The organism is Ruegeria sp. YKSF131 (genome assembly GCF_059612645.1).
In genome coordinates this window covers 1-84,590 of sequence record NZ_JBXWQZ010000013.1, presented here as the reverse complement: position 1 = coordinate 84,590, position 84,590 = coordinate 1, and the positions used below count along the sequence as shown (strand labels likewise).

The 84,590-nt window shown below is 57.3% G+C and carries 76 protein-coding genes, 2 tRNA genes and 1 pseudogene; 33 read left to right on the top strand and 46 right to left on the bottom strand.

Translation table 11 applies throughout. The features are described 5' to 3' along the window. Nucleotides 1-243: 243 nt before the first annotated feature. The 3 genes from AC2FLZ_RS06915 to AC2FLZ_RS06905 form a co-directional block, all read right to left on the bottom strand. Nucleotides 244-1,212, bottom strand: a complete 969-nt coding sequence (locus AC2FLZ_RS06915; protein ID WP_480556046.1) for a carbohydrate porin — start codon at nt 1,210-1,212, stop codon at nt 244-246. A 206-nt stretch (nt 1,213-1,418) separates the two neighbouring features. After that, nucleotides 1,419-2,186, bottom strand: coding sequence for a DUF3299 domain-containing protein (locus AC2FLZ_RS06910; protein ID WP_496716320.1), 768 nt, complete (start codon nt 2,184-2,186; stop codon nt 1,419-1,421). 105 nt (nt 2,187-2,291) lie between these two features. Beyond that, entirely contained in the window at nt 2,292-3,725 is a 1,434-nt protein-coding gene (locus AC2FLZ_RS06905; protein ID WP_209503344.1) for an amidohydrolase family protein, read from the bottom strand. Nucleotides 3,726-4,049: 324 nt separating this feature from the next. Between AC2FLZ_RS06905 and AC2FLZ_RS06900 the strand changes: the two genes are divergently transcribed. Continuing rightward, nucleotides 4,050-4,937, top strand: a complete 888-nt coding sequence (locus tag AC2FLZ_RS06900; protein WP_480556044.1) for a helix-turn-helix domain-containing protein — start codon at nt 4,050-4,052, stop codon at nt 4,935-4,937. Nucleotides 4,938-5,612: 675 nt separating this feature from the next. Here the strand turns inward: AC2FLZ_RS06900 and AC2FLZ_RS06895 are convergent. Then, nucleotides 5,613-6,443 carry a class I SAM-dependent methyltransferase gene (locus AC2FLZ_RS06895; RefSeq protein ID WP_209598739.1) on the bottom strand — a complete coding sequence of 277 codons (831 nt, stop codon included), beginning with the start codon at nt 6,441-6,443 and terminating at the stop codon, nt 5,613-5,615. A gap of 95 nt (nt 6,444-6,538) precedes the next feature. Next, nucleotides 6,539-7,012: a cupin domain-containing protein gene (locus AC2FLZ_RS06890; RefSeq protein WP_480556043.1), complete on the bottom strand. Its 474-nt coding sequence runs from the start codon at nt 7,010-7,012 to the stop codon at nt 6,539-6,541. 36 nt (nt 7,013-7,048) lie between these two features. Here AC2FLZ_RS06890 and AC2FLZ_RS06885 point away from each other — a divergent pair, with 36 nt between their 5' ends. Then, nucleotides 7,049-7,681 carry a TetR/AcrR family transcriptional regulator gene (locus AC2FLZ_RS06885; protein ID WP_496809259.1) on the top strand — a complete coding sequence of 211 codons (633 nt, stop codon included), beginning with the start codon at nt 7,049-7,051 and terminating at the stop codon, nt 7,679-7,681. Nucleotides 7,682-8,112: 431 nt separating this feature from the next. Here AC2FLZ_RS06885 and AC2FLZ_RS06880 read toward each other — a convergent pair whose 3' ends face one another. Beyond that, a complete protein-coding gene (locus AC2FLZ_RS06880; protein WP_480521400.1) occupies nt 8,113-9,306 on the bottom strand; it encodes an IS91 family transposase in 1,194 nt (397 codons plus the stop codon). Nucleotides 9,307-9,318: 12 nt separating this feature from the next. Next, nucleotides 9,319-10,197 (bottom strand): tyrosine-type recombinase/integrase, encoded by an 879-nt coding sequence (locus tag AC2FLZ_RS06875; RefSeq protein ID WP_480521402.1) that lies wholly within the window; start codon nt 10,195-10,197, stop codon nt 9,319-9,321. Between the two features lie 461 nt (nt 10,198-10,658). Here AC2FLZ_RS06875 and AC2FLZ_RS06870 point away from each other — a divergent pair, with 461 nt between their 5' ends. The 3 genes from AC2FLZ_RS06870 to AC2FLZ_RS06860 all read left to right on the top strand — a co-directional run bounded on the left by AC2FLZ_RS06870 (nt 10,659) and on the right by AC2FLZ_RS06860 (nt 12,413). Further along, complete coding sequence (locus AC2FLZ_RS06870; protein ID WP_496881991.1) at nt 10,659-11,078, top strand: nuclear transport factor 2 family protein; 420 nt, start codon at nt 10,659-10,661, stop codon at nt 11,076-11,078. A 204-nt stretch (nt 11,079-11,282) separates the two neighbouring features. Continuing rightward, complete coding sequence (locus tag AC2FLZ_RS06865) at nt 11,283-11,957, top strand: class I SAM-dependent methyltransferase (RefSeq protein WP_496881990.1); 675 nt, start codon at nt 11,283-11,285, stop codon at nt 11,955-11,957. Between the two features lie 243 nt (nt 11,958-12,200). Next, nucleotides 12,201-12,413: a tautomerase family protein gene (locus AC2FLZ_RS06860; protein ID WP_496881989.1), complete on the top strand. Its 213-nt coding sequence runs from the start codon at nt 12,201-12,203 to the stop codon at nt 12,411-12,413. Between the two features lie 16 nt (nt 12,414-12,429). On the opposite strand, the gene AC2FLZ_RS06855 is transcribed toward AC2FLZ_RS06860, so the two are convergent. Next, complete coding sequence (locus AC2FLZ_RS06855; RefSeq protein WP_496881988.1) at nt 12,430-12,849, bottom strand: VOC family protein; 420 nt, start codon at nt 12,847-12,849, stop codon at nt 12,430-12,432. Nucleotides 12,850-13,035: 186 nt separating this feature from the next. Next, nucleotides 13,036-13,266: pseudogene (locus tag AC2FLZ_RS06850) on the bottom strand (transposase); the annotation flags it as partial. 36 nt (nt 13,267-13,302) lie between these two features. Between AC2FLZ_RS06850 and AC2FLZ_RS06845 the strand changes: the two are divergent. The 6 genes from AC2FLZ_RS06845 (at nt 13,303) to AC2FLZ_RS06820 (ending at nt 20,104) form a co-directional block, all read left to right on the top strand. Continuing rightward, entirely contained in the window at nt 13,303-14,010 is a 708-nt protein-coding gene (locus AC2FLZ_RS06845) for an IS6 family transposase (RefSeq protein WP_496881987.1), read from the top strand. 110 nt (nt 14,011-14,120) lie between these two features. Beyond that, a complete protein-coding gene (locus AC2FLZ_RS06840; RefSeq protein ID WP_480516433.1) occupies nt 14,121-14,786 on the top strand; it encodes a Crp/Fnr family transcriptional regulator in 666 nt (221 codons plus the stop codon). Nucleotides 14,787-14,936: 150 nt separating this feature from the next. Next, nucleotides 14,937-15,557 carry a hypothetical protein gene (locus AC2FLZ_RS06835; protein WP_496714581.1) on the top strand — a complete coding sequence of 207 codons (621 nt, stop codon included), beginning with the start codon at nt 14,937-14,939 and terminating at the stop codon, nt 15,555-15,557. 92 nt (nt 15,558-15,649) lie between these two features. Continuing rightward, complete coding sequence (locus tag AC2FLZ_RS06830) at nt 15,650-16,534, top strand: MBL fold metallo-hydrolase (RefSeq protein WP_496881992.1); 885 nt, start codon at nt 15,650-15,652, stop codon at nt 16,532-16,534. Nucleotides 16,535-16,549: 15 nt separating this feature from the next. Next, nucleotides 16,550-18,232, top strand: coding sequence for a bifunctional protein tyrosine phosphatase family protein/NAD(P)/FAD-dependent oxidoreductase (locus AC2FLZ_RS06825; RefSeq protein WP_496881986.1), 1,683 nt, complete (start codon nt 16,550-16,552; stop codon nt 18,230-18,232). A 135-nt stretch (nt 18,233-18,367) separates the two neighbouring features. Further along, the gene (locus AC2FLZ_RS06820; RefSeq protein WP_496881985.1) at nt 18,368-20,104 is read left to right on the top strand and encodes a SulP family inorganic anion transporter; all 1,737 of its coding nucleotides are present in this window, start codon (nt 18,368-18,370) and stop codon (nt 20,102-20,104) included. 133 nt (nt 20,105-20,237) lie between these two features. On the opposite strand, the gene AC2FLZ_RS06815 is transcribed toward AC2FLZ_RS06820, so the two are convergent. Beyond that, nucleotides 20,238-21,143, bottom strand: coding sequence for a LysR family transcriptional regulator (locus tag AC2FLZ_RS06815; RefSeq protein ID WP_480554586.1), 906 nt, complete (start codon nt 21,141-21,143; stop codon nt 20,238-20,240). A gap of 122 nt (nt 21,144-21,265) precedes the next feature. On the opposite strand from AC2FLZ_RS06815, the gene cuyA reads away from it, so the two are divergent. Next, nucleotides 21,266-22,279, top strand: a complete 1,014-nt coding sequence (gene cuyA, locus AC2FLZ_RS06810) for a D-cysteate sulfo-lyase (RefSeq protein WP_480622331.1) — start codon at nt 21,266-21,268, stop codon at nt 22,277-22,279. 3 nt (nt 22,280-22,282) lie between these two features. Next, nucleotides 22,283-22,990: a cysteate racemase gene (gene cuyB / locus AC2FLZ_RS06805; RefSeq protein ID WP_496881984.1), complete on the top strand. Its 708-nt coding sequence runs from the start codon at nt 22,283-22,285 to the stop codon at nt 22,988-22,990. An 83-nt stretch (nt 22,991-23,073) separates the two neighbouring features. Here the strand turns inward: cuyB and AC2FLZ_RS06800 are convergent, their stop codons facing one another. The 5 genes from AC2FLZ_RS06800 to AC2FLZ_RS06780 are packed head-to-tail and all read right to left on the bottom strand — an operon-like array spanning nt 23,074 to nt 27,873. Next, a complete protein-coding gene (locus tag AC2FLZ_RS06800; RefSeq protein ID WP_496881983.1) occupies nt 23,074-24,552 on the bottom strand; it encodes an aldehyde dehydrogenase in 1,479 nt (492 codons plus the stop codon). 9 nt (nt 24,553-24,561) lie between these two features. Next, the gene (locus tag AC2FLZ_RS06795; RefSeq protein WP_480516447.1) at nt 24,562-25,596 is read right to left on the bottom strand and encodes an LLM class flavin-dependent oxidoreductase; all 1,035 of its coding nucleotides are present in this window, start codon (nt 25,594-25,596) and stop codon (nt 24,562-24,564) included. A gap of 3 nt (nt 25,597-25,599) precedes the next feature. Continuing rightward, on the bottom strand, nt 25,600-26,517 hold the full coding sequence (locus AC2FLZ_RS06790) for a flavin reductase family protein (RefSeq protein WP_480516449.1): 918 nt from the start codon (nt 26,515-26,517) through the stop codon (nt 25,600-25,602). Next, nucleotides 26,514-27,302 (bottom strand): alpha/beta fold hydrolase, encoded by a 789-nt coding sequence (locus AC2FLZ_RS06785; protein ID WP_496881982.1) that lies wholly within the window; start codon nt 27,300-27,302, stop codon nt 26,514-26,516. Before AC2FLZ_RS06785 ends, AC2FLZ_RS06790 begins: the two co-directional genes overlap by 4 nt. Further along, the gene (locus tag AC2FLZ_RS06780; RefSeq protein ID WP_480516453.1) at nt 27,274-27,873 is read right to left on the bottom strand and encodes an amino acid synthesis family protein; all 600 of its coding nucleotides are present in this window, start codon (nt 27,871-27,873) and stop codon (nt 27,274-27,276) included. Before AC2FLZ_RS06780 ends, AC2FLZ_RS06785 begins: the two co-directional genes overlap by 29 nt. 107 nt (nt 27,874-27,980) lie before the next feature. Here AC2FLZ_RS06780 and AC2FLZ_RS06775 point away from each other — a divergent pair, with 107 nt between their 5' ends. The 9 genes from AC2FLZ_RS06775 to AC2FLZ_RS06735 all read left to right on the top strand — a co-directional run bounded on the left by AC2FLZ_RS06775 (nt 27,981) and on the right by AC2FLZ_RS06735 (nt 38,194). After that, entirely contained in the window at nt 27,981-28,853 is an 873-nt protein-coding gene (locus AC2FLZ_RS06775; protein WP_480516455.1) for a LysR family transcriptional regulator, read from the top strand. 71 nt (nt 28,854-28,924) lie between these two features. After that, the gene (locus AC2FLZ_RS06770) at nt 28,925-29,968 is read left to right on the top strand and encodes a pyridoxal-phosphate dependent enzyme (RefSeq protein ID WP_496881981.1); all 1,044 of its coding nucleotides are present in this window, start codon (nt 28,925-28,927) and stop codon (nt 29,966-29,968) included. Then, the gene (locus AC2FLZ_RS06765; protein ID WP_496881980.1) at nt 29,965-31,110 is read left to right on the top strand and encodes a M24 family metallopeptidase; all 1,146 of its coding nucleotides are present in this window, start codon (nt 29,965-29,967) and stop codon (nt 31,108-31,110) included. Before AC2FLZ_RS06770 ends, AC2FLZ_RS06765 begins: the two co-directional genes overlap by 4 nt. Further along, nucleotides 31,107-31,817, top strand: a complete 711-nt coding sequence (locus tag AC2FLZ_RS06760; protein WP_480476306.1) for a maleate cis-trans isomerase family protein — start codon at nt 31,107-31,109, stop codon at nt 31,815-31,817. The genes AC2FLZ_RS06765 and AC2FLZ_RS06760 overlap by 4 nt, the downstream gene beginning before the upstream one ends. A 136-nt stretch (nt 31,818-31,953) precedes the next feature. Then, the gene (locus tag AC2FLZ_RS06755; RefSeq protein WP_480476308.1) at nt 31,954-33,054 is read left to right on the top strand and encodes an ABC transporter ATP-binding protein; all 1,101 of its coding nucleotides are present in this window, start codon (nt 31,954-31,956) and stop codon (nt 33,052-33,054) included. Between the two features lie 103 nt (nt 33,055-33,157). After that, nucleotides 33,158-34,249: an extracellular solute-binding protein gene (locus AC2FLZ_RS06750; RefSeq protein ID WP_480476310.1), complete on the top strand. Its 1,092-nt coding sequence runs from the start codon at nt 33,158-33,160 to the stop codon at nt 34,247-34,249. A gap of 70 nt (nt 34,250-34,319) precedes the next feature. Then, nucleotides 34,320-35,594, top strand: a complete 1,275-nt coding sequence (locus AC2FLZ_RS06745; protein ID WP_480476312.1) for an ABC transporter permease — start codon at nt 34,320-34,322, stop codon at nt 35,592-35,594. A gap of 5 nt (nt 35,595-35,599) precedes the next feature. Beyond that, on the top strand, nt 35,600-36,811 hold the full coding sequence (locus AC2FLZ_RS06740; protein WP_496881979.1) for an ABC transporter permease: 1,212 nt from the start codon (nt 35,600-35,602) through the stop codon (nt 36,809-36,811). Nucleotides 36,812-36,973: 162 nt separating this feature from the next. After that, nucleotides 36,974-38,194: an aminopeptidase P family protein gene (locus tag AC2FLZ_RS06735; RefSeq protein WP_496881978.1), complete on the top strand. Its 1,221-nt coding sequence runs from the start codon at nt 36,974-36,976 to the stop codon at nt 38,192-38,194. A gap of 30 nt (nt 38,195-38,224) precedes the next feature. Here AC2FLZ_RS06735 and speB read toward each other — a convergent pair whose 3' ends face one another. The 12 genes from speB to AC2FLZ_RS06675 all read right to left on the bottom strand — a co-directional run bounded on the left by speB (nt 38,225) and on the right by AC2FLZ_RS06675 (nt 51,106). Further along, nucleotides 38,225-39,202 (bottom strand): agmatinase, encoded by a 978-nt coding sequence (speB, locus tag AC2FLZ_RS06730; RefSeq protein ID WP_496881977.1) that lies wholly within the window; start codon nt 39,200-39,202, stop codon nt 38,225-38,227. A gap of 290 nt (nt 39,203-39,492) precedes the next feature. Next, entirely contained in the window at nt 39,493-40,782 is a 1,290-nt protein-coding gene (locus tag AC2FLZ_RS06725; protein WP_496881976.1) for a flavin-dependent oxidoreductase, read from the bottom strand. Between the two features lie 69 nt (nt 40,783-40,851). Next, a complete protein-coding gene (locus tag AC2FLZ_RS06720) occupies nt 40,852-42,381 on the bottom strand; it encodes an acyl-CoA dehydrogenase family protein (protein WP_480624279.1) in 1,530 nt (509 codons plus the stop codon). 118 nt (nt 42,382-42,499) lie between these two features. After that, nucleotides 42,500-43,375: an amidohydrolase family protein gene (locus AC2FLZ_RS06715; protein WP_480554603.1), complete on the bottom strand. Its 876-nt coding sequence runs from the start codon at nt 43,373-43,375 to the stop codon at nt 42,500-42,502. Between the two features lie 15 nt (nt 43,376-43,390). After that, entirely contained in the window at nt 43,391-45,208 is a 1,818-nt protein-coding gene (locus AC2FLZ_RS06710) for a feruloyl-CoA synthase (RefSeq protein ID WP_496881975.1), read from the bottom strand. A gap of 2 nt (nt 45,209-45,210) precedes the next feature. After that, nucleotides 45,211-45,693 carry a MarR family winged helix-turn-helix transcriptional regulator gene (locus AC2FLZ_RS06705; RefSeq protein ID WP_480604057.1) on the bottom strand — a complete coding sequence of 161 codons (483 nt, stop codon included), beginning with the start codon at nt 45,691-45,693 and terminating at the stop codon, nt 45,211-45,213. 4 nt (nt 45,694-45,697) lie between these two features. Next, complete coding sequence (locus AC2FLZ_RS06700) at nt 45,698-46,465, bottom strand: crotonase/enoyl-CoA hydratase family protein (RefSeq protein WP_480476330.1); 768 nt, start codon at nt 46,463-46,465, stop codon at nt 45,698-45,700. 10 nt (nt 46,466-46,475) lie between these two features. Further along, nucleotides 46,476-47,240 carry an SDR family NAD(P)-dependent oxidoreductase gene (locus AC2FLZ_RS06695; RefSeq protein WP_480476332.1) on the bottom strand — a complete coding sequence of 255 codons (765 nt, stop codon included), beginning with the start codon at nt 47,238-47,240 and terminating at the stop codon, nt 46,476-46,478. A 91-nt stretch (nt 47,241-47,331) separates the two neighbouring features. Continuing rightward, a complete protein-coding gene (locus tag AC2FLZ_RS06690; protein WP_209504353.1) occupies nt 47,332-48,645 on the bottom strand; it encodes a TRAP transporter large permease in 1,314 nt (437 codons plus the stop codon). After that, complete coding sequence (locus AC2FLZ_RS06685) at nt 48,642-49,226, bottom strand: TRAP transporter small permease (protein ID WP_480554606.1); 585 nt, start codon at nt 49,224-49,226, stop codon at nt 48,642-48,644. The genes AC2FLZ_RS06690 and AC2FLZ_RS06685 overlap by 4 nt, the downstream gene beginning before the upstream one ends. Nucleotides 49,227-49,284: 58 nt before the next feature. Then, nucleotides 49,285-50,325 carry a TRAP transporter substrate-binding protein gene (locus AC2FLZ_RS06680; protein ID WP_496881974.1) on the bottom strand — a complete coding sequence of 347 codons (1,041 nt, stop codon included), beginning with the start codon at nt 50,323-50,325 and terminating at the stop codon, nt 49,285-49,287. 337 nt (nt 50,326-50,662) lie between these two features. Continuing rightward, nucleotides 50,663-51,106 carry a MarR family winged helix-turn-helix transcriptional regulator gene (locus AC2FLZ_RS06675; protein WP_480516483.1) on the bottom strand — a complete coding sequence of 148 codons (444 nt, stop codon included), beginning with the start codon at nt 51,104-51,106 and terminating at the stop codon, nt 50,663-50,665. A 136-nt stretch (nt 51,107-51,242) separates the two neighbouring features. Between AC2FLZ_RS06675 and AC2FLZ_RS06670 the strand changes: the two genes are divergently transcribed. Continuing rightward, nucleotides 51,243-53,180: an FAD-dependent monooxygenase gene (locus AC2FLZ_RS06670; protein WP_480554608.1), complete on the top strand. Its 1,938-nt coding sequence runs from the start codon at nt 51,243-51,245 to the stop codon at nt 53,178-53,180. 164 nt (nt 53,181-53,344) lie between these two features. Here the strand turns inward: AC2FLZ_RS06670 and AC2FLZ_RS06665 are convergent, their stop codons facing one another. Both AC2FLZ_RS06665 and AC2FLZ_RS06660 read right to left on the bottom strand, forming a co-directional pair. After that, complete coding sequence (locus tag AC2FLZ_RS06665) at nt 53,345-54,355, bottom strand: Ldh family oxidoreductase (protein WP_480476344.1); 1,011 nt, start codon at nt 54,353-54,355, stop codon at nt 53,345-53,347. Between the two features lie 31 nt (nt 54,356-54,386). Beyond that, nucleotides 54,387-56,816 carry a GcvT family protein gene (locus tag AC2FLZ_RS06660; protein ID WP_496881973.1) on the bottom strand — a complete coding sequence of 810 codons (2,430 nt, stop codon included), beginning with the start codon at nt 56,814-56,816 and terminating at the stop codon, nt 54,387-54,389. Between the two features lie 341 nt (nt 56,817-57,157). Between AC2FLZ_RS06660 and xylB the strand changes: the two genes are divergently transcribed. From xylB to AC2FLZ_RS06645, 3 genes are read left to right on the top strand one after another with little or no spacing between them, the layout of a single operon-like run. After that, entirely contained in the window at nt 57,158-58,615 is a 1,458-nt protein-coding gene (gene xylB / locus AC2FLZ_RS06655; RefSeq protein WP_480554612.1) for a xylulokinase, read from the top strand. Next, a complete protein-coding gene (locus AC2FLZ_RS06650; RefSeq protein WP_480624285.1) occupies nt 58,615-59,562 on the top strand; it encodes an aldose epimerase family protein in 948 nt (315 codons plus the stop codon). Before xylB ends, AC2FLZ_RS06650 begins: the two co-directional genes overlap by 1 nt. Next, on the top strand, nt 59,559-60,857 hold the full coding sequence (locus tag AC2FLZ_RS06645; protein ID WP_480604073.1) for a cytochrome-c peroxidase: 1,299 nt from the start codon (nt 59,559-59,561) through the stop codon (nt 60,855-60,857). Before AC2FLZ_RS06650 ends, AC2FLZ_RS06645 begins: the two co-directional genes overlap by 4 nt. Here the strand turns inward: AC2FLZ_RS06645 and AC2FLZ_RS06640 are convergent, their stop codons facing one another. Together AC2FLZ_RS06640 and AC2FLZ_RS06635 are read right to left on the bottom strand one after the other, a co-directional pair. Continuing rightward, nucleotides 60,858-62,369: a CRTAC1 family protein gene (locus AC2FLZ_RS06640; protein ID WP_496714553.1), complete on the bottom strand. Its 1,512-nt coding sequence runs from the start codon at nt 62,367-62,369 to the stop codon at nt 60,858-60,860. Further along, nucleotides 62,359-63,576, bottom strand: a complete 1,218-nt coding sequence (locus AC2FLZ_RS06635) for an ROK family transcriptional regulator (RefSeq protein WP_480493513.1) — start codon at nt 63,574-63,576, stop codon at nt 62,359-62,361. Before AC2FLZ_RS06635 ends, AC2FLZ_RS06640 begins: the two co-directional genes overlap by 11 nt. Nucleotides 63,577-63,728: 152 nt before the next feature. On the opposite strand from AC2FLZ_RS06635, the gene xylF reads away from it, so the two are divergent. From xylF to AC2FLZ_RS06610, 5 genes are all read left to right on the top strand, one after another. Next, nucleotides 63,729-64,748, top strand: coding sequence for a D-xylose ABC transporter substrate-binding protein (gene xylF / locus AC2FLZ_RS06630; RefSeq protein WP_480516501.1), 1,020 nt, complete (start codon nt 63,729-63,731; stop codon nt 64,746-64,748). A 76-nt stretch (nt 64,749-64,824) separates the two neighbouring features. Then, nucleotides 64,825-66,123 carry a sugar ABC transporter permease gene (locus AC2FLZ_RS06625; protein WP_480476360.1) on the top strand — a complete coding sequence of 433 codons (1,299 nt, stop codon included), beginning with the start codon at nt 64,825-64,827 and terminating at the stop codon, nt 66,121-66,123. Beyond that, nucleotides 66,123-66,920: an ATP-binding cassette domain-containing protein gene (locus AC2FLZ_RS06620; RefSeq protein ID WP_209504341.1), complete on the top strand. Its 798-nt coding sequence runs from the start codon at nt 66,123-66,125 to the stop codon at nt 66,918-66,920. Before AC2FLZ_RS06625 ends, AC2FLZ_RS06620 begins: the two co-directional genes overlap by 1 nt. Before the next feature lie 10 nt (nt 66,921-66,930). Then, complete coding sequence (xylA, locus tag AC2FLZ_RS06615; protein ID WP_496881972.1) at nt 66,931-68,238, top strand: xylose isomerase; 1,308 nt, start codon at nt 66,931-66,933, stop codon at nt 68,236-68,238. An 89-nt stretch (nt 68,239-68,327) separates the two neighbouring features. Further along, nucleotides 68,328-69,791, top strand: coding sequence for an MATE family efflux transporter (locus AC2FLZ_RS06610; protein WP_496881971.1), 1,464 nt, complete (start codon nt 68,328-68,330; stop codon nt 69,789-69,791). Between the two features lie 9 nt (nt 69,792-69,800). On the opposite strand, the gene AC2FLZ_RS06605 is transcribed toward AC2FLZ_RS06610, so the two are convergent. From AC2FLZ_RS06605 to AC2FLZ_RS06570, 8 genes are all read right to left on the bottom strand, one after another. Then, nucleotides 69,801-70,898: a M56 family metallopeptidase gene (locus tag AC2FLZ_RS06605; RefSeq protein ID WP_480554620.1), complete on the bottom strand. Its 1,098-nt coding sequence runs from the start codon at nt 70,896-70,898 to the stop codon at nt 69,801-69,803. Then, the gene (locus tag AC2FLZ_RS06600) at nt 70,885-71,280 is read right to left on the bottom strand and encodes a BlaI/MecI/CopY family transcriptional regulator (protein ID WP_480476368.1); all 396 of its coding nucleotides are present in this window, start codon (nt 71,278-71,280) and stop codon (nt 70,885-70,887) included. The genes AC2FLZ_RS06605 and AC2FLZ_RS06600 overlap by 14 nt, the downstream gene beginning before the upstream one ends. 65 nt (nt 71,281-71,345) lie before the next feature. Continuing rightward, a complete protein-coding gene (locus AC2FLZ_RS06595) occupies nt 71,346-71,750 on the bottom strand; it encodes a DUF2160 domain-containing protein (RefSeq protein ID WP_480604084.1) in 405 nt (134 codons plus the stop codon). An 8-nt stretch (nt 71,751-71,758) separates the two neighbouring features. Beyond that, entirely contained in the window at nt 71,759-72,556 is a 798-nt protein-coding gene (locus tag AC2FLZ_RS06590; RefSeq protein WP_155139158.1) for a carbohydrate ABC transporter permease, read from the bottom strand. Continuing rightward, entirely contained in the window at nt 72,553-73,416 is an 864-nt protein-coding gene (locus AC2FLZ_RS06585) for a carbohydrate ABC transporter permease (RefSeq protein ID WP_496881970.1), read from the bottom strand. Before AC2FLZ_RS06585 ends, AC2FLZ_RS06590 begins: the two co-directional genes overlap by 4 nt. Next, nucleotides 73,413-74,489 (bottom strand): ABC transporter ATP-binding protein, encoded by a 1,077-nt coding sequence (locus AC2FLZ_RS06580; RefSeq protein ID WP_496881969.1) that lies wholly within the window; start codon nt 74,487-74,489, stop codon nt 73,413-73,415. Before AC2FLZ_RS06580 ends, AC2FLZ_RS06585 begins: the two co-directional genes overlap by 4 nt. A gap of 1 nt (nt 74,490) precedes the next feature. Continuing rightward, a complete protein-coding gene (locus AC2FLZ_RS06575; RefSeq protein WP_496881968.1) occupies nt 74,491-75,540 on the bottom strand; it encodes an ABC transporter ATP-binding protein in 1,050 nt (349 codons plus the stop codon). 62 nt (nt 75,541-75,602) lie between these two features. Then, a complete protein-coding gene (locus tag AC2FLZ_RS06570) occupies nt 75,603-77,342 on the bottom strand; it encodes an ABC transporter substrate-binding protein (RefSeq protein ID WP_480476378.1) in 1,740 nt (579 codons plus the stop codon). A gap of 475 nt (nt 77,343-77,817) precedes the next feature. Here AC2FLZ_RS06570 and AC2FLZ_RS06565 point away from each other — a divergent pair, with 475 nt between their 5' ends. Then, nucleotides 77,818-78,600 carry a DeoR/GlpR family DNA-binding transcription regulator gene (locus tag AC2FLZ_RS06565; protein ID WP_480554625.1) on the top strand — a complete coding sequence of 261 codons (783 nt, stop codon included), beginning with the start codon at nt 77,818-77,820 and terminating at the stop codon, nt 78,598-78,600. Nucleotides 78,601-78,665: 65 nt separating this feature from the next. On the opposite strand, the gene AC2FLZ_RS06560 is transcribed toward AC2FLZ_RS06565, so the two are convergent. The 6 genes from AC2FLZ_RS06560 to AC2FLZ_RS06535 all read right to left on the bottom strand — a co-directional run bounded on the left by AC2FLZ_RS06560 (nt 78,666) and on the right by AC2FLZ_RS06535 (nt 83,489). Next, a tRNA-Glu gene (locus AC2FLZ_RS06560) sits at nt 78,666-78,740 on the bottom strand. A 26-nt stretch (nt 78,741-78,766) separates the two neighbouring features. After that, nucleotides 78,767-78,841 (bottom strand) — tRNA-Glu (locus AC2FLZ_RS06555). A gap of 98 nt (nt 78,842-78,939) precedes the next feature. Next, nucleotides 78,940-80,682: a single-stranded-DNA-specific exonuclease RecJ gene (recJ, locus tag AC2FLZ_RS06550; RefSeq protein WP_480516515.1), complete on the bottom strand. Its 1,743-nt coding sequence runs from the start codon at nt 80,680-80,682 to the stop codon at nt 78,940-78,942. Nucleotides 80,683-80,775: 93 nt separating this feature from the next. Further along, entirely contained in the window at nt 80,776-81,759 is a 984-nt protein-coding gene (glpX, locus tag AC2FLZ_RS06545) for a class II fructose-bisphosphatase (protein WP_480516517.1), read from the bottom strand. A gap of 69 nt (nt 81,760-81,828) precedes the next feature. Then, entirely contained in the window at nt 81,829-83,115 is a 1,287-nt protein-coding gene (locus AC2FLZ_RS06540; protein WP_496881967.1) for a homoserine dehydrogenase, read from the bottom strand. A 125-nt stretch (nt 83,116-83,240) separates the two neighbouring features. Continuing rightward, nucleotides 83,241-83,489, bottom strand: coding sequence for a hypothetical protein (locus AC2FLZ_RS06535; RefSeq protein WP_480554627.1), 249 nt, complete (start codon nt 83,487-83,489; stop codon nt 83,241-83,243). A 102-nt stretch (nt 83,490-83,591) separates the two neighbouring features. Here AC2FLZ_RS06535 and AC2FLZ_RS06530 point away from each other — a divergent pair, with 102 nt between their 5' ends. Continuing rightward, entirely contained in the window at nt 83,592-84,179 is a 588-nt protein-coding gene (locus AC2FLZ_RS06530) for a TetR/AcrR family transcriptional regulator (protein ID WP_480516524.1), read from the top strand. 21 nt (nt 84,180-84,200) lie between these two features. Here AC2FLZ_RS06530 and AC2FLZ_RS06525 read toward each other — a convergent pair. Further along, nucleotides 84,201-84,590: pirin-like C-terminal cupin domain-containing protein (locus AC2FLZ_RS06525; RefSeq protein WP_496881966.1), on the bottom strand; the 390-nt coding region annotated here is incomplete at its 5' end.

Sequence of the window (84,590 nt, the reverse complement as noted above, 5' to 3'; positions counted from 1 at the left end):
AGATCTTTCCCGCACCGCAGCAAACGAGCAAAGCCTGACAAGAAAGGCACTCGCGCTCAGTTCGGTACGCCTCTCTCTGCGCCAGCAACACGTTGTTTTTCAACAATATCGGCTCTTTGCGGTCATTTGCTGAAGATGGCCTGATTGACTGCTACGCGCAGAAAAAGCGGACTTTGCAAAGTCCTGTTGTTCTACCTCAATCGCCCTTTGACACAAATCTTTTCCGAGTGCGATCACCCCGTGCTAGAAAACAATCCGGGTTCTTAAACCAAACAGAGTAATGCTATCCTGGTCAGGGTTCAGAAGCGGGTTGGAGATGAATTGTATCGAAGGCGTGATCTGCAGCCCGGGTGAGATTGAAAAGCGATAGAATGCTTCAAGCGTGAACTGATCGCCGTCTATGCCTCTTGCCTCAGCCCAGTTCAGACCCAGCCCGGCCAAATCGGTATTGCGACCGTAATAGCCGACACCGGCAGAAATGGACCGATCATAGAGTGCTGCTGTCCCTTTTGAGGCCCCTGCCCGAAAGAATGGCATCCACTTATTGTCAACAAACCATGCAGCAGAAAACGCGGCGCCGTAATCTTCTGGACGGCTACCATCATCAGCCGCGTCCGCATGCCAGAGGGTCAGATGGATATTGTCGAAGTAGATGCGATCAAAGCCAGAAGTGTAGCCGAGTTCGAGTGATTTGAATAAATTACCATCGCTGAACACATCAAAGTTTGGATCAGACGGGTCGGCATTTGCGTCTGAGACGCTCGCGACGGCGTAAAGGTTATCGCTCAGCTTTACCCCACCGGCAATGCCAATGCCTTGGTTGGGCGTGTTAATCGTCGGGTTGGTGTTGAAGGACAGGTTTTGGAAACCACTGTAGGGGCTTACCAACCCGTAAATATCCACAAAGTCGGTTACATCAATCTGCCCGACTTGCAGCGTCCACGAACCGTTCTCGGCCCTTTGGGTCCAGAACAGGTTGGTCAATAACAAACCATTATCGTTGAAGGCCGTCCCAGTGATCGAAAGCGCTCCGCCATCCAGCCCGAGAAACTGTGGGGCAACATCGGTATAGCTGTGCCGGTTTTCAATCTTGAATGTCAGGGAACCCCGTTCAGTTGCCTGCCAACTTCCGTAGAAACGAGCGATTCCACTTGCGGCTTCACCAGTTCCCAAATCAGCATTCGTGGTTTGGCCCAATGCCAAGTAATCCACGTTGAACCGAAACCCACCCTCAGCCAGCCGGTCTTTCCACTGAAACCAACCCGGAGCGATGTTGCGTGGAAAATCGGAACGGTACTGTGGGTCGGTCAGTCCATCTCCGGGCTGTAGATCAGCCTCGACCGAAGAAGGCCCAGACAGTCCTTGCGCCGAGGCAGCGCCAGCAACCGCAACACTCAATGTGACAACGAGAAGTCTTATCATTCAGACGCCTTTGCCCCGCCGGTCTTGCGATGACCCGCTGCAAGGATGCGATCAGCAATCGATGCCGCCCAATCATTTGTTGTTGGCGTGCTGGTCATCAGATCTCGCATCGTTTCAGTCTGCGAGACCTCCAAAACATAGCTGGAGCTCATTGGCACATTGCCGTCTACGATGCGGAAAGTGTAATTTGTTTCTTCAATTGACAGTTTGCCTGTCAGCCGCACCGGTTCGTGCATAGTGCTGGGGCTCCAGTCGTCAAAAACTCGCGCCCGGATCATCTGATTGGCGTTTGGCGGTGGGGTATGGCTGCACATGCCGCGTATGGGAACGAGGTAGACGACAGTGGTCCCGTCCGCTTCGAAAGGCGCTGGGATAGCGTAACCCGCCAATGTAACGATTTGACCATCAAGGTTCGGATTAGCCGCTGTTGCTGCTTTCTTGCGCCGGTCGGCGACGGTCCAGCGTTGGTCGATCAGCCAATCTGCATCAATCCCGTCTTCAGACAGTTCCTCAAGTGCCGCATTGATTTTTGCGGCACCGTCGGCCATCTGAGCCTCGCTGAGAGTGGCGTCGTTCAGCAGCTCCCTGTTTCGTACGATCGCCCGCAAGGATTCGATCTGTTGATAGTTCAAATCCTCAAAAGGATCCTCATAGGTTTGTGCCGACGGATCGATCAGATCCTGCCAGGCGATCTGCTCAGCCGAAGCGGGCGCGGCGAGCGGAACAAACAGCGTCAGAATGCTCATAGTCAGCAAACGATGCATCTCTTTCTCCAAAAAGTGTTTCGCGGGGCGGCCGAGGTAGAAAACCGCCCCGCAGGATCATCGGGTCAGCGTGTTCGTGTACATCACACCACCCAATTCAAATGTTTATGGATAAACAGCTGGTTCACGAACTGCCGGTCGGTACATAATGCTGTCGGTATCGACCATGGTGTTCTTGTAGGCGCGGCCATCCTTCATCACGAGTTGCAGCTTGCTCTCATCCAGGATCAGGTTGATGTCCTCAAGCGGGTTGCCGTCCCAGATCAGGATGTCGGCATAGCTGTCAGGCGCGATCTGGCCCAAGTTATAGGTCGGATAGGGGTCTTTTGGACCAGACCACTTGAGCACGATCCCCGCGTTGCCGGTCCAGTGCTTCAAGGCCTGCGCAGGGCTGAAACCCGCATCGACGTTGCAGGTGATGTCCTCCTTGATCTTCTCGACCAGTCCAGGGCTGAACATGTCCGACCCCCCCACAATGAACATGCCGTACTCATTCATCCACTTGGACATCCGGCGCACGCCTTCGCCGGCCGCTACGCCCTTGAGCTTCTGTTCATGTGTGAAGAATGCCGGCATGGAATCATAGCTACCGAAGGACTTGACGCTCATAAAGCACTGGAAGCTCCAGACAATGTCCTTGGTTTCATTGTATTTTGCGACCATTTTCTTCACCATGTCCTCGGAGATCAGGAAGCCATGTTCGAAAGAGCGGGTACCGAGCCTCAGGTGCCTCTCGTAGCTTTCGTCGTGGTACGCATGCACGGCCACATAAGTGCCGTTGTCACGTGCGATTTCGACTGCCCGGGCAACCTCGTCCTCGGCGAGCCCAAGAATCTCGAGCGGATCGAACTCGCTTGCAACTCCTCCGCCGCCCATGACCTTGAGAAAAGCCGCTCCCCGGCGCAAGTTTAGACGCGCAGCAAGCGTAACATCATCCACTCCGTCGACCACCCAAGTGTTGCCGGTCGCCTGCGCCATATCCAAACCGTTTTCGAGTATGTGGGGCGGTACGTTCCTTCCCGCCCAGTCACTGTGACCGCCAGTCTGGCCAATGGCGCCACCGGAGGAATATACCCGCGGTCCGCGAATGAGGCCCATATCGATGGCCTTGGCGACATCCAGCGGATCGCCGGCGATGTCCCGAACCGTCGTGATCCCCTTCATCAGCATGTGATCGTTCATGTATTGGATGGCAATTGCTCCACCAGCCGCGCCGTCCCAGCGGGTCTGATAGGCTGCTGTGCCTTCGGGCGCGTTGAGCATCACGTGTTGGTGCATATCGATCAGACCGGGCGTCATCACTTTTCCAGTTGCTTCGATGACGAAGGCGCCCTCTACCTCGATCGGATCGGTGGAGACCTGAGTTATGACGTTGCCCTCGACGAGCACGTTGGCATCCTCGATCAGATCCGGGCCGAACCCGTCGAACACATCGACATTGGTGAACAGGATCGGCGGCGGCGTATTATCCTGCGAAGCCGCAGGTGACGCGATCGCTAGCACTGCAACGACCGCCGTTGCGGTTATTGTCTTGGACATGATTTGTCGGACTCCCCTGGTCTTGTTTCGGCATGTGGGAGCCTCGGCCGATCATCGATTACTTTTTTTGTGCCTCGCGCACAGAATAATCATAGGCGGCAATGTTAGCTCCTCGCACTAAAAGCGTACTAGGTGCGAAAGAGGCCACCTAACAGTATTCCGGTTTTAGGATGAAATGGTAAATTTGCGGTCGCAAAATGGTAAATGCCTTGCGATACTGCGTCGTGTGCGCTCCGATAATGGTGGAAGGTGTTGGTCGCAGTCGTAAAACTTAGGTACGCGCTGAACTTCGCAATTGCCTGCGAAGACGCTGGCTGTGACCCAATGAAACTCCTGCAAGCTGTCGATATCGACGAACGTATGATGCAAGAACCGGAGTTGATGATCGCGGAGCACCAACTCTGGACAATCGCAAGCAAAGCCGCAACGAGTACCGGAAAATTCGACATCGGCTTTGATGCCGGATCCGTTTCCAGCGTGCAGATGCATGGTACCCTGCGGCAACTTTATGATCAGAAAACACTTATCGATCGCTTGGCCACCTTCTGCAATATGGCAAAGCTGGAATACAGCAGAGCCGATTTCTTTGTTCGCCCGGCCTGGAATGGTCTGGTTTTCGGCCGCAACGCCATTGTTGGCGATCGCGAGCAGGTCCGGCAGGTTGAACTTTATGTTCTTCAACTCATGCTAGAAACCGTCCGGAGTGCACTGGGGCCGTCCTGGGCTCCGAAGAGGCTGAACCTACAGTCGGATCATCACCTCGACCTCGAATGGCTTGCCCAATCCGCGGAAGCAAGACTTCGGTTTGCTCAGCCGGTCACGGAAATCCACATCGAACGCGGGGAAATGGTTTCAGAGGCCGTCATTTTGCCCGATCCTGCCACGCATGATCAGATGGTTCCCACGACGCGCGCCATTGCCGCGCTGGTCTGCACCTACCTCCACGATTCTCGCTTGTCTCTGCAATTCATTGCGCGGTTGCTTGGCCTGAGTGACCGTCACCTGCAGCGCGATCTTCAAAATGAAGGGACCAGCTTTTCTGAAATTCTGTCCCGGGAACGGACAAAAGCCGCAATAAACATGCTAAAGGTGCCAGAGTTAACGATATTTGAGATATCGAAATCCTTGGGTTACTCCAACCAGGCGCATTTCACGCGAGCTTTCATCAGAAGCACAGGAATGACACCATCTCAATTCAGGAGAGGCGTCTAAACTCAAAACATCTCTGCAAGCAAGATCTGCAATTTCGTTGGTTGCCAATGAGTTAAGACTCTTTGGGCTGAATGTAGCAATTGAGTTTGTACCAAATGTGGGCTCTGCATGCTCGATGTTGGAACTGCAATTTGGCTTTTAGGAAAAATATAACTTGCGAGTTTTTTCTGCTCTCAAGCTGATCAAACATACAACGCGTTTCCACAGCTAGTGCTGACGACGGGAGTAATTGGAAACAAAAGCAGCCACTCGTCTATCGCAAACAATTGGCTTGTTTGCCCCGGTGTTGATTGCCGAAAAGGGATGCAGCGAAGGATCGGTTTCGGATTGAGCCGATATACCGCATCCGAATGACCGGTTCGGTGAAGTGCGCTGCATCGCAATGATAGACGTGCCGCGCCTGTGAGCAGATGGTGCGCAAGCAAACACCCGGACAGGCAACGACGGAAAAGTCCGCGATCTGTGAGTTCGAGCGGGGCAGCATTTCGGCAGTGCGGCGAAAATCCGGTCTGGTGAAGCTGCGCCGCAGCGCTTGGCGACATCGGCAACGTCAGGAGTGGGCCGATCCCTGAAGCATACATGCGGGCTTCGACACGAGATGCCGCGCCGCATCCGACGGCAGCAGTGAGCCAAAGCGGCCACTTCAAAAAGACACGAACTGCTCGAGAGCCGCCGCTAGCTATGCAGCCGCGCGTGCAACTCAATCGGTGCGATCAAACCGCTCTCAATGTTGTGCACCATGTGACGTACTTTCAGCGCGGTGTCATCGCCCATGATGAGATGTAGACCGAGTGGCGGGGGACCGTCGGCCTGGCTTTGTGCGGCAGCAAGATCAGCGAAGAACTGTTTAGCAAACGCTGTACGGTCAATGCGTTCCCCAACCTCAAACCCCACCGATTTTAAGGCCGCCTCATAGGTTTCAGGCGGGTCCAACGCGCTTAGTTCACGAGATGATGCCCAAGGCGCCGGGTAATCCATTTGTCCGCTTCCGACCTGCATCACATCGTAGATCGCAAAGATGCCGCCAGGCTTGAGAACCCGCGCTGCTTCTCGCGCGATCCCAGTTTTATCGGCGATATTCATGCCGACGTGGATCATGTAGGCCGCGTCCATTGATGCGTCCTCAAAAGGCAACTCGAGCACGCTGCCTACAACCAATTCAATCTTGTCATTCAATCCCGTCCACTCGGTCAAAGCGCGCCCGGTTTCTACAAATTCGGGCGTCAGGTCGATGCCGGTGACATGAGCTCCTGTCGTTGCAGCGACAAAGCGGGCTGGGCCTCCCAGACCACAGCCGAGGTCCAGGACGCGACTACCCTTGGAAAGCTGTAGCGACTTAACAAACGGTTCAGTTGCACGACGGCCACCAATATGAAATTCGTCCACCGGAGCGAGTGCGTCGTGCGCAATCGGTGGTGTCAGATCCAGCGCCGCGCAGCCGTCAGAGATGCGTTTAAGCAGATGTCCTGAATGATAGTGTTGGGCGACCTCTTTCAGGTTCGTCATGACATAGCCTCCCCAATAGTGATGATGGCAGGATATATCAGCAGGGATAATATGTCAGCTTACCGCCCAGACTTGAGCGCGTGGCTTAGGTTGCTTCAAGCGGGTGCGTCTTCAGGGGCCAGGATCGTCATGCCGGCCTTTTCCGCCACCGCCATGATCGCCGGAATGTCGGGTGGCCCATCGGGTGCAGGAATATCCGTTGTGCCGTCCGGCATTGCTTCGCCCGCTTCGGTGAAGAATGTATCATGCATAGCTCCCGGAGCGTTGATGCATAGCAAGCGACCTGGAGTTTTCCCAATACAAGTAAACGCGTGCACCGCGCCATCGGGGACTTTCACGAAATCGCCACTGCTTACCTTTTTTGTCTCGCCGTTTAGGAAAAACTCAAACTCGCCTTCGAGCACATAGAAACTCTCATCTTCGCCAGCGTGATGATTGGGGGGCGCGCCGGCACCCGGGGCGGTCTTGATTTCAACGATTGTACAGCGATCTCCGGTTTCGGCTGGAAATGCGTGGAATTTCAGAAGGTTCCCTAGAAGGTGATATGTGCGAGGGCGAGATTGCGTCATTTCAACGACTCCCTTTACTTCGATGAATGTACCTTTATGATACACATATCCACTCATGAGACAAGTTTATCATTAAGGAACATCGGTGTGGCCCCTCGAACCAATCAAAAGAACAGGACTAGAGAGGCGTTGCTGGCGGCGGCACGTGAGCTTATGTCAGAGGGGGAAAATGTGACGCTTGCCAAAGTAGCAGAGCGCGCGAAAACCGGTCGGGCAACGGTATACCGGTACTTTTCCGATCCCGGCGTGTTGGCCCTCGACGCGACCCTCGACATAGAGGTGATGCCGACCGCAGAATTGCTGGAAGGACTTGAGGATGTACGCAACCGTGTGCACGCGGTTGCGCGCTACTATCTGGATTTCTCCCGCAAACATGAGGCTTTCTTTCGCCAGTTTCTGGCTGAATCGCTGAAGGCATCACTGCAAGACGGCACTGTCAAAATGCGTGGAGCGAGAAGGGTCGCGGCATTTGGAGAGGCCCTTGAACCCGTTTGCAGCTCGATGAAACTGAGCGATTACGAAGATCTGACACTACGTTTGGCCATGACAACAGGCATAGAGCAGTTTGTGATATTGGAAGATATTCTGCGCGTAGATCAGCAAAAGGGGTACCGGCTACAAGAAGGTCTCGTGGACGCTCTGCTTAACCAGTACCTGCCGAAAGTGTGAAACGCGCCAGCAACGCAATTTCGGTTAGATGGGCGCTTTTTAGCTGTGCAGATGCTCAGCTAAACGTGTTGCAATGCAGCGAACGACAGCTATGTCGAAGGTTTTTCGATGCGGGCCGCGGCGCATCGTTGGCGTTCGTGTGTAACCCGGCCCGCGTTGAATAACCTGACAAGGAGGAAGCCGCGGGAGGCTGGGCGGCGTCTATGGGGAAAGTATGCTGCGGGTGATTGCGGGAGCCGGTTCTGAGCGCCGACCAGGCAGGAAGCGCCGGTTGGGGGCGGTTATCCAGCGGGCTGTGTTCGCGCGTTCCGGGTGCCGTCGGAGCCGTTGACCGGGTGATTGCGGGCTAACCACAGGACCGGGCGTACCGGGGGCGTTCCGGAAAACGAATTGGAACCGGGGTAGTCTTCGCGGCATGGACGGGCGTTTCGTCATGCGGCTTGCTCCCTGGGTGGCGCACGGCTCATCGGTTTTTGCCCGCGCCGGAAAATTTCCACGATGCGCATCGGGCCGCCGCAGCAGGGGCACGGCTCGCGCAGGGTGAGCGGAGCGGTCTCAGCAGTCTCCTGCGTTTCCTGTTCGGCCAGTGTCTGCACAAGCAAGTCGCGGATGCGGGCGATGGTGGTCTTGCGGGTGGCGCCGGCCAGCAGGCCGTAGTGGCGGATACGGTGAAAGCCGTCGGGCAGGACGTGCAGCAGGAACCGGCGGATGAATTCGCCGGTCTTGAGCCGCATCACCTTCATCCGGTCGCCGCGCTTGATACGGTAATCCTTCCAACGGAACGCAACGGTCTCGGCATCGGCGCTGACAAGGCGGTGGTTCGAGATCGCAACGCGGTGGGTGTATCGGCTGAGATAGGCGAGGACAGACTCGGGCCCGCCGAAGGGCGGTTTGGCGTAGACGACCCATTTGGTCTTGCGGAGCGGGGCGAGGCAGGCGGCGAAGGCCGCGGGATCGGCCAGTCTTTTCAGATCACCGAAGAACTGAAGCTGCCCTGCCTTGTGCAGCGCCGACAGCCCTTCCAGGAACAGGCGCCGGAACAGCCGGGCCAGGACGCGCACGGGCAGAAGGAAACCAGGGCGGCAGGCGATCCAGCGTGTAGCGTCAGGTGACAGGCCGCCGCCGGGCACGATCATGTGGACATGCGGGTGGTGGGTCAGCGCCGAACCCCAGGTATGGAGTACAGAGGTCATGCCCACGCGGGCGCCAAGGTGCCGGGGATCGGCGGCGATGGTCGTCACGGTCTCGGCTGACGCTCGGAACAGCAGGCCGTAGACCGCCGTCTTGTTCCAGTAGGCGATCCGTGCGATCTCCGCCGGCAGGGTGAAGACCACATGGAAATACTCCACCGGCAGCAGGTCATCGGCCCGTGCTGCCATCCAGTCGCGCGCGGCCGGCCCTTGGCACTTCGGGCAGTGCCGGTTCTTGCAGGAATTGTACGCGACATGCCGGTGACCGCATTTGGCGCAGGCTGCCACATGCCCGCCGAGCGCCTCGGTCCGGCAGGCTTCAATCGCCGACATCACCCTGAGTTGGGTGAGGCTGACATGCCCGGCATTGGCCCGCCGCCATGCGGGACCATGGGCGCGAAAGATGTCAGCGATCTCAAGCCGCGGGCGGGGCACCACCCTGGTCCGCTACTCCCGGCTTCGATCCTGCAGCTTGGCCAGCGTCTCGTAGGGGCTCGCCGTGTCACGGATCAGCTTCGTGGCGACATGTGTGTAGCGCTCCGTTGTTTCGAGTTTGGCATGCCCGAGCAGGACCTGGATCACCCGCACATCCGTACCGGCCTCCAGAAGGTGCGTCGCGAAGCTATGCCGCAGCGTGTGCAGCGTGCTGCCCGGCTTCTTGATCCCCGCGATGTGCTTTGCCGAGCTGAAGGCGCGGTGGAGTTGGCGCGACGAGAGGGGGTTGATCTTGGGCTTGCCCGGAAACAACCAGCCCTCAGGCCGCGCCTCGCGCCAATACTCGCGCAGCAGGTTCAGCAATCCCGGCGACAGCATGACCTTCCGGTCCTTCCGCCCCTTGCCCTGTTCGACATGAATCAGCATCCGGTCGCTGTCGATATCGCTGACCTTGAGATTGCAGACTTCCGAGGCCCTGAGCCCGGCACCATAGGAGATGCTCAGCGCCGCCCGGTACTTCAGCCCCGGTCCTGGCGCGACCCGCAGCAGTGCCGCTACTTCCTCGGCGCTGAACACCACGGGGAGCTTGCGCGGCTGGGTGCGGAACTGCATGTGCCGCTTCATCTCGCCCCGCCCGCAGGTCGTCTCGAAGAAGAACCTCAGCGCAATGATGCGGGCGTTGTAGGTCGGCGGCGTGACACCGCAGTCGGTCATGTGAAGCTGGTAGGCGCGCAGATCGTCCGGCGTCGCGGTGTCCGGCGACCGTCCCAGAAACGCTGCGAAGTCCTTGATCGCCCGGATGTGCGACTTCTGAGACTTGTCACCCAGCCCCTTGATCCGCATGTCCTCGATCATCCGCTCGCGCAGCGGCGTTGTTCTCTCCTCCGCCATGGGAACCTCCTGTCTTTCGATTGAGAGGTCCCAATCGTCAGACAGCCGCGCCCATTCCCAAATGCACAGGGGTCAGATCAATGCAAAACGCCTGCCACAGGCTCCAATGCCGCGCGAGCGGCTTCGTCCTTGTCCCGCTTATGAGACATCGGAAGCTGCAGCAGCGAATGGCCGGTTCCTGCAGGAGCGGTCGTCCAGGTCCTTAAGCGGACTTCGCCACGCGGTCCCGTCGTCTCGAATGGCTTCTAAGTGCGGCTTTGCGGACATCTGACCAAACCGCTCAGATGTCTCAGAAGAGCCCATGGCGGTCGTTCAATCGTCCGTTGAATGCCCTGCCGCAAATTGGGAGACCAACCAGATTATGGTATTCTGCCTGGCGAGAGAGGTACCCGAAGGATGATGGGTAAAGATCACAGCCCTCGGGGTATGGGGGCTGCATGCAAGACTTGGGAGGGCACGCGATGGACGATGAAGCAGAAATTCGGACGCTGATCGGCGATCACTTCGAGCCGATGAGGTGGGGCGAGGATAGCGTGCCCGATTGGGACAGGTTTCGGGAAGACTTCTTGTCCGAGACGATCCTATGCGGTGCGGCCCGACCCGTGCAGGTTCGACCGCTCGAAGCTTTCATCGACAGAATGGAGAATGTCGCGCGAAAGAACCTGCACAGCTTCGAGGAACATACGCGTGGCATGAAGATCATGCGCTTTGGGAACATTGCCGTGGTGCTGGCCATGTCAGAGCTGACTGAAAACGGCACTGAACAGAACGTTGACATCAGCGGCTATCTTCTCGTGAAGTCAGACGGCCGGTGGTCGATCGCGGCTCATGCGTGGGATCAGGCAGGGCCAGATAATCCTGTGCCCGATGACCTGCGTTGACGTCAGCTCCTGCGGGACGTGCGGGTTTGCCCGTGGAGCGCCTGAGTGACGAAGCTCAACCAGTGACGACTTCGGGCACAAAGCAGCGTTCGCACGCGGTTTCCACGCGGCCCTGCAGCGAATGGCTGCCAAGAGCGCTCGGACATCGCCGACACTTCGTGCTAACCTCTTCCCGGTTCGTCTCGATTGATTGCTGGCAGTGACATGGCGCACATTACTCATTTGAGGTCCATTTGCCCGCTCGCGGACCGGACCGTAGTCGATATCGGTGCGGGTGATGGGGTCTATTCGAAACAGCTTCACTCGGAGGGGGCACAGGTCACAGCCATCGAAATCGATCCGGAGAAAGTCTCAAATGCCCGATCGAACCTGGCGCCAGACATCAACGTGATGCTCGGCGCGGCAGAGGAACTGCCCCTGGGCTCAAATTCGCAGCAATTGGCGTGCCTGTTTTTCTCGCTCCACCATGTGCCCGCCGATCTCCACGCGCAAGCCTTTGACGAGGTTTGCCGGGTACTTGAACCCGGGGGGCGACTGCATGTCGTCGAGCCTTATCCCTACGGCACGATGTTTGATGTGGTTCGGATGGTGGAAGACGAGACGGACGTTCGCGCCAAGTCCCACGACGTGCTGAACCGGCTCGAAACGGATCTAAGATACCGCCTGTTGGACAAGCACGACTACGTCCTGACGCGGGAATATCCGACGTTCGATTTCTTCGTGGACAAGATCGTTCGGCCCGATCCGGATCGTTCAGCCGCCTACGAGAAAGTCGCCGCGGAGATGCAAACGATCTACGACCGTGTCGTTGAGAGCTCTGACGGCAGAAAGGTCTTGCACCAGCCATGTGCAGCGTACCATTTCGAGGTTTCGGACTGAGCATGCCCCTACACAGCGATATGCCAGTCCTGAATCGTCGCCTCCGCAGCGCGTCAGTCAACCGATGTCTGGGTGCCACCGAGCAGCGAACGACCGTTTCGTCTCGAACGTCCGCCATCCGACGTCCCATGAGCTTGTGACCGCGTGGCGAAGGAACAGAGTTTCTAAGCCTGACAAAAGGTCAGATGCTGAGGTATCCTGGACTGGGAACTCGGCAAAACCCAGCCCGGCCTGTTGTGCCGGATGACCATCGGAGAAGAGAATTTGTCATGCCCGATAGTGCGCGTTGCCCTGGGCGAAGGGCGGAGCCAGGAACAGAAACGTGCGGTCGCGAAGGAGATAACAGAGGCCTTGATGCGCCATTGCGGCGCGGAGCCTGCTGCCATCAACATAATCTTCGAAGATGTGCCGCTCGATCAGTGGCTTCTCGGGACAGACACCGTCACGAAGACCTAGGACCATCCTTTCAGCTTCAAGGGTAACCTGGCATTGGAGCTGCGTTCACCTCGATCGTGTTGAGATCGGGATCAAGCAGATAGAGTTGCGGGAACCCGGCGAGGCCTTCCCGCAGAATGATCAGTCTTTTTCGGTCACCCTCTGGCAAGTCCTCCCTAAATCCAGCCGCTTCCAAGCGTTCGACCATGTCTTCAAAGTTATCCGTCCAGAATGCAAAGTGAACGTCAGCAATGTCAGGTGACGACTTGGTGCGAAAGGTTCCGGCTTCGTTCAGCACCAGGTGAATTTGGCGATCGTCACATGCCAACCAGACTCCGGGTATCGAAAATGGCGGGCGATCAAGGCGTTCCAGGTTGAAAAGACTTTCATAAAAGGACGCTGACACTTCAACATCCCTGACGGGATAGGAGACATGATGAAGTAATAGTCTGGGCATAAAAGCTCATTTCTCAAAGTCTTGGATGTGAATGATAGCAGATGTGGCACCAAATGTCCGTTTCGTCCGCATTGCGGTCGCTCGCGACATTCGGGCGAACGTCCGAACTGAGCCGATATTGTTGAAAAACAACGTGTTGCTGGCGCAGAGAGAGGCGTACCGAACTGAGCGCGAGTGCCTTTCTTGTCAGGCTTTGCTCGTTTGCTGCGGTGTGGGAAAGATCTTGGCCAGTTTTCGGAGGTTCTGGGCGGTGGCGGCGAGGAGGAATTCGTCGGTTGCACCACAAGGGCCACGTAATCGGAGTCGTCCCAGCCCGAGAATGCGTTTGAGGTGGGCAAACAGCATCTCAACCTTCTTTCGGAGCTTTGCCGAGACTTTGTATTGGGGCGTTTTGCGGGTTTTGTCAGAAGAACTTGGCTTGAGGCGGGCAGGGCGGTTGCGTAGCTTTTTCCCATGACCAGACCTGCCTCATTCAAATACTTCAAAACCAGCCCCGAGATAATCCGCCTTGCGGTGACGCTGTATATCCGTTTCCCGCTCTCGCTTCGAAATGTCGAAGATCTGTTACACGAGCGAGGCATCGACGTGAGCCACGAAACTGTCCGATATTGGTGGAACAGGTTTGGCCCTATGTTTGCATCAGAGATCCGAAGAAAGCGTGTTCAGCAACTCAGAGCCTTTTCAAAATCGAAGTGGCACGTTGACGAGGTTTTCGTGAAGGTGAATGGCATGCGGCATTATCTTTGGCGGGCTGTGGATCATGAAGGCGAGGTGCTGGAAGCCGTTGTTACCAAACGCCGAAACAAAGCTGCAGCGCTGAAATTCCTCAAGAAATTGATGAAGCGACATGGTTGCGCCGAAGAGATCGTCACAGATCGCTTCGCTTCCTACATGGCTGCGCTCAGAGAAATGGGCGCGCTCGAAAAACAACAGACGGGAAGGTGGCTCAACAACCGCGTCGAGAATTCGCACCTGCCGTTTCGACGACGCGAACGCGCGATGCAGCGTTTCAGGCGAATGCGAAGTTTGCAGAAATTCGCCTCCGTCCATTCCTCTGTCTACAATCACTTCAACCAGGAAAGATCGCTAGCCAGTCGAGACACCTTCAAGCTGACCCGCACCGCCGCTCTCGCCGAGTGGCGTCAACTTTGTTCCGGATAGGTTCGCGGTTTCCGCGGCAAACTGAGACTGGTTCGAATTCGTCTGACAGCACCGTTGAACCGTATCGCGCCGATTGAGGAGGGCATTGTGGCACCCATGCGCAACGCAAGATGACAATTTTGGACTGGACTGAGCGATTTCACGGGACAAGCCGCCTTCCGAAGGCTGTGCGTGAAAGGTTACGTACGGCGGCCCGTATTGTGCGGTGCCCAAAAGGCGCTCAGGTATTCGGCCCTGACAACGTCCCCGACAGCCTGTTGTTCTTGTATGACGGACGGATCCGCGTTTCTCAAAGTTCGGATTCGGGCCGCGAGATCGTGCTCTATCGGGTCGAGGCGGGGGAAAGCTGTGTGCTGACGACGGCCTGCATGCTGGCAGAAGAAGCATATAACGCTGAAGGTATTGCCGAAACCGACGTAACGGCGGTGATCTTGCCGAAACATGCCTTTGACCGTCTGGTCTCGGAAGAAGACGCATTTCGTGAGTTTGTGTTCGAGGCCTACTCGCGCCGGCTGATTGATCTGTTGCGGGTAGTCGATGACGTGGCATTCGGGCACTTGGATATTCGCCTTGCTGAACGCCTTCTGGTTCTGTCCGGGGGTCGGGAAGACATTCAGGCGACGCATCAGCAACTCGCCAGCGAACTGGGCACCGCGCGTGAAGTCGTATCGCGGATTTTGCAGGACTTTCAAAAACGCGAGATGATTACCCAATCGCGGGGGCGCATTACGATAACCAACAAGGCGGCTTTGGAACAGTTGGCTCAAAGCACCTGACCATTTCGGGAAATTTTCCGGTTTCGTGACTTTGTCACTGAAGTCGGGGTTTCAAAGTTATATTTACTCCTCAACTTTTCATGCCGCCATGGTGATTGCAGGTCTCACGCGAAGGCCGGATGAGGGTTGGCAGAAACGGAGGAGACAAAGATGAATGACCGCAATCCCGCCCGGACGTTCGGCGGCATCGCCATTGCGTTGCTTGTTGCTGCTTTGGTCGGCGCGGCTGGCAGTTACATCTTTCTGATGTCCGGGCACGGGCATCGCCAGGGAATGACCGGTGAACGGGCAGAGCATCGTCACGGTGCAGATGGGCAAGGCCACGACGAGGTCAACATGCCGGGGCTGAGGAGCGAGAACGCGACGCCCGAGGAAAGCGCCGAGCTGGCTGTGATGTTCCGCAATTTCGATACGATCACACGCGAGGTTGAAAACCTTCCCAACGGTATTCGCACTGTCACAAGATCTTCCGACCCGGATGTCATGGATGCTCTGGTCTCCCATGTTGCCGGGATGATCGATCGGGTGAGTCGCAAGGATGATCCGATGATCATCATTCAGAGCCCGACCCTCGACATATTTTTTCAACATGGCGACAAGATCACCTCGGATATCGAAGTGACCTCTGAAGGGATCGTAGTGGTGCAAACATCTGACGATCCGGAAATAGCCAAAGCCATGCATATCCATGCGGCCGAAGTGAGCGCGATGGCGGATCGCGGCATGGACGCCGTCCACGAAATGATGATGACACGCGGCGGAAACGGGTAACGGATCCGCGCCAGTTAGGAGGCAAGATCATGAATGATCAGAAGTCAATCGAGATACACAACCAGAAAATGGCCGACGCGATAGCGACGCCGATTGGAAGCTACCCAGTTGATCTGAGCGTGAAGCCCGATGTTCAGGGTTTTTACGACGAGGCGACGGCGACGATCAGTTATATTGTTGCGGACCCGACCTCGAATGCCTGTGCGATTATCGACAGTGTCATGGATATCGATTATGCCGCTGGCCGCATTACGTTTGGCCATGCCGACATGCTGATTGCCGAGGTTGAGAAGAGGGGCCTCAAGCTGGAATGGATCATTGAGACCCACGCCCATGCCGACCACCTGTCAGCCGCGCCTTACATCCAGAAAAAGCTGGGCGGCAAGATCGGCATCGGTGAAAACATCAAGATCGTGCAAGACGTGTTTGGCAAGATCTTCAATGAAGGCACCGAGTTTCAGCGGGACGGCAGCCAGTTTGACGCCCTGTTCGTCGATGGCATGACCTACAAGATCGGCAACATGACCGCCTTTACCATGCATACGCCGGGCCACACACCCGCCTGCATGGTGTATGTTGTCGGGGATGCAGCCTTTGTGGGCGACACGTTGTTCATGCCTGACGGTGGCTCGGCGCGGGCCGATTTCCCCGGGGGCGACGCGGGGACGTTATATGACTCGATTCACAAGGTGCTCAGCCTGCCGGACGAAACCCGGCTATTCATGTGTCACGATTATGGTCCCAACGGGCGTGACATCCAGTGGGAAACCACGGTGGCCGAGGAGAAGGCCCACAACATTCACGTGGGCGGCGGCAAGACAAGGGACGAGTTCATCAAAATGCGGTCCGAGCGCGACGCGACACTGGCAATGCCGACACTGATCGTCCCCTCGATTCAGGTCAACATCCGGGCGGGCGGCATTCCAACGGACCAGGACGGGAACCAGATGCTCAAAGTCCCAGTCAACAAGCTCTGAACGCAAGAGGCACCCATGGACATCAGAAAGATATCAGGCGCAGTTTCGGTGTCGCCGCAGATTACGCCAAATGACATCGAGGCGATAAAAGGCGCGGGCTTTCGTGCCATCATTTGCAACCGTCCCGATGGCGAAGGTGCCGATCAGCCGACTTTCGAGGAGATCGAGGTAGCTTCGGAAAAACTGGGTCTCGAGGTGCGCTATGTTCCAGTGCAAACCGGGATCGTCAGGGACGAGGACGCCGAGGCCTTTGGCAGCGCGCTGACCGAGTTGCCGGGTCCGGTTCTGGCCTATTGCCGGACCGGCACGCGCTCGGCCACTTTGTGGTCGTTGAACGAGGCGGCGCACAAGCGTCCGGTATCCGAGATCCTGTCAGCCACCAAGGTCGCCGGTTATGACATGAGCGGCGTCGCCCGCCGCATTGCCAATGGTGGGAAAACGCCGACCGACACGGGCGACGCATCCTTCGACGTGGTTATCGTGGGCGGTGGGGCAGGCGGTATTGCCACTGCGGCCAGCCTGCACGCGCGCAAATCCGACCTGTCGATCGCCATCATTGATCCGTCTGACGTGCATTATTATCAGCCCGGCTGGACTTTGGTGGGCGGGGGTGTCTTCTCAGCAGAACAGACCGCCAAGACGATGGGATCCCTGATCCCGCGCGGGGTGAAGTGGATCAAGGCGGCAGTTGCTGCCTTCGAGCCGCTGAACAATGCCGTTATTCTGGATGGCTGTCGGGTGGTGAAATACGACCGTCTTGTCGTGTCTCCGGGGCTCAAGCTGGACTGGAGCGCGGTCGAAGGGCTGGAAGAAACCTTGGGCCGCAACGGGGTGACCTCGAACTACCGCTATGACCTGGCGCCCTACACCTGGCAGCTTGTCGAAGGGCTTAAGGAGGGCCGGGCGCTGTTCACGCAGCCGCCGATGCCGATCAAATGCGCGGGTGCGCCACAAAAAGCCCTATATCTGTCGGGCGATGCGTGGTTCCGGCGCGGCGTTCTGAAGGATATCGACATCCAGTTCATGAACGCAGGCGGTGTGCTGTTTGGGGTCAAGGACTATGTCCCGGCGCTGATGGAATACGTCAGAAAATACGACGCCTCGCTGAATTTCTTTCACAATCTGGTGTCGGTAGATGGGGCGGCGAAAAAAGCGACCTTTAAGGTTGAAATGCCGGACGCCGAGCCCGAGTTGGTCACAGTCGAGTTTGACATGATGCATGTCTGCCCGCCACAGGTCGCGCCGGACTTTATTCGCGTGTCACCACTGGCGGATGCTGCGGGCTGGGTCGATGTTGATCAGGCGACACTGCGCCACAAGAGTTTCGACAATATCTGGTCGCTGGGCGACGTGATGAACGCGCCCAACGCCAAAACCGCAGCGGCGGCGCGTAAACAGGCACCGACCGTGTCCGATAATATCGTGGCAGATATTCAGGGCCGCGGCCCGGTTGCCGCCTATGACGGCTACGGCTCGTGCCCGTTGACGGTCGAGCGTGGCAAGATCGTTCTGGCCGAGTTCGCTTATGGTGGGGTGATGACACCCAGCTTCCCGAAAATCCTGATCGACGGAACCAAACCCAGCCGGTTGGCGTGGCTACTGAAAGAGAAGCTACTGCCGCCGATCTACTGGACCGCGATGCTGAAGGGCAAAGAGTGGTTGGCCAAGCCCGAACCACTGAAGGTGGCGACCGATTGACACCTCTCGAAACTGACACCGGAAGAACCGGTTTAAGTTCTGGTCTGTTCCGCCTTCACCAAATGTGCGACGGGCCACGGTATGGCGGTCAGAGCCTTCCGCGCTCTGGCCGCCGCTTTCTCAGGACGTGAACCCATGCAGAGCCTTTTACGTTTCCTTCCTATTCTTGACTGGGGTCGCCAGTATAGCCGGGCGTCGCTGTCGAATGATCTGATCGCGGCTGTGATCGTCACGATCATGCTGATCCCACAGTCCTTGGCCTATGCCTTGCTGGCAGGGCTGCCGCCTGAGGCCGGGATCTATGCTTCGATTCTACCGATCATCCTTTATGCAGTTTTTGGCACCAGCCGGGCGTTGGCGGTGGGGCCGGTGGCGGTTGTGTCGCTGCTGACAGCCAGCGCCGTGGGGCAGGTGGCCGAGCAGGGCACGGCCGGATACATGGTGGCGGCACTGACACTGGCTTTCCTGTCGGGTGGGTTTCTGGTGCTGCTGGGCGTTTTTCGACTGGGCTTTCTGGCCAATTTCCTCAGCCATCCTGTCATCGCAGGCTTCATTACCGCGTCGGGTGTCCTGATAGCGACCAGCCAATTAAAGCACATTCTGGGTGTCAGCGCCCATGGGCATACCCTGCCAGGGATGCTGGGCTCAATCTTCGAAAACCTTGGGCAGACCAATTGGCTGACGGTAATCATCGGCGTGCTGGCCACTGCGTTCCTGTTTTGGGTGCGCAAGAACCTCAAACCCGCGTTGCGGCGCATGGGGGTGACACCCCTGCTGGCTGACGTGCTGATCAAGGCCGGACCAGTTGCTGCCGTGGTGGTGACCACAGTTGTCGTCTGGGGGTTCGGGCTGGATGCGCAGGGCGTCAAGATCGTCGGCGACGTGCCTCAGAACCTTCCGCCGCTGACTTTTCCGGGGCTGTCCTCGGACCTCATCGGTGCATTGCTGGTACCAGCGATCCTGATCTCGATCATCGGTTTTGTCGAAAGCATCTCGGTTGCGCAGACGCTGGCTGCCAAGAAACGCCAGCGCGTGGACCCCGATCAGGAGTTGATCGGTCTGGGCGCAGCCAACCTGGCCGCGGCATTTACCGGCGGCTTTCCGGTCACCGGCGGGTTCTCACGCTCGGTCGTGAACTTCGATGCGGGGGCGGAAACCCCGGCGGCAGGCATATATACCGCTGGTGGTCTGGCGATTGCCGCGCTGTTCCTGACACCGCTGGTGTACTTTTTGCCCAAGGCCACCCTGGCCGCGACGATCATTGTTGCGGTGTTGAGCCTTGTGGACATGTCGATCCTGAAAAAGACCTGGGGATATTCGCGCGCCGATTTTATCGCCGTAGCCGCCACCATCGTTCTGACTTTGCTGGCCGGGGTCGAAACCGGTGTGGCCAGCGGCGTGGCGATTTCGATCCTTCTGCATCTCTACAAAACCTCGCGCCCGCATGTGGCCGAGGTCGGGCTTGTGCCGGGCACGCAGCACTTCCGCAATATCAATCGCCACAAAGTCGACACCGAGCCGTCACTGGTGACGCTGCGGGTGGATGAAAGCCTGTATTTCGTGAACGCCCGTTTCCTCGAAGACCTGATCCAGGCGCGAGTGACCGAGGGCTGCGAAATCCGCAACGTGGTTTTGATGTTCTCGGCGGTGAACGAGGTCGACTTTTCAGCCCTCGAAAGCCTTGAGGCCATTAACCACCGCCTGCGTGACATGGGCGTTGGTCTGCACTTGTCCGAAGTCAAAGGCCCCGTCATGGACCGCCTGAAACAGTCGCATTTCCTCGACGACCTCAACGGGCAGATCTTTCTCGCCCAGTACGACGCATGGCAGCGGCTGACCGCACCGGAGAGGGTAACATCAGCGGCAGAGTAACCAGAGCCGAATTAGGGCCAGAATCCCGTGAGAAGTTCCGATGCGGGCTTAATACTCGGGTTCACCTTGAATAGGTGGGCTGCCTTGGGCCGCACTCATTTGCATTCCGGAAGTGGTTTACTTCGACGTCAGATCAATAATGCAACGTAGCGAAATCGAATGGAAGCGCATCAAAGCTTTGCCAGATTTGCTCGCAATACTGGGACTGAGCAACTGCAAAACGAAACATCCTGATTGTCAGTTCCTGTGAAGGAAGTGTGCTGTCAGCGCGTTGAAGCTGACCTGTTGCCAGGGACGCAGCAACCAGAGAATGAGGTAACCAGGCAACGCCAATTCCATTGATGGCATATTGTTGCATCGCAAATGTCAGGGCCGTTTCAGCTCTGGTCACAAGTGTGGTTTCCTCTGGTAATCGCGGCGCGATTTTCCGAGCGAAAACTTGCCCCAGAAACACATCGGACGGATAGCCTATGACCGGAAGTGCCGCGCTGGTGATTTTGTTGCGAACAGAGGGTGCGCAAACGGGAATCAAAATGTCCGCGCCAAGTGTCTTGGCTTCGAATGCGTCACCAACACTGCTTATTTCGTCGCCCGGGATCGAATACATGATCGCGAAATCAACCTGTTTTGAGATCAGGTTCAACAGACATTCGTCCTGGTTCCCTGATCGCACGTGAATTGGGATATCGTCATTCTCGGTCAGCGTTTGCACGATCCTTGGCGATATCGTTGTCGTCAAAGCATGTTGGCACACAAACGACAGTGATTTCCCGGTTTGGTCATTCGCTGTCTTCAGCACATGTCGCAGTTTGTGCAGCCGCGTACTAAGCTCTCGCAGTTCGGGCTCTAATGACTGAATGCCAGGCATAAGAGATACTGGCTTGCGGCGGCGGTCAAACAGGGTGGCTCCGATGCTGTTTTCGATAAGCCGTATCCGCCGGGTGAAGGCAGATTGAGTGAGAAGCCGCTTCTCAGCGGCTCGTGTCAAGGAACCGCTATCCAAAACAGCCAATATGTCATCGATCCATTCCAAGCGCATGGGGTTTAAATAAACTAAGGACGTCTAACATGCAACTTTTGCAAGTTATGAGTTGAATTTTGAATTAGATGCACGGCTTGAGGGATGGTAAATTGCCGAAATTCAATGTTAGGAGCCTCCACATGCATCTCGCCCGCTTTCCCCGTGTGCATCTTGCCCATCTGCCGACGCCGTTGGAACCGATGAAGAGGCTGTCCAAAGAACTGGGGGTGGAAATCTGGATCAAACGCGATGACTGCACTGGTATGTCGACCGGTGGCAACAAGACCCGCAAACTGGAATTCCTGATGGCCGAAGCTGAGGCGCAGGGCGCGGATATGGTCATGACGCAAGGGGCAACTCAAACCAACCACGGCCGACAGACAGCCGCTTTTGCAGCCAAGCTGGGATTTGATTGCCATATTCTGCTGGAAGATCGCACCGGTTATCAGGACGGAAACTACAACACCAACGGCAATGTCCTGCTGGATCACCTCCACGGTGCAACCACCGAGAAATTTCCCGGCGGGCATGACATGCCGGCCGAGATGGAAAAAGCAGCAGAAAAGAAAAGGGCAGAGGGGCGCAACGTCTACCTCATCCCCGGTGGTGGATCAAATCCGACAGGTGTCCTTGGCTATGTGAACGCAGCTTTTGAGCTTTTGGGCCAAGCCAACGACCGCGGTTTAAGAATTGACCGGCTGGTGCACGCGACCGGCTCTTCGGGAACGCAGGCGGGGTTGGTGACCGGTATGTGCGCCATGAACGCGAAGGTGCCGGTTTTGGGGATCGGGACCCGGGCGCCCCAACTTAAACAAGAACAGATGGTTTACGATCTTGCCTGTAAAACAGCCGAGAAGCTGGGATGTGCAGGCGTCGTGAACCGCGAAGACGTGATGGCCAATACAGATTACGTCGGACAGGGTTACGGCTTGCCTACCGAAAGTGGTATCGAGGCAATCCGGATGTTCGCCGAGCTGGAGGGGATACTTTTGGATCCCTGCTATTCGGCAAAAGGTGCGGCAGGTCTTATTGATCTTGCACGCAAAGGCGAGTTCCAGGACCAGCGAGTCGTATTCCTGCATACCGGCGGTGCAGCGGCGCTGGGGGGGTATGACTTTGTGTTTGATCATCAGAACCGCTGGGTCAATATCTGACCAATGACGCGGGCCCCGATCGGTATTCTTGGTGGCATGGGCCCTGAGGCGACTATCCTCCTCCAGCGCAAGTTGGTGGAGACTGTGCCAGCAGACGACGATCGCGACCATATCCCGTTGTTGATCGATATGAACCCGCAGGTGCCGTCTCGCATTTCTCACTTGATTGACGGAACGGGCGCGGATCCGGGGCCTGTGCTTGCCGCGATGGCACGTCGTCTTAAAGCTGCCGGGGCTGTGGCATTGGCCATGCCGTGCAACACTGCACATTACTATGCTGCTGCGATTACGGATGCCGCGACTATTCCCTTGTTGAACATGGTGGAACTTGCAGTGGATCGTGCCGACCGGACAATCGGACCGGGTGGGTGTATCGGGATGCTGGCGTCGCCCGCGCTGCGGCGCGTAGGTCTTTTCGACACGGCGTTTCAAGCGCGGGGAATGTCAGTTGTCTGGCCAGCAGATGAGGGCAAGATGCTTGCGGCCATCCGCAGGATCAAGGCCGGTGATCCTTACAATGAGGCACGCGAAGCTCTGAATACCGTATCTGCGGAACTGATTGGTGCCGGGGCAGATATGCAACTTATCGCGTGTTCAGAGCTGTCGTTAATCGCCGACAGTGTCGCCGCGGACGTAAGAGCTGTTGATACGATTGACCTGTTGGTTGATGCGATCATCGCGTTTTCCCAAGCAAATCGAACCCACTCTTGATCCTGCTGAAAGTGGGGCAAGTGATAAGGCTGGAAGGCAGCGCTGCTGTGCAGTTGTGATCGTTGATCGTCTTGCAGATCACCTCAGCGCATAACAAATGGGTTCGACATCGGTTTGTCCGATGTATTCAGCCAAACGGTCTTGGTTCGCGTGTAATCGTGAATGGCCTCCAATCCCGCTTCCCTGCCATAACCGGATTGATTGAAACCGCCAAAGGGCGCGATGGGTGAGACGGCGCGGTAGGTGTTGATCCAGCAGATGCCCGATTTCAGGCGTGATGAAACACGGTGAGCACGGGCGACATTTTCGGTGAAGATGCCCGAGCCAAGCCCGAACGGCGTGTCATTGGCCAGGGCGATTGCCTCTTCTTCAGTGTCGAAGGGCAGCAAGGACATGACGGGGCCGAACATTTCCACCTTCAGGGTCTCCGTCTCGGCATTGGTGCATTCCACCAGCGTTGGGGCCATGAAATAACCTGACTGATCCAGTGGCGCGCCACCGAAACGAATACGGGCGCCCTGTTCCTTGGCCTTGGCCAGCGTCGCCTGAATTCTGACAATCTGGGCGTTTGTGCACAGCGGGCCAATATGAGTTTCAGGTTCCAATGGATCGCCGATGACAATGCCCGACATCTTTTCTTCGATTTTGGCAATAAGGGATTCCATAATTGGGCGATGGATCAGCCCGCGTGATCCTGCGACGCAGCTTTGACCTGAAGCGCCGAAGTTGCCCGCGACCAGGCCGTTGGCGGCGCCATCCAGATTGGCATCATCGAATACTATGATCGGGGATTTTCCACCCAACTCCAATGTGGTTACGGCAAAGTTCTCAGCCGAGTTGCGCACCACATGGCGCGCCGTTTCCGGGCCGCCAGTGAACGCGATCCGGTCCACGTCAGGATGCCGGGTTAGAGGGATCGCACAGTTTTCTGCGTCCCCGGTAATGACGGAAACGACGCCGGGTGGGAATCCCGCTTTGTCGATCAAGCGGGCGAACTCCAGCATTGGGGCGGGCGCAATCTCTGATGCCTTCAGCACAACCGAGCACCCCGCGGCCAGAGCTGGCCCAAGCTTGGTAGCCGTCAGAAACATCTGCGCGTTCCAGGGGACAATTGCGACCACCACGCCAATGGGCTCGCGCCGCGTAAAGACATGCATGTCCGGTTTGTCGATCGGCAGGACCGCGCCTTCGATTTTGTCCGCCAGCCCCGCATAGTAGCGATAATAATCGCCGACATAAGCCGTTTGGGTCGCGGTTTCCGCCAGCAGCTTGCCGCTGTCCTTCGTCTCGACCTCGCCAAGGCGTCCTGCGTTCTGTTCGATCAGTTCCGCAAGCCGGAACAACAGTTTGCCACGCGCGGTTTGCGTCATGTCCCGCCACGCCGGATCGTCAAGTGACTGGCGCGCTGCAGAAACGGCGCGCTCTACGTCTTCGGGTGCGGCGCAGGCGAAACTGGCCCATTCCTCGCCCGTCGCGGGGTTCAAAGAGGTCATCACTTGCCCACGTGCCCCTTCGGTCCAAGTGCCGTCGATAAAAAGCTGGAAATGTGGCTTATGGTGCATTGCGGCCCCTTACTGAAACTTTGGCATTACATCGTCGATGAAACGGGCAAGCGATGCGCGTTTGCGTTCGAAGCTCATGCCGCTGTCGATCCAAAACGAGTATTCATCATATCCAAGGTCTTCATAGCGTTTCAGACGCTCTGTTACCCCGTCCGCCGTGCCGATTGTCAGATCGCGCACAAGGTTTTCGGGTGCCATCATTGCGTTGGCTGCCATTTCTTCTTCGGTCAGAGCCTGAATCAATCCCTGTCGGACTGGTCGCTTGTTTTGGAACCACGCGCCGAAATAGTTGTAGAACCGGGACAAATCCCGCGCAGCCTGATCCAGTTCAGCGTCATCGCGCCCGACATAGGTGTGGTGAAGCAGCATGATCTTGGGGCGCGCTCCGCCGTGATTGGCGCAGGCGGTCTCAAAACGGGTCATCAGTGTCTCGATTTCTTCGATGCCTTGCCAGAGCGGGGTGACCTGAATGTTGAACCCGTTCTGAACGCCGAACTCGTGGCTGTTCGGATCCCGCGCGGCAATCCAGATGGGTGGCCCGCCGAGCTGCACCGGCTTTGGCGCCGAACTGGTGGCGGGAAACTGAAAGAACGCTCCGTCATGCGCGCAGTCGCCTTCCCACAATTTGGGCAGCAGAGGAGCGATCTCTCGCATTCGCTGACCGGCGGTCCATGCGTCCAGACCGGGCATAAGCCGCTCATATTCATAAGAGTAGGCACCGCGCGCTATGCCCAGTTCGATCCGGCCACCGGTCATGATATCCGCCGCGGCTGCCTCTCCCGCCAGTTTGATCGGATGCCAGAACGGTGCGATCACAGTGCCGGTGCCAAGGCGCACGTTTTTGGTATGATGCGCGATGTCCACCAGCGACATCAGCGGGTTGGGTGCGATGGTGAAATCCATCCCGTGGTGTTCACCGGTCCAGACCGCACGCATCCCTGCCTGATCAGCCATCTTGCACAGCTCGATGAACTCTTCATACAACTTCTCATGCGACTCTTCGGGGCCCAGCCGTTCCATATGGGCAAAAAGGGAAAACTCCATTCCTCAGGTCCTTTCCGACAGGCTGTGCACATCGCCCCGCTGGGCGTCACCCAGATAAAGCGAGAAATTGCGGGTTCGGCTTTCCAGCGCAAAACGAGCCATCATGGTGGCGATGGGTGCTGACGCGTAAGGCAGGGTCGCCAGGTCTTTGGTTGCGACTGCGTGAAACGGGCCATGCCGGGGCAGGGCGGGCGCAGACGCAAGAATGTAAACATGGTGCGTGGTGGCATCGTCATAGACGGAATACGCGACGCCAAGGTGTGCATTGATACCCCTTGCCGTCAGGTTCTGCATAAGGCTGCTTCGCAGATCTTGCCGATCTGACAGCGTAACTTGCGGCGGGCGGAAACCGGCATCTGTTTTCTCCAGAAAGACGTGCTCGTCCTGCTCGATGATCGCGCCACAGACCACATTTCGCCCGGATGGTTCCAGCGCGCCACGCTCCAGCCCGAGGCTGAAATACTGCCCGTTCGCATAGCCAAGTCCGGTGGCATCGTTCTGAGAATACGTTTCGACCTGACCGATTAAAACGCAATGGTCGCCGGCTTCGACAACCTGATGAGTGCGGCAGGAAAACGTTGCGACTGCCCCCCTGATCAAAGGGACGTCATTCTTATCAAAGTAGTGATCGACTTTGGCAAATCGATCACCTTTGAACCCGGCAAACGTATTGGATACGTTTTCCTGCCCCTCGGCCAGAATGTTCACCGCGAAACGGGCGCAGGTTGCAAAAACGTCGAAAGAAGACAGGTTTTTTCCCGGACAGACCAAAAGCAGCGGCGGGTCGAGAGAAACCGAAGTGAAGGAATTGGCCGTAAAGCCAAGTGTATTGCCTACGTCATCACACGTCGTCACAACCGTCACACCGGTCATGAACCGACCGAATGCACGACGAAGGTCACGAGGATCAAGCGCGGTCATGGGCGCAGCTCACTCAGAAAGCTGGAAATCGCAGCGTTGACCTGATCTGCATGCGTCATCGGCATCATATGTGCAGCGCCTTCAATGATTTGCGCGCGCCCGTTCATCGCGGCGTCCGCCATGGCGCGTGACATCTCCGGGGTTGAATTGGGCTCAAGACTGCCGGTTAGAAAAAGCGCCGGGCAGCTTAGTTTCTCCAACGCATCGCGTCGGGGGCACTGGCTGTGGGCGAAGACGGAATAGGCCGTTTTATACGCAGCCGGGTCCATGGCCGTCAGCCATCTACGGCAGGCATCGCGCTCAGCCGAGGCGACATCTCCGAACCATCGATGCAATGTGCTGGTGGGATCAGCGATCGTCTTGCCATCCAGCTGCGCCGCACGGTCGCGCACGGCCTGTGCCGCATTCGCGGCTCTCTCAAAAACCGCGTTCAATGCGACGACCCCACAAACCCGGTGTGACGCTTTGGTGGCAAGATCAAGCGCGATCATGGCCCCCATCGAGTGGCCAAACAAAACGACCGCTCCACTCATGCAGTCCAGAACACCCCGAGCCGCTTCGGTGTACGCCGAAAGCCCGATGCTGAGGTCAGTTAATGGGCTGTTTCCGTGACCGGGCATGTCCGGAGCGGTCATGCAACCTTCAGAAGCCAGCCCGTCCAATTGTGCGCCCCAAGCTTCAGCCCGCAAGCCAACACCATGCAACAGAAGGATATTCTGACCCGAACCAGTCTGGATAGCCGCCAGCCCGCCGATCTCAGACCGCGGCCGGGTTGTCCAGGTCATGGCCCAAATCCTTGAGATCCTGATAACGGTCACCGATACGGTGGTGCGGTCTGCCCGAGGTTGCTGCGCCTAATACGACCACAACTTCGTCATCGCGCGGTGCGTCAGAAATTGAGAACTGAATTGTCAGGTAGTGCGACCTCCGCCCGGCATTGTTTTTATCCATCAACGGCACCATGATCGGCGCATTTGCCGGACCACGTGTGTTGGTGAACGCCAGATAGGATTTCGCACCGACGGCCTCACGGTAGTGATTGCCAAAGCGCAACGTGTGAATAAGGCCCGAAGCGTGCTCGACCTCACCATTCAGCCCGACCACGGCGGCTTTGCCATAGGCTTCGATTGCCTCACCACTCCCGGCCAGTTTGATCATACGTTTCGTCATCATCTCACCCAGAACAGGGCCATAGGCCTGTATCTCGGGTTTAAGGTCTTCCACAAACCGTCCTGCCCAGGGGTTGTGAACCACTGCGGCCACGGCAAACATGCGCCATGGGGTTTTGGCGGCTCGGAAGCCCTCGACAAGGACCTCCTCATCGTAGGTAACGATCTTACGTATTTCCGGTTGCATCAAAGCTCTCCTGTCGCGCTCGCAAACGTTAAAAACGGACAGGGTTTTTGACAAATGATTGAATTATGTGCTTTGCCATTAAAAAGATTAATGGACAGTTTGACCAAATGGGTAAATCTCTTCCACCACTGACCTGGTTCCGATCCTTCGAGGCGGCTGCACGAACGCTTAGCTTTACGGCGGCTGCCGAAGAGATTGGCTTGACGCAATCGGCGGTCAGTCAGCAGGTAAAATCGCTCGAGATGCGTTTGGGGACAGCTCTTTTTGTGAGGCACCCCAGAAGCTTGGCGCTGACGGATGCGGGGCGTAAACTATTGCCCGAGGTTGGCAGCGCGCTTGAAGCGCTTGCCGCGGCTGCCGGGCGCGTGGACGCCAGCGCGTCCGGAGACATTTTGACTGTCGCCACGTCTGTTAGCATCGCCCAGTGGGTTATTGCCCCATATCTGTCAGATTTTACCAGACGCCATCCTGAAGTTCGCGTCCGGCTTCTCAGTGCGATCTGGCCCGACGATTTCCACGCATCCCACGCTGATGTTCAGGTTCGGTTCGGATCAAAGAAACAGGTGGGACAGGGCGCTGTCCGCCTGATGCCTGACCGGCTGGTTGCCGTGAAATCCCCGACGGTCGCGGGCGGCGTGTTTGACCTGCCTCTGATCGAGGCCGTCGGGACATCAAGTGGGTGGGGTACATGGTTTGAAAAACAGGACTTGCGCCGCCAACCTGGTGTTTTTGTCGATACATTTGGGATGGCACTGCAACTGGCCGTTCACAGCAGCGGTGTCGCGTTGGTCAGCGAATTACTGACGACTCATGCGATTGCCGCCGGTCTGGTCATACGCGCGCATGAATGTTCGGTTGACAGCAACGAAGGCTATTACCTCTCGTCAAACGCCGCCAATCCGGCTGCCCGGTTGTTTCACGACTGGGTGTTGGCCTTGGTAACAGAACAGACCCCGAAGGTCGTCGACGTCTCTGGCTAACGGCAGAGGTTGATTGACAGTGTTCCATCGATAGGGTCACGTCACCAGATGAACAATTAGGCTAGGGGCGTATGCAAATCATCACCAATCCACATCGGGGGGGCCAAAAGCTTGCACCGTCTGCGCCGTATCCTTCTACAGATGCTGCCCGTGTTGCAGACTTGCTTTCTCGGTGCCCTGTCGCGAAAGAAACGCCATTGGTTGATGCCAGGAAACTGGCCCCTGTAGCCCGGCTTTGGGTGAAAGATGAACGGGCGCGTATGAACCTCGGTTCGTTCAAAGCTTTAGGGGCAGCCTATGTAATTGCGCGTCATGCGGCCGAGAAGACAGGTGAGCCGGGTGAACAAACTCTGGCAGGCGCGACCTATGTGACTGCCAGCGCCGGGAACCACGGCATGAGTGTTGCGGCTGGTGCCAGAATCTTCGGTGCGAAGGCTGTTGTTTACATTGCTGAAACTGTGCCCGAAACCTTCGCGGAACGTCTGAAAGGCCAAAAAGCCGAAGTTGTTCGAAGTGGCGCTGACTATGCCGCCAGCATGGAGGCAGCGAAAACGGCTGCCGAAGACAACGGATGGATATTGCTGTCGGACAGTTCGTGGGATGGATATTATGACCTGCCATGGACGCTCATGGAAGGATATCTGCAAATGGCGGCAGAGGCTGTCAGGCAGTGCCCTGAGATTCCGACGCATATTCTGTTGCAAGCAGGCGTGGGCGGGCTGGCCGGTGCCGTTGCTGCCTATGCACGACACATCTGGGGCGACGCACCGAAGATCGTTGTGGTTGAACCCGAAGCGGCGCCCGCGTTGCACGCCAGCATAGTTGCCGGAAAATGTGTTTTCGCGGATGGCCCGGACAGCATCATGGGGCGTCTGGACTGCAAGGAACCGTCGTTGATCGCGTTAAACGGATTGGCCCGCGACACAGACCTGTTCCTGACCCTTTCAGATGACGATGTGGCGGCAAAGCTTGACGCGATGGCAAAGGTCGGGCTGGCCACCACGGCGTCAGGCGGGGCAGGCCTTGCGGCGGTGATGAACGATACAGCGCGGAAAGCCATGGGGATCGACGAACACTCACGCGTGTTGTGCTTTCTGTCGGAGATCGCGGAATGAGGGGGGTCGATCAGACAGAGTTCGAGGCGCGCACCAAACGCGCGCAGGAGCTGATGCGAGCCGCGGATTTGTCGGCGCTGCTGCTGACCACAGAAACTGATGTGCGTTACTTTACCGGCTATCTAACCCGATTTTGGGAAAGCCCAACCCGGCCATGGTTTCTGGTCGTACCGGCCACGGGCAAACCGGTGGCCGTGATCCCTTCGATCGGGGCCGCGCTCATGGGGCAGACCTGGATCGATGACATCCGAACCTGGAGCGCGCCCGATTTGCAGGACGACGGTATCTCGCTTCTGGCCGATGTCCTGGCCGAACTGACACCCGTTTCAGGCAATGTCGGAATGCCGGACGGCCATGAGACTCATGTGCGTATGCCCATGGCGGACATTGAACGCTTGCGCGGCGCTCTCGGCACGCGACGCATCACCGGAGATCAGGGTATCCTGCGCCGGCTGCGCATGATCAAATCCCAGGCTGAAATTGCCAAGATCCAAACAGCCTGTGGTATTGCGGGACGCGCCTTCACCCGCGTGCCCGAGATTGCCCGCGCAGGGGTGCCTCTGGACACGGTTTTTCGCCGCTTCCAGATGCTCTGCCTTGAGGAAGGGGCCGATTGGGTGCCGTATCTAGCAGGCGGGGCAGAGCAGGGCGGCTACAGTGATGTAATATCACCTGCAACTTCGGCGCCGTTGGAACCTGGCGACGTACTTATGCTGGATACAGGTCTGGTTTGGGATGGCTATTTCTGTGATTTTGATCGCAATTGGTCTGTAGGCCCAGCCCGGCCTGAGGTGAGATCAGCGCACGCCCGACTGGTGGAAGCCTCAGATGCCGCGTTCGAAATCGCCCGACCCGGTGCAACAGCCTCAGATTTGTTCCATGCTATGAACAAGGTGCTTACCAAAGATGCTGAAGGCACAGATGCAGGGCGGCTGGGTCATGGGTTGGGGATGTCACTGACAGAATGGCCATCCATTATTCCGGCAGACCAGACCGTGCTGGAACCCGGCATGGTTTTGACACTGGAGCCGGGCATCGCCGTTGGTACAAAAATACTTGTCCATGAAGAAAACATTGTCATCACCGAAGGCGCTCCATGTTTTCTTAGCCCGCGTATCGGGCCAGAGGTGATCGAGATATGACCCGAATACATTACGCCCTTGATGAGGACGATCCCAAGGCCACCCCACTTGGTCTGATCGTGTTGCAGACCGATGAAACGTTGGAGCCTGAGTTCAGCTCGTATTTTTCGGACCGCAAGTATCCAATCTACGTGACGCGTATTCCCAGCGGGATTGAGGTGACGACGGAAAGCCTTGCGGAAATGGAGAAGGCGCTGCCAGCCGCCGCCGGATTGCTGCCCAGCGCGCGACCTTATCGCGTTGTCGGGTACGGGTGCACGTCTGCAAGCTCGGTTATCGGGTCCGACCGTGTAGCGGAACTTGTTAAACAGACATGCCAGACCGCCGAAGTTACAAACCCTTTGCGTGCGGCTACGGCCTGTGCGCGACACCTGGGAGTTTCGAAATTCGCGCTGCTGTCGCCCTATATTGAAGAGGTAAACCTTCCCCTGCGCCGGGCCTTTGCACAAGGCGGAGTGGAGATGGATGTTTTTGGGACATTCGGGGAATCAGAAGAGGCCAAAGTTGTTCGGATTTCGGTGCAATCCGTCATCGACGCTGCCACGAAACTGGGCTCGGACCCGTCGGTTGATGCGGTTTTTCTGAGTTGTACAAACCTTCGCACGCAACAGGCTATTCCCGAGATACGCGCTCGTATCGGCAAGCCGGTTCTGTCCAGTAATCAAAGTCTTGCGTGGCATATGCGGGTTCTGAACGAAGCCGGGTGAGCTGTTAAATCCCGATATTGTGTAACAAAACCGGGATTCACTGTTGCAATGTGAACATCGCTTGGTCTTAACTAACGGCTACAGATCAATGAAATCCGCAGAAGACGGATAATCATTTGACGTAACAGGGGGTCTTGTGGCCGATACAATGAACGACGCCGCGTTTGTCGAATTCCAACGCGTACAGAAGTCTTATGACGGCGAGAACCTCGTCGTAAAAGACCTAAACCTTGCAATGCCCAAAGGTGAGTTTCTGACAATGCTTGGGCCGTCAGGCTCGGGCAAGACGACTTGCCTAATGATGCTCGCCGGATTTGAAACCGCCACGCACGGTGAAATCCTCCTGGGCGGCAAGCCCATCAACAATATCCCGCCGCACAAGCGCGGTATTGGCATGGTTTTCCAGAACTACGCTTTGTTCCCGCATATGACGGTGGCCGAGAACCTGTCGTTTCCACTTGAAGTCCGTAAGCTGGGCAAGTCGGAGCGGGATGAAAAGGTCAAGCGCGCGCTGGATATGGTTCAGATGGGCGCCTTTGGTGGCCGACGTCCTGCTCAGCTGTCGGGCGGGCAACAACAGCGGATTGCTCTGGCCCGTGCCCTGGTATTCGAGCCCGAACTGGTCTTGATGGACGAGCCTTTGGGGGCATTGGACAAGCAGCTTCGTGAACATATGCAGTTCGAAATCACACGTCTGGCCCATGAGCTTGGGATCACAACTGTCTACGTGACCCACGACCAGACCGAAGCGCTGACCATGTCAGATCGGGTGGCCGTCTTCGACGATGGCCGCATTCAACAGCTTGCGCCACCTGATCAGCTTTACGAAGAGCCGGAAAACAGTTTCGTCGCGCAATTCATCGGTGAAAACAACACGTTGGAAGGTGTTATTAAATCGATTGATGGCGACACTTGCGTCGTACGCCTGGATGATGGCTCGGAAATCGACGCGGTTCCGATCAACGTCCACAACGCAGGCGACCGGACCAAAGTTTCGATCCGCCCTGAACGTGTGGAATTCAACAAAGACCGCCTGCACGCCGACGCGCATACTTTGAAAGCAAGGGTCGAAGAATTCATTTACATGGGCGACGTATTTCGGTTCCGCATGTCCGTTGCCGGAAACAACGAATTCATCGCCAAAACTCGAAATGCGCCTGATGCCGTACGCCTGACCCCGGGTCAGGAGATCGAGATCGGCTGGCTGGCACAGGATTGTCGTGCGCTCGACGCATAGACCAAACCGCGCGGGACAAGCGCGGTTAAGCTGAGGGACCGGCCGGTGAAAACCCGTGCATCGGCTGACCACCACATAAAACGGGATGAACTGGGAGTAACACATGAAACCAACCAAGATCATGCTCACTGCGGCTGCAATTGCGACGGCTGCGGGCACTGTTTCAGCCGAGGAGATGACTATCGTTTCCTGGGGCGGTGCCTATTCAAAGTCGCAGTTGAAGGCGTATCACGAGCCCTATTCGGAAAAGACCGGCATCACGATTCTGAACGATGACAGCTCGAACGAGGCCGTCGCCAAACTGCGCGCGATGAATGAAGCGGGCAACATCACATGGGATGTAGTGGATGTTGTGGCCGCTGACGCAATCCGGCTTTGCGACGAAGGTCTGGCGCTTGAAATCGATTTTGACAGCCAATTGGCTCCGGCTCCGGATGGCACGCCGGCTTCTGAAGATTTCGGGGAACTGTTAGTCAGCGATTGCTTTATTCCGCAGATCGTCTATTCGACCACATTCGGCTACCGCACCGATCTGGTAGGTGACACCCCACCAACCGACATCTGTGCAGTGTTCGACCTGGAGGCATATCCGGGCAAGCGTTCGCTGGAAAAGCGCCCCATTAATAATATGGAATGGGCGCTGCTGTGTGACGGCGTCGCGAAGGATGATGTCTATGACGTTCTGGCGACTTCGGAAGGTCAGGATCAGGCTTTGGCCAAGCTGGACACCATCAAAGACAGCGTTGTCTGGTGGTCCGCCGGTGCGGACACGCCTCAGTTGCTGGCTGACGGCGAAGTTGTCATGGGTTCGACCTATAACGGTCGTCTGTTCAGTGTGATCGAAGAGCAGAAACAGCCGGTTGCAATGCTGTGGGACGCGCAGGTGTTCGATCTGGACGGTTGGATCATCCCTGCCGGACTGAGCGATGAGCGCAAGCAGCGCGCTTTGGACTATATCATGTTCGCAACCGACACTCAGCGTCTGGCGGATCAGGCCAAGTACATCTCGTACGGTCCGGCCCGCGCTTCGTCAGCTCCACTTGTGGGTCAGCACGCCGATCTGGGTATCGATATGGCACCGCATATGCCGACCGATCCGGAAAACGCCAAGAACACGTTCCTGTATAACTACGAATTCTGGGCGGATTACCGCGACGATATCGACGCCAAGTTCCAGGCATGGCTGGCGCAGTAAGCGATTGATTTCATGACACAGTCGGGGGCGGTGCGCCGCCCCTGAACCAAGACATACCCGAGGGGCTCGAATGACTGACGCAAGCCAAAACGCCGGACCCATGCTGGCAGCGGACGGAACGCCGCTCAAACTATCGCTGGCACGCTCGCTGCGGCGGCAAAAGCTGCGCGCCCTTCTTCTGATCGCCCCTTTGCTTTTGTTCGTGCTGTTTTCCTTTATTGTGCCGATCGCGGCGATGCTTTTCCGATCGGTCGAGAACAGCATCGTTTCGGAAACACTGCCTCTAACTGTCGAGGCGCTTCAAAATTGGGACGAGCAGTCTGGCGAATTGCCGGGCGAAGATGTGTATAACGCATTTGTCCGGGATATGATTGTTGCGATTGACAACAAAGAGCACACACGGCTTGGTTCGCGTTTGAACTACGAAGAAACCGGTATGTCTTCGATGTTCCGCAAGTCAGGTCGTCAGATCAAGAAACTGGATCCTGAAACGGATGGTCCGTTCAAGGAGCAACTAATTGATATTCACGACGGATGGGGCGATCCACAAACGTGGCGCGTGATCAAAACCCATTCGCCGAAGATCACCAACGGGTATTTTCTGAATGCAGTGGATATGCGCAGAACCCCTGACGGCGCGCAATCTCAGCCTGAAGACAAGCAGATCCTGATCAAGTTGTTTGGCCGGACCCTGTTCATGTCACTGGTTATTACCGGCGCCTGTATTCTTCTGGCATATCCGGTCAGCTACCTGCTGGCCACCCTGCCGATGCGGGTGTCGAACCTGTTGATGATCCTTGTGCTCTTGCCGTTCTGGACGTCGCTGCTGGTCCGAACATCAGCCTGGAAAGTCATGCTGCAACAGCAAGGCGTAATCAACGAAACGCTGGTCTGGCTGGGGTTAGTAGCCGACGATGCACGGCTGGTGATCATCAACAACCAGATCGGTACGATCACAGCGATGACGCATATCCTGCTGCCATTCATGATCCTACCCATGTATTCAGTGATGCAGACCATTCCGGAAACTTATACACGCGCTGCGAAATCCATGGGGGCGACGAACTGGACGACCTTCTGGCGCATTTATTTCCCGCAATCCATTCCGGGCATCGGCGCTGGTTCCATCCTCGTGTTCATTCTGGCGATTGGCTACTACATCACGCCTGAAATTGTGGGTGGTACCAAAGGTGTCTTTATCTCAAACCGGATCGCCTATCACATCTCGTCTTCACTGAACTGGGGACTGGCGGCGGCGCTGGGAACGATACTGCTGGCGGTCGTTCTGCTGCTCTACTGGGTCTACGACAAGATCGTGGGCATTGATAACGTGAAGTTGGGATAATCAAGATGGCCGCACTTACCCCGATATACCGCAAACCTCTGTCCATGGTTCTGCCCAGCGTCGCACTGGCCGGGGCATTCGCTGGTATCTTTGTCGGCGCCGGAAACGGCTCGGTCCTGCTGGGGATCGTAGGCGGCGCCATCGTGATTGCCGGTCTGGCATGGATTTACATCAACATTCTAAAGAATGAGCAGTTGGCCCGCTGGATCAATATCCTCGGCTTTGGCATCGCAGGCTTCCTGTTGTCAGGTCTTATGGGAGGCGTTCTTGGCCTGCTGGGCGGCTGGTTCTTTATTTGGTTTACCTACTGGCTGTACGAAGGGCGATACCGGCGCAAGCTGCTGCCATACCTGACCGCGCAGCAAGTTTTTTACCACTACCTGTTTCGGGTGATCTGCGGTGCGATCTTCGTCTTCCTGATTACACCGATCCTTGTGGTCTTGCCGCTGTCGTTCAACGCACAAGACTTTTTCACCTTCACGCCCGAGATGTTGCGGCTTGACCCCGAAGGGTATTCGCTGAAGCACTACCGTGATTTCTTCACCAACAATGAATGGCAACGCAGCTTCAAAAACTCGCTGATCATTGCCCCGATTGCCACAGTCATCTCGGTCTCGCTTGGTACTCTGGCGGCCATTGGCCTCAGCCAGAGCCACGTCCCCGGTCGCCGTGCTATCATGGGAATCCTCATTTCGCCGATGATCGTTCCGCTGATCATCTCGGCAACAGGCATGTTCTTCTTCTACAGCGATATCGGTCGGTTCCTTGAAGGGACGTTGGGCATGAACAAGAACTTTGTGGGCTATCTGAAAGTCATCCTGGCGCACGCCGTTCTGGGTATCCCATTCGTGATCATCACTGTGACCGCCACGCTTGTGAGCTTTGATCGCTCACTAACGCGTGCTGCTGCGAATATGGGGGCAGGGCCGGTACGTACCTTCTTCAAGATCCAGATGCCACTGATTCTGCCGGGTGTGATCTCGGGTGGTCTGTTCGCCTTCATCACCTCGTTCGACGAAGTTGTGGTGGTTCTGTTTGTGGGCTCAGCCAGTCAGAAGACTTTGCCGTGGCAGATGTTCACCGGCCTGCGGGAACAGATCAGCCCGACCATTCTGGCGGTTGCGACAATCCTTGTGGTTCTGTCGATTGCGCTGCTGACCACGGTTGAATTGCTGCGGCGTCGTTCGGAACGCCTGCGGGGGCTTTCCCCCGCTTGACGGATCGTATCGTCTGATCTAACGATTTCCCTGTTCACCCTCGCTGCGATGGCGTCGCGGCACGTAAGGGGGTGATCGGCTCTCGGACCCCGAGACCGCCTGTCCTGAACGCCGGGACATGTGGCCGGGATTTGTCGCCCGGCAAAGTTGAGAGACCAAGTGATGACCGACACAACAAAACGCCCCGAATTCTTTACCTGCCACAATGGTGACAAAGCGCCTTTGCCGTTCAGCAAGGGTGAATATGATCGCCGTCTCAGCAAGCTTCGCAGCATCATGGCCGCACGTGATATCCCTGCGGTTCTGCTGACATCAATGCAAAATATCGCCTACTACTCGGGCTTTCTGTATTGTTCCTTTGGCCGTCCGTATGGCTGCGTGGTCACTCAAGAGGCCTGCACCACCGTTTCGGCCAACATCGACGCCGGGCAACCGTGGCGTCGGTCGGTCGAAGACAACGTGATTTATACTGACTGGAAGCGCGACAATTATTGGCGTGCGGTTGCAAGCCTGATCGGCAACGCCAAGCGCATCGGCATTGAAGGCGACCACATGACGCTGGCCGCCCGCGACACTGCCCTGCGGATGCTGGGTACCCCCGAGCTGGTTGATATCGCGCCGGATACAATGACCGCCCGCATGGTCAAATCCGCCGAAGAGATTGAATTGATCAAGGGTGGGGCACGCACCGCGGATGTTGGCGGGGCGGCAATCCATGCGGCCATCCGTGAAGGCGCAACTGAGATCGAGATTGCCATGGCGGGCCGTGACGCAATGGAAGAGGAAATCGCGCGCGCCTATCCAGATGCCGAATATCGCGACACCTGGGTTTGGTTCCAGTCCGGGCTGAACACCGATGGCGCGCATAACCCGGTGACAAAACGCGCCCTGCAAAAAGGCGATATCCTGTCGCTGAACACTTTCCCGATGATCTCAGGCTATTACACTGCGCTGGAACGTACCCTGTTTCTGGGCGAGCCGGACGCCGACAGCCTGCGCCTGTGGAAGGCCAATGTGGCGGCCCATGAACTGGGTCTGAGCCTGATCAAACCCGGTGCGACCTGTTCAGGCATCACTGCCGAGATCAACCGTTTCTTTGCCGATGAGGGGCTGCTGCAATACCGCTCGTTCGGGTATGGCCATTCTTTCGGCATCCTCAGCCATTATTACGGGCGCGAGGCCGGTCTGGAATTGCGAGAGGATATCGACACCGTGTTGGAACCTGGCATGGTCGTTTCAATCGAGCCCATGCTGTGGATCCTCGAAGGGCAACCCGGTGCAGGGGGCTACCGCGAGCATGATATTCTGGTGGTTGGCGAAGATGGGGCCGAAAACATTACCGGCTTCCCATATGGGCCTGGCCACAACATTATCGATGCCTGATACAAAGAAGGGGGAGCAAACGCTCCCCCTTCATCTCTCGCGACCGGCGCGTTCGCGAAAGATAAAACCCAGGAAATTCAACAATAGCTGCGCGGCCAGAATCTGCGTGCTTTCGCTGGGGTCATAGGCTGGTGCCACTTCGACAAGGTCGATGCCGACGACATTGCCGCGCTTGGCGAGGCCCTGAAGGATTTCCAGAACGTCATAATACAAAAACCCCCCATGGCTTGGCGTCCCGGTCCCTGCTGCGATGGAAGGGCAAAAGGCGTCAATATCTATTGTCACATAGTACCGAGCACCTTCGGGAATTCGCTCAAGAACAGCCTCTGTTCCCAGCTTTCTCACCTGACGCACGGACAAGATGTCTGACCCACGTGCGCGCGCGTCCTCGTATCCTTCCTTGGCGGTTGACGAGACGTTTCGAATACCCAACTGGGTCATCCCCGAGACATAGTCTTTTTCGATCGCCCGTCGCATGGGGTTGCCGTGGCCATTGGTGACACCGTGACGCTCGTCCACGAAATCCAGATGCGCATCGATTTGAACCACGTGGATCGGGCCATTTTGCGCACAATCATCTTCAAACGCGGAAATGCAGGGAATGTTGATAGAGTGATCGCCGCCGATCACAAGCGGCAGCACCCCTGCGGTCAGGATTTTGCGAACACCATAGGCGATGTTTTCGTGGCTGGCCTCGGTCTTTGTGTGGACGATATCCGCATCCCCCAAATCCACAATACGTACTGAACTGTCCAGATAGGTTGCGTCGTCTTCGTGGTCATAGGCACCGGCATGTCCAAAACTGAACAGGGTCGAAGCTTCACGCACGGCCCGAGGGCCGAACCTTGCCCCGGCGCGCCATTGCGTGCCGAAATCAAATGGCGCACCAAGGATGCAAACATCCGCATCAATATTGTCCCAATCCTCGACATACGGAGATTTTCCAAAGGTTGATATTCCGACGAATGGTAGGTTCAGTCGACCTGACGCATATCCATGATCCTGCATATTCAGTCCTTTCAATGGCCCTGTCGCCTTGCGTGCAATTGAACATGAGAAGGCGGTGCAATGAAATTAGTTTTCTTCGTCCAATACATGTCTGACGATCAGACAGGTCTGACCCGGTGCGTTCTTTCCGATTAGCTGTTGGTCGATTCGCTACAAACGAAATTTCGGTGGGACACGCTGGTATGCCGCGAAATCATTCACGGCAGCGCATGATTTTGCGGGCGATACACAGGACCGGCGAAACGCTGTTGTCATGGGCGCAGGTTCTCAATCCACCGATGGCTTTTCCATCACGCCTGCCAAGCCAGCTGCGAGCCGGGCGCAATCGTTGGCTGTGCGCTGTTCAGGGCGTCGCGCGCAAAACCTGCGGCAGCTTTGTATTTGGCCATGAAACTGGCCCTTTCAGCCAAGGAAATGACTGTTTCAATATCGTCGAACACACCGCCACAGCGGTCATTGACCAAATTCAACAGGCCAAAAGGTCCAGCACCCCGATTGCGAAGGACAAGGTCTGACACCGGACCGCACAGCGTGTCATCATAGGCCGCCAGCGCGGTTGAGCCCAAGCCATGCTTGAGCAAGCTGGCCCCCAATATGCGGGCGTCCATAATTGCTTGGCTGGCCCCATTCGAACCGGTAGGGTACATCGGGTGCGCGGCGTCTCCGATCAGGGCAACCGGCCCGTCAACCCACGTTTCAACCGGATCGCGGTCGATCATCGGGTTTTCATATGTCACATCCGCACCGCGGATTAGGGCAGGAACATCCAGCCAGTCATAGGTCCATCCGTCAAAGTGGTGCGCGAAATCCTTGGCCTCGACCTGCCGGAACCACCCGGTTGCCGCATGCGCGTCCGGGTCATCGTAGGTGACTTCGGCAATCCAGTTTATCAGCGCCATGCCGGTTCCGAGATCGGGGTGTGAGATCGGGTAGATCACCATTCGTTTCTTATGCGTACCCAGTCCGACAAAGGAAGAACCCGTGCGCACGGGCTTTGCCAAAGTTGTGCCGCGCCACATGACGGTGCCTCCCCAATGGATCGGAGGTTGGCTTGGATGCATCTGGTTTCGGATGGCTGAATGGATACCGTCGGCGCCGATTAGAATGGCACCGGTTTCGCGGACGCCCCCCTGGTCAGTTTGCAACCGCACTGTAACCGTCTCATCCGCATTGGTCTGGTATCCCGTGGCCCGAGCACCAAGGCGTACGGCATCCGGGCCTGCGCGTTCGACAAACCGCTGGTAAAGCGCCATGTGAAACGCGCCGCGATGCACCGCGTATTGCGGCCAATTGTAACCAGCGAAAGTTCCGCGCGGTTCCGCGTAAATCTCGTGCCCATTCAAACCAACAAGCGCCCATTCCTGCGCAGGGACGCCGAACTTATTCAGATCCTGAGCCGTGAAACCCAGATCGTACAACTCGCGCACAGCGTTGGGTTGCAGGTTTATTCCGACACCCAGCGGGCGCGGGTGCCGAACGCTTTCAAAGACAGTGCAGTCGATGCCAATCTGATGCAGTGTCAGTGCCAGCGACAACCCAGCAATACCACCACCCGCGATCAGCACTTTTGGATCTGTCATGTTGCGTTCCTTTCAGTCCGATTGGTGGCGGGTATCGGTTGTCGATAATCTGCGCGCTTGGATCCAGCCTCAACCGCAAATGCGTTTGATCCGTTCCGGGGATGGATGAAGGCTTGCGGCGTTGCGCAGCCGCACCCGCAGACAAGTCAGAGCGGTATCAATCGTCGTTTGCATGAACCCATGCGCCATCGCCGCGCTGTCACCCTGTTTCAGCTTTCTTCGAGCGGATTGCCAATTGTCCAGTGCGTCCGAGATCGCATCGCATGTCCAATGCTCGGCTTCATGCGCAACAAATTCGGCAAAGGCGTCGCCCGCAGGCTCTGCGGCAAGACGTGTTGCCAGCATACGCGCATGTATGCCGTTGGCCCCTTCATAGATCGAGGTAATTCGGGCATCGCGATAGGTCTGCTCCAGCCGGTATTCGCGCAAATAGCCATAGCCGCCCAGTACCTGCATACCCAATTCGGCGGCCTTGATACCGGCTTCGGTGCAATAGACCTTAGCAACCGGGGTCAGAAAATCGACTAGGTCAGGCGATGTACCCCGTTCCATGGTGACAAATGCAAGATGTGCAAGACTGCGGCTGCTGATTGCCAGCCAGTCGATTTGATCCAGCATACGGCGGATATCGGCATGTTGATCCAGTGTTGCCGGTCGACCGTCGGCATTGCGTCCCTGCACCCTTTCACTGGCATAAGTACTGGCAATGTCATAGGCCCGCGCGGTGTGCGCGACGCCCTGTAGGGCGACATCAAGCCGGGCGTGGTTCATCATGGTGAACATGGCCATCAGACCTTCACCTTCGGCCCCGATCAGTTCAGCTTTGGCCCCATCAAATGCCAGCTGGCACGTGGGTGAGGCATGCAGGCCCATCTTTTCCTCGATGCGCGTTACGGTAACGTGGTTACGGCTGCCGTCAGTGCAGGTGCTGGGGCATAGAAACAGCGATAAACCTCTGACGCCTTCATCGGACGTGCGCGCAAGCACAAGATGCAGGATATGATCGCTCATGTCCTGGTCACCGCCAGAGATAAAGATTTTTTCTCCCGTGATCTTCCAGCCATCTTCAGCAGGTTCCGCCCGGCAGCGCACGCGAGAAAGGTCAGACCCGGCCCCGGGTTCGGTCAGGCACATGGTGGCCAGAGTTTCACCCGAGGCCAGAGAGGGAATGTACCGGGACTGCTGATCTTTCGTGCCAAAGCGCAACAAGGTACGCACCGCGCCCGGAACCAACCCAGTAACCATCTGAAGGCTGTGGTTTGCGCCCGAAAACACCTCGGACGTTATGGCCAGTATCAGGGCACCAAGCCCTTGACCGCCATATTCTCCAGGCACGGTGAGCGAGGGCCAGCCCTGTTCCGAATACGTTGCATAAACTTGGGCAAAGCCGGCAGGCATGGATACGCGACCGTTTTCCAGCGAGCATCCCTGCCTGTCTCCCGGCTCGTCCAGCGGGGCAATTTCACCTTGTGCGAAGGCGGCAAAATGTTCGCCGATCTCACCAGCAAGGTCAGCGTCCCAATCTGGAAGATCGGTGGCCCGGACTACGTGGTTCAACGTGAATAAGATGTCCGCAAGTGGGGCTTCGAATGGCTTCATGATCATGTCACCCGATAGCTGGTGACTTCGACGACCACGACGCGGCCCGGTTCTGGCGGTTCGGCACCGTCGAAGTTCAAAGTGACTGGGTAGGGCAGTGATGGGGCAGGGGGCAGCATCACGGGGTCAGTCCCAGCAGGCGCGCGGCATTGCCTTTGATGATGTCCGGGCGCAGTTCGTCCTTGATATTGATCTTCTCGAAATCCGACAGCCAGCGTTCTGGAGTGATCATGGGCCAGTCGGACCCAAACAGGACCTTTTTCTTGAGGATCGAGTTGCAGTATTTCACCAGAATCTCGGGGAAGTACTTTGGTGACCAACCGGACAGGTCGATATAGACGTTGGGCTTGTGCTGCGCCACGGACAGCGCCTCTTCCTGCCAGGGAAATGACGGATGCGCGAGGATGATCTTCATATCCGGAAAATCGACGGCGACGTCATCCATGAACATCGGGTTCGAGTATTTAAGCCGCATTCCGTTACCACCCCGCATGCCCGAACCGACACCGGTCTGACCAGTGTGAAACAGGGCGATGCAGCCTTCCTCGGCGATTGCTTCGTAAAGGTCATAAGCCATGCGGTCATTGGGGTAGAACCCCTGCATCGTCGGATGAAACTTGAACCCTTTGATACCAAATTCGCGGATCAGGCGGCGCGCCTCGCGTGCGCCCATCTTGCCCTTGTGCGGATCAATTGACGCAAACGGGATCAGCACGTCGTCATTTTCCGCCGCCAATGCGGCAACTTCTTCGTTCTTGTAGCGCCGATAGCCGGTTTCCCGCTCGGCATCGACCGGGAAGATCACCGCGGCTATGTTTTGCTCGCGATAGTGCTGTGCAGTTTCGGGAACCGTAGGCGGATGGCTCCACGGCGCGCCAAAGTAGTTGGCCATGGTTGCCTGCAGGTCGTCATAGCCGTCATCCGAGTGGCACCCGCAGGGTTCTTCAGCGTGGGTGTGAATGTCGATTGCGCGAACCTTGGAGATATCGACCATCTGTTCGTTCCTTTCTCAGATCTTTATGATTGCCGGATCGGCGTCGTCATAAAGACGCTCAAGTAAATTTTGCCGGCGTGTCAGTATCTTGCGGAAATTGAGGTTCCCCTTGGCGGTCATTTCGCCCTCGGGCATCGAGGCGGGCTCGCTAAGGACAATGGCGCGCCCGACCCGTGTGGAGCTGCCCGATAACTCGCGGGCGCGCTCTGCCAGGCGGCGGTGAATTTCGCCTTGCAGCAATTTGCAGCAGTAGGCGCCACTGTCGTCGTTCAGGTCAAATCCTTCCCGCTTCAGCTCGGCGACATCGGGAAAGACCATGACGCCGATCTCATTTCTGTCGGCACCTGTAATGACCAGATCTGAGGCAAGAGGCGCAAGACAGGTCAACAAGTCCATCCTCAATTGTGCGGCCCGCACCCATGTTCCGGTCAGCAATTTGAAATCCTCGGATATCCGGCCGTCGAATTTCATACCTTTGTTTACGTCCTGCGGGTCGATGAACCGCATGGCGTCGCCGGTAATGAAAAACCCTTCTTCATCGAAAACGCTGGCTGTCTTGCCCGGCTCGTTGAAGTACCCGGGCATCACGTTTGGCCCTTTGATGCGCATTTCGCATCGCATGTCTTCATCCGGTATCAGCTTGAGTGTCACGCCGTTCATCGGAACGCCAACAACCCCGGAACGGTCAATGGGCTCGGACTGCATCATTGTGGCGGGCGCTGTCTCGGTCAGCCCCCAGGACGAGGTCATCAGCGTTATCTCACCTTTGACATCCAGCGCCATCTGTTCAAATCCAGACCAGATGTCCTGTGGCAGTGAAGCGCCCGCATAAAAGATCAGATCAAGTTCTTCGAAAAACCGCCGACGCAAATCGCCATCCCGCTGCAATGCGCCCAGCAGCATGCTGTAACCTACGGGGACATTGAAGCTGAGCGTGCCGGTGACCATGGACAGGTTTTCCAGCGTCCTCTCAAACAGACCGGCTACCGGTTTGCCGTCGTCGATGTAGAAGCTTCCGCCGTTGGCGAGCATCATGTTGAAGTTATGAGATCCGCCAAAGACGTGGTTCCATGGCAGCCAATCGACCACACGGGGCGGACGCGTGCGCAGAAATGGCAACCCGTCGGCCAGCATGGTCTGGTTCACGCACATCATGCGTTGGGTCGTGATGACCCCCTTCGGGGCCGAGGTTGAACCGCTGGTCATTAGGATCTTGGCGACGGAATCGGGGCCAACCAGTTCATAGGCTGCCTCCAGATCGACACTGACATCCCCTTTGAGAAGTTCGTCGAACGCTGTGACCTGACTGTTCCTGCCTTGTCGGCTGGCTACGATTTCGACCCCTTGAAGCGCATCCAGTTCCAGCGCCTCTCGGTATTGATCCGCATCGACGACATAGGCCATCTTCGGGCGCACCAGTTCGATGGCATGGCGCAGGCGGCCATGTGCACCGTGGATCAAGGCGTATTGTTCGGCTACGGGCGCAGTCGGTACGCCAATGTACTGAGCAGCCAGGCTCAGCAGACCATGATCCAAGCCGTTGCCGCTCATGATCAGGATCGGTTTGTCAGGCCCCATCCCACGCGCCAATAGCGAGCTTGCGATTGCCCGCACCTTTTCAAGCGTGGTCGCATAGCTTTCCTTGCGCCATCCTGCGCCGCTGCGTTCAGCAATGAACGTGCGGTCAGGCGCGTCCGAGGCCCAGGCGTGCAGCCAGACACCGGTTTTGTCGACGACAGGACCAAGAGTGTGGTTTGATTTCAGCAGGATGGAACCGTCGGCCCGATCTTCGCGCGAAACAGAATGCACCAGGTATTCCGATGTGCGTTGCATGATCAGCCCCTTTTCCTCGCTTTTTCGATCGTCCTGAGGGCATCGAAAACGGTGGTGATGGTTGCGTCATCCAAACAGGCCAGCAGCTTGCCTTCGTGGGCGGTAACCGCGGCGACGGCCTTTTCATATAATTGCCTGCCCGCCAGTGTCGTCCTTAGCGCATAGGCGCGCCGGTCGGTCGGTACCCGGTCGCGGACGATCAGTTCCCTGCGCTCCAGCTCGTCAATGATGACGACAAGGTTCGGGCGCTCGATATCCATTGCGTCAGCCAGTTGGGACTGCCGCAAACCGGGGTTATCGACGATGAGAACCAGTGCCGTATAAGTCAGCATTCGCAGACCAAAGGGACGCAGAGTTGTTGTCAGGTCTTCCTGCACCACATTGAAGGCCCGTTTCATGCGATACCCGACAAACCCCCGCAGCGTGGCATCGCTGATCGTGTTAGGCGCGCCGTCTTCTGGCGTGTGTTCATGTTTCCTTTTCATGTGTTCACCTGAAGTTCGGGGCGCGCTTTTCAAGAAAGGCCCGCAGTCCTTCCTGCGCATCTGGTGTTGTTTGCGACAGGGCCGCGGCCAGCGATTCAGTAAACAGTCCGTCGTTCTGCGACATTTCATTGATCCGCGCGACCGCCTGAATCATCAGATAGTTTGACAGTGGCGCGTTTCGGGAAATCTTACCTGCCAGCTTTTGGGCCAGCGCCAAAGCCTCGCCTTCACCCACGCTATAATGTGCAAGCCCCAGCGATACCCCTTCATCGGCACCATATTTGCGGCCGGTCAACATCATCTCGGTCATCCGATCGGCCCCCAGCAGGCGACCGACCCGCGCGGTCGCACCGCCACCGACAAATATTCCGCGCCGGCCTTCGGGAAGCTGAAAGATCGTCGAAGGTTCAGCGATGCGAACATGTGTTGCCGCTGCAAGCTCCAGCCCGCCGCCGATCACGGCGCCAAACATGGCCGAGACAACCGCAAGCCCACCCAACTGGATCTTGTCCATGACACTGTGCCAGTGGCGGGAATGGTGCAGGTTTTCCTCGGCCGTACGATGAACATGCTCGGACAGGTCCAATCCGGAACAATAATGCCCTTCAGTTCCGGTCAGGATCACCACGCGCACGTTCTTGGGTGGAGCTGAAAAGAAATCATCCAGCGCGCCTAACAGTTCCTCGCACATCGCGTTTCGCTTGTCAGGGCGGTTCATGGTCAGGGTCGCGATGGATCCGTTGACCTCAATGTTCAGGATTTGGCTGTCCATGGGGAACTCCTTACCGGGGCGGCAGACGAACGGCGCCATCAAGTCGAATAGTGGTGCCATTCAAAAACGGGTTTTCAACGATCTGTTCGGCGAGCATTGCGAACTCACGCGCTTCGCCAAGGCGGGCCGGGAAGGGAATGTTCGCAGTGATCTTGGCACTGACCTCTTCCGGCAAGCCTTCCATCATTGGCGTGTGGAACAGGCCAGGTGCGATGGCCATCACCCGAATCCCCGACTGCGCGAGCTCCCGTGCGGCAGGCAGGCACATCGAGGCGATTGCCCCTTTGGATGCGGCATAAGCGGCTTGACCCAATTGACCGTCCTGCCACGCAACCGACGCCGTGTTGATGATCACACCGCGTTCACCGTCAGCCAACGGGTCGAGACCGGCCATGTGTCTCGCCGCGTGGCTCATGACGTTGTAGGTGCCAAAAAGGTTCACGCGCAGAGTTTTCTCGAACACGTCGAATGACAGCTTGCCTTCGCGCCCGACGATCCTGGCCGCCATGCCGACGCCCGCACAACTGACAGCGATTCTGGGTGCTGACCCGAAATGGGCTATTGCCGTCTCAAACGCGGCACTGACGGCGGCCTCGTCACTGACATCGGCTTGCAGGGCAAGACCACCAATTTCGTCAGCAACTGCCTTCGCACCTTCAGCATTGAAATCCAAAACGGCAACCTTTGCTCCGCTGGCGGCGAAATGCCTAGCCGTTGCAGCACCCAGCCCGCTTCCGCCGCCGGTGACCAGGGCGACACATCCACTTAACTGCATCGTGCTCTCTCCATTTTAGTATGTTCAATCATTGTTGTGTCTCATATCTATTTTCGGATGGGCCCGCCCCGGACCGCTGATGGTGATTTCGCTAGGGGATCAGGAACAGGGTAATGGCCGGAAACAGCACCAGGATCATGACCCGAATGATGTCAGAGGTGACAAACCACATCACTGCCTTGTAAGTTTGGGTCATCGGGGTTGAACGATCCATAGCGTTGATAATGAACAGGTTCATCCCGACCGGAGGGGTGATCAGCCCGACCTCGACAACGATCAGAACCAGAATACCGAACCAGATGGCCACATGCTCGGGGCTCATGCCGAAATCCAGTGCGCTGATGACCGGAAAGAAGATCGGGATAGTCAGCAGGATCATTGACAGGCTGTCCATCAGACATCCAAAGATCAGGTAGAACACCAGGATCAGGCACAACACCATCCACGGGCTGAGCCCAAGTCCAACGACCCAGCCAGACAGTTCCTGCGGTACCTGAGTGAGCGCTAGGAAACTGTTATACAGCCCTGCGCCCAACACGATGAAGAAGATCATCGCCGTGCTTGAGGCCGTTGCAATGATGCTTTCGACGAAGACCTGCCAGTTCAGATTGCCCGAGATCAGAGCAATCAGCCCGGTTCCCGCCGCCCCCACGGCTGCGCCTTCGGTTGGGGTGAACCAGCCAAGATAGATGCCACCGACAACAAGGCCAAAAACCAGCAGGACAGGCCAGACATCCAGCAGTGCCCGAACGCGTTCAGGATACGGGATCGCTTCGCGGGTGCCCGCGGCGTCAGGATACATGCGCACATAGATCGAAATCGTGATGATATAGCCGAGCGCTGCCAGAATGCCGGGGACAAAGGCCGCGAGAAACAGCTTGGCGATATTCTGTTCCGTCAGGATCGCATAGATCACAAGGATCACCGAAGGCGGGATCAGAATGCCCAATGTGCCGCCAGCAGCAAGCGTTGCGGTTGAAAACCCGCCGGAATAGCCGTAGCGGCGCAGTTCGGGCAGCGCGACACGGCTCATCGTTGCGGCAGTGGCAAGGGAGGACCCGCAGATTGCGCCAAATCCGGCACAAGCGCCGACTGCCGCCATGGCGACGCCCCCTTTGCGGTGGCCCAGCCAGCTTTCAGCAGCTTTGAACAAGGCTGAAGACATGCCCGACAATGTCGCGAACTGCCCCATCAGCAGGAACATCGGAATGATCGTCAGCGAATAGCTGGAAAAGGTTGAGTAGGTTTCGGTTTTGAGCTTGGCCATGAACATGCTGGTGCCACCCATGGCAAAATACAGCCCGCCAATCCCGCACAGCAACATGGCAAGGCCAATCGGTGCGCGCAGAAAGATCATGATCAGAAGTACGGGAAAGGACACGTAGCCCAGTTCGAGCATGGTCAATGTGCGGCCTCCCCGCGGTAGGGCAGGATATGACGCCCGGTGACAAGCTCGATGACCTGCGCGACGGCGCAATAGACAGCAACAAGTGATGCGACAAGGGCGGCAACAAAGCTTAGCCCATAGGCCCACCAAACCGGAAATTGCAGCAGAAAGGTCGTTTCACCATAGTCCAGCTTGTTTTGCATGCCGACAAACAAGCGCCACGTAATCAAAAGAATGACAAGCGACAGGACGAATTCCCAGAATGTGATGATCACTTTGTTCGCCTTTGTCGGAAGCGTGTTGGTGAATACGTCGACTGTGGCGTGAGAGCCATAGAGCTGGCAGATCGGCAGGAACGAGAATATGGCGAATGCAATGCCGGCTTCGACCAGTTCAAAATCGCCATTCACCGGCCCGACGCCCGATGCAATCAGCGCATTTGCCGCTGCTTCCGACAGTGACGTCATAACGTCCGAGTGGCCCAGCGTATTCAGGCCGCGCCCCAGCACGCTGACACAGGTCAGCAGGACCAGCGCAGTCAGAACCACACCGCCGAGAACGGCCATGAAGCGCGCGATGCGCTCTACCAGTTTCTGCATGATCAACTCCAAAGGGATTGCTCTCCCGGCGGGAAATAGCGCCGGAAGAGCGACCGGATCAGTTGCCGGAGTATTGCGAAATCAGTTCGAGCGCGCGGGCGCGCAAGCCGGTTCCATCCAGACCTTTTTCATCCATCTCGGCGATCCAGGCGTCAGTGGTCGGCTGTGATGCTGCCTTCCATTCCGCGACCTGTTCCGGGCTCAGCGTGATGATGTTGTTGCCGCGTTCCATCGCCTGCTTGTGAGGCCCGTCGTCATCGGCCTGCATCTGCTTGCCTGCGAAGGCCGAGAATTCAGCACCCGAGTTGGCGTCAATGACGGCCTTCAGATCATCCGGCAGTGCATCCCAGCGGTCCTTGTTCATCGCGAAGATGAAAGTGGTGGTGTATAGCGTGTCGTCGCCAAAGGTCGTGTGGTTTCCGACCAGCTCGTTGACCTTCAGGGCGCCGGTCACTTCCCAGGGAATCACGGTGGCGTCGATCACGCCTTTGGACAGCGCTTCAGGCACCGCAGGAACAGGCATGCCAACCGGGGTTGCTCCAAGCGAGCTGAAAAGGCCGTTGGTTACGCGTGTCGGTGCGCGCAGCTTTACGCCGTTCAGATCCTCGATGCTTTCGATCGGTTCCTTTGAATGGATCAAACCGGGGCCGTGCACCCAGAGCCCGAGTACTTTGAACTGCTTGAAGTCATCGTCCATCATGGTTTCTTCGGCCAGATGCCAATAGGCGCGTGAGACGGCTTCGGCATTAGTCATGGTGAACGGCAGTTCGAACACCTCGGTTCGGGGAAAGCGGCCTGGTGTATATCCGGACACAGTCCAGACAATGTCTGCCACACCATCAATGGCTTGGTCGATCAGTTCGGGGGGTTTGCCCCCAAGCTGCATGGACGGAAACCTTTGAATTTCGATCCGGCCATCCGAATCCGCTTCGACCTTGTCGGCCCAGACATCCAGAACGTTCTTGGGTACGTTGGCTTGTGCCGGCAGGAATTGGTGCATCCGCAGTGTCACTTCGGCCGCGATGGCAGTGGTTGACATGGCACCGAAAGCAATCGCCGTCACTGCAGATTTGAGTATGGTTCTGCGCAAGTTGGTCATGATCTCCTCCCTAGATGACCTATGAGTATCATCCCCTGTTCATGATTGCTCATATTAGTTATGTTTTATAACGAGTTATATCCACTTTTTTAGTGTTTGGTTTCAGGTCCTTTTCGGAAAACAGAATGTTCACACATGTGAACCTTTTCGTCGAAACGCTACGCATCAGACAGGTCATGCGCGGACGCAATTTATCCTCTCAGGATTACATTGCCCTCGGTTGGCTCAAAGGTAAATTGAGATTTCTTAGATTTTAGTTTCTAGTTTCGGAAACTAAAGCTCAAAAATGGTGGATTTGCTTTCCTTGTTTTAATTGAACCAGCGTCCGCTTTGTAATTCAAGGCCGTGTGTTATCGTCGGTGACAGCATCAACTGCCTTGCCTGCGAGCTTCAGGAACGTTTCGCGTTCATTCGGAGTTAGCCCTCCGAGGATCTCGTTTTGCAGGTCAATTACGACTGGCATAGCCGCCGCAAGGATGTCTTTTCCTTTTCCGGATAAGGTGACCTCTCGCGCGCGTCTGTCACGTTGACTGACCGAGCGTTTGACGTAGTTTTTCTGCTCCAGCCGGTCGATGACCCCGCCGATTGTTGCGCGGTCATAGGCGATTTTCGCCGCGACTGTGGCCTGATCAATGCCGGGTTCGGCGCGAATTGTTTCAAGTGCTGCGAACTGAACGGATGTAAGGTCAATCCCGGCCTCCTGCATCCGGACCGAGAACACGTGGGTTGAAATCTGATTGAGCCTGCGGATGAGGTGGCCCGCCATTCCGTAAATACTCACGCAAAACCTCCGAAATCACTTTACGCCGTCACTTATTCCAGAATTACCGCGGCAATTAGTGAGTGTACATATCTTTGTTGACAGGAAATAGTAAGTACAGTTATTAAATTTATGTGAACCTGCGGAGGAGGGGACAATGCAATATTACGTTGATGGATTTCGTCCGGGTGACCCGGATATCAAACCGGCTGCGCTCAGCCGCTCCGATCACCACAACCACCCCGCAACCATCCCCGAAAAGGTTGACGTTCTGATCGCGGGTTGTGGACCGGCGGGGCTTTGCCTTGCAGCGCAACTGGCCGGGTTCGCCGAAATTTCGACAATGATCGTGGATCAAAAGCCTGGTCCGATGGAGAAAGGCCAGGCGGATGGCGTCAACGTCCGCTCGATGGAGATGTTTCAGGCGTTTGGTTTTGCTGAGAAAGTGAAGCGCGAAGCGTATTGGGTCAACCAAACGGCATTCTGGACGCCCGATCCCGCAAGCCCGGGCCACATCCGCCGGGCGGGCACGGTGCAGGACGTTGCCGAAGATCAATCCGAGATGCCACATACCTTGATGAATCAGGCCCGGATTCATGAGCTGTTTCTGGATGTGATGAGAAACGCTCCAACGCGGCTGCAACCCCATTACGGGCTTCGTGTCAGCGATTTCACAATTGATACCGGTTCCACGGATCACCCCGTCACGGCAGAGCTTGAACGCTTGGGCGATGATGGTGGCGTGGTTGAACGGCTTACAGTGCGTGCCAACTATGTCGTAGGCTGTGACGGTGCACGCAGCAATGTGCGCAAGGCCATCGGGGGTAAGCTGCAAGGCGATGCCGCACATCAGGCGTGGGGCGTTATGGACATTCTGGCGAATTCCGATTTTCCCGATTTGCGGCGGAAATGCCTTGTTCAATCGGCATCGGAAGGAAACGTTCTGATCCTTCCGCGCGAAGGCGGATACCTGTTCCGAATGTATGTTGAGCTTGACAAACTGAACCCGGATGAGCGGATCGCCAACCGCAATCTGACGGCTGACCATATCATCGCTGCCGCGAACCGGATCATGCGTCCTTATTCCATCGACGTAAATGAAGTCGTTTGGTGGTCGGTCTACGAGATTGGCCACAGGCTGACCGACAAGTTCGACGATGTTCCTAAGCATGAAGTTGCTACACGCACCCCGCGCGTTTTCACGGCGGGCGACGCCTGCCACACGCATAGCCCCAAGGCGGGTCAGGGGATGAACGTGTCGATGGGCGATACTTTCAACCTGGGCTGGAAACTGGTGCATGTGCTGACAGGAAGGTCAAAGCCTGATCTTCTTCACAGCTACTCGGCCGAGCGTTTGCAAGAGGCCAAAAGACTGGTCGAAACCGACCATAAATGGGCCCGGATCATGAGTGCGCCTCCGGGCGAGTCAGAGCTTGACGGCACCGATATGCCCCGATTTCAAAAACAGTTTATCGAAAATCTGGAGTTCACCGGCGGGCTTTCGGTTCACTATGGGCCTTCGGACTTGGTCGCCGAACCGGTTCACCAGCATCTGGCGCGTGGGCTGGTTATAGGCAAGCGATTTCATTCAGCACCAGTTGTCCGGCTTGCAGATGCCATGCCCATGCAATTGGGGCATGTGGCCGAAGCGGATGCGCGCTGGAGGCTCTATGCCTTCGCAGGACAGAGAGACGCAGGTACCCAAGGCGGATCGATCCATCAGCTTTGCGAGGTTTTGCAAAGCGATCCGAACTCTCCTCTGCGACGGTTTGTGCGCCCTGACGAAGACATCGACGGTTTGATAGACCTACGGGCCATCTTCCCGCAGGATTTCATATCGCTGAATTATGAGGATATGCCGTCTCTTTTGAAACCCGAGAAGGGCAGGTATGGCCTGCGCGACTTCGAGAAGGTTTTTTGCGTTGATCACAAGAGGCGTGAAGACATCTACGAAATGCGCGGAATTGACCGGACAAAGGGCTGTATGGTCGTCGTCAGGCCGGACCAATATGTGGCGCATATCCTGCCATTAGAGTGTCACGCTGACCTGTTTGACTTCTTTTCCAGGCTATTTGTTGCGGGCGGCGGTCGATAAGTGCGACGACTCAGACCCCAACGGACCGCCGTTACGAGGGGAGAATGGACTGTCGCATCCGTGCTTGGTTCGGCAAGATTACCGCCTGTTCAAAGCTGGATTGGCGCTTGAATCCGCCCGTGTCGTAGGAAGGCCCTCTAGCCAGAAAGCTGAGCGCAGGTTTTTCAGGACGCGTTTAACGTGGCCAGAACCTCGGCGCTGACCTCAACACCGTCAGCCTCGGCTGCCGCCCGTTTGGCCAGACGCCCATCACCCGGAACACGGGCGTCCCCATTACCGACAATTTCTGAGCAAATGCGCGCGATATATTGATTGAAGGCCTCGTTGCCGAACCGCGTCGGATCAATCGCAATCAGTGTTGCACCGCCTTTGATGTTAAGGGCTCCGAACGCCTCACGTTCTTGATTGTTCACGGAAAGGGTTCCACCAGCCAGGGCGGCACCCAACACTTCAACCATGAAAGCGATTGCGGCGCCCTTGTGCTCGCCAAAAGGTAACAGGCTGCGGGTTTCCAGGATAGCGTTCGGGTCCGTACTGGGTGCGCCGTCAGGGTCCAGACCGGCAGGGTGGGGCAGGTCGTGCCCCTCGGCTGCGGCCATGCGGATATCCATCAAAGCAACCATTGAAGACGCCTGATCCCAGACTATCGGCGCACCGCCCTCGCGCGGACAGGCAAAAGACATCGGGTTGGTGCCAAATACCGGGCGCACCCCGCCTTGCGGCACCACCATGGACAATGAGTTGATCACGGCGAAAGCCACCAGACCAGCTTCGGCAAGCGGTTCGGTGTCAAACCTTAACGCGCCCAGATGGTGGCAATTTGCGCAGGTGAAAGCGGCAATGCCGTTTTCCCGCGTCATTTCGATCAACATGTCGCGGGCTTCGGCTGCCGCGACCTGATAATACCCGTTATCGGCGTCACAGCGCAGAACGCCCGGGGCAGCCTTTTCTATCTTTGGCTTCGCATTGCCGTTTGCATAGCCCGAGGTGAAGCTTTGGACATAGACCGGCAGCATACGCAATCCGTGGCTGCGCGGGCCGTCCCGCTCGGACCGGGTAACAATGTCGGCCAGAATATCGCTGCCCTGTGCATTAACTCCGGCAGAAACAAGTACGGCTTTCGCCAGCGCCCGAACCTCGGCAAGAGAAAGCGTTTTGATCGAGTGTTCGGTCATCTTTTCAAATCCAGTCTTTTTACTTCAGGGGTCAGGCACGCGCACGTGCGTTGGTGGGATCAACGGCGCAAGTATCGATCACCTCGGCATCGCGCATTTCGTTATGGACCAACACCTGCATCCTTGCACCCGGCGCGGTCATATCGTTTGGTACAAGTGCCATCGCTATGTCGTGGTTGCAATAATAAGAAAACCCACCCGATGTAACGCGACCAATCAGTTCACCGTTTGCATAAACACCTTCATCGAACATCACCGAAGTTTCGCCAAAGGGAAGTTTCAACGTGACCAGCCGTTTGTGATTGCCCTCGTATCTCTGCTTCTCCAGCGCCGCTTTTCCGATGAACTCGCGTCCCTCGGTGACGACAAACCGATCAAGGCTGGCCTCATATGGTGTCATGTCCTTGCAAATCTCACGGTTGATGGCGCGATAGGATTTTTCAAGGCGCATGGACTCCAACGCCTCAAGCCCGAAGGGTTTTACACCGGCTTTCAAAAGCAGGTCGACAAGATGGCGGTTATACCCGACCGGATGGTGCAGTTCCCAGCCCAGCTCGCCTGTGTAAGATACCCGAAGCAGGTGAACGTCTTTGGCATAACCAACTTCACCTTTTTGTGCAGAGAGCCAGGGAAAAGCTGCGTTCGTCAAATCGTTGTCGGTCAGCGGTTGCAAAATCTCGCGCGCCTTGGGACCCGCCAGAGCGATCACACCCAACTGTTCTGAAACGTCTTCAAGGATAACCGATTGATCTTGTGGTAGCAGACGTTGCAGCTGATCCCAGTTATAGGCGCGCCAATTCGGGGTAGAGACCAGATAGAAATCATTCTCGGCATAGCGGACAACTGTGTATTCCGCATCCATGCCACCTTTTGCGTTCAACAACAGCGACAGGCTCATCCGGCCCACTTTAGGCAGTTTGTTTGCCATCAGACCATCCAGCCACCGCGCGGCGCCGGGACCGCGTACAGTAAACTTGGTCATTGGCGACATCTCGATGAACCCGGCCTCTTCGCGGGTGGTGTGCACTTCCTCCTGAACGCGTTCCATGTGATTGGTGCGGCGGAAAGAATGTTCAGGGATCGCCTCTTGCGGCGATTTGGCGAACCAGCGCGGGAATTCATAGCCGTTGAAGCTGGTCCAGACTGCGCCATGCGCCGTCAGCAGATCGTAAGACCCCACGGTTTTCATTGGGCGCGCGTCCGGGAAATCTTCGCCGGGGATATGCGCGTTCATATGTGTGCCCCAGGTTTCGCGAACCTTGTCCATGGTCCAGCGTTTAGAGGCGTAGTCCGAGAAACGGCGCGGGTCCAGTTCCGACATGTCCTTGCCCGGATCACCGTCGACGATCCAACGGGCCAGCCGTTCGCCCACGGTGCCGCCCCACAGAATGCCGCCGGGCATCCCTTCGGCCAGCCACAGGTTATTGTGCCCTGGCGCTGGCCCGGCAAGTGGCAATTCGTCCGGCGTCATTTGGAAGGGTCCGCGCGTGTTGGCCTTGATGCCCACCTCGCCAAGGACCGGAACCCGCTCAATAGCCCGTTCCCATTGGGTTTCCACGGCATCGAAATCCTCGGGCAAGAGGTCTGCGCCAAAGTCAGGTGGAACGCTGTCTTCGGCAAACAGCTTCAGGTCCTTGGTGAACTCATAGGGCCCGAACTGAATGCCGCCGACATCTTCGCGTAGATATGCGCCGTAATCCTCATCCCGCAGGATCGGGAACTCGGGCAAACCCTGCGCACGACGTTCCTTGAGCAGTGGAACTGTTTCCGTGGTCCAGTACTGGTGAACGATGGGAATGCAGGGCAGGTCCAGCCCAACGCGTCGGGCATTTTCACGGGCATAATTGCCGGTGGCAAAAACCAAATGCTTGCACGTGATCTCTCCCTGATTGGTGGTCACTTTCCAATGACCGCTTTCCAACTTTTCATACGCCTGTGCTTCGGTGTTCTGATAGACTGTGGCGCCCGCATCTCGCGCCAGCTTTGCCATTGCCATGGTGATGTCGGCCGGGTTCACATAGCCGTCCTCGGTATGCAGGATACCGCCGCGAATATGCTCAGACTGGTTCAGAAGGGGATGAACATCGGCAATTTCCGCGGGCGTCAGCAGTTTGCAGGGCACACCTGCAGCCTCGGCAATCGAGATATATGACTGGAATTCATCCCAACGTTTCTGGGTGTTGGCAACGCGCAGCTGACCCACTTTGCGCAAGCCTACCGACGTACCCATCTTCTGTTCGACTTCTGAATAGATGCGGATGGTTTCCATCGTCATCTTCGACACGTTATGGGACCGCACGAAGGTGACCAGCAGACCGGCGGCATGCCAGGTCGAGCCTGAGGTCAGTGTGGTCCGTTCCAGCATCACCGCATCGCTACAGCCGTGCTGTGTCAGACCGTACAGAATGGACGCGCCCACACATCCGCCGCCAACGACAACAACTTTGGCATGTGATTTCATTCGCCGATTTCCTTCTTGCGGCTGATCATGGTGTCAGAAGCTTTGCCTGCCCGAAATCAGTAAGACGAGAACATTTCGAAGTTTTTACGGAAACATGTCGCCAGACAATCGCAAAAAATTTCTCCCGCGGCTTAGTTCAGGTCACCTCTTATCGGGCACCTTCGTATTGGTCGCTGTCTGGGTCCGGGTCATTCAGTGCTGTCCAGGACGACATCATTTTTATATTCCTTGTCTTGTTTCACCTTGTGATGTTAGCGCAAACTGTGCCAGTGAAACCTGATGCCTTTGCAAAACTGGGTTTCTGTTGCCTCAGTATTGCGGCTTACAAATGGGAGGAGCAGGTGTATCTCGGTCTTGATTTGGGGACGTCAGGTCTTCGGGGAATTGTGGTCAGTGAAGACGGTGACGTCGTTGCCGAGGCCGAAGCGAGCGTGAACACATCGACACCGCATCCGGGCTGGTCAGAGCAGGAACCTGCGGATTGGGTTGAAGCGTGTCAAAAGGTCGTTGCCCAGTTGCAGGGGCAAAACAGCGCTGCGTTTTCGGCAGTGCGAGGCATAGGTCTGAGCGGGCATATGCATGGCGCAACGCTTCTGGACCGAAATGGTAGCGTATTGAGGCCCTGTGTCCTTTGGAACGACACAAGGTCTGCCCGTGAAGCTGCCGAACTGGATGCGCTTTCCGCGATGCGATCGATCACCGGAAACATCGTTTTTCCCGGCTTCACTGCGCCCAAGCTGGAATGGATGCGCAGGCATGAACCTGACGTTTTTGAAAAAACCTCCAAAGTCTTGCTCCCCAAAGACTATTTACGCTTCTGGCTGACCGGAGAATACATAAGTGAAATGTCCGACAGCGCGGGTACAGCGTGGTTGGACGTCGGACGTCGGAAATGGTCGGAAACAGCGCTTGAGCTCAGCCACATGCGCCGGGATCAGATGCCCGAACTGGTCGAAGGCAGCGCCGTCGGGGGCGAGCTGAGGGCGGAGATATTGCAGCACTGGGGCCTGACCGGACCCGTAGTCGTTGCGGGCGGGGCAGGCGACAACGCCGCGGCTGCCTGTGGTATAGGAAGTATCGCCGAAGGCAGCGGTTTTCTATCGCTGGGAACGTCGGGTGTGCTGCTGGTTGCCAAGGACAGTTACGCGCCCGCACCGGAAACGGCGGTTCACTGCTTCTGCCACGCGGTGCCGGACCACTGGATTCAAATGGGTGTCATCCTGTCGGCGACCAACAGTCTGAACTGGCTGTCCCGGAACCTCGGCCAATCCGTTGGTGCACTCGCATCGGCGTTGCCGGATACCGTCACCGGGCCGTCGAAGACCAAGTTCCTGCCATATCTGTCGGGGGAACGTACCCCTCATAATGACAGCGCTATCCGGGGGGCGTTTATGGGGCTGGATATTGCGTCGGATCCAGAGGATCTTGCACAGTCCGTGATGGAAGGTGTCTCGTTCGCGCTGCGAGATTGCCTTGAGGCCCTCAGGAGCACGGGAACCAAGCCTGAAAGCCTGATGGTCGTCGGTGGGGGCGCACGATCCCGTTTCTGGGTCGAGACGCTGGCAACTGTTCTGAACATCCCGCTTGCCTTGCCTAAAGGCAGTGAATTCGGAGCCGCCATAGGCGCGGCACGCCTTGCTGCCTGTGCAGTAAAAGATGCAGACCCGGCGGAACTCATGACATCGCCAGAAATCTCTGAAATTGTTCAGCCGCGCGCGGGGTTATTCGACGCCTATGAGGCTGAATATCAAAGATACCGCCAGTTTTATGCGGCACTATCCCCCTTGTCTGCGCCATGATGAAGGGCGTCACTTCCCTACCCATCGAACAGGTTGTTCTGGAAGATGGTGCGATGTCGGTTTCCCTGCTGAGCTATGGGGCGATCACACAAGGTTGGTGGATCGGTGAAACGCCCTTGATCCTGGGCTATCCAAACCCGCAGGAATATCTGACGGACCCATATTATCTGGGTGCAATCGTGGGTCGCGTCGCCAATCGGATCGGTGGCGCAAAGTTTAAAATGCAGGATGCCGCTTATCGCCTGACAGCGAATGAGGGGGAAAACACGCTGCATGGCGGTGCGCTCGGGCTGTCGCGCAGCCACTGGATTATCAGGAAGACTAAGCCGAACCGTGCGGTTCTTTCCTTGACGTCACCTGACGGCGATGATGGTTTTCCCGGAGAAATCAGGTTCGAGATTCATGTCAAGCTGGCTTTTCCACGGCTGACTTACACGATCACCGCATGGCCGGACCGGCCTACGCCGATCAGCATTGCGCAGCACAATTACTATACTCTTGGGCGCCAAAGCGGTATTCTTGACAGCCGGTTGGCCCTGAATTCAAAGCGGGTACTGGAACTGGACGACAGCTCCATTCCGACAGGCGTCGTGAATGAGATCGAAAACCAAGGGCTGGATTTCTCATCCGTGCGCGTTATCGGTGATGAGGGGCGTGGCCTTGACCACTACTTCGTGTTTGAAGAGGCGGGCAAATCAAATCGACCGGTTGCAACGGTTGAAACACCGTCAGGTTTGCGCATGAATGTTTACTCTGATCAGCCCGGCGCGCAGGTCTATTCCGCCGCGCACCTGTCTGATCCTTTCACGCCATGCGCAGGGCTTTGCATTGAGCCTTCCGGTTACACGGACGCTGTGAACCACCCCTTGTTTCCGTCCGTCATCTATTCTCCGGACAAACCCTATAAACAAGTTCTGACGTTGGAAATCTCAGGGGATCAGGTATGAGAGTTGGGATATCGGTGTATGCTCTGGCCTTTTGCGTGACACTGTCGGCGGCGCAGGCGCAGGACCTCGGGCCGCTTCCTCAATTTGTAGAACCGGACCTTGCCAAGGTCGAACTGGGACAGTTGCTGTTTTACGACCCGATCCTGTCGGGGAACAAAAACATCAGCTGCGCCACTTGTCATCATCCGAAACTGGGAACGTCAGACGCGCTGTCTCTGGGTATCGGTGAAGGCGGTGTGGGGCTGGGGGCAGCGCGCAGGCTTGATCAGGAAAACATGCCCGAGCAGCGCATTCCCCGAAATGCACCGGGGCTGTGGAACCTTGGGGCGCTGGAATTCACCACCTTCTTTCATGACGGGCGTCTTGAGGCAGACCCGTCACAGCCTGACGGGTTCAGAACGCCCTTGGGCACAGATATGAGGCCGGGCTTCCAATCTGCACTGGCCGCGCAAGCGATGTTCCCGGTCTTGTCGGCTGACGAAATGGCGGGCCACTATTCGGAAAACGAAGTGAGCAAAGCCGTACGTCTTGGTTTGCTGACCCAAAAGGATGGCGCATGGGATCTTATCGCGGCGCGTGTTGCCGCAATCCCGGAATACAGGACACGCTTTGACCAGCTCGCGCCCGGAGAAGAGATCACTTTTACCGCAATCGCCAATATCATTGCTGATTTCATCGCTTTTGAATGGCGCGCTGACAACAGCCTGTTTGATCGTGCGCTGCAAGGAAAAGAGGTGCTGCCCGAGCAGGCGCAAATGGGGCTCGACCTTTTTTACGGCAAGGCCGGGTGCAGCACCTGCCATTCCGGCTGGTTCCAGACGGATCATGGGTTTCATTCTATCGCCATGCCGCAAATCGGGCCGGGAAAAGCCGCCCGGTTCGAGAACCATGTTCGCGATGACGGGCGATTGCGTGTGACGGGCAATGCGGATGACGCCTTCACATTTCGCACGCCATCCTTGCGTAATGTAACCCTGACGGCACCCTATGGTCACAACGGAGCCTACGCGCGGCTTGAAGATGTTGTCCGTCATCATCTGGATCCGGTCGCAGCTTTGCGCAGCTACTCGATCGAAAAAGCAGCGTTGCCAGAGTTTCCGGGCGCGGAAGATCAAAAAGCCTTGCTCGACCCCACGTTGATCGAGGCGATTGCAGCGTCGAATGAACTGGCCCCAATCAGCCTGAGTGATGACGAGGTGAACGCCATTCTAAGTTTCCTCAGCACACTGGAAGACCCGGCAGTCCGGCTGGGTGTGCCTGCGCATGTGCCCAGCGGTTTGCCTGTTGATCAATGATCAGCGGTCGATGCGAAGCACCTGATTGCTTCTGAAGGGCTGCCAATCACCAACTGTGCCGTCTGGCCAGATAACCCGCAGCGCCAGTTCGTCCGCGTTGCCCAGGCCAAAGTGATGAAGCCCTGAGATGCCGCTTGCGTGACCGCCGCCAATGGTCACTTCCCGTGTTTGAATTCCGTCGGTGGTTTTGACCTCGATGAAGCTGCCGACAGCTGCGCGGTTGGAACGATCCTGGCCAAGATCAACCTGAACCCAGTTTCCAAGTTGTTGTTCGTTCTGAAATACTTCAAGCGCTGACCCGCGATTGACCACGACCAGATCAAGCGATCCATCCCCGTTCAGGTCCGCCAGGGCTCCACCGCGGGACTTGCCCATAGAGGCGACACCCGCCGCTGAGGCAGCCTCGAAAAACTGATCATCTGCGGATTGCAGCAACAGGTTGTTGGGGTCAGTTTGCGCTGCATCGGGCATCTGTTCGACATTGCCCTTGGCGACAAATATGTCGTCGCGCCCGTCGTTGTTGACGTCGCCGAACTGCGCATGCCAGCCGGTTGAGGGGCGGCCATCGCCACCAACATGCGGCCTGTGCGCCGTTGTTCCCCGGTCATAAGTCGCGTCGCGCCATGTCGGCCCCTCGGCAGTGGGATCAAAGATCTGAAACTTCTGGTCCCCCATCGAGGTCAGGTAAACATCCGGGAAGCCGTCCCCTGATATATCCCTTGATGCAATCCCCATGCCCCAGATCGAATAGGGCAGCCACCCATCTTCCGGCGCGTAAAGGCGTGGCGTGTCTTCCATAGCCCAAAGCTGCTCTTGCCCGCCGCGCACATAGTAATGGCGGTCGTTACTGACACGCAGGTCCGCGCGCCCGCTGCGCGCCCAGTCGGAAAATAGAATGGACAAGGAACAATGTCCCGGTGCCAGGTGGAGAGGTGGGCCATAGGCCGCCCCTTCGGGGCGATACAAAAGCGTCGGCCCGCAGGCTTCAAACGGGCCATCGGGGTTGGTTCGGTCGACATATGTTCCAAAAGCCAGTGTCGGCAGGGTTTGACCGCTTTCCCAAGTGGCGGAGAATCCGGTGGTCCAGTGATCCTGAGACTGGAAATTCAACGAGGTGAACGGTTCGAATGCGCAATTTGGTTTGCCACGCAACAAAACGTCTTCACCAACGCGCAATACTGCCAGGTCCACAAACCCGTCTCCATCGATATCCAGTGGGTAAGCGCCGGTCACGCCGGTCAGAGACAGTGCGCTTGGCGTTTCTGACCGAAAACTGACATTGGGTCCTGATGTGTTGACAAACAATTGAGCCGGATTAGTTCCTCCTGCGGCAAACAGCTCGGGCCGATCATCGCCGTTGCAGTCAAAAACGGCAACGCCTCCGCCGACGAAGTGCTCCCACCCGCCGTCGTAAACATGGCTGGGGACGTCGATGCTGTGAAACTGTGGCAGGCTGATGTCAGCCAAGGCGGCAGACGCTGTCGCTAGCAGGATCGTCAGTTCAACTCGCATTTTCCGCCAGTTCCCTGACTTTCAAAATCGAGACTTGTTCGATCCCATAGGCCGCCGCCCCTTTTGCCCACATTGAATCCCCCCAATGGTTTACGTTGATTTCAGGCAGCGGCGCGTCAACGCTGACAACACCGTTATTGATGCGGGTCATCACTGCGTCGGAATGCAGGTATTCAAAGCTGCCTCGGGTGCCGGACAGGATGATACATTCCGGATCGAACAGATTGATCAGGTTGGAAAGCCCCATTCCAAACATCTGACCAGCGCGCGACAAAACGGAAATGGACCGGGCATCACCGGATTGGGCAGCTGCGTGAATATCAGCAAGAGTGTGCGGGTCAGTAGCCTGGCTGGCAATGGTTGCCTCGCGGATCAGGGCATATTCCCCAACATAAGCTTCAAGGCATCCGCGCTGCCCGCACTGACATAACGCGCCATCCAGCTGAACTTTGACATGCCCGAATTCCGCACCGCAGCCGCGCTCGCCGCGATATAGCTTGCCATCCAACACAATGCCCAGACCAATGCCGTGTTCTATCGTGACAACCAGAAAGTTCTTCAACCCTTTGCCAAGCCCGAAAAGCTGTTCGGCCTTTGCAACCAGATTAGCGTCATTCTCGATGAACGCGGGGCAGGGGAGCACTTGAGACAGAAGCGGGCTCAGATCCACGTTGCGCACTGTCAGCGAAGATGACCAATGTACAAAGTTCCGCTCTGCGTCGACCAATCCGGCAATGCCTATGCAGACGCCGGAGACGTCTGTCAGGGACTTGCTTGCAGAGACGCAGGCCTGTTCCAGCGCCGCGCATATCTTTTTTGCAAACGCCTCCGGGGCCATCCGGGCCTCCTCCAGCGGATGAGTGTAAGAGGTGATCTCGGTGCCTTCAAAATCGACCAAGATGACTGAAATCTGGTGCCGGGCCACTTTTACACCGGCAATCAGGTGACATCCGCCATGCAGCTTCAGCAGCACACGTGGTCTGCCGCGGCGCGCGGATTTTGACGGTGTTTCGCTTTCGATTTCCTGAATCAGACCAGCTGAAAGCAGATCTGACGTTGCCGCCGTCACTGTCGCTGGGCTGGTCTCAAGCGCGCTTGCAATGTCGATCCGCGATATCGCGCCGGTCGACCGGATTTGTTCCAGTACACGCAAACGGGTGATGTTTCGTTGATCCGTAGCGTTTGAAGAAACCTTGCTTTTCAGCATCCTGCCCTCACGAATCTGGTGATTTCCTAAGCGTAAGCGGTTTTTCTTCTTTCCGGTAGCATAAATATTTTACTGACTGAAATAAATATGATACTCAGAATTGTGAGAGCCACGAATCATGAAGCGATGGCTCGATAAACCGGGAGGAAATCATGAAACGAATTCTCAGCGCTTCTGCTGTGGCCGTCCTGATGGGGACGGTTGCGTTTGCAGAAACCACGGTCGGTGTCAGCTGGTCGAACTTCCAGGAAGAGCGCTGGAAAACCGACGAAGCGGCGATCAAAGCCGCGCTTGAGGCAGGCGGTGCCGAGTATATTTCGGCAGATGCGCAATCGTCGTCGGCCAAGCAATTGTCGGATATTGAAAGCCTGATCGCCCAGGGTGTTGATGCGCTGATCATTCTGGCGCAGGATTCCCAGGCCATCGGTCCAGCTGTTCAGGCAGCGGCCGACGAAGGTATCCCAGTCATCGCTTATGACCGTTTGATCGAAGATGATCGGGCCTTCTACCTGACCTTTGACAATGTCGAAGTCGGTCGTATGCAGGCGCGCGCGGTGTTCGACGCGATGCCCAAGGGCAACTATGTGATGATCAAGGGCTCGCCAACCGACCCGAACGCGGATTTCCTGCGCGGTGGCCAACAGGAGATCATCCAGGGCGCTGTTGACAGTGGTGACATTGTGATCGTCGGCGAAGCCTATACCGATGGCTGGCTGCCTGCGAACGCGCAGCGCAACATGGAACAGATCCTGACGGCCAACGAAAACAAAGTCGATGCTGTGGTCGCGTCAAATGACGGAACTGCAGGCGGTGTTGTTGCTGCACTGACCGCACAAGGTATGGACGGCATTCCGGTGTCAGGTCAGGATGGCGACCATGCGGCGCTGAACCGGGTGGCCAAAGGCACACAAACCGTTTCGGTCTGGAAAGACGCACGTGAGCTGGGCAGAGCCGCAGGTGAAATTGCGGTCGCGCTGAGCGGTGGAACGGCTGCGGCAGACGTTGAAGGCGCGGTCAGCTGGACTTCGCCAGGTGGAACCGAGATGACGTCAGTCTTCCTGGCACCTGTGCCGATCACAAAAGACAACCTGTCCGTTGTGGTCGATGCTGGCTGGATTCCGCTGGAACACCTGTGCCAGGGCGTCGAAAACGGTCCTGCACCCTGTAACTAAGTCAAGTCTCCAAACCATAACGTCTCTGGCCCGCAAGGTCGGGCCAGAGACCATAGCTGAACATGAAAGATCGGATATGACCGAAACTTCGTCTCAGCCGGTACCCCAAAAAGCAAAGGCCAGCCTGTTCCAGCAACTGGAACTGGACATGCGGCTATTGGGCATGATCGGCGCCTTCATCATCCTGTGCATCGGCTTCAACATCGTAACGGATGGCCGTTTTCTGACGCCCAGAAACCTGTTCAACCTGTCGATTCAGACGGTCTCGGTCGCGATCATGGCCTGTGGCATGGTGTTCATTATCGTGATGCGCCACATTGATCTTTCGGTCGGCGCGCTGCTGGCGACCACATCCGCCGTCATGGCGATGACCCAGACCGAGCTTCTGCCGAACGTGCTGGGGCTAGGTTTGAATCACCCGGCCACCTGGGCAATCACTCTTGTTGTCGGCCTTGCAGTTGGAACCTTGATCGGCGCATTCCACGGTTGGATGGTCGGCTATCTGACCATACCGGCCTTTATCGTGACGCTTGGCGGTTTTCTGGTCTGGCGCAACGTCGCCTGGTACATGACCGATGGCCAGACTATCGGCCCGCTGGACAGCACCTTCCTGATATTTGGCGGAACCAACGGGACATTGGGAACAACGGTCAGCCTTCTGTTCGGCCTTGCCGCCACCGCTATTGCGGTTTGGGCGTTGTGGAGCGGTCGCCGCTCCAAGGCTGCCCATGGGTTTCCTGTGAAACCGGTTTGGGCTGAAACTACATTGGCGGGGATCATTGGCATCGCCATTATGGGCTATGTCTTGATCGTCAACAGCTACTCGATTCCCACCCGCAGGCTGGAACGTATGTTCGAAGCGCGTGGCGAGGCCCTGCCTGAGGGGCTTGTTGTGGGTTATGGTATCCCGATCTCGGTTCTGATCCTGATCCTTGTTGCGGTAACCTTGACTGTTGTGGCCCGCAAAACCCGCTTTGGCCGCTATATCTTTGCCACGGGGGGCAACCCGGATGCGGCGGAACTGTCGGGCATCAACACTCGCATGATGACCGTCAAGATCTTTGCCCTGATGGGGTTCCTGTGTGCGCTGTCGGCGGTCGTGGCTTCGGCCCGCTTGGCCAACCACTCGAACGATATCGGCACATTGGATGAGCTGCGCGTGATTGCTGCGGCCGTAATCGGCGGCACGGCGCTGTCCGGTGGTATCGGTACGATCTACGGCGCGATCCTTGGCGCGCTGATCATGCAGGCGCTTCAATCGGGCATGGCCATGGTTGGCGTGGACGCACCGTTTCAGAACATCGTCGTGGGCACCGTTCTGGTTTTGGCCGTCTATATCGACATCGTCTATCGCAAACGTCTGGGAGCGAAATGATGCAAGCACAAGAAACACAGAACCAAACTTCGGGCCGAGGGTCCGGCCAGCCTCCTCTTGTCGAAATGCGCGATATCTCGATTTCGTTCGGCGGCATCAAGGCGGTGGACCGTGTCTCGGTCGACTTGTACCCGGGCGAGGTTGTGGGCCTTCTGGGCCACAACGGGGCCGGTAAATCTACGCTGATCAAGGTGCTTTCGGGTGCCTATCAGAAGGACCACGGAGAGATCCTGATCGACGGCAAGAAGGTTGAGATCAACAACCCCCGCGATGCGCGTGCCAACAATATCGAGACGATCTACCAGACGTTAGCCTTGGCGGACAATCTGGATGCAAGTTCGAACCTTTTCCTGGGGCGGGAGATGGTCACGCCTTTCGGGTTGGTCAACGATGCCGCGATGGAGGCCGAATGCCGCAAGATCATGGCACAGCTGAACCCGAACTTTCAGAAGTTCAACGACCCGGTCTCGGCGCTATCCGGTGGTCAGCGGCAGTCGGTGGCCATAGCGCGTGCGGTATATTTCAATGCGCGCATCCTGATCATGGACGAGCCCACAGCCGCGCTTGGCCCGCACGAAACACAGATGGTGGCGGACCTGATCCAGCAGCTCAAGGCGCAAGGGATCGGAATTTTCCTGATCGACCACGATGTGCATGCAGTAATGGAGTTGTGCGACCGGGCTTCGGTCATGAAAAACGGGCAACTGGTTGGCACAGTCGACATCGCTGATGTCACGGATGACGATTTGCTGTCGATGATCATTCTGGGCAAGAAGCCCGGTGAAAAGACGGAATGAGGCAAAAGAGATGACGAGCGGTTTCTTTCAGGGGATCGAGCAGGTCCAATTCGAGGGCGAGAACAGTAAGAACCCGCTCGCATTCCGTCACTACAACCCGGACGAGATCGTGATGGGTAAGCGCATGGAGGATCACCTGCGTTTTGCCGTGGCGTGGTGGCACTCGTTTGCCTGGGAAGGCGGGGATCCGTTTGGTGGCTCGACTTTTGAACGCCCATGGCATCCGCAAGACGACATGGGCCGCGCCAAGATGAAGGCCGATATCGCCTTTGAGATGTTTCAGATCCTGGGACAGCCCTATTTCTGCTGGCATGACGCGGATATCCGCCCTGAGCATGGGAACTTCGCCGACAATCTGCGCACGCTGAATGAGATCACCGATTATATCGGTGAAAAGATGCAGGCATCCGGCACCAAGCTGTTGTGGGGAACGGCCAACATGTTCAGCCACCGTCGCTGGATGGGGGGTGCCAGCACCAACCCCGACCCCGACGTCTTTGCTTTCGCTGCCGCCACGGTGAAATCCTGTTTGGACGCGACCCACAAACTGGGCGGCGAGAACTATGTGCTTTGGGGTGGACGCGAGGGCTACGAGACGCTGCTCAATACCGACATGAAGGCCGAACTGGATCATATGGGCCAGTTCCTGAACATGGTGGTCGAGTACAAGCACAAGATCGGCTTCAAAGGCACGATCCTCGTCGAACCCAAACCGCAGGAGCCGTCCAAGCATCAATATGATTTCGATGCGGCAACCTGTATCGGTTTCCTGCGCAAGTACGGCCTCGAGGATGAGGTCAAGCTGAACCTGGAACAAGGGCACGCAATCCTGGCAGGACACAGTTTCGAACATGAGATCGCTGTTGCTGCGGCTGAGGGTATGCTTGGGTCCATCGACATGAACCGGAACGATTACCAGTCCGGGTGGGATACGGATCAGTTCCCCAACAACACGCCCGAAGTCGCGCTGGCTTATTACCACATCCTGAAAGCGGGCGGGTTTACCACGGGTGGCACCAACTTCGACGCTAAACTTCGCAGGCAATCCATCGACGCCGAAGACCTGATCGCTGCGCATGTGGGCGGGATGGATATCTGTGCCCGGGGCCTGAAAGCGGCAGCTGCGATGCTTGAAGATGGTGGTCTGGAACAGGCGCTGGCCGACCGGTATGCAGGCTGGAAAACGCCTAAAGCTCAGGCGATGCTAACCTCTGGCCTCGACGAGATTGCAGCGCGGGTGATTGCCGAAGACCTCAATCCTCAGCCACGCTCGGGGCGTCAGGAAGTGCTTGAGAATTACGTGAACCGCTTTGTGTGATTCCTGTCGGCTCAGCCTGAACTGAAATAATCGGTGTACAAAGCCCCGGAAACGCGTGAGTTTACTTAGGCGTTGCCCGGGGCTTTCCCTTGTCGAACGCAGTGGCATCATGGGCCCGTCTGGGTCGCGCAGATGGGACGACCAGAGTATTGGTGGAAAAATCATCAGGTAAGGCAATCTTTCTAAGTGGCAACCTGATGCTGCATGTGACGCGCATGTCGCTGACCACGAGCATTGGATTGATGGCGATCTTTGCTGTCGATTTTGTCGATATGGTCTTTATCTCGATGCTGGGCAACGACGCGCTGGCCGCAGCGGTAGGTTATGCCGGGACGCTGCTGTTTTTTACGAACGCCATCAATATCGGTCTGTCGATTTCTGCCGGGGCGCTGGTCGCGCGTGAGTTGGGCGGCGGGCGGGTCGAACAGGCAAGGCAATACGCGTCCAGTGTCGCCGTGCTGGGGCTGATCGTCGGGTTGGTAACCTCCGTTTTGGTGCTGCTGAACGTCAGCTTTCTGCTGTCGCTGCTTGGCGCAAAGGGCGAGGTTTTGCGGCTGGCGACGCGCTATGTGTCGATCATTCTGCCGACTATGTGGGTGATGTCGATTGCGATGGCGGCGATGGCTGTGCTGCGCGCCCACGGCGATGCGCGCCGATCAATGATGGCAACGATTTACGGCGGCGTTGTGAATGCAGTTCTTGACCCGATTTTGATATTTGCCGTTGGACTGGGGTTGGATGGGGCCGCGATAGCCTCAGTTCTGGCGCGGCTATGTATGTTGGGCGCAGCCTTATGGCCCGCGCTGCGGGTGCATCAGGGGTTTGCACGCCCATCGATGAAACAGGTGGCACAGGATTTTCGGCCCGTGCGGGCCATCGCAATCCCTGCTGTTCTGACGAACGTCGCCACGCCGATCGGGAATGCCATCGTTGTTCGGGAAATCGCGCAGTTCGGAACGGATGCAGTTGCGGGTATGGCGGTGATCGGGCGGCTGTTGCCGGTGGCGTTTTCGGTCATCTTTGCGCTGTCCGGCGCGATAGGGCCAATCATCGGGCAGAATTTCGGGGCAGAAAAATTTGATCGCGTGCGCACTGCGTTTCTGGCCGGGATCAAGTTCACCGCAATCTATGTTCTTTGCATGTCGGCTATTTTGTTTTTGCTGCGGTCCCCAATTGCAAATTTGTTCGCAGCCCAGGGGGAAACGCGCGTACTAATTTACTTGTTCTGTGGCCCGCTGGCATTGGCTTCTTTCTTCAACGGTGTGATTTTTGTGACAAATGCCAGTTTCAACAATCTAGGCCATCCGGTCTATTCCACGTGGATAAACTGGGGTCGTCACACCATTGGCACATGGGTGTTTGCCACAATTGGCTCACAAATCGCCGGGGCGTCGGGCGTTCTGTTGGGGCAGGCTTTTGGGGGCGTCATCTTTGCTGTCATAGGATGGGTTCTTGTCGCGCGCGTTGTTGCGCGGCTGGAACGCGTGCAATCGCCCGAGCCTTTTACCGATCAGGGGCGACTTCACTCGCTGTTCGGGCGTCGCGGCTGGTAAGCGATCAGGTCAGTTCCCCTGATTGCGCGCCTCCAGTCGTTCCAAGTTGACCACCGTTGACAGCATCAGGCGGTCATGGCTCCAATCCCGTGTCTGCTGGATTGAGGCCGACCCCAGAGCCAAAAGGGCGCCAAAGATCAGCGTCATGCCGAGGAACAATGCCGGCAAGGCGGGTACCGAAGGCTGAACATCGGTCAGTGCGATTACACGTTGCCGCAGTACGCGCTTTGCCTTGCCGCCTGTCACAAAAGCAACATTCAGAACGCGTGGGCTGTTGGTTGAGATTGTCCGGGCGCAATAGTCCAGCAGGCACGCCGTGTATTCCCGCGCATCAATCCGTTTGCGCGCAACAACCGACTGGTCACAGGCCAACTCGCGCAGCCGGCCGAATTGATACTTGAGCATCAGGTAGGCAGGGTTCCAGAACAAAAGCGGACGCAGCAGCTCAAACCCCAGTTCCCATTCCACATCACCAGTACGGATATGCTGAAACTCGTGAGCGAGCGCAAAACGCAACTCTCGCGGGGTGTCCAGCAAATGGCTAGGCAGAACGACGTGGCGGCGGCGAAGTCCGCGCACGGCGAACGGCACGGTGATGCGATCGGACAGGCGAATATCCACCTTGGCAGACCGCCGCCAAAGAAAACTGGAATTGACAGTCTGACGGATCGCCATTGCGTCCCGCAAGGCACGCGCGGCGTACACGGCAGCGACACAGGCAAGTATGGCGGCAACGAGGGTGATCACAGGTTGCTGTCCCGACAATGCAAGATCTACCCACCTTTCGCGAGTGTTCAGCAGTGCTTCAAACTGCGTCGCAGGCATTGCGATGTCACCGCGCAGATAGGCCGCAACAGCGATATCACCAAGGGCCACGGCACTGCCCGGCCAAGCGTAGGTCGTCAGCGACGACACGCAAACCGCCAGAAACGGGCTGGCAAGGACGCAGATGCACAGGGTCTTGAGGGCCCGCAACTGTACAACATAGCCATTGCGCAGTGCGGTGCGGCTTAGGGCCGTGCGGGTCATCAGCCAGATGACCGCCGAAAAGGCCAGCACGATGTTGAGTTCGATGAATGCGTCGAGAACCGGTCTAACCGCTGTCATTTTGCAGTCTCCTCTCTACCAGTGCTCGAATTTCCTCCAGGTCGGCTTCGCTCAGCCCCGCGTCGTCGACCAGCCGCGCCACCAGTGTGGCGGGGGTGTCGTCAAAAAGCGTGCGCGACAGATTTTGCAGCGAACGGGCCTGATATCTGTCCTTTTCCAGAAGCGGCGTATAGATCAGGGTTTTTCCCGACTTTTGGCTTTCCACAAAACCCTTCTCGTCCAGAATGCGCAGGATCGTGGCCCCGGATGTATAGGCCAGGTTGCGTTCTGACGGCAGGCGGTCCAGGACATCACGCACCGAGCCTTGCCCGAGGGCCCAGAGCTCGTTCATGAACTCCAGTTCGACCTCGGTCAGCAGATTTGTCGTCTTTTTCTTTCGCATCGGTCTCGGTGTCGTCATGGTTATTATGCCTGACAGACAAGCATCCTTTCGCGATTTCTCAAAGTCTAAACTTTCCAGAACACAAAAACGCCCCAGCCAATCGACAGGAATAGCGGTGTCCAGACCGGTTGCCCGACCAATCCAAGCCACGCCAGGAAAATGTACGCGGACCCCAGAAGGGTAATGAACAGGCGATCCCCTAGCGTGGTTGTCAGCCCCAGAACCCCGCGTCGTTCAATCCCGTCGCGGAACTTGAAACCTTCCAGCAGGCCAATGCATGCTATGGCCGAGAAGATGCCGACAAACACGGCCAGCGTGGCAGGTGTCCATGCCATCCAGAAATCGGGCCACAAGGGGTCCGTCCACGAGAACCCTTTTTCGGCCTCCTGTCCGACATTGCCCCATCCGGCCTTGGCCTGAGCAAAGGCTGCTGAGGGCACGAAGGGGAGGGTGAGAAGCAGTTTTCGCATGTCGAACCTCACACTCGTCCCATCGCGAAGCCACGCGCGATGTAGTTGCGAACAAACCAGATGACGATGGCACCGGGGATGATGGTCAGGGTGCCCGCAGCGGCCAGCAGACCCAACTCGTACCCGGCACTGGATGCTGTGCGGGTCATCACGGCAGCGATGGGTTTGGCCTCAACCGCAGTCAGGGTCTTGGCCAGCAGCATTTCCACCCATGAGAACATGAAGCAGAAGAACGCCGCGACACCGACACCTGCCTTGATGTTGGGCAGGAAGATTGTCACGAAGAAGCGCGGGAACGAATATCCATCCACATAGGCGGTTTCATCCAACTCCTTTGGGATACCACGCATGAACCCTTCCAGAATCCACACCGCCAGCGGCACGTTGAACAGCGTATGGGCCAAAGCCACGGCCAGATAGGTGTCGAAAAGGTGGATCGACGAATAGAGCTGGAAGAATGGCAGGGCGAACACGGCCGCCGGGGCCATGCGGTTGGTCAACAGCCAGAAGAACAGCTGCTTGTCGCCGAGGAACCGATAGCGTGAGAACGCATAAGCCGCAGGCAGGGCAACGCAGACGGAAAGCACTGTGTTCAGAGTCACATAGGTAATCGAGTTGATGTAACCCCAGTACCACGTCGGGTCAGTGAAGATGGTGATATAGTTTTCCAGCGTAAAAGTCTGGGGAAACAAGGAAAAGCCCGACAGGATCTCGTTCGTGGTCTTGAAGGACATCGCCACCAGCCAATAGATCGGAAGCATCAGGAACGCTATATAGAGGATCGGGATGATGGACCGCTTTTTCATTCTGCGTCGTCCTTTGTCATCAGGGTGTAGAAGAGCCACGACACCAGCAGCGTGATGGCGAAATAAATCAGGCTCATCGCTGCCGCCGGGCCAAGGTCGAACTGCCCCAGCGCGATCTTCACAAGGTCAATCGACAGCAGGGTGGTCGAGTTGCCGGGACCGCCCCCGGTCAGAACAAAAGGCTCGGTATAGATATTGAAGCTGTCCATGAACCGCAGCAGAACCGCGATGGTCAGAACCGTCTTCATCTTTGGCAGCTGGATATAGCGGAACACCGACCACGGGCTGGCGCCGTCGATTTTGGCGGCCTGATAATAGGCGTCGGGGATTGATACGAGGCCCGCATAGCACAGCAGCACGACCAGCGACGTCCAGTGCCACACATCCATGACGATGACGGTTATCCAGGCCGAAAGCGGCTGTTGCGTCATGTCATAGTTGATGCCTAGCACGTCATTCAGGAAATATCCCAGCAATCCAATCTTGGGCAGGGTGAAGATGTTCCACATCGACCCTACAACGTTCCAAGGGATCAGCATCGGCAAGGCCATCAGCACCAGACAGACAGGCACCCAAAAGCCTTTGCGCGGCATCGACAGGGCGACGATGATGCCCAGCGGTACCTCGATGATTAGGATCAGGAAGGTGAACAGAAACTGCCGTCCAAGTGCTGCCTGAAACCGGTCGGATCGCAGGATCCGTTCGAACCAGCCCAGTCCTTCCCAGAAGAACTGGTTGTTGCCGAAGGTTTCCTGCACCGAGTAATTGACCACCGTCATCATAGGCACCAGCGCGTTGAACGCTACCAGCGCAAGTACGGGCAGGACAAAGAACCACGCCTTTTGGTTTTCCGTTCTCATTGCACCCGCTCCTGAGTTGCGATCCAGCCGTCGCGGTAGACGCGGGATTGTTCGGGTTTGAATTGCAAAAAGACCTGTGATCCCGGTTCCGGTACACTGTGTTCGGTCACGACCTTGAGGGCGGTGTTGCCGACCACGGCGCTGACCACATAGTGGCGGCCGATATCGGCGACCTTGGTCACATGTGCCGGAATGCCAGTGTCGCCGAAACCTACATATTCCGGGCGGATACCCAAATCGGTGCGGCCGCCGTCACCGTGTGTGGGACCTTCCAGCATGACCTCGTGCCCTTCAAATACGGCGCGGTCGCCTTTGGCTTCACACGGAAGGACATTCATACCCGGCGAGCCGATGAAATGGCCGACAAATGTGTGCTGCGGCCGTTCAAACAGTTCGACCGGCGTTCCGATCTGAACCACTTCACCGTCTTGCATTACCACCACCTCGTCGGCGAAGGTCAGCGCCTCGGTCTGGTCGTGTGTCACGTAGATCATTGTGGCCTGCACGCGCTGGTGCAGCTCTTTCAGCTTGGATCGCAGTTTCCATTTCAGGTGCGGGTCGATCACGGTCAGCGGTTCATCGAACATCACCGCATTCACGTCGTCGCGAACAAGGCCGCGACCCATCGAGATCTTCTGTTTGTTGTCCGGGCTCAGGCCCGATGCGCGGGTGTTCAGCATATCCGTAACATCCAGCATCGCGGCGATTTCCAGAACACGGCGCTTGATTGTCGCAGGATCAACACCCCGATTCTTCAATGGGAAGGCCAGGTTCTCGCCCACGGTCATCGTGTCATAGATCACCGGAAATTGGAAAACCTGCGCGATGTTGCGTTGGTCCGGGGGCAGGGCTGTGACGTCTTGATCATCGAACAGTATCCGGCCTTCCGAGGGGGTAAGAAGACCGGATATGATGTTCAGCAGCGTTGACTTGCCACAACCTGACGGTCCCAACAGTGCATAGGCCCCGCCATCGCGCCACGTGACGTCGATTTCCTTCAGCGCATAGTCCTCGGGGCCTTTTGGCGATGGCAAATAGCTGTGTCGGAGGTTTGAAAGCTTGATCTGTGCCATGTCAGGCCACCCTTTTGCCGTCTTGGCTGAAGTACCGGCAATGGGCCGGGTTCACGTAGAAACTGTGATCTTCGCCGACCTGATAGGGATGCACACCGGCGGCGAGTGAAACCCAGGCTTCATCACCATGTTGGAAATGCGCGCTGGAATCCGAACCTGACAGTTCGGTCACGATCACACGTCCGGTCAGTTCGACGTCGGCGTCAGACGTACGAAATGGCGTCACGCGATGAGGGCGCACGGCGACCATATATTCCCCATCGGACATGTCCGAGACAGCCCAGCCGACATTACCTGCCAATTGCGCCCGGGCGCTGGCAACGGTGATACGAGCCACATTGATAGGCGGGTCCGAGAAAACACGCGCCGCGGCAATGTTTTCCGGATTACGGTAGATGTCGGTGGTTGGGCCGAATTGGGTCACGCGGCCGTCTTCCATCAGCGCGGTGTAGCCCCCCAGCAGCAATGCCTCTTCAGGCTCCGAGGTGGCGTAGACAACGACGGCCCCGCGACCAGCGAACAGGTCGGGCAGTTGTTCGCGCAACTCTTCGCGCAGTTTATAATCAAGATTCGCTAGAGGCTCATCAAGGAAGACGGCGCGGCTTTCTTTTGCAATGGCACGCGCCAGCGCGGTTCGCTGTTGTTGCCCGCCCGACAGCTCATGCGGGCGGCGGTGGAGCATGGGGCGCAATTGCAGCAGATCGGCGGCCTCTTCCACGCGGCCATCGATCTCGGACTTGGCCATGCCAGACACGCGCAGGGGCGAGGCGATGTTGTCAAATACGGTCATATGCGGGTAGTTCACGAAGAACTGGTGCACCAGGCTGATCTGCCGCTTTTGCGTGTTCAACCGTGTCACGTCCTGTCCGTCCATCAGGACCTTGCCCGAGGCGATCGGGTCCAACCCGGCCATCATCTTGATTAGTGACGTTTTTCCGGAACCTGTCGCGCCCAATAGCACGTTGAAATGGCCGGTTTGCAGCGTCAGGTTGGTTGGCTTGATATGGATGACGTTGCCGACCCGTTTGGTCGCGTCTTGAAGTTCGATCATCTGGGAAACTCGCGGGGCATTCAGGGGTAGGCCGGGCTTAAGCCCGGCCTACGATGTTGCTTTTACTGGGACTGCCAGCGCTTAACCAGTTCGTCATAGTTGACGGTCTGGCCCTGCGGCTTTTCGTTTTCCAGCTTGGCCTTGGGCGAACCCGCTTTTTCCAGCCAGAATGCGTCGTCCTGCGGTTCATTCAAACGCGGGCCACAGCCACCGTAGACACCGGCGCTTTCATCCGCGGCCTGCATACGGGCCATGGTGATGTCCATCTCTTCGGCCAGACGGTCCATCGCCTCTTGCGGGGTGAAGGCGCCCGAGTTCACGTCACCGATCTGCTGCCACCAGATCTGGGCCAGCTTTGGATAGTCCGGTACGTTGATGCCGGTCGGCGACCATGCCACGCGGTCAGGCGAGCGATAGAATTCGACCAGACCACCCAGCTTGGATGCACGTTCCGTGAACGACTCGTGGTTGACCGAGCTGTCGCGGATGAAGGTCAGACCCACATGGGACTTCTTCACATCAACAGTCTTGGACGTAACGAACTGGGCATAAAGCCAGGCTGCCTGCGCACGATCCGAGGGGGTTGATTTCAGGAACGTCCAGGAACCCACGTCCTGATAGCCAACCTTCTGGCCTTCTTCCCAGTAGGGGCCGTGCGGGCTGGGCGCCATCCGCCACAGCGGCGTGCCTTCGTCATCCACGGTGTTGTTGCCTTCGGACTTCGGCTTCACCATGTCGGCGGTAAAGGCGGTGTACCAGAAAATCTGCTGGGCCACGTTGCCCTGGCTCAGTGCCGGCAGCGACTGGTAGAAGTCGTAAGACGCCGCACCTGGAGGCGCGTAGGCCCGCAGCCATTCGTCCCATTTGCGGATCGCATAGACCGCTGCGGGGCCATTTGCAGCACCACCGCGCGACACCGAGGCGCCGACCGGGTTACAGGTGCCCGCTTCCATGCGGATGCCCCATTCGTCAACCGGAATACCGTTCGGCTCGCCCTTGTCACCGGCACCGGCCATCGAAAGCCAGGCGTCGGTCATGCGCCAGCCAAGGTCAGGCGCGCGCTTGCCGTAATCCATGTGGCCGTAGATCGCCACGCCGTCGACTTCTTTCACGTCATTGGTGAAGAACTCGGCGATGTCTTCATAGGCCGACCAGTTGACCGGAACGCCCAGATCATAGCCGTATTTCTCTTTGAACGCGGCCTTGTTGGCCTCGTCATCGAACCAGTCCTTGCGGAACCAGTAAAGGTTCGCAAACTGCTGGTCGGGAAGCTGATACAGCTTGCCGTCCGGCCCGGTGGTGAACTGAATGCCCATGAAGTCATCCAGATCGATTGTTGGCGAAGTTGTCGCCGCCCAGTCGCCGCCCATCATGTCGGTCAGTGGATAGGCCAGTTGCAGGCGCGAGTGGGTACCAATCAGGTCACTGTCGTTGACATAGCCGTCATACAGGTTCCGACCTGTCTGCATCTGGGTCTGAACAGCCTGGACCACTTCGCCTTCGCCAAGGATTTGGTGATTGACCTTGATGCCGGTGATTTCTTCAAACGCCTTGGTCAGAACCTCCGACTCGTAGGAATGCGTCGGAATACCTTCGGACAGGACGTTGATTTCCATGCCAGCGTAGGGCTGTGCAGCTTGGATAAACCATTGCATCTCGGCCATCTGTTCGTCTTTCGACAAGGTCGATGGCTGGAATTCGTCGTCGATCCAACGTTGTGCTGCGGCTTCGTCGGCCCAAGCGGACCCGTGCCCCGCAATGACGGCAGCCGCCGCCACTGCGGAAAGTAGATGTCTCCGCATCTGTCTCCTCCCAAAAATTATGGTTCTCCGGCGGGAACCGGATGCAGAACAGCATCAGCGATTTCTTGCGTATGTGTCAAACTAAATTTTTAGTAATTGACGTTCAGGCATTCAGAAGACAGGTGATTCGAGCGTCCTTCCAGTGCAGAGATTGATTGTAAACAACTAATTTTTCTTGTGAAAATCTATTGAGTTCAAGCGGGGTAAATAGGGAAATCCACCGTGACTCAATGCGGGCTTGCAATGACGGCTGGCGCGCAGAATTGCACTCGTGTTTCGTGAGGCACCGACACTGATCCGGTACTGAGTGGGAAGTCAGGCAAACCAGCTTCCCAGATCATTATTGCTAAAACTCAGTGCTCACATAGCACCAATCCGGTCCGACAAAAGGCCGGATGTGGCAATGCGGATGTGGCACTGCCTTGCCGTTCACGGTATTCCGTGTCCATATAAAGAAAATTTCCGGAGCCGGTTCGTGAAGAAGAATACCCTCAACACCCATCGTGAGCTGGAATTGCTTGATGCCCTAAGACGTTTGGGTGGAACGGCCCGGAATTCAGATTTGGCGAATATGCTCGGCGTCTCCGAAGAGACGGTGCGCCGAACGATCAAAGCCTTGTCAAAGGCGGGTACGGTCGAGCGCGTTCATGGCGGTGCCTATCTTGCCGGAGTGCAGGGCGCCCCCAACTTCTTTCACCGCATTTCGCAAGACGCGGATGAAAAGCGTTTGATCGCCGGGCATACCGCGAAACTGGTTCGCGATCAGATGACCGTTTTCCTGGATGTGGGATCGACGACTGCCTTTGTCGCCGAAGAACTGCGCCAGGTCAGTAACCTCACGGTTGTCAGCAACTCCATCGGCGTCGTGCAGACCTTGGCCGGGGTCAACGGAAACCGGGTGCACCTTTTGGGGGGTGAGTTGCAGATCGATGAAAGGGGTACCTTTGGTCACGTCACCCATAAGCAGCTGCAACGCTATGCCTTTGACATCGTGATCCTGAGCACGGATGCGATTTCAGACAGCAAAGGGTTTCTGTATCAAAGCGCGGCCGAAGCGGATCTTGCATCGGTGGTGGTCAGGTGTGCGGACCAGGTTGTTATGGCTGCAGCGCATTCCAAGTTTGGTGAAAGGGCACCTTATGTGGGGCCGGATCCTCGGCTGGTGCATTCGCTGGTCACGGATGCTGTGCCAAAAGGTGGGGTGGCCAGATTCCTTGACCGTTGGGGCATCGAAATTCAGATCGCTGATGACAGCTAGGTTGCTGTTTTAAGGCGCAGCCCGGATGGTCTTGCTGCATTGGGATGGAAGAATCTAAGGAAGAGTGGCAGCCCGTAGGGGAATCGAACCCCTCTTTCCAGGTTGAAAACCTGGCGTCCTAACCGATAGACGAACGGGCCACTTGGTATCAGGTCACAAGCGCAAATGGCAGCCCGTAGGGGAATCGAACCCCTCTTTCCAGGTTGAAAACCTGGCGTCCTAACCGATAGACGAACGGGCCACGCTGGCTTGTGGAGGGCCTTTTACGGTTTCGCCGTGACCCCCGCAAGCGTAAAAACGCAGGGATTGGAAAGTTTTTTAGCGCACCAAAGCTGCGTGTTAACGGGCTTCTGCCGCGTCCTCCAGCCTGAGCTGCACAGATTGGCGTCCGCCCCAGGTGTTGACCTCTAGCCGACCCGCAAAATGAAAGCGCGCACCGCCGTGATTTGACAGTTTTTCGCCCATCGGCCCGTCAAAAGCACCAAAGGCAATCGCATCCAGCCCGCCGCCCATTCCATCGGTCAGCGACAGTTTCAGATGCGATTCACCGACCCGTTTGGCAAAGCGAACCTGCAGGTCAGGCAACGCATAGCGCGGGGCCGGAGCACCGGCGCCAAACGGTCCGGCCTGTTCGATCTGCTCGATCAGATCCACGGTTGCCGCGCCGGGCATCAACGCGCCATCCAGTTTAAAATCCGCAGGACCGCCCTGGCCGGCCCCCTGTCTGGCCAGCAACTCGCTCAGGCGCTCCATTGCGGGTTCCAACTGATCGCGCATGACGGTCAAACCTGCGGCCATCTTGTGGCCGCCTCCTTTGACCAGCAACCCTTCGGCCGCCAGACGCTGGATCGAAGCCCCAAGATCGACGCCAGAAACCGAGCGGCCCGAACCCTTACCCTCATCCCCATCAAAACCGATCACGATTGCCGGTCGATTGGTTGTCTCCTTCAGCCGAGAGGCCACGATACCAACGACACCGGGGTGCCAGCCCTCGCCTGCCGCCCAGACCAAAGGGGCGTCCAAGCCACGCGCCTCGGCCTGCGCCAGCGCGGCGGAACGCACCGCGTTTTCAATGTCGCGGCGCTCAGTGTTCAATGCATCCAGACGTTCGGACAACGCCTGCGCCTCATGCAGAGAATCGGTACTCAGCAAGCGCGCGCCCAGATCGGCCTGACCGATCCTTCCCCCGGCATTCACACGGGGCCCAAGCAGAAACCCCAGGTGATAACTGTTGGGTGCTGTATCCATGCGCGAGATATCGGACAGCGCGACAAGGCCGGGGCGCTGCCGCTGTGCCATCACTTTCAGCCCCTGTCGCACCAGGGCGCGGTTAGCTTCTATCAGCGGCGCCACATCGGCAACGGTCGCCAGGGCCACCAGATCCAAAAGGGCCACCAGGTCCGGTCCCCTTGCGCCTGCGTCACGCAGCTGGCGACCGGCTTCGACCAGCATCAGAAACACCACGCCTGCCGCGCAAAGATAACCAAGATCGCCGCTTTCATCCTGTCGGTTTGGATTTACCACAGCGACGCAATCGGGCAGCGTCTCGCCCCCCAGATGGTGGTCCAGAACGATCACATCCGCACCCGTAGCCGCCGCAATCGGATCATGGCTGAGCGTGCCGCAATCAACGCAGATGATCAGGTCATGCCTGGCCGAAAGCTCCTGCATTGCGGGAACGTTGGGGCCATACCCTTCGTCGATCCGGTCCGGCACATAAAGCGTCGCCTGCACGCCCATCTGCCGCAGCCAGACCAGCAGCAACGCAGCAGAGCTGCCGCCATCGACATCGTAATCTGCAAACACCGCGATTTTCTGACGATTGCGGACGGCTTCCAGAAAGCGCGTGGCGGCAACTTCCATATCCTTTAAGGCCCGCGGATCAGGCAGCAACTCCTTCAGCTTTGGGTCAAGAAAGCCGGGCGCCTCCGATACTGGCACGCCGCGCCGGGCCAGAACTTGGCAAACGGCACGGGGCAGGTCGGTTTGTTGCGCCATCATCTCGGCCGCCCGCTCAATCTCGGGGCTAGGTCCAACCCAAAGCCGTCCCGTCAGTGATTGCTCGACTCCAAGAAAACTCATTGCTCGCCTCTTATGCGCCAAGGCCGGACCCTTGCGGACCCGGCCTCTTCACCTTTTCAGAAATACTCTGGCCGAAGGCAACGGCGCAAGCCGTTATGAATTGTCATGCGGCCAAGTCGGCGTGCGGTAGGACATGCGGCGTACCGACCCGGTCTTGGACCGCATCAACAGCGTCGTGGTTTCCACCCAGCCGGGCTCGCGCTTGATCCGGGGCAGCAAAGAGCCGCCAGTCACGCCGGTGGCGGCAAAGATCACATCCGCCGTCACCATCTCATCACGTGCATAAACTCGGTCCAGATCGGTGATGCCAGCCTTGGCGGCCCGGCTACGTTCGTCATCGTTCCGGAACAACAGGCGGCCAAAAATCTGCCCGCCCATACATTTCAGCGCAGCGGCGGCCAACACACCTTCGGGCGCGCCGCCCTGGCCCATATACATGTCGATGCCGGTCACTTCGCTTTCGGCGCAGTGCATGACACCCGCCACGTCACCATCAGTGATCAGACGGATCGCGGCACCGGTTTCGCGCACTTCGGCAATCATCGCTTCGTGGCGCGGGCGTTCCAGAATGCAGACGGTGATGTCGGCCGGTTTGCACCCCTTGGCCTTGGCCAGCGCTTCGACACGCTCGCGCGGCGTCATGTCCAGATTGACAACGCCTTCCGGCAGACCCGGGCCAACCGCCAGTTTGTCCATATAGACATCCGGCGCGTGCAGCATCGAGCCGCGCGGGCCCATTGCGATGACGGTCAGTGCGTTCGGCATATCCTTGGCGGTCAGCGTGGTGCCTTCCAGCGGATCCAGTGCGATATCCACGCCGGGGCCATTTCCTGTGCCAACCTCTTCGCCGATATACAGCATCGGTGCCTCGTCACGCTCGCCTTCACCGATGACCACGACACCTGCTATATCCAGCAGGTTCAGCTGTTCCCGCATCGCGTTCACTGCGGCCTGATCCGCGGCCTTCTCATCGCCCCGGCCCACAAGCGAAGCCGAAGCCAGTGCAGCCTGTTCCGCTACCCTCGCCAGCCCCAGAGACAGCAGGCGGTCATTGAAATCGGTCTTGGCAGCACTCATGTTTCTGTATCCTCTGGTCAGTATAGCCGTGTCTTCCGGCATAGCTTGCGTTTCATGCAGGCCGCAAGGTCAAACCGCTTCAATCCGCAATGCAACCGGGTCGCCTGCCACCACATCGGTTTCGCGGAAACCCTCCAACGCGAGGTCTAGCGCCGTTCGGGTGGTCTTATGGGTGACGATCAGTACAGGCGCTGTGCTTTCGGCATGTGCATATTGGCGCATCCGGTCGATTGACACCCCGGCATTGCCCAGAATGGCCGCAACCTTGGCCAATGCACCAGGTTTATCCAGCAGGCCCAGTCGCAGATAATACGGCGCAGGTCGGCCGGTGACGGCGGGAACTGCGGTTTCAAGCGTGGTGGCCGGGCGGCCAAAGGTCGGGATTTGCAATCCGCGCGCCAGATCGCAGACATCGCCCATCACAGCGCTGGCTGTCGGGCCTTCGCCCGCGCCGGGGCCGCGCAGAACAACCTGCTCAACCGCGTCGCCTTCGATCACGACCATATTGGTGCCGCCTTCCAGCTGGCCCAGTGGTGAGTCACTGGGTACCAGGCAGGGCTGCATACGTTGCTCCAGCCCGCGCGCGGTGCGCTGCGCCACGCCCAGCAGCTTGATGCGAAAGCCCATGTCTTCGGCCTGGTCGATGTCGTCCAGGCTGATCTGCTGGATACCCTCAATCTCGATCGCGTCGAAATTCGGCTTGGTCCCAAACGCAATCGAGGATAGCAGAGCCAGCTTGTGCGCAGCGTCGATACCCCCGACGTCCAGATTGGGGTCTGCCTCCAGATATCCCAATTCGGCGCATTCATCGAAAAGGGCATTATAGCCCTGACGCTGCGACTGCATCCGAGTCAGGATGTAGTTGCACGTCCCGTTCATCACACCCATCACGCGGGTGATCTCGTTACCCGCCAGACCTTCGGTCAGGGATTTGATAACCGGGATACCACCAGCGACAGCGGCCTCAAACCGGATCACACGACCGGCGGCCTCGGCCTTTTCGGCCAGTTCCTGCCCGTGGATGGCCAGCAACGCCTTGTTGGCCGTGACCACATCCTTGCCACTGGCCAATGCTGCTTCGACCGAGGCTTTGGCTGGACCATTCTCGCCACCCATCAATTCGACGTAAACGTCTATGTCGTCGCGTTTTGCCAATGCAACCGGATCAGTTTCCCAGGCATAATCCGACAGGTTAACGCCACGGTCCTTGTTCGGGTCGCGCGCGGAAACAGCCACGATTTCAATCGAACGGCCTGTACGGGCCTGCAACAACTCTGCATGGCGGCGGACGATCTTGACGACACCCACGCCGACCGTTCCCAAGCCCGCAATTCCAAGCCGCAGTGCCTGTGTCATGTCGTGGTCCTTTTCCGCTCGAGTATTTTTGGTGTCGGATGCTTGTCCAATCAGCGCTGCCTTAGCGGGTTCAGGCCAAGGGTGCAATCCGTCACCGGGGGATAGTGGGGGTGATTTATGGCGCGTCAGTTGGTTTGCGCGTTTTGTAGCGCCTGCGCCTTTTGAGCCAAGGCATTGCTGCGTTGTGTCAGTTCGTCTTCGACGGCTGCTGCCTGATGGATCGGATCCACCGGTGGCCCCAAGGTTTCCTGCAGCGGAATAAGGCGCGGGTAGGCGGCGGATCTGACCGCAGCCTGTTCGCTGCCTTCCAGCTCGGGAATGTCCGCACAGGCGGTACAAAACAGAAAAAGTGGCAAAACAGGCAGCAGTTTCATGTCGCAGGCTTTTCGGTCTTTGTTGCCTTATCGTGATGCACGTTTTGACGACATCGTTCAAGCGGGGTTCTAAATGAACATCTGTTCATATACTGTAGACCCATGGCACGCACTCAAGGCTCACATTCCGACATAACCGGCCCGCGTATCCGCAAGGCCGCGCTGCACCTGTTTGCCCGCTATGGGTATGCCGCTGTCTCGATGCGGCAGATCGCGAAAGAGGTCGGGGTCCAGGCAGGCGCGCTTTATAACTATACGCCCGACAAACAGAGCCTTTTACACCGGTTGATGCGCGAACACATGCAGGACCTGCTTGAGGCGCTAGATGCAATGGGCCGTTGCGACGATGCAAAAGACGCCTTGCGCCAGTTTATCGGCTTTCACATCCGCTTCCATTTGCAACGCCCCGACGAAGTTTTCATCGCCTATATGGAGTTGCGCAATCTTTCGCCCGAAAACTTTGCTGAAATCGAAGACCTGCGGCGCCAATACGAAAACGTGCTGGAAAGCATCCTTGACTCAGGGCAGCAGGCCGGAAAATTCGCAATTTCGGACACGAAGATTGCAACGCTGGCCGTGATTGCCATGCTGAACGGCGTGATGACTTGGTACCGTTCGGGTGGTCGCCTGTCACTGGACGAGGTCGAGGAGATCTATTGGAACATGGTGCACAAGGCAGTGACGGCCTGACAGGGTCAAACCGTCACGCTGTTAGTGCGCGGGGCGAATGAACGTGCCATTGCGCAGCTCGCGAAATGCCTGTTCCAGTTCGGCCCGCGTGTTCATCACGATGGGGCCATGCCACGCGACGGGTTCATTGATCGGAGCCCCTGAGATCAGTAGGAACCGCACGCCTTGGGGGCCAGCCTGAACGGTGATTTCATCGCCAGTGCCAAAACGGACAAGCGTGCGATCCCCAGACATGTCGCGGATATTGACCTCTTGCCCGGCGATTTCCTTTTCCAGCAGCACACCTGTCGGCTGCGAGGCATCGGCAAAGGCGGCCTGACCCTGAAACACATAGGCGAAAGCACGGCGATACGTATCGATTCGGAAAGTTTTCTTCACACCCGCCGGGACAGAGATATCCAGATATTGCGG

Coding starts and splice junctions, on each gene's coding strand:
- AC2FLZ_RS06825 (WP_496881986.1), top strand. CDS start 16,550: ATGGACATCAGAAAGATATCAGGCGCAGTTTCGGTGTCGCCGCAGATT.
- AC2FLZ_RS06835 (WP_496714581.1), top strand. CDS start 14,937: ATGAATGACCGCAATCCCGCCCGGACGTTCGGCGGCATCGCCATTGCG.
- AC2FLZ_RS06600 (WP_480476368.1), bottom strand. CDS start 71,280: ATGCGAAAGAAAAAGACGACAAATCTGCTGACCGAGGTCGAACTGGAG.
- AC2FLZ_RS06905 (WP_209503344.1), bottom strand. CDS start 3,725: ATGTCCAAGACAATAACCGCAACGGCGGTCGTTGCAGTGCTAGCGATC.
- AC2FLZ_RS06705 (WP_480604057.1), bottom strand. CDS start 45,693: ATGAAAAGGAAACATGAACACACGCCAGAAGACGGCGCGCCTAACACG.
- AC2FLZ_RS06710 (WP_496881975.1), bottom strand. CDS start 45,208: ATGCAACGCACATCGGAATACCTGGTGCATTCTGTTTCGCGCGAAGAT.
- AC2FLZ_RS06885 (WP_496809259.1), top strand. CDS start 7,049: ATGATACACATATCCACTCATGAGACAAGTTTATCATTAAGGAACATC.
- AC2FLZ_RS06800 (WP_496881983.1), bottom strand. CDS start 24,552: ATGCACCATAAGCCACATTTCCAGCTTTTTATCGACGGCACTTGGACC.
- AC2FLZ_RS06650 (WP_480624285.1), top strand. CDS start 58,615: ATGAAGGGCGTCACTTCCCTACCCATCGAACAGGTTGTTCTGGAAGAT.
- AC2FLZ_RS06695 (WP_480476332.1), bottom strand. CDS start 47,240: ATGCAGTTAAGTGGATGTGTCGCCCTGGTCACCGGCGGCGGAAGCGGG.
- AC2FLZ_RS06900 (WP_480556044.1), top strand. CDS start 4,050: ATGAAACTCCTGCAAGCTGTCGATATCGACGAACGTATGATGCAAGAA.
- AC2FLZ_RS06680 (WP_496881974.1), bottom strand. CDS start 50,325: ATGACCAACTTGCGCAGAACCATACTCAAATCTGCAGTGACGGCGATT.
- AC2FLZ_RS06590 (WP_155139158.1), bottom strand. CDS start 72,556: ATGAAAAAGCGGTCCATCATCCCGATCCTCTATATAGCGTTCCTGATG.
- AC2FLZ_RS06870 (WP_496881991.1), top strand. CDS start 10,659: ATGGACGATGAAGCAGAAATTCGGACGCTGATCGGCGATCACTTCGAG.
- AC2FLZ_RS06815 (WP_480554586.1), bottom strand. CDS start 21,143: ATGCGCTTGGAATGGATCGATGACATATTGGCTGTTTTGGATAGCGGT.
- AC2FLZ_RS06765 (WP_496881980.1), top strand. CDS start 29,965: ATGAGGGGGGTCGATCAGACAGAGTTCGAGGCGCGCACCAAACGCGCG.
- AC2FLZ_RS06620 (WP_209504341.1), top strand. CDS start 66,123: ATGCAAGCACAAGAAACACAGAACCAAACTTCGGGCCGAGGGTCCGGC.
- AC2FLZ_RS06640 (WP_496714553.1), bottom strand. CDS start 62,369: ATGCGAGTTGAACTGACGATCCTGCTAGCGACAGCGTCTGCCGCCTTG.
- AC2FLZ_RS06670 (WP_480554608.1), top strand. CDS start 51,243: ATGCAATATTACGTTGATGGATTTCGTCCGGGTGACCCGGATATCAAA.
- AC2FLZ_RS06890 (WP_480556043.1), bottom strand. CDS start 7,012: ATGACGCAATCTCGCCCTCGCACATATCACCTTCTAGGGAACCTTCTG.
- AC2FLZ_RS06740 (WP_496881979.1), top strand. CDS start 35,600: ATGGCCGCACTTACCCCGATATACCGCAAACCTCTGTCCATGGTTCTG.
- AC2FLZ_RS06735 (WP_496881978.1), top strand. CDS start 36,974: ATGACCGACACAACAAAACGCCCCGAATTCTTTACCTGCCACAATGGT.
- AC2FLZ_RS06605 (WP_480554620.1), bottom strand. CDS start 70,898: ATGACAGCGGTTAGACCGGTTCTCGACGCATTCATCGAACTCAACATC.
- AC2FLZ_RS06860 (WP_496881989.1), top strand. CDS start 12,201: ATGACCATCGGAGAAGAGAATTTGTCATGCCCGATAGTGCGCGTTGCC.
- AC2FLZ_RS06685 (WP_480554606.1), bottom strand. CDS start 49,226: ATGCAGAAACTGGTAGAGCGCATCGCGCGCTTCATGGCCGTTCTCGGC.
- AC2FLZ_RS06760 (WP_480476306.1), top strand. CDS start 31,107: ATGACCCGAATACATTACGCCCTTGATGAGGACGATCCCAAGGCCACC.
- AC2FLZ_RS06875 (WP_480521402.1), bottom strand. CDS start 10,197: ATGGCGGAGGAGAGAACAACGCCGCTGCGCGAGCGGATGATCGAGGAC.
- AC2FLZ_RS06715 (WP_480554603.1), bottom strand. CDS start 43,375: ATGGTCGATATCTCCAAGGTTCGCGCAATCGACATTCACACCCACGCT.
- AC2FLZ_RS06790 (WP_480516449.1), bottom strand. CDS start 26,517: ATGACCGCGCTTGATCCTCGTGACCTTCGTCGTGCATTCGGTCGGTTC.
- AC2FLZ_RS06855 (WP_496881988.1), bottom strand. CDS start 12,849: ATGCCCAGACTATTACTTCATCATGTCTCCTATCCCGTCAGGGATGTT.
- AC2FLZ_RS06745 (WP_480476312.1), top strand. CDS start 34,320: ATGACTGACGCAAGCCAAAACGCCGGACCCATGCTGGCAGCGGACGGA.
- AC2FLZ_RS06840 (WP_480516433.1), top strand. CDS start 14,121: ATGACAATTTTGGACTGGACTGAGCGATTTCACGGGACAAGCCGCCTT.
- AC2FLZ_RS06775 (WP_480516455.1), top strand. CDS start 27,981: ATGGGTAAATCTCTTCCACCACTGACCTGGTTCCGATCCTTCGAGGCG.
- recJ (WP_480516515.1), bottom strand. CDS start 80,682: ATGAGTTTTCTTGGAGTCGAGCAATCACTGACGGGACGGCTTTGGGTT.
- AC2FLZ_RS06585 (WP_496881970.1), bottom strand. CDS start 73,416: ATGAGAACGGAAAACCAAAAGGCGTGGTTCTTTGTCCTGCCCGTACTT.
- xylF (WP_480516501.1), top strand. CDS start 63,729: ATGAAACGAATTCTCAGCGCTTCTGCTGTGGCCGTCCTGATGGGGACG.
- xylA (WP_496881972.1), top strand. CDS start 66,931: ATGACGAGCGGTTTCTTTCAGGGGATCGAGCAGGTCCAATTCGAGGGC.
- AC2FLZ_RS06720 (WP_480624279.1), bottom strand. CDS start 42,381: ATGAAGCCATTCGAAGCCCCACTTGCGGACATCTTATTCACGTTGAAC.
- AC2FLZ_RS06635 (WP_480493513.1), bottom strand. CDS start 63,576: ATGCTGAAAAGCAAGGTTTCTTCAAACGCTACGGATCAACGAAACATC.
- AC2FLZ_RS06530 (WP_480516524.1), top strand. CDS start 83,592: ATGGCACGCACTCAAGGCTCACATTCCGACATAACCGGCCCGCGTATC.
- AC2FLZ_RS06595 (WP_480604084.1), bottom strand. CDS start 71,750: ATGCGAAAACTGCTTCTCACCCTCCCCTTCGTGCCCTCAGCAGCCTTT.
- AC2FLZ_RS06660 (WP_496881973.1), bottom strand. CDS start 56,816: ATGAAATCACATGCCAAAGTTGTTGTCGTTGGCGGCGGATGTGTGGGC.
- AC2FLZ_RS06580 (WP_496881969.1), bottom strand. CDS start 74,489: ATGGCACAGATCAAGCTTTCAAACCTCCGACACAGCTATTTGCCATCG.
- AC2FLZ_RS06845 (WP_496881987.1), top strand. CDS start 13,303: ATGACCAGACCTGCCTCATTCAAATACTTCAAAACCAGCCCCGAGATA.
- AC2FLZ_RS06700 (WP_480476330.1), bottom strand. CDS start 46,465: ATGGACAGCCAAATCCTGAACATTGAGGTCAACGGATCCATCGCGACC.
- speB (WP_496881977.1), bottom strand. CDS start 39,202: ATGCAGGATCATGGATATGCGTCAGGTCGACTGAACCTACCATTCGTC.
- AC2FLZ_RS06665 (WP_480476344.1), bottom strand. CDS start 54,355: ATGACCGAACACTCGATCAAAACGCTTTCTCTTGCCGAGGTTCGGGCG.
- cuyA (WP_480622331.1), top strand. CDS start 21,266: ATGCATCTCGCCCGCTTTCCCCGTGTGCATCTTGCCCATCTGCCGACG.
- AC2FLZ_RS06540 (WP_496881967.1), bottom strand. CDS start 83,115: ATGACACAGGCACTGCGGCTTGGAATTGCGGGCTTGGGAACGGTCGGC.
- AC2FLZ_RS06770 (WP_496881981.1), top strand. CDS start 28,925: ATGCAAATCATCACCAATCCACATCGGGGGGGCCAAAAGCTTGCACCG.
- AC2FLZ_RS06625 (WP_480476360.1), top strand. CDS start 64,825: ATGACCGAAACTTCGTCTCAGCCGGTACCCCAAAAAGCAAAGGCCAGC.
- AC2FLZ_RS06865 (WP_496881990.1), top strand. CDS start 11,283: ATGGCGCACATTACTCATTTGAGGTCCATTTGCCCGCTCGCGGACCGG.
- AC2FLZ_RS06820 (WP_496881985.1), top strand. CDS start 18,368: ATGCAGAGCCTTTTACGTTTCCTTCCTATTCTTGACTGGGGTCGCCAG.
- cuyB (WP_496881984.1), top strand. CDS start 22,283: ATGACGCGGGCCCCGATCGGTATTCTTGGTGGCATGGGCCCTGAGGCG.
- AC2FLZ_RS06895 (WP_209598739.1), bottom strand. CDS start 6,443: ATGACGAACCTGAAAGAGGTCGCCCAACACTATCATTCAGGACATCTG.
- AC2FLZ_RS06575 (WP_496881968.1), bottom strand. CDS start 75,540: ATGATCGAACTTCAAGACGCGACCAAACGGGTCGGCAACGTCATCCAT.
- AC2FLZ_RS06645 (WP_480604073.1), top strand. CDS start 59,559: ATGAGAGTTGGGATATCGGTGTATGCTCTGGCCTTTTGCGTGACACTG.
- glpX (WP_480516517.1), bottom strand. CDS start 81,759: ATGAGTGCTGCCAAGACCGATTTCAATGACCGCCTGCTGTCTCTGGGG.
- AC2FLZ_RS06785 (WP_496881982.1), bottom strand. CDS start 27,302: ATGACCTGGACAACCCGGCCGCGGTCTGAGATCGGCGGGCTGGCGGCT.
- AC2FLZ_RS06795 (WP_480516447.1), bottom strand. CDS start 25,596: ATGGAGTTTTCCCTTTTTGCCCATATGGAACGGCTGGGCCCCGAAGAG.
- AC2FLZ_RS06725 (WP_496881976.1), bottom strand. CDS start 40,782: ATGACAGATCCAAAAGTGCTGATCGCGGGTGGTGGTATTGCTGGGTTG.
- AC2FLZ_RS06750 (WP_480476310.1), top strand. CDS start 33,158: ATGAAACCAACCAAGATCATGCTCACTGCGGCTGCAATTGCGACGGCT.
- AC2FLZ_RS06570 (WP_480476378.1), bottom strand. CDS start 77,342: ATGCGGAGACATCTACTTTCCGCAGTGGCGGCGGCTGCCGTCATTGCG.
- AC2FLZ_RS06535 (WP_480554627.1), bottom strand. CDS start 83,489: ATGAAACTGCTGCCTGTTTTGCCACTTTTTCTGTTTTGTACCGCCTGT.
- AC2FLZ_RS06780 (WP_480516453.1), bottom strand. CDS start 27,873: ATGCAACCGGAAATACGTAAGATCGTTACCTACGATGAGGAGGTCCTT.
- AC2FLZ_RS06910 (WP_496716320.1), bottom strand. CDS start 2,186: ATGCATCGTTTGCTGACTATGAGCATTCTGACGCTGTTTGTTCCGCTC.